The sequence below is a fragment of the Duganella flavida genome, assembly GCF_009857445.1.
Lineage (GTDB): Bacteria > Pseudomonadota > Gammaproteobacteria > Burkholderiales > Burkholderiaceae_D > Rugamonas > Rugamonas flavida.
The window spans coordinates 1-98610 of record NZ_WWCN01000020.1 but is presented as its reverse complement, the minus strand read 5'-3'; the positions used below and the strand labels follow the sequence as shown (position 1 = coordinate 98610).

Here is a 98610-nt window from a genome sequence, read left to right as displayed (position 1 = left end):
TGAGCCAGGATCAAACTCTTTAGTTTAATCTCTGTTTGTGACCACTGCTGGTCACTGGTTCGCTCTTCTCAAAAATACTGACAGTATTTCTACTGAATATTTCTTTGTTGAGCATTTAATGCTTTTTTGTTGCAGCATCAAACGCCCACATTTATCGACTGTAATTTTTTAAAGATCTTGTACTGCTAGCTGAAGAAGCGTTTTGTTCATCAGCGAAGAAGCGAGATTATGAAGCATTTGATTTATCTCGTCAACCCCTCGTTTTTCATCGTTTCGCTTTGCAGCGTCTGCGGTGTTCTGCGAGGGACCGAACTATAGCAAACGCTAGTCGCGTTTAGCAAGCCCTTCTTTTGCAATTACCGTCTAATCCCCATTTTTTGCAGACTGTCGCAATCGCATGGCTTCCCAAGGCGATGCTGGGTACACTTGCTTCATGTTAAGAGTGAAAGTGAAAGCCGTTCATGTTTCCTACGCCTAAAGTGCAAGACACCCTGAAGACCGCCGGCAGCCTGCTGCATCGGGGCTTCGATGTAACCGCCACCTGGGTCACCCAGCTGTCGTGGTGGAAGTTTCTGGTGTTTGCCGTCCTGATGCTGATTGCCGGCTCCATCCTGCAGGACGAACTATTCTCGTCCAATCCGGTGCAGGAAGAAGTCGAACGCGACTCGCACAGCAAAATGCAGAACCGCAAAAGCGGTGATACGAATATCCTGATCGACGATAGCGGCATTCACTTCAACCCGCGCGGCAAGATCCGCAATAAGAGTAGCGATGACGGCACGGCGCCGGTCGCCCCGCCGGAAGCGCCGGAAGCCCCTGCCGCCCCGGAAGCACCTGAAGCGCCGACCGCGCCATCCAAAGCTGGCAAGGCCGGCACCGCCTCCGTGCCGTCGCTGCCGACGCTGCCGGGCGAGGAAGTCCACATCGACCTGCCGCCACAAATCGGCGAGGAATTGTCCAACGCCATTGAAGAAGCGGTAGACACCGCCGCCGAGCAGAAAGTCGCCCGCTACCACGGCCAAGCCTCCACCTGGTTCAAGAGTTTCGTCACCCTGCTGGTGCTGGCCCTGTTCGCCACCAAGTTCCTGATGGGCAGTAAAAAACGCGCCGAAGCGGAAACCCAGACCGCCACCGCCGCCGCCGAGCGCGAATCCATGCAGCGCCAGCTCAGCGAAGCCAAGATGCAGACCATGCAGGCGCAAGTCGAGCCGCACTTCCTGTTCAATACCCTGGCCTCGGTCGAACACCTGATCGAAACCGACCCGCCGCGCGCCTCGGCCATGCAGCGCAGCCTGATTAAATACCTGCGCGCGGTGCTGCCGCAAATGCGCGATAACAACCTGATTACCAACCTCGGCCGTGAAGCCGACATGGTGGTGGCCTACCTCAACCTGCTGAAAATGCGCATGGAAGAGCGCCTGATCGTCGATTTCGACATCCCCGACGGCCTGCGCACTGCCGCCTTCCCGCCCATGATGCTGCAATCGATGGTGGAAAATGCCATCAAGCACGGCCTCGAAGGCAAGCCCGAAGGCGGCACCCTGAAAGTGCGCGCCGACGTCGCCCACAACAAGCTGCGTGTGATCGTCACCGATAACGGCCTCGGCTTCGGCGCCAAGCCCAGCGACGGCACCGGCCTCGGCCTGAGCAATATCCGCGAGCGCCTTAAATTGCTGCACGGCGACCAGGGCCAGCTGCTGATCGCCGCCAATAGCCCCAGCGGCGTGATAGTCACCATTGAAGTGCCCTACCAGCTTGCGGCAAAATCAAGTTAGAATTATTTAAACAAATTTAAACAACTTTAAACCACCAACACACCCGAACAAGATGCCTACAGCAATCATTGCAGATGATGAACGTTTGATGCGCGACCAGTTGCGCATGCGCCTCGGCCAAGTCTGGCCCGAGCTGGAAATTATTGGCGAAGCCAAGAACGGCGATGAAGCGATCGACCTGGTCGACGAGCTCGATCCCGACTTCACCTTCCTCGATATCCGCATGCCGGGCAAGACCGGCATGGAAGCCGCCTCCGTCATCGGCAACAAGAGCATCATCGTGTTCGTCACTGCTTACGATGCCTACGCGGTGGAAGCGTTCGAGCGTGGCGCCATCGACTACGTGCTGAAACCGCCTGAGCAAGAGCGCCTGCAAATCACGGTCGACCGCCTGAAAGCCCGCTTCAACAAGCCGGCAGCAGCGGCCGCGACCGACGTCAACGCCAGCGTGACCGCCATGCTGGCGCAGCTGACCGAGAAAATCGCCGCGCCCAAGCCGGCCCACTTGCAATGGATCCAGGCCAGCATCGGCCAGGACTTGCGCATGATTCCGGTCGAGGAAATCCTGTTCTTCCGTTCGGATGAAAAATACACCTGCGTGCAGACCGAGAAATACGAGGCGCTGATCCGCAAGCCGGTACGCGACCTGGCCGAAGAGCTCGATCCTGCGCTGTTCTGGCAAATCCACCGCGCCACTCTGGTCAATGTCAACGCCATCGAAGGCGTGACGCGCGACATCCGCGGCCGCCACCTGGTGATGATCAAGGGCCGCCCTGACAAGCTGGAAGTCAGCCGCAGCTTCCTGCACCTATTCAAGCAGATGTGAACAGATGTGAACACCTGAGTTACATCAACTCCCCCTTCCTGCGACTGAATTAGTGTGACTCCACGCGGCCCCTCGGCCGCAGGGAGATTCACGTGAGCCGCATCCAATCATTCTTGCTCCTCAGCGCCGCCGCCGCCACCGCTCGTCTGTCGTGGCGCCTGGGCTGGCAGTGCGCGCGCGGCACCGCCGTTACCAAACGCAGCCGGGGCATCATCCAGCACGCCAGCGACGCCATCATTTCCACCGATGGCCAGCAGCGCATCTTGCAGGTCAATCCTGCCGCCGCCACCATGTTCGGCACCAGCGCGCTGGCCATGCAGGGCGCCCCGCTGGCGCAATTTATCCCACGCGACCAGCGCCAGCACCTCAGCAACGGCAGCGCCCAATATTTCGGTAACACCGGCATCCGCATGCGTATGAAAGGCCGCCGCACCAGTGATTACGCGGTGACCGGGCTCAAGGCCAGCGGCCAGCACTTTCCACTGGAAGGCACGATTTCCTCGCTGGCCGAAAACGGCAACCGCATCTACACCATCATCCTGCGCGACATTACCGAGCGCAAGCAGGTGCAGGAACAGCTGGAGCAGTCGTATTCGCAGCTGCGTGAACTGTCGGCAGCGCTGCAGACCATCCGCGAAGAAGAGCGCAAGCACATCGCGCGCGAGCTACATGACGATCTCGGCCAGTTGCTCGCCACCCTGCGCGGCGACCTGGCGCTGCTACAGCGGCACAGCGGCCACAGCGCCGCCGCCCGCAAGCTGCAAAAAGGCATGGATGAATTGCTGATGTCGGCCATCACCTCGCTGCGTCGCATCGCCGGCAACCTGCGTCCGCGCGCACTGGATGAGGGAGGTCTGTATTTTGCGCTGGAGAGCCTGCGCCATGAGTTCGAGGCACGCCACAACATTGCCTGCTCGCTGGACGCCAATGAAGAGGAATTGACACTGGGCGACGCCTACAGCACCGCCATCTTCCGCATTGCGCAGGAAGCGCTGACCAACATTACCCGCCACGCCGAGGCACGCAAAGTGGTGTTGTCGCTGTATCGCGCGGATGGGGCCTTGCACATCACCATCCATGATGACGGCCGCGGCATCGCCGAAAAGGATATGGACAAAGCATCGTCCTTCGGCCTGATCGGGATGCGCGAACGCGTCTGGGCACTACATGGCGATATCGCCATCATCAGCGACGGCGGCACCCGGATCATGATCCGATTGCCGCTGCCACCTGAGGAAACAACTTAGAACGAGTGACGCAGGCCGATGTTGAAGGCCTTGTCGCCGCTACCAGCTTCGTTGTTGTTACCAACGGTGTAGCCGGCGCCGTTCTTGTTCTTGATCTTGGCGTAAGCGACATAGGTCTGGGTACGCTTCGACAGCGAGTAAAGGTAGCCCAGTGCCCACTGATCGGCGTCCTGGTTGTTGACGGTCTTGTCGTTCTTGCGAATGTACGAAGCCATGATCGAACCGTTGCCAGCGGGGATCGATGCGCCGATCAGCAGATCGTTGCTGTCCAGGCTGGCTTTAGGCGCTACGGTGTAGCCGTAAGCGTTGGCCACTGGCAGCGAAGCGCTGTTCACACCTTTGTCGGCGCCGTAAGCGAAGTAGGCCTTAACCACTTTGAAGTCGTAGTTAGCAGCGAACATGGTGTTGCGGCCGGTGTCCTGCAGCTTGGCTGGGGTAGCGCCAACAGCAGCGGTGTCGTTGTTTTTGTTGTTGTACACCAGACGCGCGTTCAGCGGGCCTTGTGCGAAGTTCAGGCCGAAGCCGAACTGACGGCCAGCCGAAGCGCTGCCAGCTTGTTCGCCCAGGGCGTACAGTGCGTCCGCGCTGAAGCCTTCCATGACTGGGGTCGAGTACACCAGCGCGTTGCTGACGCGGGTGTTGGCGCCAGCCGATGGGAACAGATTTTTGATCGAACCAGCGTAGCCAGCGCCGAACGGGTCAGCGACTTGGCTCTGGGCCAGGTACAGTGGGGTGTACTGGCGGCCGATGGTCAACTGGCCAGCATCTTTGCTTTTCAGGCCAACGAAGGCTTGACGGTTGAAGATGGTGTTGGCGCTGTCCAGCGAGCCATCGTCCGCCTTGAAGCCGGTTTCCAGTTGGAAGATAGCCGACAGACCGTTGCCCAGATCTTCGGTGCCGCGGAAGCCCAGACGGGACTGGCCGCCAATGCCGCTGGTGACTTTGGTCACGGAGCCAGCTACACCACCGCGCTCGCTAACAATACCGGCATCAACCAAGCCGTAGATCGTCACGTTCGATTGAGCTTGAGCTTGTGCAGCGAAGCCGCCGATGATCAGTGCTGCCAGAGTAAGTTTTTTCACTTGATGTTCTCTACATAAGGTTGAAAGAAAATTGCGGTGTTGATTCCACGGCCGGAATCATGCCTATCAATTACTTCAACAATGTGACAACGATCATTTGTTGTAAATCAACATCAAGTGAAAAAAACTTATTTAAGGCGGCAGCTCAGCAGGTAGTAGTACTCCAGCCGCTCGACGCGGATCTGGCGCGTATTGCTGGCAAAACGCTTGCGCAGGGTGCTATCGGTCAGGTAATTCTTCATGATTTCGTAGCGCTGGCCGTCGTCGGCGGTCAGGATCTGGAAGGTATTGCCTTCCTGGTCGGTACGGGCAATCACCATCGAATTGCCGTCGACATAGGACTCGTCAATAATGACCAGCAGGATGTCCTTGCCCAGCTTGGTGCGCAGGGTTTTCAGGTATTTTTCCTGGTCTTCGCGGCGCACGTGGCACCACATATTGCCGATGAAGACGGCCGTGTACTTGCCTTCGAGACCGTCCGGCAGGTTGAAGGCGTCCATTTGCTCGAACGTGACGATGTCTTCGTCGAGGCCACGGGTTTCGGCCAGATCCAACATTTCCTGCGAAATATCGGTGGCGTGGACCGATTCGGCCGTTTCCGAGATCAAATCGGTCCAATAGGCGGTGCCGCAGCCCAGTTCCAGCACCTTGTGGTCCTGGAACAGCTCGGCGACCATCTCCTGCAGGTCGTCCAGATCGTCATAGCGCGCTTCCTGCGCATAGACTTGGTCGTAGTTATCCGCGTTGACGGCGTAATATTGTGTCAACTGGTTGGTAATCATGTTGATGCTTTCTTTTATAGTTCGTAGTTCTCTTTTCCGCCGCTCATGGCCTGTTCGATCAACTTGCGGTTGAGCGTCGGGGCCAGCAGTTCGATAAAGGTGTAAATATAGCTGCGCAGGTAGGCGCCCTGCTTGACCGCCACCCGCGACACGTTCATGCCGAACAGGTGGCCCACAGGGATGGCGCGCAGGTTCTTGTCGCGCTCAGCGTCGAAGGCCATACCCGCTATGATACCAATCCCCATGCCCAACTCCACATAAGTCTTGATCACATCGGCGTCGATGGCTTCCAGCAGCACGTCCAGCTTCAAACCGCGCAGGGAAAACGCGTGGTCGATCTTGCTGCGGCCGGCAAAGGCGCCATCATACGTGATGATCGGGAAAGCTGCGATCTCTTCCAGCGTCGGCTGCTTGTTGCGCAGCAGCGGATGGTCGGGCGCCACCACCACCACGTGCTCCCACTGGTAGCACGGCAAAGTGACCAGCCCGGTCACACCGGCAATCGATTCGGTAGCAATGCACAGGTCAGCCTGGTCGCGCTGAACCATCTCGGCGATTTGCTGTGGATTGCCTTGCAATAACGATAATCTTACTTTCGGGAACTTCACCATAAACGCCTGCACCACCTTCGGCAGCGTATAGCGCGCCTGGGTGTGGGTGGTGGCGATGGTGAAACTGCCGCTGTCCTGGGCCGCGTATTCCTTGCCGATGCGTTTGAGCGAATCGATTTCCTGCATAATCAATTCCACCGACTCCAGCACCAGCCGTCCCGGCTCGGTCAGGCCGCGAATCCGCTTGCCGTGGCGGGTGAAGATATCCACGCCCAGTTCTTCTTCCAGCTCGATAATCGCCTTGGAAACACCCGGCTGCGAGGTGAACAGGGCCTTGGCGGCATCAGTCAAATTGTAATTCTGGCGTACTGCTTCGCGCACAAAGCGCAACTGGTGAAGGTTCATTGCAGGTCTTGGCCCATCTTAAAATTATTAGCGTCCATGCTTATGCCCAATCCTTATATAAGCAAATAAAGACTAAGTCGTATGGAATAAAGACGAAGTTTATTACTATTAGCGCTAGTTTGGGGAATCAGCGACTATCCAGGAAGAATATACATGTATCAATACGACCAGTATGACCACCTCATCATCCGCGAGCGCATCGCCCAGTACCGCGACCAGGTACGCCGCCGCTTGTCCGATGAGCTGACCGAAGCCGAATTCCTGCCGCTGCGCTTGCAGAACGGCCTGTACATGCAGCGTCACGCCTACATGCTGCGTATTGCCGTGCCATACGGCCTGTTAGCAAGTAAGCAAATGCGTATGTTCGCACATATCGCCCGCAAATACGACCGCGGCTATGGTCACTTCACTACCCGTCAAAACATCCAGTTTAACTGGATTGAGCTGGAACAGACCCCGGACATCCTGAGCGACCTGGCCTCGGTGGAAATGCACGCCATCCAGACCTCGGGCAACTGCATCCGCAACACTACATCCGATCCGTACGCAGGCGTCGCCGCCGACGAGATCATCGATCCACGCCCGTACGCTGAAGTGCTGCGCCAGTGGTCGACCTTCCACCCGGAATTCATCGCCCTGCCGCGTAAATTCAAGGTCGCCATCAATGGCGCCGTGGAAGACCGCGCTGCCATCGCCATCCACGACATCGGCCTAACCGTGGTGCGCAATGACGCCGGCGAAATCGGCTTCAAATTCATGGCCGGCGGTGGTATGGGCCGTACGCCTATCATCGGCAGCGTGATCCGCGAATTCCTGCCGTGGCAGCATCTGCTGACCTACACCGAAGCCGTGATGCGCGTGTATAACCAGTACGGCCGCCGCGACAACAAGTACAAAGCCCGTATCAAGATCCTGCTGAAAGCCATTGGCGTGGAAGAGTTCTCGCGCCAGGTGGAAGCAGAATGGGTCGACCTGAAAGACGGTCCTGAAACCCTGACCATCGAAGAGATGCAGCGCGTGATCGACTACTTCGAACCGCCAGCCTACAAAACGCTGGAAGACAGCGACGTCGTCGCCGCGCAAGACGGCAACAAGGCCTTCGCCAACTGGATCAACCGCAACGTCAAGCCGCACAAGGTGCCAGGCTACGCTGCCGTGGTGCTGTCGATTAAAAAGACCGGCGTGCCGCCAGGCGACGCTACTGCCGAACAGATGGACTTCATGGCCGACCTGGCTGACCGCTACAGCTTCGGCGAACTGCGCGTCACCCACGAACAGAACGTGGTGCTGGCCGACGTCGAGCAGTCGCAGTTGTTCGCCGTGTGGCAGGAAGCCAAGGCGCACGGCCTGGCCACCCCGAACATCGGCCTGCTGACCGACATGATCTGCTGCCCTGGCGGCGACTTCTGCTCGCTGGCCAACGCCAAGTCGATCCCGATCGCCGCCGCCATTTCGGAGCGCTTCGATAACCTCGACTACCAGCACGACATCGGCGAGATCGAACTGAATATCTCCGGCTGTATCAACGCCTGCGGCCACCACCACGTCGGCAATATCGGCGTGCTGGGCGTGGATAAAGACGGCAGCGAATGGTATCAAGTGTCGATCGGCGGCGCCCAAGGCAACAAGGCCGCCATCGGCAAGATCATCGGCCCATCGTTCTCCGCGCTGCAAATGCCGGAAGTGATCGACCGCCTGCTGCAAGTTTATCTGCGCGATCGTTTTGAGGGCGAGTCGTTTGCCGAATGCGTAGCACGCATCGGCGTCGCCCCGTTCAAGGAATTTGTGTACGCCACGCCGATCGCTGAAAAAGGCGGCCGCCTGGTTGGAGAGGATGAATATGTCTAAGAATTTGATTATCAAGGGCCGCGAAGTTGTTGAAGACAGCTGGTTCGTACTGCGCGCACCAGAAGCCGTTGAAGGCGAAGCTGCAGCAGAATCGGAAGCCGACGTCATCGCCGCGCTGCCTGTCCCTGCGGGCAAAGTGATCGTGCCGGTGGGCGTGTGGAACGCCCAGCGCGACGCCCTGCTGCCACGCGCCGCCGCCGGTGAAATCGGCATCTGGTTCGCCAGCGATGAACGCCCGGAACCGTTGAAAGAAGACCTGTCGAATTTCGCCGTGGTCGCCGTCGACTTCCCTAAATTCACCGATGGCCGTGGCTACTCGATCGCCTACAACCTGCGCGTGCGCCTCGGCTGGACCGGTGAACTGCGCGCCATCGGCGACGTGCTGCGCGACCAGTTGTTCTCGATGCAGCGCGTGGGCTTTGACGCCTACACCACGCGCCCGGACCGCAACATTCACGATGCGCTAAAAGGCCTGTCCGATTTCTCCGAAACCTATCAGGCTTCGGTGGACCAGAAAGTCCCGCTGTTCCGCCGCTTCAACCGCACTGCGGCTGTCAGCACTGGCGTCAACAACGACGGCGCCGGTATTTGATTGGAGTTGCAATGAGTGACCTGAGCAAGCTGATTGCGGACACGCGCGCCACGCTGTCCCGCATCGCCAGCGATTTCCCCCCGGCCGTCTTCGCCTCCTCGCTGGCGGCGGAAGACATGGTGCTGACTGATTTGATTTTGAAGGGCCAGTACGACATCGGCATCTTCTCGCTTGAAACCGGCCGCCTGCACAAGGAAACGCTGGACATGCTGGATAAAGTCAAAGCGCACTACGGCTACGACATTGCAGTGTTCAAGCCGCAAGCCGAAGCAGTGGAAGCCTACGTTGCGCAGAATGGCCTGAACGCTTTCTACGACAGCGTTGAGATGCGCAAGGAATGCTGCCGCATCCGCAAGGTCGAACCTTTGGGCCGCGCCCTGTCAGGCAACAAGGCCTGGGTCACCGGCCAGCGCCGCGCGCAAGCCGCGACTCGTGGTTCGCTGATGGTGGAAGAAGACGATGCCGCACACCTGATGACCAAGTTTAATCCGCTGGCCGATTGGTCCGAGGAAGACATCTGGAACTACATCCGTGAAAACGGCGTGCCATACAACGCGCTGCACGATCAAGGCTATCCATCGATCGGCTGCGAACCGTGTACCCGCGCCATCGAGCCAGGCGAAGATGTCCGCGCCGGCCGCTGGTGGTGGGAAAACCCGGAGTCGAAAGAGTGCGGCCTGCACGTAGTCGACGGCAAACTGATACGCATTAAAAAAGGCTAAGTCCAAATGAACGCTTTAGTAGATAACAACGCGCACATGAATTCGCGCCACCTCGATGCACTGGAATCGGAAGCGATCCACATCATGCGCGAAGTCGCTGCCGAATGCAGCAACCCTGCCCTGCTGTTCTCGGGCGGTAAAGATTCCGTCGTCCTGCTGCGCATCGCCGAAAAGGCCTTCCGTCCGGGTAAATTCCCGTTCCCGCTGGTGCACGTCGATACTGGTCACAATTTTGCAGAAGTCATCACCTTCCGCGACAAGCGCGTGGCCGAACTGGGCGAACGCCTGATCGTCGGCTCGGTAGAAGACTCGATCAAGAAAGGCACCGTGCGCCTGCGTAATCCGCAGACCGATTCGCGCAACGCCGCGCAAGCAGTGACGCTGCTGGAAACCATCGCCGAACATGGCTTCGACGCCTGCATCGGCGGCGCCCGCCGCGATGAAGAGAAGGCCCGCGCCAAAGAGCGTATCTTCTCCTTCCGCGATGAATTCGGCCAGTGGGATCCAAAGTCGCAGCGCCCGGAACTGTGGGACCTGTATAACACCCGCGTCCACCCAGGCGAAAACATGCGCGTATTCCCGATCTCGAATTGGACCGAGCTGGATGTGTGGCAGTACATCGCCCGTGAAAAACTGGAACTGCCGCCGATCTACTTCGCACACGAACGCCAGGTCATTCCGCGCAACGGCCTGCTGGTGCCGCTGACCGACCTGACGCCGGCACGGGAAGGCGAAACCGTCGAAACCCAGGTGGTGCGCTTCCGTACCGTGGGCGATATCTCCTGCACCTGCCCTGTGTCCTCGGACGCTGCGACCGTGGAGCAGATCATCGCTGAAACCGCGATCACGCAAGTGACCGAACGCGGCGCCACCCGCATGGACGACCAGACGTCCGAAGCTTCGATGGAAAAACGTAAAAAAGCAGGATACTTCTAATGACTACGAATACTAACGAACAAAGCCTGCTGCGCTTCATCACCGCCGGTTCCGTCGACGACGGCAAGTCCACCCTGATCGGCCGCCTGCTGTTCGACAGCAAAGGCATCTTCGCCGACCAGCTGGACGCCATGTCGCGCTCCAAGCACAAACGCACCGTGGGCGACGCCGTCGACTTGTCGCTGCTGACCGACGGCCTGGAAGCCGAACGTGAGCAAGGCATCACCATCGACGTGGCTTACCGCTATTTCGCTACGCCTAAGCGCAAGTTCATCATCGCCGACACGCCAGGCCACGAGCAGTACACCCGCAATATGGTGACCGGCGCTTCGACCGCCGATGCCGTGATCATTCTGGTGGACGTATCGAAAGTGAAGCTGCGCGAAGATGGCGGTGTGGATCTGCTGATCCAGACCAAGCGCCACTCGACCATCGCCCACCTGCTGCAAATCGAGCACGTGATCGTGGCCGTCAACAAGATGGACCTGGTGGACTACAACCAGGATATCTATGACCGCATCGTCAAAGCCTACGGCGAGTTTGCTGCGTCGCTGGGTTTGAAAGACATCACGCCGATTCCGCTGTCCGCCCTGACCGGCGACAATGTGGTCGAGAAGAGCGAGAAGCTGGGCTGGTATCAAGGCCCTACCCTAATCGAGCTGCTGGAATCGCTGTCGGTGTACGACGAATCGCACGAGGCGCCGTTCCGCTTCCCGGTACAGCTGGTGGCGCGCCACAACGGCCACGAAGCCAATGACTTCCGCGGCTACATGGGCCGTATCGAAGCCGGCAAAGTATCGGTGGGCGACAAGCTGGTGGTGCAGCCATCGGGCCAGAGTGCGACTGTGAAAGACATCCTGACGCTGGAAGGTTCGCACCAGTCGGCAGTGGTAGGCCAGTCGGTCACCCTGCTGCTGGACGAGTACCTCGACATCTCGCGCGGCGACCTGTTGGCCAGTGCTGACAAGCCAGCCACGCAGCTCAAGCAGCTGAAAGCCGATGTGTGCTGGATGTCGGACGAGCCGCTGGACGTGCGCCGCAAGTACTGGATCAAGCACGGCACCAAGCAGACCTCGGCCAAGGTAAAAACCATCGAGTCCCTGCTGGACATTAACACCCAGCAGCGCCACAGCGCCGAAGGCCTGAAACTGAACGACATCGCCGCCGTTGAACTGAGCGTGCAACAGCCACTGGCGGCTGATGCCTACAGCGACATTCGCGCCACCGGCGCCTTCATCCTGATCGATGAAGTGACCCACCAGACTGTCGCAGCGGGTATGATTCGCCTGTAATCACTCAGCTTTAACTAAGATGCCAGCTCTCGGAAAAGTGTATTTGATCGGCGCCGGCCCCGGCGCCCAGGACCTCATCACCCTGCGTGGCGCGCGCCTGCTGGCGCAAGCCGACATCGTGCTGCACGATGCGCTGGTGACGCCCGAGATGCTGGAGCTTTGCCCGCAGGCGGAAAAAATCTCCGTCGGCAAACGCAGCGGCCAACGCTCGGTCGCGCAGCAAGTCATCAACCAGCAGCTGGTTGATGCAGCCCATCGCGCCAAGCTGGTAGTACGCCTCAAGGGCGGCGACCCGATGATTTTCGGCCGCGCTGACGAAGAACTGCGCGCGCTGGAAGAAGTGGGCGTCGACGTGGAAATCGTCCCCGGCATCACCACCGCAGTGGCCGCAGCCGCCGCCACCAAACAGCCGCTGACCAAGCGTGGCATCGCCCGCAGCGTGGCCTTCTTCACCTCCTCCACCGCAGCGGAACACTCGGACCACGACGCCATTCCGGAAACCGACACGCTGATCCAGTACATGGGCGGCCGCGAAGCCATCGCCACCGCAGAACGCCTGCTGGCGCACGGCCACGCGCCGGATACGCCGGTGGTGGTGATCGAAAACGTCAGCCGCCCGGACCAGCAAGTCCAGCGCATGACCATCGCCGAACTGACGCAAGGTCTCGGCACGCCGCACGGCCCAGTGCTGGTGATGATCGGGCAAGCCATGCAACAGCGCGAACATCAACGGGATTAGCAGGATAATAGCCGCTCAACTCCGCGCCTGAATTCCCGTTTTCCGTACTAGAATGTCCACTCCCACCACACGAGGTAGCAATGGACATTGTTCAAAGACTGGAAAGCGCCTGGCAAACCCACGCCGACGGCCATTTTGACGCCGCCTTGCAGGAATATAGCGCGCTGTTCGACGCCGCCGATGCTGCTTCGCTGCGCCTTTCCTATGTGCTGGCCGCATGGGCCAAGCTTGCGGAAGAATACCTGCCCGCGCGCCACGCACTGGTGGCGCTGCGCGACCGCCTGAGCGCCGAACTGCCAGCCGCACCGGAGCTGTTCCACGACATCCGCGTCATCAACGATAAACTGGGCGACTTGCAGAACACCTACCACCTGTTCCAGCGCCTGCCGGAAGCGCAAGCGCAGCAAAACGCGCGCGCCGCCCTACCGTCGATCATGGCTTGCGGCGACTTTGAACTGGCGCGCCGCTACCTGCCGCATCCCGAGCATCACCTCTCGCTGGCGGCCATGCAGCTCAATGAACTAAAAAATAAAACCAACGTCCTCACCGCCGAAGGCATGGCAGAACTGCTGGCCGACGTATTCAACTACACCACCGAAGTGGCTTTGGTACTGGACTTGCTGAACGGCTGCGGCGATACTGCTGCGGCGGCGATCGCGCGCCAGCAAGCCGTCTCGCTGGTGCAAGCGCCCGAAGCCCGCGCATGCGTGCAGGCGGAGCTCGATGCTCCTGGCACCACGCTGGACGCGATGGTTGAACTACAAAATTCGGTGACTGCATAGTGAACAAGATTTACGCTCAAGCTCTCCTCCTCTCTGCCTTTCTGCCGGCTGTCGCATCGGCCGCACTGCCCACCTACGATTTCAAAGTGGTGCGCAGCTACCCGCACGACACGCAGGCCTTCACCGAAGGCCTGCTGTACCGCGACGGCGTTTTATACGAGAGCACGGGCCTGAACGGCAAATCGTCGATCCGCAAAGTGGACCTGGCCAGCGGCAAAGTCTTGCAAAGCAAAGACATCCCGCCGCAGTACTTCGGCGAAGGCCTGACGGTATGGGGCGATACGCTGGTGGGGCTGACGTGGCAAACGCAGACCGGCTTCGTGTTCGACCTGAAGACGTTTGAAATGAAAAGCCAGTTCGCCTATCCCGGCGAAGGCTGGGGCCTGACGCAGAACGGCAAAGAACTGATCATGAGCGACGGCACCGCCACCCTGCGCTTCCTCGATCCGAAAACCTTCCTGGAAGTGCGCCGTATCAAAGTAACGGCGGAAGGCATCGCTGTCGACCAACTGAATGAGCTGGAAGTGGTGGAAGGCGAAATCTACGCCAACATCTGGCACACGAATACGATCGCGCGCATCGACCAGGCCACCGGCAAAATCCTTGGCTGGATCGACTTCGGCAAACTCTATCCCGAAGCGGGCAAAGGCCTCAACGGCGAAAACGTCATGAACGGCATCGCCTACGACGCCGAGAAAAAGCGCCTGTTCGTTACCGGCAAACTCTGGCCGAAAATCTACGAAGTGAAGATCGTCCCGCGCAAATAAGCGCTAGGCCTTGCCTTTGCGCGCCGCGCGGTAGGCCGCGGCGTACTGCTTCCAGTCCGCCACCACCTGGCCGCGATACACTTGCGCATACTCCAGCAGCGCTGGGCGCCATTGCGCCGCGTTGCGGCCATAGGCGATCCACTCATCAGCGCAGGCCGAGCCCTGCCTGCCGCCAGAACGCAAATGGGCCCAGGCCACAATCCCACCCATCGTGCGCATCACGCTTTCAAGGCGACGCAGTTTGCCGCCCCAGAGATTGAGCGACAGGCGATCGTCCTGCGGCATCAACTCTCTCAATACATAGGAATCGCTGCCGATATTCACCGCCGACAGGAAGGCCGGCGAAATCGCCTGCATCCGCTTCTGCACCGCGACCACGCGTTCGGCCTCACTCTTCCACTCGGGCTGCGCCACCGGCAGATATGGCGCCAGCGCAGAACCTGGAGATGCTTTCAGGTCGAGCAGGAAGTTACCATCAAGCCCACCGCGCCCGCGCACCAGGATCGCATAGCGTTCCAGCCCCAGGCTGCCGGTGCCGGCCACACGCCGCGCCACATCCTGCACGCGGAAGAACGCCGGTGTGTGCTGGGCTGCCGCAAATGCAGCCATGAATTTACTCACCTTCTCGCGCTCCTCCTCATTGACCGGCAGCGCCTTGACGCCATCGATCCGCAGCTTGCGCTTGCCCTTGCGGATGTCCGTGCGGCGGTCGAGGAAAGCGGGACGCTGGCGCAAGCGCAAGTCGCGCAGCAAATCGCGCACCATACCGTCGGCGGTGGCGCGCTCCACCCAGCGCGCCTTGCCTTCAACCAGATTCTCAACGTAAGCATCAAGGAAGCAGTGGCACAGGGCGACCGCTTCGGCCGGGCTCACCTTCAGCGTGTCCGCGGCAACCAGTACACTCACCAGAAAGCGGCTTAGCTCCCAGCTGGCCGGCGCCAGCGCGGCTTCGTCGAAATCGTTGAGGTCAAAATAGGACAGGCGGTTATCGCCTTTATACGCACCGAGGTTTTCCAGATGCAGGTCGCCGCAGATCCACGCTAACGGTGCTTGATTGAATTGGGCATCGACTGGAAAATCGCGGTAAAACAAGTGGCAGGTGCCACGCAGGAAAACGAAAGGATTGTCGGCGATCAGGCGGTATTTTTGCGTCACCCGTTCGGCCTCGCGGCCGGCATTGAATGCGGCCACCAGGCCTGCTACGTCGCGCTCATATAGCTGTGCAGTTTTCTTCGCCAAGGCCGCTCCTAGTTTGAGGGTGCGCTCTCCAGTGCCGCAACACAGTAGTCGGACAGCGCATTGAGGACAGCAGCGTTTTCACCGGCCGCCTCCACCACTTTGATGCTGGCCTGCGGATAAGCGACGCGCAGGTCGTCCAGTATCAGCGGCAGGTCGCGCAGCACATGGCCGCCCTGCCCTAAGAACACTGGCACCACGGTGATGTCGTTGACACCATCGGCAGTCAGCGCCGCCACCAGCTCCGGCAAACGCGGCGACATCAATTCCAGAAATGCCAGCTCCACACGCACCTGCGGCTCGCGCGCACGCGTGAGGTCACGCAGCCGCTCGAACGGCGCCGCCCACGATGCGGCGCGGGCGCCATGTGCAAACAAAACCAATGCCCGTTGATGACTCATTTAGTGCCTCTCCACCCACCACATGGCCCATATCGCCAGTAGCATGAACAATAAACTCGGCGCAATCGCCGTCATGACCGCCGGCCAGGTACTCAGCATGCCGAGATGCGAGAACAGCGTATTCACCAGCAGGAAGCTCACGCCCAGCATAATGCCCAGGAAGATCTTCAAGCTCACGCCACCGCTACGCGTGTGCAGGTAGCCGAACGGCAGCGCCAACGCCATCAGCACAAAAATCGCCAGCGGGTCGAACAGCTTTTTCCAGAACGCGATCTTGAAGCGCTCGGTCTCCTGCTTGTTCTCCTGCAGGTGACGCGTGTACACCGCCAGCTCGTTGGCCGACATGCGTTCCGGATCGGAGCGCGACACCGACAGAATCTTCGGCGTAATCTCGGACAGCAAATCCTTGGTCTCGCTGCGGCGCGTCTCGATCGAACCCGACTCCTGCCCAAAGTTATTCGCCAAATTCAGTTCGTGGTCCGGGTTGACCAACTGCGGATTGATGAACAAGTTCTCAGTCACATCCTGCAGCTGCCACTTGTTATTGCCCTGGAAGGTACCGGTCTTGGCCAGCGTGATGGAACGCAGGCGGAAGTTGGTATCGAATTCGTACAACTTCACATCGACCAGCGTGCCGTCCGGCCGCACTTCGCGCACGTTGAAGAAGCGCGAGCCGGTCACTGTGCCGGTCATGCCTTCCGACTTGACGATATCCTTAGTCCACAAGCCGGAACGGAACTCGGTCGAAATCGCCGCACCGCGCGCAGTCAGCTTGATTTGTTCCGCCAGCGGCGCTGTACGCGGCACCACCAGCTCACCGACGATAAAGGTCAGCACCACCAGCACCAGGCCAATCTTGGCCAGCATCCACGCCACCATTTTGGTCGACATGCTGGATGCGCGCATGATGGTAAATTCCGACGTCGCCGCAAACTGCGCCATGGTGTAGATGGTGCCGATCAACGCTGCAATCGGCATCACTTCATACACGTGACCAGGCAGCTGCACCGCCACGTAGAGGAAAGCATACTGGATGGCGTAGCCGTTCTTGCCGACTTTCGGCAGTTCGCTGGTCAGGTCCATGAAGGCTTGCAGCGCAAGGAAGGCCACCAGCACGAAGGCGACGGCTTGCAGTATCGAGACTGCGAAATAGCGTTGCAGGATTTTCATTACGAGACTTTCTTGTTCGCCCGGCGCGAGCGTTTGAACGCAGCCAGCAACGCCAGCGGATGATAACGGTGATTCAGATTCAAGCGCCACGCAAACAGGCCAAACACCACCAGCATGGCCACCACATGCAACGGCCACCACGACACCGCAAACGCCGCCTTGCCCTGACGGACATTGGCCTCGATCAGTTTAACGAAGTTGTTATAGCTGAAGAAAATCAGCAGCGCGATAATCAGGTTGGCCGAACTGCCAGCGCGCGGATTGACGAAGCCCAGCGGGATCGCCAGCAAAATCAGCACCAGGCATGTGAGCGGCGACGCGGCGCGCCACAGCAGCTCGGCGCGGCCGGCGTTGCTGGTGTCCTGCAGCAGTTGCATGGTCGGGATGCTGTCGGTATCGCGTTCGCCATCCAGCTCCGTGTTCTTGCTGGCCACGCGCATGCTGTAGCTTTCGAACTCCATGGTCTGGAAGTCCGCCTGTCCCGGCATGCCTTGATAGCGGCGGCCGTTCTTCAACACCAGATAACGCTCGCCTTTCGGGCCGGTGTTGATCACGCCTTCGCGCGCGACGATGACGGCGGTGCCTTTCTCGTCGACAGTATTTACAAACACGTTCTGCACCACGGCGGTCTTACCCGCCACGCCTTCGACGAAGAAGATGCGGTTGGCCGATGCCGATTCCTTGAACTGGCCAGGCGAGACTTTTTGCAGGTCTTCGCGCTTTTCAAAGCGCTCTACGTATTCCGAGCTTTTCTGCTTGGCCCAGGGCGTGGCGACGAAACTGAGCATGCCGGTCAACAGCACGATCGGCAGGCCAAAGGTCAGCACCGGCGCGATCCAGCGCGTCAGCGACAGGCCGGAGGCAAACCACACCACCATCTCGGAATCGCGATAGGTCCGCGTGACCACCATCAGCACTGAAATAAAGCTGGTGAGGATGAGGATAGTTGGCAGATAATTCAGCGTCGCAAACACGATCAGCGCGATCACGTCACTGGACGCCACCTTGCCGCCCGCAGCCTTACCCAGGACTGCGATCAGGGTCCAGGTCACGCAGATGCTGAACAGGACCGTGAAGGAAGCGCCGGCTGTAGCAGCCATTTCACGTCGTAGGGCGCGTTGGAAGATCATTGAAGATTATAATTCGGTAGTTTGGCCCGCATATAAGCTATCCGGGACCATAAAGTTTTAAGTACGTACACGACACGGAGAATCAAATGGACTTTAGCATAAAAGCATTCGACACAAAAAACACCATCGCTACGGCCAAAGCCGGCGTCATCGCCGTCGCGGTCTTCGAAAACAAAAAGCTGTCGCAAGCTGCCAAGGCGCTGGACGGCGCTGGTGAAATCACCGCTGCGCTGAAGTCCGGCGACATTACCGGCAAAGCCGGTACCACCCTGCTGCTGCGCGGCCTGAAAGGCGCCGCCGCTGAACGCGTGCTGCTGGTCGGCCTGGGCAGCGACGAGACGGTCAGCGAGAAAAGCTTTGCCGGCGGCGTAGCTGCGGTACTCAAAGCTTTCGCCTCCCTCGGCACGAGCGACGCTATTATCGCACTGCCGGCGACCGAAGTGAAAGAGCGCGACGTGAATTGGGCGATCCGCTGTGTGGTGCAAAGCGCCCACGAATCGGTGTTCCGCACCGATGGCCAAAAGAGCAAGAAGGATCCCGCTGTCGCCGGCGTGAAGAAAATCGCCCTGGCCGTGCCGAATACTGCCGCCACCAAGCTGGCGCTGGCCCAAGCCGAAGCTATCGCCAACGGCATGGACCTGACCAAGGAACTGGGTAACACCTCGGCCAACGTCTGCACCCCGACCCACTTGGCCAACGTCGCCAAGAAACTGGGCAAGGATTACAAGTTCGAGGTCGAAGTACTGGACCGCAAGCAGCTGGAAGCGCTCAAGATGAACAGCTTCCTGTCGGTGACCAACGGCAGCGAGCAGCCGCCGAAATTCATCGTCATGAAACACATGGGCGGTAAAGCCAAGGATGCGCCAGTGGTGCTGGTCGGTAAAGGCATCACCTTCGACACCGGCGGCATTTCGCTGAAGGCCGGTCCTGGCATGGACGAGATGAAATACGATATGGGTGGGGCGGCGTCGGTACTGGGCACCTTCCGCGCCATCGGCGAGATGAACCTGAAGCTGAACGTGATCGGCATTATCGCTGCGTGCGAAAACATGCCATCGGGCCGCGCCACCAAGCCGGGTGACATCGTCACCTCGATGAACGGCCTGACCATCGAGATCCTGAACACCGACGCCGAAGGCCGCCTGGTTCTGTGCGACGCGCTGACCTACGCCGAGCGCTTCAACCCGGCCGCCGTGATCGACATCGCGACCCTGACCGGTGCTTGCATCGTGGCGCTGGGCCACCATAAGAGCGGCCTGTTCACCCGCGACGACGAAACGCATAACAAGCTGGCCGCAGAAATCCTGGCCGCCGGCCAGACCGCCAGCGATACCGCATGGCGCCTGCCGATCGGTGAAGAGTACAACGAACAGCTGAAGTCCAACTTCGCGGATCTGGCCAACATCGGCACTCCGGGCGGCGCGTCGTGCACCGCGGCTGCGTTCCTGGAAAACTTCACCCGCAAGTACACCTGGGCGCATTTGGATATCGCCGGCACCGCATGGAAGTCGGGCGGCGCAAAAGGCGCGACCGGCCGTCCGGTCCCGCTGCTGTCGAACTTCCTCATCAACCGCTCGTAATTTAGAAAAGGGTCACGCCGGCTGCCGGCGCTGGCCCTTCTTCTTTTTCCTGGGCCGGGTGCATTACCACCGTCAGCGTGGCCGGATAATCGTATCCTGCACCCGTGTTCTGATCCACGAATAGTCCCACACCGGCCGTTAGCGCCAGGTTCCCCCACAGGTTACCGTCCGCCTTGGACTCGACCTTCTCATACGCCCAGCCCTTGCCCGCCTTCTGGCAATCGATGCGCAGCGGCCCCGCGCTCTTGCGCAGCGTGATGCGCGCCGGCGTCGTCACAAACCATTTGCCCACGTCGTTATACAGCACGCAGCCGACACCGGCGATCTCGCGGTGATCGAGCACGGTTTGCACCAGCACGTTTTGTTCTTTGGATTCAGTCAGGGATGCGCAGCCGGCCAAAGTGGCCACTAGCGCAATTACCGCGACGGCGGGACGGAGATACATGGTCTGTCTCTGAAAATGGAGTCAGCCCAGTGTACCAGCCCGCCGGCGGTTTTATTTGCTTAATGAAGCGGCGTAAAGCGTTGCACTTTACGCGTTGTGGCGATCCGGCGTTTTGGCAGCAACGGGCGTTTCGGCCTGCTCTTGCTGCTTCTTCTTCAGGCCCTGCACCACTTTCAGGATGTCGTCCATGCCGCGCTCACCGCCCAGAGTCGAGAAAGCGTCCAGCACTTCGTTCAGCACCTGATTGCGCACTGCGGCTTCATCAGAATTGATTTCCGGCGGACGCTGCAGCACTTCTGCGGCGCGCTTTTCAGCAGCAGCAGCCTCTTTCTGCGCAGCGGTTTTGCGGCCGCCCGGCGTTTTGCCATGCTCCAGCGCCGCCTGCCAGATGACCCAGCGGCGTTGCGTTTCGAAGACCAGATACTCGTCTGGCTTGTCTTCACGGCGTCGAACAATGTGACCGTCGCGCTGTGCCCATGCCTCAAATGCAGATCGCATTTTTTATTCCTTTGCAAATGCGCTAGGCGCCATTCACTGTAAAAACGACTTTATTTCCGTATAGTATCATTTATTGCGCTGCCACAACAAAAATATATACACACGCTTGCTTTAATTTTGTTGCTGAACAGAAACACAAGTTTTCCGTCTAATTTGTACCAGTATATTTCTAATTTGTTACTTTGTCTTGCCTTTCGGTTCTATTTTGACAACAACGAGACACTATTAGCAATTTTTTTTTGATTTCACACAATTTGCAACATTTTAGGGCCTCCGGGCGCGCGCGCGAAGGGCTTTTTCATGTTTTTTCATACAACTTTGCAAGCCGACAAGCCTATATGTTAAATCTGGATGCGGTAAGATGCAGGTCAACAGAACCCTGCATGAAAGCACTTATGAAATTAGCCACCTGGAATGTTAACTCTTTGAACGTAAGACTGCCGCACGTTATGAAGTGGCTAGAGGAAAACCCCACTGATGTGCTCTGCATTCAAGAAACAAAATTAACTGACGACAAGTTTCCAGTCGCTGCTATCGAGGCCGCCGGCTACCATGTTGCCTACACCGGGCAGAAGACCTACAACGGTGTTGCCATCATTTCCAAGCTGCCTATGACGGATATCGTCAAAAACAACCCAAAGTTTGAGGATCCGCAGCAACGAATTTTGGCGGCCACCATCGACGGTGTGCGTGTGGTGTGTGCCTACGTGCCAAACGGCCAAAGCGTGGACTCCGACAAGTACGAATACAAGCTGGCCTGGCTGTCCGCTTTCCACGACTGGATCAAGGAAGAAGCGGCGCAGCACCCGCAACTGGCGGTAGTGGGCGATTACAACATCGCACCGGAAGACCGCGACGTGCACGACCCGGCCGCATGGGAAGGCCAGATCCTGGTGTCGGACAAGGAACGCGCGGCGCTCAACCGCCTGCTGGAAATCGGCCTGACCGATTCCTTCCGCCTGTTCGAACATCCGGAAAAAACCTTCAGCTGGTGGGACTACCGCGCGCTGGGCTTCCGCCTGAACAAAGGCCTGCGCATCGATCACATCTTGCTGTCGGCGGCACTGGTGAAGCGCTGCAGCGCATGCATCATCGACCGCGTGCCGCGCAAATGGGAACAGCCGTCCGACCACGCACCGGTGGTCGCCACGCTGGATTAATCAGCAGCGCGGCAGCAGCAATTGGGCCGTCGCATGCGGCACCGGCTGCGAGAACAAATAGCCCTGCGCGTACTGGCAGCCGTCGCGCTGCAGCAGGGCGTACTGCCCTTCCGTCTCCACGCCCTCCGCCACCACCGACAGCTGCAAGCTGTCCGACAGCGCGATGATCGCCGCCACGATGGCCCGGTCTTCCGCACTCTCTTCCAGATCCTTGATAAAGGCGCGGTCGATCTTAATCTTCTTGACCGGGAAGCGCTTCAAATAAGCCAGCGATGAATAACCGGTGCCGAAATCGTCAATCGACAAGCGGATACCCATGGCATTGATGTGGCCCAGGATTTCCAGCGTCTGTTCGCCGTGCTCCATCAGCGCCGTTTCCGTGATCTCGAATTCGATCAGCGCCGGATCAATGCCGGTTTCATCGAGGATGTCGCGGATCGATTCCACCAGCCCCCGATGCATGAACTGGCGCGGCGACAGATTAACCGCCAGCGGCACCGGCGTCATGCCCTGGCTTTGCCACAGCATGATTTGCTTGCAGGCCTGCCGTATCACCCACTCGCCAATACTAACGATCATGCCGTTTTCTTCGATGATGGGGATGAACTGGTCCGGCTGCACCAGCTCCACGCCGCCGCGCCGCCAGCGCAGCAGCACTTCCATCGCATGCAAGCGGCGCGTGCCAATGTCCATGATGGGCTGGAAGTGCAACTCAAATTCGTCCGCCGCCAGCGCGCCGCGCAGACTGGACTCCAGTTCAAAGTGGCGCGCCGCCGTCTGGTTCATCGCCTCCTTGAAGAACTGGTAGTTATTACGCCCGCTGGCTTTAGCGTGGTACATCGCGCCGTCAGCGTTGCGCATCAGCGACTCCACATCGGCGCCATCGTCCGGGTAAACGCTGATGCCGATCGATGGCGTGATGTGAAGGTTGCGGCCTTCCAGCGGGAAGCTCTCCGACAAGGCTTCGATAATTTTCTCGGCCACCTGGCTAGCCTCTTCCGCCGTGCGGATGCCCGGCACCAGCACCACGAATTCGTCGCCGCCCAAGCGGGCCACGGTATCGCTGGCGCGCACCGCGCGGCACAAGCGGCTGGCTACTTCTTTCAGCAACTGGTCGCCGGTCATGTGACCGAGCGAATCGTTGATGGTCTTGAAGCGGTCAAGGTCAATGAACATCACCGCCAGTTTGCGTTCGGTGCGCTGCGCGGCCAGCATGGCGCGGTCAAGACGGTCCGACAATAGCGCGCGATTCGGCAAGCCGGTCAGGCTGTCGTGGTACGCCATGTGGTGCACGCGCGCCTCGGCCTGGCGGCGCTCGACTATCTCGCCTTGCAGCTGGGCGTTGGCGCCGGCCAGTTCCGCCGTGCGTTCCTGCACCCGCAGTTCCAGCTCATCGCGCGCGCGGGCCACGGCTTCCGCCGCTTCGCGCCGCGTGGTGATGTCATCCACCAGCCATACCGAACGCCCGCTGTTCTGCGCCAGATCGAAGGGACGGCCGGACAACCGCGCCCAGAAGGTAGTGCCGTCCTTGCGCACCAGCTCATACTCGGAGACGTTGACATGCCCGGCGCGGAAGTCGCGAATGGTTTCAGAGCGCGCCTCCTCCCACGCCACCTTGTCGGCGTAGAAGGCCTGCACGCTCAGGTGATTCATCTCGCCCGGCGCGTAGCCGAACAGTTCTTCCATCTTGCGGTTGCAGCGCAGGTTGCGGCCGTTCTCCACCACCGAGATGCCCAGCACCGCGCTATCGAGTATCGCCTGGTTCTCCAGCAGCGCATTGCGCAGCGCTTCCTCGGCGCGTTTTTGTTCGGTGCGGTCTTCAATGACCCAGATGGTGCCTGCGGTCGGGTCGTCGGGATTGACCACGTAGCCGATCAACTGCGCCCACAAAATGGTGTCGTCGGCGCGGCGCATTTCGATCTCGGTCTGGAATGGTTTGCCGATCGAGAGGAAAGGATAAGCCTCGCCGCCCAAACGGTCGTAGGCTTCCTGAGATGGGTACAGCGCGCGGCCCGGCAGGCCAAGGCCCGAATCATCGGTGTAGCGGAACATCTCGGCGAAGCCACGGTTGTAGCGCGTGATGACGCGGTTCTTGGTGAACAGGATGCTCATCGAGGCGTTGGTCATGATGGCCTCGACCTCCATCTGCGTTTGCAGCGAGTGCGTTACATCTTCAAGAATCCAGATGGTGCCGCCGCCACGATGCTGGTCGTCCACCGCACGCGCACGCACGCGGCACCAGAACAAGCTGCCGTCCTTGCGTTTGAATTCGTAGGCGTCCTTTTCGAACGGTTGGCCGGCACTGAGCGAAGGTCCGGCCTCCTTGCCGAAGTCCTCGTAATGCTGCTGCGACTGGAACAGCACCACCGACGGCTGCCCTTCCATCTCGCCTTGCGCGTAGCCGAACATCTCCGCCATGCGCGGATTACAGCTCAACATCAGCTGCGCCTTGGTGAACAGGATACCGACCGAGGCGTTATCGAGAATCGCCTTCTGCTCCAGCAGCATGCGGCGCAGTTTTTCCTCGTCCAGCCGGTGCTCGTTGATGTCCTCCATGATCCACATATTGCCGTCGGCAGTGTGCATCGGATCGATGGCGCGGCCAAACAAGCGCGCCCAGAACAGCGAACCATCCTTGCGCCGCACCTGCATCTCGGTGGTATAAGAGAGGCCTTGCGACAGCTGCGGCCCGGCTTCCTGTCCCAGCTTGATGAACTCCGCTTCGCTCGGATAAACGATGACGCTAGGCGCGCCTTCCAGCTCATGGCGGCTGTAGCCCAGCATCTCGGCACAGCGGATATTACATTCGATGATTACGCCATCCTTGCTGAACAAAATACCAACTGCTGCATTTTCAAGAATAGCCTGCTGCTCAAGCAGCGTTTTGCGCAGCGCGCGCTGATCGCGCTGGACTTCGGTGATGTCGTGGAAGACGATGGTGACGCCGTCGATTTCGGCGGTCGGCGGCAACGGCTTGGACCAGGCTTGCACCGAAACGTATTGGCCATCGTGGCAGGTCAGGCAACTGTCCCAGCGCTCCGCGTCGTGCAAACTGGCCAGGCTGGCGGCGCGCACGTGCCGCGCAAACAGGTCGCCTACCGGACGGCCGCAGGGATCTGCGCCCAGCAAATCGGTCAATTCAGGATTCGCGGCCAGCACAATCCCGTCCGCGCTGCATGCGCAAGCAGGCACGCCGATCAGCGCAAGCGCGTCGGCTACAAAATCTGGAGTGGTTGACACACGATACCTAGGCAGCATAGTTGGCAGATGATAAACCACATTATCCGCGTCCGCTATGAAAGCATGTGTCGCCCGCTCTAAAAACGACAATGCCCGGAGAACCGGGCATCATCGTATCACTTAGCGTTTTTTCATCAGTGAGCAGTGGCTCCTGCTGCGCCGATGCCGGTTTCAGAACGCATCTCCTGCGCTTCATAGCCAGCGCGGTCGATGCTCGCGCGGGCGCTCTTGTCCAGCAGCGAGAAGATCCAGATGCAAACGAAGGCTAATGGCATCGAGAAGATGGCCGGCGAGGCATACGGGAATAGCGCATCCGCGTGACCCAGCACGTCCACCCAAACCGACTTCGATACCAGCGTCAAACCAACGGCGGTAATCAGGCCAACGAAGCCGCCGATGGTGGCGCCGCGCGTGGTGCAGTCCTTCCACAGCACGGACATGAACAGCACCGGGAAGTTGGCCGACGCCGCAATCGCAAACGCCAGCGACACCATGAAGGCGATGTTCTGCTTCTCGAACACGATGCCCAGCACCACTGCAACGATGCCGAGAATGATGGTGGTGACCTTCGACACTTTCAGTTCGCTGCCGGCAGCTGGCTTGCCCTTCTTGATGACGGTGGCGTACAAGTCGTGCGACACGGCCGATGCGCCGGACAAGGTCAGGCCTGCAACCACGGCGAGGATGGTGGCAAAAGCCACAGCCGAAATAAAGCCGAGGAACACGTTGCCGCCAACCGCTTTGGCCAAGTGCACCGCCGCCATGTTGTTACCGCCCAGGAGCTTGCCCGCTGCGTCCTTGAACTCCGGATTGGTGCTCACCAAAACGATGGCGCCAAAGCCGATGATGAAGGTCAGGATGTAGAAGTATGCGATCCAGGTGGTCGCCCAGAACACCGACTTGCGTGCTTCCTTCGCGCTAGGCACGGTGAAGAAGCGCATCAGGATGTGCGGCAGGCCGGCGGTGCCGAACATCAGCGCCATACCGAACGAGATCGCCGACACCGGATCTTTAATGAAGGTGCCCGGGCCCATAATGGCGTCCTTCTTCGCATGCAGTTCCACCGATTTGGCAAACAGCGCTTCAGGGCTGAAGTGGAACTGCGCCAGCACGGCAAACGCCATGAAGCTCGCGCCACCCAGCAGCATCACAGCTTTGATGATCTGCACCCAGGTGGTGGCGGTCATGCCGCCGAACAGCACGTAGATCATCATCAGCGTACCAACCAGCACCACCGCGATCCAGTATTCAAGACCGAACAGCAGTTTGATCAGCTGGCCTGCGCCAACCATCTGCGCGATCAGGTAGAACGCCACCACCACCAGCGTGCCGGAAGCGGAGAAGATGCGGATAGGTTCTTGCTTGAAGCGGTAGGCCGCGACGTCGGCGAAGGTGAAACGGCCGAGGTTACGCAAGCGTTCCGCCATCAGGAAAGTGATGATCGGCCAGCCGACCAGGAAGCCGATGGCGTAGATCAGGCCATCGTAACCGTTCAAAAATACCGATGCGGAGATGCCGAGGAAGGATGCGGCGGACATGAAGTCGCCCGCGATCGCGAGACCATTCTGGAAGCCAGTGATGCCGCCGCCAGCGGTGTAGAAGTCCGCTGCGGAACGCGTCTTGGCTGCGGCCCATTTGGTGACGAACAGCGTAAAGATCACGAATGCCGCGAACATGATGATCGCGGTCCAGTTGGTAGGCTGCTTGTCGGCCTGGCCGAGATCAGCACCGGCTGCGAAAGTCGCGCCGCTGGCGGCCAGCATCATCAACGCTGCAGCATTGCGTTTAACGGCGCTCATGCTTGCACCTTGTCGTGGATTGCTTGGGTCAGTTCGTCGTAGCGCTTGTTGGCACGGCGGACGTACACGCCGGTGACCAGCACCGTGAAGAGGATAACGAACAGGCCTATCGGCATGCCCCAGGTCATCACGCCGTCACCGGTTTTCTTGGCGAGGAATTCTTTGTCGAACGCGATCAGCAGGATGTAGCCGTAATACACCACCATCATGAGCGCGGTGAGCGTCCAGCCGAAGCGGGAGCGCGATTTGACCAACTCGTGATAGTTGGGATCGCGCTTGATTTTCTGTACGAGGTCGTCGTGCATGTGTGTCTCCTTTTTTTAGTAATACAAGATTAAAGCCGGAGACTTACCGCTCGCTTACACGCACAGCTATTTTTGCAGCACTCGCTCGATCTGCTGCAACGATGATGGATCTTCAATCGATGTGAGATCGCCGGGATTGCGGCCTTCGCAGATCGCCTGAATGGAGCGGCGCAGTAGCTTGCCCGAACGCGTCTTCGGCAATTGCGTGACGAAGTACACGCGCGCAGGCCGCGCTACTGCACCGAGCTGGCGGTCCACCACCGCCATCACATCCTGCTCACTGGTCGCAGTGTTGGCATCTTTAAGAATCGCAAACGCCACTGCCACCTGCCCTTTAATCTTATCCTCCACACCCACCACCGCAACCTCGGAAACGTTGGGATGACTGGTGATGGACTCCTCGATCTCGCGCGTGCCGAGCCGATGACCGGCGACGTTGATCACATCATCGGTACGACCGAGGATAAAGTAGTAGCCGTCCGCATCGCGCACGCCCCAGTCGAAAGTCGAGTACAGCATCTTGCCGTTTGACTCGGTCCAGTAAGTGTCGACGAAACGCTGGTCATCGCCGTACACGGTTTGCATACAGCCCGGTGGCAGCGGGCCTTCGATCATCACCACGCCTTTTTCATTAGCGCTGCACTCAGCGCCGGTGGATTCATTAACCAGTTGGACCTTGTAGCCGTACATCGCTACGCCGGGGCTACCCAGCTTCGTCGGCGCATCTTCAATGCCCTTGGCAATGGAGAGTATTGGCCAGCCGGTTTCGGTCTGCCAGTAGTTGTCGATGATCGGCACGCCGAGCTCTCCGGCGATCCAGCCGGAAGTGGTTTCGTCAAGCGGTTCGCCAGCGAGGTATAGCGCCTTCAACGAGGACTTGTCGTACTTGCGCATGAACTCCGGGTCTTGCTTGCGCAGCACGCGGATCGCCGTCGGCGCAGAGAACATGCGTGTGACCTTGTGCTTCTCGACGATGCTCCACCAGACACCGGGATCGGGACAGATCGGCAGACCTTCATACATGATGGTCGCCATGCCGGCAATCAGCGGGCCGTAGACGATGTACGAGTGCCCCACCACCCAGCCGATATCGGAAGTAGCAAAAAATGTCTCGCCGGCGCGGCTGCAGAAGTTGTACTTCATCGACGCCGCCAGCGCCACCGCGTAGCCGCCAACATCACGCTGTACGCCTTTCGGCTTGCCGGTGGTGCCGGAGGTGTAGAGGATGTAGGAAGGCTCGTTCGATTCCAGCCATTCGACCGGAACCTGCGCGGCCAGATGCGAGGCACGCAGCGCGGCGTAATCGACATCGCGCCCCGCCACGCGCTCCATCGGCGCCAGGCCGCGATCCACCAGCAGCACGCGCGCCGGTTTGGCCGACGACAGTGCAATCGCTTCATCCAGCAGCGGCTTGTAGGGAATCGCCTTGCCGTTGCGCGAACCAGCATCAGCAGACACGATCAGCACCGGCTTGGCGTCATCAATCCGGCTCGCCAAACTGTTGGCGGCAAAGCCGCCGAACACCACCGAGTGCACCGCACCGATGCGCGCACAGGCCAGCATGGCGAATGCCGCTTCGGCGATCATCGGCATGTAAATCAGCACGCGGTCGCCCTTGCGCACGCCCAGCGATTGCATCATCGCGGCAAAGCGCTGGACTTCCGCGCGGAGCTCATTGAAGGAGTAGCTGCGCTCCGTATTGGTTTCGGTGGAGATGGCGATCAGCGCGGGCTGGTCACCTTGCGTTGTACACCAGCGGTCCACCGCGTTGTGACACAAGTTGGTCCGTCCGTCCACGAACCAGCGGGCGAACGGCGGGCTGGCGTAATCCAGCACCTGCGTGAACGGCGTTTTCCAATCGATGAGCGCAGCTTCGTCATGCCAGAATTGTTCAAGCGTGACGACAGAGCGCTGATAAAAATCAGCGTACCTCATGTCTCCTCCAATGTATTTGACTACTTAAGCGGGTACGCGTACCCAGCCTTCCATCAGTACTCGCGCGCTGCGGCTCATTACCGCTTTTGTCACGCTCCACTCTCCGTTTTTCTGCACCGCTTCCGCACCAACACGCAAGGTACCGGACGGATGGCCGAAGCGCACCGCAGCGCGCTCACCACCGCCCGCCGCCAGGTTCACCAGCGTACCGGGAATGGCGGCTGCCGTGCCGATAGCCACCGCTGCGGTGCCCATCATGGCGTGATGCAGCTTGCCCATCGAGAGCGCGCGTACCAGCAGGTCGATATCACCAACCGCCACTTGCTTGCCGCTGGACGAGGTGTAAGCCTTCGGCGGCGCGACAAACGCCACCTTCGGCGTGTGCTGGCGGGTGGCCGCTTCGTTCAAGTCTTTGATGAGGCCCATGCGCAGCGCACCGTGGGCACGGATAGTTTCAAACAGCGCCAGCGCCTTGGCGTCGCCGTTGATCGCTTCCTGCAATTCCGTGCCGGTGTAGCCGATGGCATCAGCGTTAATGAAGATGGTCGGAATGCCGGCGTTAATCATGGTCGCCTTCAGCGTGCCGACGCCGGGGACTTCCAGATCGTCCACCAGTTGGCCGGTCGGGAACATCGAGCCACCTCCGCCCTCTTCTTCCGCTGCCGGGTCCATGAACTCCAGCTGCACCTCTGCCGCCGGGAAGGTCACGCCATCCAGCTCGAAGTCGCCGGTTTCCTGCACTTCGCCGTTGGTGATCGGGATGTGGGCGATGATGGTCTTGCCGATATTGGCTTGCCACACGCGCACCACGGCCACGCCGTTTTGCGGCACGCGAGCCGGATCAACCAGCCCGCCGCTGATGGCGAACGCGCCCACTGCTGCGGACAGATTGCCGCAGTTGCCGCTCCAGTCCACGAAAGCCTTGTCGATCGAGACTTGGCCGAACAGATAGTCGACATCATGGTCAGTGCGCGTGCTCTTAGACAGTATCACCGTCTTGCTGGTGCTCGACGTTGCTCCGCCCATGCCGTCAATCTGCTTGCCGTATGGGTCCGGGCTGCCGATCACGCGCAGCAGTAACTGATCGCGCGCGGCGCCTGGCTGCTGCGCTGCTTCCGGCAGGTCCTGCAAGCGGAAGAACACACCCTTGCTGGTGCCACCACGCATATAGGTGGCGGGTATTTTGATTTGCGGTTTATGGCTCATTTATGCTGCCTTTGCCGATTCAAGGAAGTCCTGCGCAAAACGTTGCAGCACGCCGCCTGCTTCGTAGATCGACACGTCTTCCGACGAATCGAGACGGCAGGTCACAGGTACTTCCACGCGTTCGCCGTTGCGGCGATTAATCACCAGCGTCAGTGTGCCACGCGGCGTGCGTTGGCCGATCACGTCGAAAGTCTCGGTACCATCGATGCCCAACGTCAGGCGGTTCACTCCCGGTTGGAACTCCAGCGGAAGCACGCCCATGCCAACAAGGTTGGTGCGGTGGATACGCTCGAAGCCTTCGGCCACGATCACTTCCACGCCTGCGAGGCGCACGCCCTTGGCTGCCCAGTCGCGCGACGAGCCCTGGCCATAGTCGGCACCGGCAATTACGATCAGCGGCTGCTTGCGCTCCATATACGTTTCGATGGCTTCCCACATGCGGGTGACCTGGCCTTCAGGCTCGACGCGCGCCAACGAACCGGCTTTCACCTTACCGTCCGCATCGCGCACCATTTCGTTCTTCAGCGTTGGATTGGCGAAGGTAGCGCGTTGCGCGGTCAGGTGATCACCGCGATGGGTGGCGTAGGAGTTGAAGTCCTCTTCCGGCAGGCCCATTTTGTGCAGGTACTCGCCAGCTGCCGAATCCATCATGATCGCGTTTGATGGCGACAGGTGGTCGGTGGTGATGTTATCGCCCAGCACAGCCAACGCGCGCATGCCTTTCAGCGTGCGTTCGCCTGCCAGCGCACCTTCCCAGTAAGGCGGACGGCGGATGTAGGTCGATTGCGCGCGCCAGTCGTACAGCGGCTCGGCGCGTTCTGCCTCGCCTTCGCTGCGCGCAAACATCGGGATGTAGACTTTGCGGAAGTGGTCCGGCTTCACCGACGAGGCGACGATGGCGTCGATCTCTGCGTCGCTAGGCCACAGGTCTTTCAGCGTAATGGCTTTGCCGTTGGCGTCATGGCCCAGCACATCCTTCTCGATATCGAAGCGGATGGTGCCGGCGATGGCATAGGCCACCACCAGCGGCGGCGAAGCCAGGAAGGCCTGTTTAGCATATGGGTGGATACGGCCGTCAAAGTTGCGGTTGCCCGACAGGACGGCGGTCGCGTACAGATCGCGCTCCACCACTTCTTTTTGAATCACCGGATCCAGCGCGCCGGACATGCCGTTGCACGAGGTGCAGGCATACGCCACCACGCCGAAGCCCAGCTTTTCCAGATCTGGCATCAGGCCAGCTTCTTCAAGATACAGCGTGACAGCCTTGGAGCCCGGCGCCAGCGAGGTCTTTACCCACGGCTTGCGCAGCAGGCCAGCCTTGTTGGCGTTACGCGCCAGCAGGCCAGCGGCGATCATGTTGCGCGGGTTGTTGGTATTGGTGCAGCTGGTGATGGCAGCGATGATCACCGCGCCATCCGGCATCTTGCCAGGCTCATTTTCCACCACGCCCGAAATGCCGCGCGCAGCCAGTTCGCTGGTCGGCACACGTTTATGCGGATTGGATGGACCGGCGATATTGCGCACCACGGTCGACAGGTCGAACTTCAGTACGCGCTCGTACTCCGCCGTTTTCAGGCTGTCCGACCACAAGCCAACGTGCTTGGCGTACTGCTCCACTAAGACCACCAGCGCGTCATCGCGGCCGGTCAGCTTGAGGTACTTGATGGTTTGCTCGTCGATGGAGAACATCGCGGCGGTGGCGCCGAATTCGGGCGCCATATTGGAGATGGTGGCACGGTCGCCCAACGTCAGCGCGGTAGCACCTTCGCCGTAGAACTCCAGATAGGCCGACACCACTTTTTCCTTGCGCAGAAATTCAGTCAGCGCCAGCACGGTGTCGGTGGCGGTGATGCCCTCTTGCGGCTTGCCGCTCAGTTCAACGCCGATGATGTCCGGAAGGCGCATCCACGATGCGCGGCCCAGCATGACGGTTTCCGCTTCCAGGCCGCCGACGCCGATGGCGATCACGCCCAGCGCATCGACCATCGGGGTGTGCGAGTCGGTGCCAACCAGCGTATCCGGGTAGGCTACGCCGTCGGTGACCTGAATCACCGGCGACATGCGTTCCAGATTAATCTGGTGCAGGATGCCGTTACCCGGCGGGATCACGTCCACGTTCCGGAAGGCTTTCTTGGTCCAGTCGATGAAGTGGAAGCGGTCTTCGTTGCGGCGGTCTTCAATCGCGCGGTTTTTTTCAAAGGCTTGCGGATCGAAGCCGCCGCACTCCACCGCCAGCGAGTGGTCCACCACCAGCTGCGTCGGCACCACCGGATTGACCAGCGCAGGGTCGCCGCCTTGTAGAGCGATGGCGTCGCGCAGGCCGGCCAGGTCGACCAATGCGGTCTGGCCGAGAATGTCGTGGCAAACCACACGCGCGGGGAACCACGGGAAGTCGAGGTCGCGCTTACGCTCGATCAGCTGCGACAGCGAAGCATTCAGCGTGGCCGGGTCGCAGCGGCGCACCAGATTTTCCGCCAGCACGCGCGAGGTGTACGGCAGCTTGGCCCAGGCGCCTGGCTGGATTGCGTCGACGGCTTCACGCGCGTCGAAGTAGTCTAGCTGAGTGCCCGGCAGGGCTTTACGGAATTGAGTGTTCATGATTATTGACGGTCTTTGATCGGTACGAATTTCAGGTCTTCTGGGCCGACGTAGTTGGCGCTTGGGCGGATGATCTTGTTGTCGATACGCTGCTCGATGATGTGCGCCGACCAGCCGGAGGTGCGCGAGATGACGAACAGCGGCGTGAACATCGCAGTCGGCACGCCCATCATGTGGTAGGACACGGCCGAGAACCAGTCCAGGTTCGGGAACATCTTTTTGATTTCCCACATCACGGATTCGAGGCGCTCCGCGATATCGAACATCTTGGTCGAACCGGCTTCCTCGGACAGCTGGCGCGCCACTTCTTTAATGACCACGTTGCGCGGATCGGACACGGTATACACCGGATGGCCGAAGCCGATCACCACTTCCTTGTTGGCGACGCGGTTGCGGATGTCGGCTTCCGCTTCGTCTGGATTGTCGTAGCGCTTCTGGATTTCGAAAGCGACTTCGTTGGCGCCGCCGTGTTTAGGACCGCGTAACGCACCGATCGCACCGGTGACGGCCGAGTGGATATCCGACCCAGTACCCGAAATCACGCGGCTGGTGAAGGTCGAAGCGTTGAATTCATGTTCCGCGTACAGGATTAGCGAGGTGTGCATCGCACGCACCCACGAATCACGCGGTTTCTCACCGTGCAGCAGGTGCAGGAAGTGGCCGCCGATCGAGTCGTCGTCGGTTTCCACTTCGATGCGCTTGCCGTTATGGCTGTAGTGGTACCAGTACAGCAGCATGGAGCCGAAGGAAGCCATCAGGCGGTCGGCGATATCGCGCGCGCCTGGGGTATTGTGATCGTCCTTCTCAGGCAGCACGCAGCCCAGTACCGACACGCCGGTGCGCATCACGTCCATTGGGTGGGCCGATGCAGGCAGTGCTTCGAGTGCCGACTTCACGGCTTGCGGCAGGCCGCGCAGCGATTTCAGTTTGGCCTTATAGCCCTTCAGTTCCGCCACGGTTGGCAGTTTGCCGTGCACCAGCAGGTAAGCGATTTCTTCGAACTCGCAAGTGGTGGCGACGTCCAGAATGTCGTAGCCGCGATAGTGCAGGTCATTGCCGGTTTTGCCAACGGAGCACAGCGCGGTGTTACCGGCGGCGACGCCCGACAGGGCTACGGATTTTTTTGGTTTGAAGGTAGCTTCGGTCATATCAGTCTCCAACAGCTGTCATTCCCGCGCAGGCGGGAATCCATGCTGAGTATGGGCTCCCGCCTGCGCGGGAGCGACGGGTTATCAATTATTTCTTCTGTGCGGCGAACAGTGCGTCCAGCTTCTGTTCAAAATCGTGATAGTTGATGCGCTCATAGAGTTCGGCGCGGGTCTGCATGGTGTCGACCACGTTTTGCTGCGTGCCGTCGCGGCGGATCGCGCCGTAGACGTTTTCGGCAGCCTTGTTCATGGCGCGGAAGGCGGACAGCGGGTACAGCACCAGGCCGACGTCGGCGCTGCGCAATTCGTCCACGGTGAACAACGGGGTCGAACCGAATTCGGTGATGTTGGCCAGCACCGGTACTTTGACGGCGGCGGCGAATTTTTTGTACATATCGAGGCTAATCATCGCTTCCGGGAAAATCATGTCGGCGCCGGCTTCTACGCAGGCGACAGCGCGTTCAATGGCGGCATCCAGTCCTTCCACGGCCAGCGCGTCGGTACGGGCCATGATGACGAATTGGTCGTCGGTGCGGGCGTCAACGGCGGCGCTGATGCGGTCGACCATTTCCTGTTTCGACACGATCTCTTTGCCTGGGCGGTGACCGCAGCGTTTTGCGCCTACCTGGTCTTCGATGTGCATGGCGGCGGCGCCGAACTTGATCATCGATTTGACGGTGCGGGCGACGTTGAAGGCCGAGGCGCCAAAGCCGGTGTCCACATCCACCAGCAGCGGCAGGTCGCACACGTCGGTGATGCGGCGCACGTCGGTCAGCACGTCATCGAGGTTGGAGATGCCGAGGTCCGGCAGGCCAAGCGACCCCGCCGCCACACCGCCGCCCGACAGGTAGATCGCTTTGAAGCCGGCGCGTTTGGCCAGCAAGGCGTGATTGGCGTTGATGGCGCCGACCACCTGCAGCGGGGATTCTTCCTGGACGGCCTTGCGGAACGCGGCGCCGGCGGAGTAGTGAGTCATGTTGGGACCTTTCGATGTTGCGTTGAAGTTGGGCTCTCTAGTGCAAGGGCTGTGCCAGATGGTGAAGCTATACAAATCAACCACTTACAACTCACATCACGTTGCAACTTGAAACATTGAAACGCATTTGAACTATAATTGAAACATGCGACATTCCACTCCCCTGCCCTTCGACGCCAACGACAAGCCGGTTATCTGGACGGTTTCGGTCTCGCGCCTGTCCGATTTGTTCCGCGATATCACGCTGGAATACGACAGCCTGGCCACCATTGAGCCGATCAATCTTGGTTTCGACGAAGCGGCCAAGCACATACGCGAACGCCTCGCCACCGAGCGTTGCGACGCGGTGATTTCGGCCGGTTCGAATGCGGCGTACCTGAAGGGCCGCTTGTCGGTGCCGGTGGTGATTGCGAAGTTCAGCGGGCTCGATGTGATGCAGGCGTTGGCGCGTGCGCGTCGCGTGTCGGACCGCATTGGCATCGTCACGTATCAGGAGCGCTTGTCTGAGCTGGCGGAGTTCTCCAGCACCTTCGGCTTCGACGTGGCGCAGCGCACCTACGTCACCGAGGAAGATGCGCGCGCGCAGATCAACGATTTGAAGGCAGCCGGCATCAAGGCGATTGTGGGCGCGGGCTTGATTACCGACCTCGCCGAGGAAGCAGGATTGACCGGCGTGTTTGTATACTCGGCTGCCTCGATCCGTCACGCGTTTGATGATGCGCTGGAGATGGCGCGCTTGACGCAGCTGGAATCGAATCGCAGCCGCGCGCGCGGTGCGGTGGTGACGGACACGCTGCGTGCCAAGCATGGCATCAACGATCTGCGTGGCGATTCGGCGGCGATGGAGACGGTGCGGCAGTCGGTGGTGCTGTATGCGAAGTCGCCTGCCACGGTGCTGATTCAGGGCGAGACGGGATGCGGCAAGGAGCTGGTGGCGCAGGCGATTCATCGCGAGGCGCCGCGCACCTTGGGGCAGAACCGGCCGTTCGTGGCGGTGAACTGTGGTGCGATTGCGGAGTCCTTGCTGGAATCGGAATTGTTTGGGCATGAGGAAGGCGCGTTCACCGGCGCGCGGCGCGGCGGGCATGCTGGCTTGTTTGAAGCGGCCAATCGCGGCACGCTGTTCCTCGACGAGATAGGCGAGATGCCTTTGACGCTGCAAACGCGCTTGCTGCGCGTGCTGGAAGAGCGCGAGGTAGTGCGGGTGGGCGGCACGCGGCCGATACCGGTCAATGTGCGCATCATCAGCGCCACACACTGCGATCTGGAGCAGCGCGTGCGCGAGGGTCGCTTCCGCGCGGACTTGTTCTATCGATTGGCAGTGCTGCGCCTCACGCTACCGCCGCTGCGTGCGCGGGCCGAGGATGTGCTGCCGCTGGCCGAGTGGTCGCTGAAGAATGCACTGGCGTCGCTGGGCGCGCGGCCGCATCCCAACCTGCATGCAGAGATGGCAGCGTGCGCGCCACTGCTGCAACGCTACGACTGGCCCGGCAACGTACGCGAGCTGCGCAACCTGACCGAGCGCCTGGCCCTGTTCCTCGCCGCCGAGCCGCTGCAAGCACTAACGCCCGCCTTCGTCCTCAGCGTCGCCCCCGAACTTGCCGCCCGCCCAGCCGCAGCACTCCCCCAGACCGTCCCGCCGCACCCGGCGCAGGCCGAACGCGTGTCCGACGTGCTGGCCCGCTTCGGTGGCCGGCGCGACGCTGCTGCCGACTATCTCGGCATCAGCCGCACCACCCTATGGCGCAAGCTCAAAACAGAGGGCTGACTACCGTTCATCACGGCGTAAAACCGCTCATCCCAAAGCCGTCGCCGCCGCCGCGACGCACCGATAGCATGGCTCCACTTACTCACCAATTCACCAACGGAGAACGCCATGCTAAACAAAATCATCGCCACCATCGCCGCCACGCTCGCACTGGGCCACGCCGCCGCTGCCGAACATCCCGCCTTCAAAGTCGACGTCACCGGCAAAGGTGCACCGATCATCCTGATCCCCGGCCTCGGCTCGGCCGGCGACGTGTGGGATGGCACGGTCGCCCACTACTGCGCTGGCGGCAAATACCAATGCCACGTGCTGACGCTCGCCGGTTTCGCCGGCCAGCCCGCGATTGCAGAACCGCTGCTGCCAGCAGTCGAACAACAACTGAGCGACTACATCGCCGCCAACAAATTCGCCAATCCGGTGATCATCGGCCATAGCCTCGGCGGCTTCCTTGGCATGAAACTGGCGGCCGATCATCCAGAACAAGTGGGCCGCCTGGTTATTGTCGACACACTGCCCGCACTCGGCGCGGCCCAGATGCCAAGCGTTACACCGGCACAGTTGAAGGACATGGCCGCCGGCATGCGCGCCAACATGCAGGCACAGGATCCGGCTACCTTCAAAGACGCACAGATGAAAATGGTACGCACCATGATCACAAAGCAGGAGGATATCGACCGTGTCCTGGCGCGCGGCGGCCACTCGGACCGCAGCACCGTCATCGACGTCATGGCCGACATGACGGCCACCGACCTGCGCCAGGACATCAGCCGCATCAAAGCACCGACGCTGGTCCTCGGCACGTGGATCGCCTACAAGGACTACGCCCCCAAGTCAGCCATCACCTCCGTCTTCACCACCCAGTACGCGCAACTGAAAGGCGCGAAGATCGAGATCGCCGACACCGCGCGCCACTTCATTATGTACGACGATCCGGCTTGGATGTATGATCGCATTGATAACTTCCTGAACTAAGCCATGACTCACGACCGCCCACTGCTCGCACGCTTGAACTGGTACTGGATCTTCCAACTGGCCGGCTGGGGCTTCCTCCCCGTGTTCGCCATCGTGACAGGTGCGATGCGCATGCCTGGCCTGATCTGGGTGATGTGCTGGGGAGGCGCCACCGGTATCATCATTTCCGACCTGTGGCACCGGTTGCTCAAGCGCCGCACCAACAACGGCCGGCGCATCAGATGGAAACTGGTGCTGTGCGGTGTGCTGGTGCTGGGCATCGTTCATACCGGCCTGCAGTTCCTCGGCTTCCTGATGTTCACGCCATCGCACATGGTGAACGGCTACAGCTGGATACCTTCCGCGCTGATGTCGTGGTGGTCGATTTACCTTGTGTGGAACATTTTCTATATGGGCGTGCTGTCGCTGCGGCGCGCCAACCGCGCGGAGTCGGAATCGCTGCGGCTTGAAATCGCCGCCAAGGATGCTGAGCTGCGCGCCCTGCAGGCGCAGGTCAATCCGCACTTTTTCTTTAACAGCATGAACAGCGTGCGCGCGCTGATTTACGAAGACCAGAACGCTGCCGCGCAGATGATCGACCAGCTGGCCAGCGTGATGCGCTACGCGCTGCAATCGGGTCATCACGACACGGTGCCGCTGTCGGCGGAGATTGAAGCGGTGCAGGCTTATCTCGCCATCGAGAAGATTCGCTTTGAAGAGCGCATGCAGGTCAGCGTGGAAATCGGCCCCGGTCTTGAAAAGGTGCGCATTCCGCCGATGTCGCTGCAAACGCTGGTGGAGAATGCGGTCAAGTACGGCGTGGAGACTAGTGCCACCGGCAGCGAGATACGCATCCGCGCACAGCGTATTCACGATGGCTCGGTCCATATCGAAATCGCCAACCTCGGTGCCATTGTGCCGTTTGCGAATTCCACCAAGGTCGGTCTGGTCAACACACGCAAGCGGTTGGCGCTGGCATTGGGCGCGAATGCGCAGCTGGATTTATCGGAAAACAGTGGCTGGGTACGCGCCACACTCACCTTACCGGAGGCCGCGTAATGCGTGCATTACTGATCGACGACGAACGCCTCGCGCGCGCTGAATTGCGACGCCTGTTGACGGCACATCCCGAAGTAGAAATTATCGGTGAAGCCGTCAACGCCGCCGACGGCGTGCAGCAAATCCTCGCCCTCAAGCCGGACCTGATTTTCCTCGACGTGCAAATGCCCGGCGGCTCAGGCTTCGACATGCTGGCCGCGCTGGAAGAAGCGCCGGAAGTGATCTTTACCACCGCCTTCGATCAATACGCGCTGCAAGCTTTTGAAGTGAACGCGCTCGATTATTTACAGAAGCCGATACAGGCCGCGCGCATGGCGTCCGCCCTGCAGCGTTGCGCGGCGCGGCATCACCGCGAAGCGGCGTCCACTGCGAGCAAAAAACTGTTCATCAAGGATGGTGAGCGATGCTGGTTCGTGGCACTGGACGACATCCGCCTGTTTGAATCCGACGGCAACTACACGCGCGTCTACTTCGATCGCCACCAGCCGCTAATGCTGCGCTCCCTGAACCAGCTGGAAGAGAAGCTCGATCCTTCACGCTTCTTCCGCGCCAGCCGCCGCCACATCGTCAATCTGGATCACGTCGAACAAGTCGCGTCCAACGACACCGGCGGCCTCGATCTCACCCTGCGCGACCAACTCGCCATCGAAGTCTCCCGCCGCCGCGCCCCGCAATTCAAGGCACTGACCAGCATTTAACCACGCAGCGCTTCACCCGCTGGCAAACGCATGGCGGTCCAGGTGTGGCGGGTGATGGCGACGAGGGCAACCGACAACGTTAGCAGCAGCGCGCAGGCCAATGTCCAGTAGCCGATGGGGGCGCGCTCGACGTAGTTACCCAGATAACGCTCGATCAACACTATCGCGATCGGCTGGCTGATGGCGGCGGCGATCAGGATCAAGGTGCCGGTCTCGCGGATCACCAGCAGGCCGATGTCGCTACGGCGCGCACCATGCAGCTTGCGCAGCACGATTTCGCGGGCACGGCGCTGTACGGTGTTAGCCGCCAGGGCGTAGGTACCGAAGGCGGCGATTGCCAGTGCGATGCCGGTTGCTGCCGCCAGTAGCTTGGACATGCGCGCGTCTTCCGCGTAGTTCTGCGCCAGCACATCACCGGCGCGGTGCATCCGCATCAGCGACTCAGGGAAGTAGCGCGGCCATAAGATGCGCACCGCTTCCTCCACCTCTTCCATCGCGCCGTTCACGCGTATCGTCAACGCACCGCCTGCAGTCCACAATTCGTAGGCCGTGGCGCGCGGCCGGTCGCGTAGTGACCGGAACCGCAGCTCGGGCGCAATGCCGACAATGGTTTTACGAATCGTGACGTTATCGAAACCGGTGAACAGCACCGTCTCGCCAACTGCCGCTTCCGGCGTGGCGAAACCCAGTTCGCGCGCCGCCAGTGCATTGATCACCACCGGCTCTTTGTCATCTTCCTTGTCCATCGCACCTTGGAACAAGCGCCCTGCCAGTGGTTGCAAACGTAGCTGTTCGAAGAAATTCGCACTCACTGACTTCATCTCCATCGCCGCCGCTTGCCCGCCTGGGCGCTTCAGGTCACGTGTCCACAACCAATCGAGGCGCCCGACCGGATCTTCCGATATCGCGACACCGGCCACGCCGCGCTGCGCGGACAAGGCGGTGTACAAACCACGCGCAGCCTGGCTGTCGCGCACGCGCTCGGGCATTTGCACCACCAGCAGCGGCGACGGTTCGAACCCGGGAGAAGAAGTCATCGCATAATGCGTCTGCCACGCAATGGCAATGGTGACAGCGGAGAGCCCCATCGCTGCGGCAATCTGCGTCACCGTCAGCACGCGGCGCACGCGCATGCTGGCGATGGACTCGTTCTCCGATCGCCCTGCCAACACGCGTGTCGGATGTACGCGCAGTGCGATCAGCGCCGGATACACGGCGGTTGCTGCGCCCAGCACCACGCCCAGTCCAAGCGCCAGTGCGACATGCTGCACTGTGAACAGATCATCCAGCTGGCGCGCCACCAATTGCGAGAAGGCCGGCAGCGCCAGCCACGCCAGCAGCAATCCCAACACCGTCGCCAGCATCGACATCAGCAGCGCCTCTAGAAGGAAATGCAGCACAATCTGCGGCACACTGGCGCCCAGCACTTTGCGCATCGCCACCTCCCGCTGGCGGCGCAGCACACGCACAGTCGCCAGGTTCACGTAATTGATCGCCGCCAGCGCGAGGATCAATAGCGCGATGGCCGCCAGTCCGCCGATGATGGCAGGATTACCCCGGTCACCCACCACCGTAATCGGGTTATCACTCAGCTGCTTGGCGAAATAAGCGCTGCGCAGCGGCGACAGCGATATCTCCAGCGCCTTACGCTTGCCCAGGCGTGCCCTCACCTCCGGCGGGAAGCCCTGTACGCTCGGCGTACGGTCCACCACTTGCTGCAAGCTGTCCGTTAATGCCGCAATCGAAGTGCCCGGCCGCACCCGTAACAGCATTTTGCCTACCCAACCATGTTCGCCGGTCAGCATCTCGTGCCGCACTTCGTCTGCAAACGTCGAGTTCACGCCGAACAGCAGTTCAAATGGGATGGTGGTATTGGAAGGTGGCGTGCGCACCACTGCACCAACTTGTATTGGCTTGCCTTCCGCATGCATGGTGCGGCCCAACACGTCGGCGGTGCCAAACAGGCGCACTGCGGCGGCTTCGGTCAGCACGATCTGGTCTGGCCGTTCCAGCGCGACCGCGATATCTCCCTGCAGTGCGTGCAAGCCCAGTATCTGCTGAAAACCGGGGAGCACAGTCAACGCGCGAACGCGGATGATCTTGCGGTCGATACGCACCGCAAGCGGGAGTACTTCCTCGCGCGCCGGGATGTAGCACGTCGCATCAACCACCTCCGGCATTTTGAGTGCGGCTGCGCGCAAAAACATCGGCGCCAGGTCGTACACAGGTTCGGCCGGATCGACATTGAATTTATGCCGGACCACGTAGATGTTACCCACGTCCGGCACCTGCGCGTCATACTCCAGCGAGTAGCGCACAAAGCCAAGCAGCAGCAGGCACGCTGCCACGCCGGCACTCAGTCCAAGCATGACAGCCAAGGTGTAAGCAGGTTCCTGTATTAGCGTGCGCCAGCCGATGCGTAAGTCCATGTGTTCAAATCCGAGATGAAGTTATCGCATCAAACTGCAACATCCATGCCACGCGTTTGCCGCCGTGCTTTGTCCGGAATTGAACGCTAGTGAACAAAAGCGGTGTTCAATTCCGGACATTACGTCACTTGGCCTTGATCGGGAAGGCTGGATGCACTGGACGCACCGGCGGATGCTTCACCAGTTCGGCCTTGATGACTTCAATCGCTTTTTCCAGCTGCGGATCGCGGCCGGCGATGACGTCGGCCGGATTCTGGTCGATTTCGATATCCGGCGCCACGCCCTCATTCTCCACGCCCCAGCCGCCGTCGCGGGTCCAGAAGGCGAGATTCGGCGCGGTGATAGCACCACCATCCATCAGCACCGGGAAGCCGAGAATGCCAACTAGTCCGCCCCACGTGCGCTTGCCGATCAGCGGTCCCATGTGATTTTGACGGAACATCCACGGCAGCAGGTCGCCGCCGGAGCCTGCGGTTTCGTCGATCAGCATCGCGCGCGGTCCCTGGATCGAGGCCGATGGCGTTTTCATGTCGGCGCCGTAGCGCATGGTCCACCAGGCGATTTCCTTCTTCTGCAAAATCTCCAGGTAATAGTCAGCCACGCTGCCGCCGCCGTTGAAACGCTCGTCGATGATGACGGCGTCCTTGTCGGCCTGCGGGAAGAAGTAGCGCTTGAAGTACGTGTGACCCAGCGTCGCCGTATTCGGTACGTAGACGTAGGCAACCCTGCCACCGGTGGCCGCGTTGACCCTGCGGATATTCCCCTCGATCCAGTCGCGGTTGCGCAGCACGTCTTCAGCGGCCACCGGCACCACAGTGATGGTGCGCGATTTGCTGCCGTCCGCATTTGGGCCAACGGTGATATCGATCGCTTTGTTGGCGGTGTTCTCAAATGCGCTATACAGATTGGTCGGCGCGTGCAGCGGACGGCCGTCCACCGCCAGCAAATACTCGCCCGCTTTGACGTTGAGGCCCGGTTCCGTCAGCGGTGCGCGCAAGGCGGGGTTCCAATTCAAGCCACCATAGATTTTCTTGAAGCGGTAGCGGCCTTCGCTGACTTCATAGTCCGCACCCAGCAAGCCGCCCGGCACCGGCTTGGCGTCGGTGAAGAAGTCGCCGCCGCCACCGCGGTGATGGCCGACGCCCAGCTCACTGCATAGCCACTGGATCAAACGATTCAGGTCGGCGCGGCTGGATAGCTCAGGCAGGAACTGTGCGTACTTGGCGTGCATCTTGTTCCAGTCGGCGCCGTGCATGCCGGGGTCGTAGAAGTAGTCGCGGTTGATGCGCCAAGCTTCGTTGAAGATCTGCGCCCATTCGGCGCGCGGCTCGGCGCGCACTTCGATAGCCTCAACCTTGATTTTTCCTTCGCCTGGCGTCAGCGTCTTAGCGCCAGCACTGCCCATGGCCCACGCTTCCTTCTGGCGATATAGCAGTTTCTTGCCGTCGGCGGAGACTTCAAATTGATCGGCTTCCGCCAGCAGCGTTTCGGCCTTGCGGTCCTTCAGGTCGAAGCGCTGGATGGCTTTCTTGCCGTCGTCTTCACGCAGGAAGAAGATCTGGCCTGCCTCCCCTGCCTGCAGGTCGGACAGTTCGGCCGCAGGTATCGGCAAGTCGACGATACGGGTGTCGATGCCGTCGAAGTCGATGGCGATAGGCGCGACTGGCGCGACAGCGACTTTCGGATCGTCGCGGCCCGTCTTCGGATCGACTTTCGGCGTTTCCGGCTTGGCAGCAGCCGCCGCTACAGTCGCAACGGGAGGTGTCGCCTTCTCCTCGTCGCTTTCCTTGATCAACGGCGAAGGCAGGTCGCGCCGCAGCGTCGCCATCCAGATGGTGCGCGTGACGCGGTTGTCTTCGTTCTGCTGCGAGAACCAGTTGTTGCTCGGTCCCGCGTTGGTCGAGGCGAAGAAGTACAGGTACTTACCGCTCTTGTCGAACACCGGGTCGACCACGTCGGACAAACCATCCGTCACTTGCCACGATTTGTTCTGCTCCAGCGAGTAGATGTAGGCGCTGCGCGTGTAGGTCATCGAATTGAGCGCATAGGCGATCCAGCGCGAATCCGGCGCCCACGCGGCTTGCAGCGTTTTGTTCACGCCATATATGGGCTCAGAGGCGACCTTCTTGATCGCACCGGACGCCACGTCCAGCACATATAGCGTCCAGGCGTTATCGACATAGGCGATCTTTTTGCTGTCCGGCGACCATACCGGATTGTCGTAGAAGCCCGCGCCGGTCAATTTGTATTTGCGTGGTTCGCCTTTGCCGTCTTGCGCGCGGATGTGCAGCGCGTACTCGCCGGATTCGTCGGAGAAGTAAGCGACCGAGCGGCCGTCGGGCGACCATGCAGGCGAGCGCTCATTGGCGCCCGACGTCTGCGTCAGGTTGCGCACATCGCCCTTATCTGCGGGGATGGTAACGATCTCGCCGCGGAATTCATACGCCACACGCGCACCGGATGGCGAGATGGAGGCGTTGCGAATGTACTTGGCGCCGCTGACCCAGCGTGGCCGTGACAAACCAAGATCGCTATTTACGCCGATGGTGAGTTTATGCGCCTGGCCACTCGCTGGGTCCAGCGCATGCAGGTAGCCCGCCTGTTCGTAGACGATGCTGCTACCGGAGGCGGTAGCATTCAACACTGGGAAGTCCGTATGTTTGGTCAGCGCGCGCACTGCCTTGGTCTTCACATCGTAGGCGTATAGATTGAATTCGCCGTCACGGTCGGAGCGGAAGTAGATGGTGTCGCCGCGCCAGATTGGATCGACGTCGTTGGAGCCGCCAGCCAGTTGCGGAATTTGCAGCACCGATTTGTCGCCGCGATTGAACAACCACAGGATGGAATGCGTACCACCGCGATAGTGCTTCCACTGCATGAAGGCTGGCGAGAACGGGTTGTAGACAATCTGCTTGCCGTCCGGCGACCACGTGGCGCGCGCGGCGTTCGGCACTTCCAGCTCGGTCTCGACGCCGCCGTTCACCGGTACCGTGAATAATTTGCGGAAGCGGTTGTTGAAGGCCGCGCGCGGCGACGTGAACATCACCGCTTTGCCGTCCGGTGTGAAGGCTTGCACCACATCTGCTCCCGGATGCCACGTCAGGCGCTTCGGTACGCCGCCCTCAATCGGCAGCAGGTAGACATCGGTATTGCCGTCGACTTGCGCGCTGTAGGCGATCAGCTTTCCATCCGGTGAAAATACCGGATTCGATTTCTCTCCCGGATCGGAGGTAAGGCGGCGCGGCGCACTGCCGTCGGCGTTGGCAATCCACACATCGCCGGCGTAGATAAAGGCCAGGTGGTGTGCGGACAGCGCAGGCTCGGTCAGCATGCGGGTGTCGCTGGTGCTGGGCAGCGCCAGCACCGGAGCGCTGACACTCAGTGCCAGCAAGGCGCTCGCAATGATGTGCTTCATACAGCCTCCTTATTGCCGTGCAGGGATCACCTGCGGTTGATACGGTTTGACTGGTTTTTCTTTCAGCGTTTTTTCCAGCAGTTGCAGCGCCACTTCCAGTTGGCGGTCCTGCCCCTGGTAGGTGGCGTGCGGCAGGTTGTCGACCACCACATCTGGCGACACGCCCACGCCTTCAATCAGCCATTGGCCGTCTTCGGTGTTGAACTGCCCCATCTCGGCCACGCGCGCCATGCCGTTGTCGCTCAGGCGGTTGTTATCACTGAGCCAGACACCGGCACCGGCAGTGCGCTTGCCGATCAGCGGTGCAAGGCCGAGCGACTTGATGCCGGCTGCGAAAGTCTCGCCGTCCGAGTAGGTGTATTCGTCGATCAGCACCACCAGGTGGCCACGGAAGGTGTTCTGCATATTCGGCGACGGCGCCACGCCCGGCGGCGCCCAGAACGCCCACGCCTTGCGCAGCAGCTTCTCGATAATCCAGCTGTCGATATTGCCGCCGTTGTTGCGGCGGACGTCGATGATCAGGCCATCGCGATTCACATTGGCGTAGAAGTCGCGCGCGAAGGAGGCGATGTCGTTTGGTCCCATCGCTCGCAAGTGCAGGTAGCCGATGCGGCCTTTGGATGCCGCTTCCACTTGCTGCGCGCGCGATTGCTCCCAGTCGCTGTAGCGCAGCGCCGTCTGGCGCGCCATGTTCACCGGCAGCACGATGACGGAACGCGATTCTGCTTTGCGCTTCACCTGCAGCAGCACTTGTTTGTCCGCTTGATTGAGCAGCAGGTCGGCGATGTCGCGCGCTTCCAGCACTGGCTTGCCGTTGACAGCGGTGATGATGTCGCCCTCTTTCACATCAACGCCGGCTTGCGCCAGCGGGCCGCGTTGCGATGGCAGTTCCGGTTCGCTGGCGTAGATGTGGTCCACGCGGTAGCCGTCTGCGGTGCGCGCCAGCAGCGCACCCAAACCGGCTGGCGTGCCTTCCGGTGCGGAGCGGCGAATGTCGCCGGGACGAATCTGCGAGTGCAGCGCGCCTACTTCACTAATCATCATGCCCAGTAAATCGTCCAGTTCCGCGCGGTCGGTGACGCGATCCACCAGCGGCGCGTATTTGGCACGCACTGCGGGCCAGTCGGCGCCGCGCATCTTCACGTCGTACAGGAAGTCGCGGTGCATGCGCCATGCGTCATTGAACATCTGCTTCCATTCGAGACGCGGATTCGAAGTAAAGGTCCAGTCGTCTACTTTGATCTTGGCCTTGGTGACATCCGTTGGCGCTTTGGCGCCAGCGTCCACCACCAGCATCTCGCCAGCGCCACTGGCGAAGGTGCGGTAGTACACATGCTTGCGGTCCAGCGACAGGTCGTACTCGCGCACACCGGCTACAAACACTTCGGGCTGCGGGCCGTTGCTGGCGATGGCCAGCGTTTTCAGATTGGCCTTGCCATCGCTGCCATCGGCATCGAGGAAGTACAGGCGCTTGTCGTCCATTTGCAGCGCACGGTAGTTACCGGCGGCCAGCGGCACTTCATACAGGCGGTCCGCCAATCCGGCGTAGACGATGGATGGCGAGCCTTTGGCAGCAGCTTTCGGCGCGGCTTTGGCGACGGCTTTTTCGGCTGCCTTCTCCGCCGCCTGCTCAGTCGCGCCTTCGGCCGGCTTGTCGCCTGGCTTGCTCAGTTCATCGTCAGGCTTGAACGGAAAGCGGTTCTCCGCTTGCAGCGCCAGTGCGTAGATGCCGGTACGCTTGTCGAACACCGGGCCCATATTGCGGTCGCCCCACGGCGAGCCGTTCGCCAGCTGGAAGTTGCGGGCCGAGAGGAAGTACAGCCATTTGCCATCCGGCGAAAACACCGGCGAGCGCGAAGTGTAACGGTCACTGGTGACGAAGGCCAGCTGCTTGCTGTCGATGCTATAGAGGCCAATCTGGTTGCGCTGCTCGGTGCTGGCGGCGCGCACCAGTGCGAGGTTTTTGCTATCCGCAGACCATGCGATTTCGTCGTACTCGCCAAGGCCGCTCTTGCCCGCATCGTCGATCACGGTATTGGCCTTGGTGGCGAGATCCAATAGCCAGAAGCGGCCCTTCTTGTCGGTGTGGCCCAGCCAGCGGCCGTCCGGCGATGGGTACAACTGCCAGCGGTGGTTGTTGCCGTCCTTGGTCAGCTGCTCGCCCTTGCCGGAACCATCGGCGGCGAATTTCCAGATTTCGTTTTCGCCGCTGCTGTCGACAATCGCGTAGATAAATTTGTCGTCATGGCTGAACACCGCCTGGCGTGCGCGCGCGCCTTCCGGTATGGCGATCTCCACGCGGCGCTGAGCGCCGGTGCCGGCCACGCTGACACGGCCACGCGCGGTCAGTACGATGCGTTCCTGCTTGCCAGCGATTTGCACGTTGGTCAGGCTATCCAGCGGCGAGCGAATCTGGCGCGTGCGCTGCTGGTCGAAATCGGAGACAAGGTTGATGGCCAGCTGTTCGTCCTTGCCGCCGGCGAGGTCCAGCACATGCAGGTCTGCGCCCAGCTGGTAGACGATGCGGCCGTCGCCCAGCGCAGCGTTGCGCACATCCCAGTCCTTGTGTTGCGTGAGCTGGCGCGCGTCGCTGCCGTCGGCGGCCATGGTCCACAGATTGTCCGAGCCACTGCGGTCGCTGATGAAGTAGAGACGTCCCTGCCACCACATCGGACGCTTGTTGTTGCCGTTATCGGAAGCCAGCAGCTGCAACGCTTCCGTATTGCCGCTCACATCGTAGCGCCACAGCTGCGCGTGCGCGCCGCCGCGATAGGCTTTGACGTTATCGTTGGTCAGCGCGAGGCCGTTGCGGGTGAAGTACAGGGTCTTGCCGGCATCGTCCAGTACCGCATCGTTGGCGTCGGACAGCGGGAAGATGCGGCGCTGCAGGTCGCCCGGCTTGACAGCGGCGATCACCAGGCTGCGGCCCGGCCCCGTGCTGCCAGCCATGCTAACCAGCACCTCGCCCTGCGCACTCCAGCCCAGCACCGTAACGGCGCCGTTTTCAAACGTGATGCGCTTGGGCAGGCCGCCAGCCAGCGGCATCACGTAGGCTTCCTGCGCGCCTTCGTATGAGGCCGAGAAGGCCAGCCACTGGCCGTCCGGCGAGATGGCGGCGTTGGTTTCGGCGGAGGGATGGGTGGTCAGGCGCTGGGCCTGGCCGCCGTGGGCGCTGGTCTTCCACAAGTCGCCTTCGGCGGTGAAGACCACAGCGTCGCCACGGATGGCGGGATAACGGTAGTAAGCGTCGGCAGCGTGGGCGGTGGACAGCAGACCGGCGGACATCAGCAGCAAGGCAAGCGGGCGAGACAGGTTCATGGGACAGTGTCAGAAGTTGTCAAATGGATCGACAATTCTGGCACAGCTTGCCCCTGCCGGGAAAAATTATCGGCGGCGTCTTCCACAAGTTTCATGCACATGCCCAAACAGCACCACGCCGATGCTGCCGGTGGGCTCATGGCCGACGCGCGACTGCAGCACTTCGACGGCGGTGAACTGCTGCGGTGCGAGATGCAAGTCGTGCGCCCCTAGCACTAGCGCTTGCCGTTCGCCGCGCGCCAGCTCCAGCACCATGCTGGCCTCGCCCGTGCGCCGTATGGCGGGATCGGTGGCGCGATGCAAGCTTAGTTGTTGACGCCGCACCGGCACCGGCTCGGCCCGCACCACGCGCGCCATCTGCTGCAGCACCTGCTCCGACACCGGCAGCGCGGTGACCGAATAAGCGCCCGCTTCCAGCGCCGGATTGCCGGCCCAGAACACGAAGTCCTTGCCACCTGCGGCGCTCAGTGTGGTCGATTGCAAGTTGTACTGGGCCCAGTGGCGGTTGTCCATCGGCGATGGCGCCAGCGGGCCGGGGTCCGGCTCTGGCGGCGTGCTGCTGGCGCGTACCAGCAGGCAGAAATGCGGCGGGATGCTGGCCTTGTCCGGCGTCCAGATCATCGGCGGGAAGCGGGTGGGGCCGGTTACCGCGCGCCCCGCTACCGGCTTGCTGGCGGTGAGGATCAACTGCTGGCTGGCAAAGCCGGTGGACGGATCCGACCAGTACACTTGCAGCTTGACCTGCGCATTCGGTACGCCACGGTTGTCGACGTCGATACTGATTTCCAACGGTTCATCCGGCAGATAAGTGCCCGGCGGCGTGCTGTAGTTGACGCCCTGCACATGGATGGATGGGCACAGCCAGCTGGTCACCGGCGGCGACACCTTGCTCAGCGGCCGCTGCGAGGCGCGGCCTTCGTCGCCGTTGAAGTACGGGATCACCAGCCACGGGTGAGAGGTGTCGATATCATCGTCGCGGTCCATGACAGCTCCTCAGGCAGCGGTTTGCGGATAGGCCAGCGCCACTTCGGGCACCGGGTCGTCGTTGATGGAGCCGGCGGTGATGTCCCAGCAGTGGTGGTGATTGTCGCGGTCGGCATCCATGTCGAGATTGAAGCTGTCGGTATCGCCGCGCACCAGTTGCTGCCACAGCGACAGGGAAATATGCGCCGCGCTGGCGACATAAGCGGCCGGCGTCGCCGATGCAGGATAAGGCGCCGGCCCACCCGCGCTATGCTCGATGGGGGTGGCCGGCGCGACTTCGTAGCCGGCATTGGCGCGTGCCAGGGCGCGGTGCGGGAACGGCGACGATGGCGGCGCCGAGGTAAACGGCGCGTGGACCGGCTGTAGCAGTTGCAATTCGTTCGGGTAGATGATGCCGAACACGGCCAGATAATCGGCCGCGTCGGAAAAGCTTTGCCACAGATAGTGCTGCAACTGCTCCAGCACATCGCAGATGTGGACCGCCTCGTCGGTAGCGGAAAACGCCGTCAGCGCCTGGCTGTTGGTGCCAGGCTGAGGATCGGGGTGGCTGGGATCTTGTTTAGGCGAGCCGGCGCCGCACGCCGCGCCGGCCGTGGCGATACACAGCAAGACAATCCCGATCACGGCCAGCACGATCAGCAAGCCTTCCCAGCAGGTCTTGCTCTTGGTTTCCTCGCTGTCCGACTTGGTGCCGGGACTGCCGCCGGGTGGCGCAGCGCCGGTTCCGGTTGGCTTGACGACGGCCACCAGCGGCGGGAAGGCATCGGGATTGGCAGCCTTGCGGATTTCCAGCGCGATGGCCAGCGGCGCAGGCGAGGCAGGCAGCTCGAACACCGCCAGCAATTCGATGTGACGCAGCAAGCGCTGGTAGCCGGTTTGCAGATCCGGCAGCGCTGCGGTAACGCGCAGATCGTAGGTGGCGCTCAGCGTATCGGTCAGCAGTTGGGCGATATGCGGCGGCAATTGCGGCGCCAGGGCCGGCGCGCCCCAGCGCAGCATCTGCGCCAGCTTCTTCAGCGGCGGCAAACCGGGCCGGTGCTCGCGCAGCCAGCCGCCGCCGGCATACTTGGCCAGCCGGTCGCGGTACGGATGAGCGCGGCGCGGGCCGCCCACGGTGCGCGACTGGTAGGCGCTACCAGCCAGATTGCCGCCGTAGCCGGCCAGCGCGCCGAAGGCAAAGGCGCGGGTAGCACTATCGCGCCCTGCTGCGGCAAGGTTGCGCACGAAAGCGTCGGTGCGGCGGGCCAGAAACAGGTCGCCCCAGTTCCACTCGGCAGTTTTCTGGTCCGCCTGGCGCGGGTGGCGCGGCAAATAGCGCGGCGGCGACATTTGCGCCGGCAAGGCCATGGCTGCGTTGATGACCTCGGTGGCGCGCTGTTCCAGCCCGGTCAGCAGCGCGTTAGCTTGCTGGAACTTGGCCAATGCATCGGGTGCGCCCGGCGCGGTCAGTGCCGATTCCAGGGCCGCTCGGGCTGCGGTAACGTCGCCGTAGATGTCCTGCCCTTCGCGCCACAAATCGGCGGCGGTTTGCAGCATGTCCAGCTCGCTGCCATCGCTGGCAGCATGCGCCAGCAGATGGTCGGTCAGCGCGCCGAGACAGGCCAGATCACCGTCGCGCGCCAGCGCATCCAGGATGCGCGTCTGCGCCTTTTGTTCGTCCGGGGTGCTGTAGGCGGCGAGCCTTAACTGCGCGTGCAACTCGTCCAGCACGGCCAGGTGGCCGAAATAATCGATCATCACATCCTCCGCAAGCGTGTTGATGCCGATTCAATCTTGCGCTTGCAGATTGCGGAGGTGTTGATCTAGATCAGACGAAAACGCAGTCGAAAAAAAAACCCGCCGGGTGGCGGGTTAGGTATTTATTCGACTTCGACCGTTTCCGGTGGCTGGCTCGGCGCCGCATCCGGCGGTTCCGTGAAGTCCAGCTTGACCGTGTCCTTGTCGTCCAGGTCGACCACCACTTTGCCGCCGGTGACCAGGCGGCCAAACAGCAGCTCGTCGGCCAGCGCCTTGCGGATCATGTCCTGGATCAGGCGCGACATCGGGCGGGCGCCCATGAGCGGATCGAAACCTTTCTTGCCCAGGAAGGCGCGCAGCTTCTCGGTGAACACCGCTTCGACTTTCTTCTCGTGCAGCTGCTCTTCCAGCTGCATCAGGAACTTGTCGACCACACGCAGGATGATTTCCTCGTCCAGCGCGCGGAAGCTGATGATGGCGTCCAGGCGGTTGCGGAACTCCGGCGTGAACATGCGCTTGATATCGCCCATTTCGTCGCCAGCCTGTTTCGAGGTGGTGAAGCCGATGGTCGATTTCTGCAGCGATTCAGCGCCCGCATTGGTGGTCATGATGATGATCACGTTGCGGAAGTCCGCCTTGCGGCCGTTGTTGTCGGTCAGCGTGCCGTGGTCCATCACTTGCAGCAGGATGTTGAAAATGTCCGGGTGGGCTTTTTCAATCTCGTCCAGCAGCAGCACGGTGTGCGGCTTCTTGGTAATCGCTTCGGTCAGCAGGCCGCCTTGGTCGAAACCAACGTAGCCCGGCGGCGCGCCGATCATGCGCGACACGGCGTGACGCTCCATGTACTCCGACATGTCGAAACGCACCAGCTCGATGCCGAGGATGAAGGCCAGCTGCTTGGCCACCTCGGTCTTGCCGACGCCGGTCGGACCGGAGAACAGGAAGGAGCCAATCGGCTTATCGGTCTTGCCCAGGCCGGCACGCGCCATCTTGATGGCCGACGCCAGCGCTTCGATCGCAGGATCCTGGCCGAACACCACGTTGCGCAGATCGCGGTCGATGGTTTGCAGCTTGCTGCGGTCGTCCTGGTTGACAGTTTGCGGCGGGATGCGCGCGATCTTGGAGATGATGTCCTCGATCTCGGTCTTGCCGATGGTTTTCTTCTGCTTCGATTTCGGCAGGATGCGCTGTGCAGCGCCAGCCTCGTCGATGACGTCGATGGCCTTGTCCGGCAGGTGGCGGTCGTTGATGAAGCGGGCCGCCAATTCAGCCGCAGTCGACAGCGCCGACGACGAATATTTCACGCCGTGGTGCTCTTCGAAGCGCGACTTCAAGCCGCGCAGGATTTGCACGGTCTGCTCGACGGTCGGTTCATTGACGTCCACTTTCTGGAAGCGGCGGCTCAACGCGTGGTCTTTCTCGAACACGCCACGGAACTCGGTGTAGGTGGTCGCGCCGACGCACTTCAGCTGGCCGTTAGCCAAAGCTGGTTTCAGCAGGTTGGACGCATCCAGCGTGCCGCCCGAAGCCGAGCCGGCGCCGATGATGGTGTGGATCTCGTCAATGAACAGGATGCCGTTTGGATTGTCCTTCAATTGCTTGAGGACGGCCTTCAGGCGCTGTTCAAAGTCACCGCGATACTTGGTGCCGGCCAGCAGCGCGCCCATGTCCAGCGAATACACCACGGCATTCGACAGGATTTCCGGCACGTCGCCCTGGGTGATGCGGTAGGCCAAGCCTTCGGCGATGGCAGTCTTGCCGACACCAGCTTCGCCCACCAGCAGCGGATTGTTCTTGCGGCGACGGCACAGGATCTGGATCACGCGATCCACTTCCTCTTCGCGGCCGATCAGCGGATCGATCTTGCCTTCGGCGGCCGACTTGTTCAGGTTCTGGGTGAACTGGTCGAGCGGGCTTTCCTTGCTCTGGCCTTCGCCGGCCGGTGCGCCCTCTTCCACGCCCTCGGATGCCTTGGCGGTGTCCGACTGCTGATCTTTGCGCACGCCGTGCGAAATGAAATTGACCACGTCCAGGCGGGTCACGCCCTGCTGGTGCAGGTAGTACACCGCGTGCGAATCTTTCTCGCCGAAGATGGCCACCAGTACGTTGGCGCCGGTGACTTCCTTCTTGCCGTTGGAAGCTGACTGAACGTGCATGATGGCGCGCTGGATCACGCGCTGGAAGCCGAGCGTAGGCTGGGTATCGACCTCGCCCGTGCCTGGCACGGTCGGGGTGTTGTCACCAATAAAATTAGTGAGCGTTTTGCGCAGATCTTCAATGTTGACGGCGCATGCGCGCAACACTTCGGCAGCCGAAGGGTTGTCCAGCAAGGCCAGCAGCAAGTGCTCCACCGTGATGAATTCGTGGCGCGCCTGTCGGGCTTCGACAAACGCCATGTGCAAACTTACTTCCAATTCCTGCGCAATCATACTTCCTCCATCACGCACTGCAGGGGATGCCCTGCCTTGCGCGCATGCGTTAAAACAAACTCCACTTTGGTACAGGCTATATCTTTTGAGAACACGCCGCACACGCCTTTGCCGTAGCGGTGCACACTGAGCATGATCTGCGTCGCGGTTTCGCGATCCTTGTTGAAATACTCCTGAATGATCGCGACCACAAATTCCATCGGGGTGTAGTCGTCATTCAGCAACGCCACCTGGTACAGGGGTGGCGGCTTCAGCGTTTGCCGCTCCAAGAGGGTTTCGGTATCTTGCTTGGTTGCCATACGCTTATATTCTAATGCTTTCGAGGTTGATGCAATGTGCATTTCGCTGCACATATCCAATTGTTTTCCATCTTACGCGCTTTCTCGACTTGCCGCAGATGGCGCCCCTTTCCCCAAAATCAAGAGTTGCTTTTTCACCAATCCGTGGGAAAGTAGCAAAATGCCCACAAATCTGCTTGACTTTCAAATTTGGTCCGCTAACAATGCGTTATCGGCTGCGTGCAGAAATGTACATGTTGATAAGAAGTGGGCGGTGAGGAGAGGGGCAAGAAGCTTCTTGCTTTTATGGCTCGTGTGATAGGTTTTAATTTAGAAAGTTCTTTTTATGGCAACTGGTACTGTTAAGTGGTTCAATGATTCCAAAGGTTTTGGCTTCATCACTCCAGATGATGGCGGTGAAGATTTGTTCGCTCACTTCTCCGCAATCAACATGAACGGTTTCAAGACCCTCAAAGAAGGTCAGAAAGTTCAGTTCGAAGTCACGCAAGGCCCTAAAGGCAAGCAAGCTTCCAACATCCAGTCGGCTTAATTTTTTAAGCCCTGATGTGAAAAAACCCCGCAGCGCGGGGTTTTTTTTCGCCTGCGCTGTTGTACAGCGGTTACATCTGCTCAATCATCACTTCGCCAAAGCCCGAGCACGAAACCTGGTTCGCGCCTTCCATCAGGCGGGCGAAATCGTAGGTGACGTTTTTGGAGGTAATCGCCTTTTCCATCGATTTGATGATCAGGTCGGCCGCTTCGGTCCAGCCCATGTGACGCAGCATCATCTCGGCCGACAGGATCATCGAGCCCGGGTTGACGTAGTTTTTGCCGGCGTACTTGGGCGCGGTGCCGTGGGTGGCTTCAAACATGGCCACCGAGTCCGACAGGTTGGCGCCCGGCGCAATGCCGATACCGCCTACTTGCGCCGCCAGCGCGTCCGACACGTAGTCGCCGTTCAGGTTCAGGGTGGCGATCACGCTGTATTCCATTGGGCGCAGCAGGATCTGTTGCAGGAACGCGTCCGCAATCGAATCCTTGATGGTGATGTCGCGGCCGGTCTTGGGATTCTTGAACTTGCACCACGGGCCGCCGTCGATCAGCTCGGCGCCGAATTCTTTTTGCGCCAGCGCGTAGGCCCAATCGCGGAAACCGCCCTCGGTGTACTTCATGATGTTGCCCTTGTGGACAATGGTCACCGATGGCTTGTCGTTGTCGATGGCATACTGGATGGCCTTGCGCATCAGGCGCTCGGTGCCCTCCACCGATACCGGCTTGATGCCGATGCCCGAGGTCTCAGGGAAGCGGATCTTGTTGGCACCCATTTCCTTGAGCAGGAAGTCGATCAGCTTCTTGGCACCTTCCGAACCGGCGGCGTATTCGATGCCGGCGTAGATGTCTTCCGAGTTTTCGCGGAAAATCACCATATTGGTTTTCTCAGGCTCTTTCAGCGGCGACGGCACGCCGGTGAAGTAGCGTACCGGACGCAGGCAGACGTACAAGTCCAGCTGCTGGCGCAGCGCCACGTTGAGCGAGCGGATGCCGCCGCCCACCGGCGTGGTCAGCGGGCCCTTGATCGAGACCACATAATCCTTCACCGCCGCCAGCGTTTCTTCCGGCAGCCACACGTCCGGGCCGTAGACCTGGGTCGATTTTTCGCCGGCAAAAATTTCCATCCACTGGATTTTGCGCTGTTCGCCGTAGCACTTGGCTACCGCCGCATCGACCACCTTCAGCATCACCGGCGTGATGTCGCGACCGGTACCATCACCTTCGATATAGGGAATGATCGGGTTATCTGGTACATTCAGGGAAAAATCCGCATTGACGGTGATTTTCTGGCCGTCCGCCGGTACTTTGATATGTTGATACATCTGATGATTCTCCGAAGGGGGATAGTCCAAGTCTTCTATAAGATATAAGACGGTTGTTTCACATTATGCACGAGTATATAGTGAGGCGCCAGAGTTTCAAGCCTACACCAATTTCCGCTTTCGATAATGTCCCTGATTCTATTCAACAAACCGTTTCAAGTGCTGTGCCAGTTCTCGGCACAGGACGATAAGGCCACGCTGGCCGATCACCTGAAGATCCCGAATATCTACCCTGCCGGCCGCCTCGACTACGACAGCGAAGGCCTGATGCTGCTGACCGACGACGGCAAGCTGCAGCACGCCATCGCCCACCCCGACCATAAGGCCGGCAAAACCTATCTGGTGCAAGTGGACGGCGTCCCGGACGCGGCCGCCATGGCCAAGCTGCAAGCACCGCTCGACCTTGGCGACTTCATCACCAAGCCGTGCCAGGCCATGCACATCGCCGAGCCGGAGTGGCTGTGGCCGCGCAATCCGCCGATCCGCCAGCGCGCCGACCAGCCCACCAGCTGGCTGGCCATCACGCTGCAAGAAGGTAAGAACCGCCAGGTACGGCGTATGACGGCGGCAGTCGGCCTGCCGACCTTGCGGCTGGTGCGCAGCGCCATCGGCAACATCTCACTGGCGACGCATCCGCTGATGCCGGGTGAGTGGATGCAAGTGTCGCCCAAAGACCTCACTAGCTAGCAATTCGACAACACCTGCCTTACTATTAGGCAGGTGGCGCCACCGCGCCAGGAGGATGCCATGCCTGCTGAAACGAGCGCTACCGAGTACGACGAGAGCCCCTACTATCTGCAAGCCGTGGCCGCCCTGGCCCGGCAGCAGACCGTCACCGCACACGAAGATATCTATTGCGACAACGGCATGAAGCTGGTCGCCAAAGGCACCGAGCTGGGGGAGGAACAATTCCAGCGCCTGGCCCGCCACAAGCTCAACGAGCCGCTCGACAATATGCTGATCAGCGAGCGCGCCATCGATGCCGCCAGCCTGTCGATTGAAGCAGGCAAGGTCCTGGAGCACGATCCCATCTACGCCCGCCTGGCCAACCGCAGCGGCGACCCGCTGGCCGTCAAGCACGGGCTGGCCGCGCTCAAGCTGCCGGCGCCGCTGCTGATGCGGCTAACCGTACTGCGCGAGCAGCGCCCGGCCATGTTCCAGCACATGCTGCGCACCGCCATGATTGCCTACGCGCTGGGGCAGCGCCTGAAACTGCCAGCACCCGAGCGCCAGACGCTGCTGCTGGCCGCGCTATGCCACGACCTTGGCGAGATGCATACCGATCCCACCCTGCTCGACAGCGGCCACGCCATCACACCGGACGAGCGGCGCTTCGTGCACGTGCACCCGCTGGCCAGCCACATGGTGCTGAACGCCATCAAGGAATTCCCGGCCAGCGCGCGGCTGGCGGTGCTGCAGCATCATGAGCGGATGGACGGCAGCGGCTACCCGAACGGCCTGCGCGCCGACAAGATCACGCCGCTGGCCAAGCTACTGGCGGTGGCCGACGTGGCGGAAACCGTGATACGCCGCTTCGACCTGCCGCGGCTGGACATGCTGGCACGCCTGCATCAAAACCGTTTCGACCGCGACGCCGCCGGCGCCCTGCGCGACCTGATCCACGCCACCCCGGAAGACGCCCTGCCGCTGCCGCAGGAGCAGCTGGACGCCGCCACCCAGCTGGCCCACCTGTCCGACGTGCTGCGCGCCTGGTTTGCGCAGCGCAGCGTCTTTGAGCACATGGTGGCGCCGGCCGAGCCGGAGCGCTCGCCGCTGGCGTTTTTGTTTGAACGGATGAACACCATCCGCCAGCTGGTGCTGCAAGCGGGATTCGATCCGGACCGCAGCGAGAGCATGCTGTTCATCGCCCAGGACGATCCGGCGGTGCTGCTGGAACTGCGCACCATGCTCGATGAAATCGAATGGCTGCAGCTGGACCTGGCCAATGAAATCGACCGCCGCTCGGCCGAGCTGCAGGGCCTGTCATCCAAGCCGTTGCACGACTTGCTCAAGCACCTGCGGCCACAGTAAAACCAATGCGACAAACGACAAAAGCCGCACTGGCAATGCCAGTGCGGCTTTTTTTGCTTGCTCTTCCTAAGAAAGGAAAATTAAGCGGCCAGTGCTTTCAAAGCAGCTGCCAGACGGCTCTTGTGGCGAGCTGCCTTGTTTTTGTGGATGATTTTCTTGTCAGCGATGCTGTCGATAGTCGACACCGAAGCTTGGAAGATAGTCGTCGCAGCAGCTTTGTCGCCAGCTTGGATCGCTTTACGCACAGCTTTGATAGCGGTACGCAGGGTCGAACGCTGAGCCGAGTTGTGAGCGTTTTGCTTAACTGCTTGACGAGCGCGTTTACGCGCTTGTGCGGTATTTGCCATGAAATTTCCTAAACAGGTAAATGATGCGTTTGCAAACGTTAATGTTTGGCAAACAGGTGCGTCCTAGGTTGCCATAAGAGCGAACCATGTGAGTCAAACTACTGCCTGCCAAACATTAATGTCTGCGCAACAGAATTTTGTACAGCCTGTGATTATAGCGATATTTATTGGCAGGAGCAACTATAATCACGTCCCATGAACTTGCTTAAGACACTCTCCGCCATCTCCAGCATGACGATGCTGTCCCGGATCACCGGCCTCCTGCGTGAAACCCTGATTGCCCGCGCCTTTGGCGCCGGCCCCATGACAGACGCTTATGTGGTCGCTTTCCGCATTCCCAACCTGCTGCGCCGCCTGTTTGCCGAGGGCGCGTTCTCGCAAGCTTTCGTGCCCATCCTGGCTGAATACAAGAATCAGGAGGGGCAAGAAGCCAGCAAGAAGCTGGTTGACCATGTGGCCAACACACTGGTGTGGGCTACCCTGATCATCACGCTGATCGGCATTATAGCCTCACCGCTGTTCATCTACGTGATTGCCAGCGGGCTCAAGGAGTTCGACGCGGCGGTGTGGATGACGCGCCTGATGTTCCCCTATATTAGCTGCATGGCCTTCGTGGCAATGGCCGGGGGCGTGCTCAATACCTGGCGCGAGTTCAAGATCCCGGCCTTCACGCCGGTGCTGCTGAATATTTCCTCGATCCTGGCGTCGCTGTTTTTACAACAGCACCTGGCGCAGCCGATCTACGCCATGGCCATTGCCGTGTTCGTGGGCGGCGTGCTGCAGGTGGCGATCCAGGTGCCGGCGCTGATCAAGATCGGCATGCTGCCGACGCTGTCGTGGAACCCGGCGGCCGGCCTGGCCGACGCCGGCGTGCGCCGCGTGCTGAAAAAGATGGGCCCGGCCGTGTTTGCCGTGTCGGCCGCGCAAATCAGCCTGATGATCAACACCAGCATCGCCTCGCACCTGGCCAAGGGCAGCATTTCCTGGCTGTCGTATGCCGACCGTCTGATGGAGTTCCCGGCCGCCATGCTGGGCGTAGCACTGGGCACCATCCTGCTGCCTAGCCTGTCCAAGGCCAAGGCCGACGACGACCACCAGGAATACTCGGACTTGCTGGACTGGGGCCTGCGCCTGAGCTTCCTGCTGACGCTGCCAGCGGCGGTGGGCATGGCCGTCCTGGCCGAGCCGATGATCGCCACCCTGTTCCACTACGGCGCCTTTACCGATGAAGCGGCGGCGCAGTCGGCGCGTCCGCTGATCGCGTATTGCGTCGGCCTGTTGGGGATTATCCTGGTCAAGACGCTGGCGCCGGCGTTTTACGCACGGCAGGACATCCGCACCCCGGTGCGCATCGCTACCGGCGTGCTGATCGCCACCCAGCTGATGAATATGCTGTTCGTGCCTTATCTGCAAGTGGCCGGACTGGCGCTGTCGATCGGCGTGGGCGCCTGCCTGAACGCCAGCCTGCTGTATGTCGGCCTGCGCCGCCGCGACATCTACCGTCCACGGCCGGGCTGGCTGCTGTTCTGCGTCAAGCTGGTGGTCGCCTGCGTCGTGATGGCGGGCGTGGCGTGGCTCGGCGCCGCTCACATCGACTGGATCGGCTTGCAGCCGCATGCCTTCCTGCGCCTGGGCGCCCTGCTGCTGCTGGTGAGCGTATGCGGTGCGGTCTACTTTGGCGCGTTGATGCTGATGGGTTTTCGCCTGCGCGACTTCAAGCGCATCGCGCGCTAAGGCATTTGCTCCAGACGAAAAAAACCCGCCAAGTGGCGGGTTTTTTTATACCGGCAGCAATTAAGCTGCTTGTTTGGCTTTGCGGCGAGCGATGGCGCCAACCAGGCCCAGGCCGCCCAGCAGCATGCCGTAGGTTGCTGGTTCTGGAACAGCGGTCACCGAGTAGGTACCGGTGTAGCTCGCGCCAGTTTGGGCGGCGCCAGCCAGGTCCAGCACGAACGAAGGTTTGCCAATCAGCTCAACGCCAACATACTTCAGCTTGCCGCTGGCGCTTTGCGACAGGTCAGCCAGTTCACCGTTCAGGTTGGTGGTGGCCCAGAACTCCAGCTTCTGGCCAGTAACGCTGATCAGGATGTCGTAGGTGGTGTTAGCGCTCAGGCCGGAGAAAGTGATCAGGTCGTGGTTGCCCGACAGGATGCCGTCGCCTACAACACTGTTCCAGTTGTGCGACTCGCCATCGGCGATCACGGTAACTACTTGGTCACCTGCGAAAGCACCGAACGATGCAGCGGCCAGCAATGCGCTAGCTGCAATGTGTTTCAATTTCATATGATTTCCTTAATCAAACGAATTGTGGCTGCCTTGCGCCAACCACGAGGGGGTTATCAGGAGTACTTCAGACGAAATAATAACATAAATGCATTACGCACAATTGCAATACTTGTATTTTTAATTTCTTTGTTACAACTCGTCGTATGTTACAAAAAATCATCTGCGCGACGCAGCATTTTTCGTGACTTTTAGTGAGAAAGTTGGCTGTTTTCAGGCTCTGTAGCCGGTTCTGGCGGTGCTGCCGGCGTGGTGGTTTCGACCGCTGGTTCAGAGGGAGAAACGGGCTCTTCCGGTGTTTTTTCAGGCGTAGGCGCGACCACCGGGACTGGCGCGTCGCTAGCAGGTAGCGACGGCTCCGTCAAGGGTGCGCCCTGTTGCGGAACGGCTACAGATGGACCTTCGGCACTGATCGTGAATTTCCATTCGGAAATATGACTCTTGCCGTCAAATCCAGAATATCGTACGGGAAAGTTCCCGATTTTCACAGGTTTTGCATCGGACAAGCTGTACACCGCCAGCACGCCAATTTTATCGCCACGGTAGACGATGCCCCACTCCGCTTTGCCCGTCATCGGATCGACGAAAATCTTGCGCAAATGGCGGCGCGTGCCGGGAAAACGGGGATCTTTGAGCAGTTCTTTCAGCGATGGCGGCTGGGTCGGCATGCCTTGCGGCGTGGCGTCGGCGTAGCTTTTCAGCGCGTCGCTGAAGGCGGCGCCGATGTCGAGCAGCTCCTGCTCCGCCCTGCTGCGCTGCAATACCGAGCCCAGCTTGATCGCCGATGCTGCCACCAAACCAATGATGGCCACCACGATAATCAGGCTCAGGTAGGTGAAGCCGCGCGCGTGCCGGGCACGGTGCGGCGGGCGGCGCAAGGTTGGTGCTTCGGCCATATCACCAGTCGGCGTAAGGCTTGCCGCTGCGGTCGTTGCCGGGCGCGCCGCTGCGGATGTTGTAGACACTGCCCTTGGAGCTGTCTTCCGGCGGGATGATGGTCCAGCTGGCATCGCTCTCGGCGACCGGATCGTAGGGCAGCGCGCGCAGGTAGTGCTTCTCCACCAGTTGCTCCAGCGAGTCCGGATAGCGGCCGGTGTCGCCATAATATTGGTCCAGCACCTGGCGCACATTGCGCAGGTTATCGGCCAGCACCACCTCTTTCGATTTGTCGATGCTGGGGAAATAGCGCGGCACGGCCAGCGTCAGCATCAAGGCGACGATGCCCAGCACTACCAGCAATTCGATCAGCGTGAATCCTTTGCGCTTCATGGTCACCACTTCTTGTACGGTACGCCGTTCAGTCCGGCCTTGTCACTGAGGCTGTAGACATCGTAGACGTCCTCGCCCTCCCTTGGCTCTGCGGCCTCGCTGGCGTAGCTGCGCTTGCCCCAGGTTTGCGCGTCGCCCAGCGCGCTGTCCGGATTGAACGGATCGCGCGGCACGCGGCGCAGGAAGTAGATCTTGGCGTGCTTGGGGTTTTGCAGGTCCGGCACGCCTTCCGCCAGCATCTCCAGCGTTTTCGGGTAGCCGCTGGCGGCCAGCGTCTTGGTGATGTGGCCCTGGTCGTAGGCTAGCTTGTAGGCGTCCAGCGCGTGGCGGATGTCGCGCAGCGCTTCGCGCAAATCCTGTTCCTGCCGGCGCTGTACCACCACTTGCGCGGTCGGGATCACCAGTGCACTGAGCAGGCCGAGAATGGCCAGCGTTACCAGCAGCTCGATCAAGGTGAAGCCACGCGCGCGCATCATCATGCTGCCCTGCTTATTGCTGCACCGGCGGCGATGGTTCGGCCGCAGGCGGCTGCACCGCTTGCGGCTGCGCGCCTTGTGTGGCCGGCAGCGGCGCCGGCTGCGTATCCGACAGCGGCGTTGCCTGCACTGGCGACGGCAGGCCGGGTGCAGCGGCCGGACGCGCAGGCAGCGCACCCGGTGGTGCAGGCTGCACGACGGTGGCGCGTGGCGTCATGTCCGGACGGCGGCGGAAGCTGGCTTCCGTGCCAGCCGAGAACTCGGCGGCCGACGCTTCCGGACGCTGCACGTTGCGGATCAGGTGCGGCGTAATCGACAGCACGATCTCGGTCTTCTGGTTGTCGTCACGCTGGCTGCCGAACAAACGGCTGACGATAGGCAGCTCGCTAAAACCCGGCACCTTGTTGGACGCATTACGCTCTTCGTTGTTGATCAGACCCGCCAGCACCTGGTTCTCGCCGTCTTTCAGCTGCAGGGTGGTAGTGGCCTGACGCGTGCCCAGTTGGTAGGCGGTGGTGCCGTTCTTGGTGGTGATGGTGTTCACCAGGTTGCTGACCTCCAGCTGCAGGCGGATCAGCACTTCGTTGTTCAGGTAAATCTGCGGCTCGGCGTTCAGCGTCAGGCCGACGTCGACGTAGGTGACGGAATCGCTGGCGAAACCGCCCACGCCGGACGACACGGTGGAGGTAATCACCGGCAGCTTGTCGCCGATGACGATCTTGGCCTTCTCCTTGTTCCGCACGCGGATGCGCGGATTGGCCAGCAGGTTGGAGTCCGAGTCGTTCTTGTTGGCGTTGATCGACAACTGCGTCCCCGTCACGCCGATGGTGCGCTGGTTCAGGTTATTCAGGTCACGCACCGTGATGCCGGTACCGCCGGAGCTCGAGAGCGGCGCGAAGCCCAGCGTCGTCGGCCACACCACGCCGAGGTCCATCAAGCGCGCACGCTTCACTTCGAGGATTTCCACTTCCAGCATCACCTCCCCTTCCGGCACGTCCTGCAGCGTAATCAAACGCTCGGCGAGGCGGATGGCTTCCGGCGTGTCGCGCACGATGATGAGGTTCAGTTTTTCATCCACCACCACGTCGCGCGACTTGAGGATGGTCTTGAGCGTGTTGGCTACCAGCTTGGCCTCGGCGTTCGCCAGGAAGAAGGTCTTGACCGTCATCTCCTGGTATTCCTTCAACTTGGCCGCCACGTTCGGGTAGACCAGGATGGTGTTGGCGTCCATGACCTGCTGCTCCAGCTGATTGGTCAGCAGCAGGAAGTAGATCGCCGATTCGACGGTGCTATTCTTCAGCAGCACGGTGGTTTTCTGGTCGGTCTTCACGTCCTTATCGAACACGAAGTTCAGGCCCGAACGGCGCGCGATCACGTCAAACACCTGCTTCAGCGGCGCGTCGCGGAACTCGATGGTGATGGGCTGCTTGTAGGCTTTCGACAGACCGCTCTCCACTGCCGGCGGCGCGCTCTTGTCGGCCACTTCGCGCAGCATCAGGCGCGCCTTGTCGTTGTTCGGCGATTCGGCCAGGATGGCGTTGAGCTTTTGCTTGGCCAGTTCGTACTCGCCCTTGTTCAGGTGCTGGGCGGCGATATCCATCAACTTGGCCTGGCGGCTGTCGCGCTCCATCGCGCGCAGGCCGGCAGTGGCGCGCTCGTTCTGCGCATCGAGCGCCAACACGCGGAGGAAGCCCTGCTCCGCTTGCGCTACGCGGCCTCCGGACAGGTCGCGTTCCGCCGCTTCCAGTATGCGCTGGGTGGCGCGGTCGCGCGCGCCCAGGTAGGCGGCGCGGTACTGCGCATTGGTCGGATCGGCCTGCACGGCTTCCTGGTATTTGGCGAGGCCCGCTTCGACCTGGTTCTTCGCGATCAGGTCATTGCCGTCGCGGTAGGCCATTTGCGCGGCACAGCCGCTCAGCATAATCGCCACTGCGGCGCAGATGCTTAGTTTCTTCAAGGGGCTAGCCATCACTCAAGAGCTCCAATATTCATCTGTTGTTGCTGATTCAAAGGCAAATAGGTCAGGGACATCAACGGCGGCGTGATTTTTTCCACGCGATAGGTGCCGTCAATGACGGTCTGCGCGCGCACCGAATAAGTCTTGTCGCCGCGCGCGAGGAATACTTCCCACGTGCCGTCGGCCAGCGCCTTGCCGATGTAGGTGAACGGCATGGGTGGCGCCATCGGCGGTGGCGGCGGCGTGTTCGATGGCGGCGGCGGAGGTGGCGGCGGCGGATTCCAGTTCTGGCCCGCGAACACGCCCTCGCCTGATGCAAACGTGGCGTCGCCGGATTCGCCCACCAGCTGCGCGCGCGGCACCAGCGGCAGGATGGCGACATCGGCTTGCGGCTTGTCCTTGCTGGAAGCATGCGGAGCAGGCGCCGGCTTATCGGCACGCGCCACCGGTTCGGCGATATCGGTGGATGGCGCGTTATCGCCAAACAGCACCAGCCCTCCCGCGCCCACCAGCGCCAGCGCCATCACAATCTGGTATGGCTTCATGGCTCGGCGTCCTTCAGGTACAGGGTGAATCGCAGGCGCGCTTCAACGGTGGGTTCGGCGATGGTGTCGCGGCGGAAGCCTACTTCATCCAGCGAGGCATACGGCATCGCGCGCAGGCCCTGCATGGCGAATTGCCAGATCGATTGATACGGCCCTTTCACCGGCAGGATGATCTGGTAAGTGCTGACGCGGCTGGCCTTGTCGTAGGCGGCCTTGTACTCGCCCTGATTGAGCACCAGGCTCGATTTAGCGGCGAGGTCGAACAGCACTTTGACTTGCTGCTCGGCGTAGCGCTTCTCGCCCAGCGTGTCATAGAACACGGCCAGATTTTGGTTGGAGGACGGCGGTGGTGGCGCCGTCACCAGCGTGGATGGTGCAGGCAAAGGTCGTGCCATCACCACCGCCTGGGCGGCGCGTTTCGGCAGCAGCCATGCCCACGACGCTACGCCGGCGGCGCACAGCGCAAGCGCCACGCAGGCCGGCACGCCAAGGCGCATTGCGGCGATGCGGGCGCGCAGCAGCAACGCAGCCACGTTCACGTTATTCATCGTGCCTGCCATGTCGCCTCCAGCTGGAATCGCAAGGGCCGGTTCGGATCTGCATCGTTGATTTCGTGGCGGATCAGGATGACGCCGCTGAAGCTCTCCTGCTCTTTCAGCGCGGCGACGTAGTCCACCATGTCGTCGCTGGTCTTGGTTTCGGCGGTGATCTTGAGGATGCGCTTGCGCGGATCGGGCTCCATCGCTACCAATGCCACGGTGCGCGGTGTCGCGGCGAGGACTGCATCTTGCAGCTCGCGCCACGGCAGGTTCAGTTGCATGATGGCGCCGTTGACGAAGGTGCCCTGCGCTTCGGGAATAGCCACGCGCGCCACTTCCGCCGCCGGACGGGCCGACAGCGCGCTCACGCGCTCACGCAAATGCGCCAGTTGGTGTTCGCGCTCGCGCCGTTGCTCGGCAAGCTGCCAGCCGCCGACGGCCGCAGCGGCGCACAGCAACACGCCAGCGCCGGCCAGCGCCAGCACCGCGGGATGGATGTGGAACAAGGTGCGGCGCACGCTGCGTGGCGCGAAGTCGATCTTCATAGCTTTCATGCGGCGCTCCCAGTCAGGACGCTGCATGGTATGTGTGTGGCGTTGGTCACTGGCGTGGTCCAAGCGGCGGGCGCGTTGCCATTCACTTGCAGCAGTTGCGGCGCTGGCATGTCGAGCAGCAGCGCTTCACGTTGCAGGGTTTGCGTCAGCCAGTAGTGGTCGGCGCCGTGCGGGATCGGCAGTGGACGGATGGCGCGCAGGCTTTTGCCATCGGCTTCGGTCGCGGCCAGCGTCAGCAGCTTGTCGTGTACGTGGCCAAACCAGGCGCCCTGCTTCAGGACACGGCGGCTGTGGTTCCATGCACTGACGAAGCGCGGCTCGATGGCAACGACAGACAGCTTGCTGTCTTGCGCCACGACGTTCAACGCGGCCAGCAAGATGCGCGGCACGGCGGCGGCAAAGAATGGCTGTACCGCGTTCCAGTCGGCGGAGACTTCCCATGCGGATGGCGGCTCGCCATACAGCGATTGGAAGCGCAGGCCGGCGGCGGCTTCCAGGTCGGCCATGCGTGCCGCACCGGCGGGCGGTGTGACGCGCCACATGCGTGTCAGTTCGTCGGCCAGCACAAAACTGACCGGCCAGCCGGCGACGTCCAATTCGCCCAGCAGCGCGCGCAAGGCGTTGGCGATGGCGTCGAATGGATGCTCGCCGGATGGCGTGATGGATTGCGATGCCAGCGTGTCAGGCGCTGCGGGGGCGCGGCCCGGCAAGCTCCAACGCGACACGCGCTGCACGCTCACTGCGTGCGGTGAGACGTCGATGCGCAGTGATTGTCCGATTGCTCTACGCATGCAAAGTCACCCGTTTAATTTCAGTCAGCGTGGTGCCGCCGCGCTTGACCAGTTCCAGCGCGGCCTGGCGCAAGCTGCGCGTGCCGTTTTCGTAGGCCGCTTGCTTGATCTGGCGGATCGGCCGTTTGTCGACGATCAGTTCACGGATCTCGTCGTTCAGCGTCAGGATCTCGGCGATCGAACGGCGGCCTTTGTAGCCGGTGCCACGGCAATCGCCGCAGCCCTTGCCCTGCATGAAGCGGTACTCGTAAACGTCGGCGCGCGTCATGCCGACGCTGGCCAGTTCGTGGTCGTCCGGCGTGTATTCAGTAGCGCAGTGCGGGCAGTTAGTGCGGATCAGGCGCTGCGCCCAGATGCCGTTCAGCGCTGACACAAACGCATACGGATCGATACCCATGTGGGTGAAGCGGCCGAACACGTCGAACACGTTATTCGCGTGCACGGTGGTCAACACAAGGTGGCCGGTCAACGCCGACTGCACGGCGATTTCCGCCGTCTCGCGGTCGCGGATTTCGCCGACCATGATTTTGTCTGGATCATGACGCAGGATGGAGCGCAGCCCTTTCGCAAAGGTCAGGCCCTTTTTTTCATTGACCGGGATTTGCAGGATGCCAGGCAGCTGGTACTCCACCGGATCTTCAATCGTGATGATTTTCTCGCGGCCGTTGTGAATCTCGGTCAGCGCCGCGTACAGCGTGGTGGTCTTGCCGGAGCCGGTCGGACCGGTCACCAGCAGCATGCCGTAGGCTTCTTGCGCCAGCGTGCGCAGCGTCGACAAAGACGGCGCGTCAAAGCCCAGCGCTTCCAAGGTTAGTGAGCCGTATGCTTCAATCATGGCGCGCTTGTCGAGAATACGGATCACCGCATCTTCACCGTGGATGCTCGGCATGATGGAGACGCGCAAATCAATCTCGCGAGAATTGGCCTCGACGCGGAAGCTGCCGTCCTGCGGCACGCGGCGTTCGGCGATGTCCAGCTCCGCCAGCACCTTGATGCGCGAGATGATTTGCTCCGCCACATCGACGCCGTTGACGGCGGTGGCGTGATCGAGCACGCCGTCCACGCGGTACTTCACGGCCAGGCCGCCGGCGGTGCTCTCCAAGTGGATGTCGGAAGCGCCGGCTTTCAGTGCATCGTACAAAGTCGAGTTGACCAAACGGACCGCAGGGCTGGCGCCTTCCGACACTGAAGCAAACGACAGCACCGCCGCCGTTTTGCCGTCGCGCCGTCCCTCACTGGCGCCGGGCAGCAGCGAGTCAGTGGCGCGCGCGGATTCCTCTTGCTTGGACAGATAGGCCTGGATGTCGGCTTGCAGCGCCAGGCGGGTCGATAAAGGCGCGTACGGCGTGGCACGTGCCTGCGTGCCTAGCCAGGTTTGCAGATCGAGATCAAACGGATCGGCGATCACGCCGATCACCGCGCCGTCATGCCCGCGCAGCAGCACGCAGTGGCGTGCCATCGCTTGCGACAGCGGCAGCAAATCCCACGCCGGTTCGTAGGCCAGCATGTCGACCGTCTCCAGCACCGCCATGCCAAACGGCTGCGCCAGTGCGTGCACCAGCTCACGCGGTTCGGCGCCGGTCAGCGCTTCGAGCTCCGCGACCAGGGTGCGCTTGGATTGCTGGCGCAAGTGGCGGGCCCGCGCCAACAGCGCGGTGTCGATGAGCGTCATGACATATCTCCTGCCAGATCAAAGATCGGCATATACAGCAGCACGACGATGGCGCCGACCACCAGGCCGATGGCCGCCATCAGCAGCGGTTCAAAAGTACGGGTAAAGCGTTCGATCCAGCGGCTGATTTCACCGTCGTAGAAGGCGGCCGATTGCGTCAGCATCGGGCCCATGTCGCCGGTGCGTTCGCCCACGCGCAGCATGCGCAGCGAGATCGGCGTGGTCAGTTGCGCGGCTTCGAAGGCGGTCGACAATGGCAGGCCCGATTCAACGGCGGCGCGCGCCGTTTGCAGGTTGGTGCGCATCAATGACGACACCATGCCCTGCACCGTTTCAATCGCATGCACGATGGTGATGCCGCCCTCGCTCAGCATGCCGAGCGTGAGATACAGCCGCGATAATTCGTAGATGCGCACACGCTCGCCGATGCCGGGCAGCTTACCCAGCAAGCGCGCCATGCCGCCACTGCCCATCAGCTGGCGCACACCCAGCACCAACGCGCCCAGCACGACGGCGATGCCGGCCAACAGCAGCGTGGTGTGCGCGCCGGCGAACTGGCCCCAGTTCAGCATCTGCTGCGACAGCCACGGCAAGTTGCGGCCCGCGCCCTGATACACCTCGGCGAAACGCGGCACCACATAACCAATCAGGAACAGGCTTACGCCGCCACCGACCAGCAACAGGATGCAGGGATAAATCGCCGCCGACACCAGTTTGGCGCGCACCATATCAATGCGCTGCTGGTAGTCGATGAAGCGGGACAGGGAGCGCGGCAAATCCGAGGTACCTTCTGCCGCCTTGACGATGCCGACGTACAGCGGCGGGAACAGGTCTGGCTGCTCGGCCAACACGGCAGAAAAACGCTGGCCTTCGCGCAAGCCGGCCAGCAGGCGTTCCAGCACGCCGCGCGTGGCCGGATTGGCTTCCTTCTCCAGCAAGGCTTCCAACCCTTCGACGATACCAAGACCGGCGGTCAGCAGCGCCAGCAGTTCCTGGCTGAACAACACCAGCGAGAGCGCGCGGCGTTTGCCGCCACGGCCCGGCAGACCGCTGCGTTTGGGCGTGATGGCGCTGACGAACAGCCCGCGCGCCTCGACCTGGCGCCGCGCGTCGGCCTCATCCCGGCCATCGATCACCAGATGGGAGATGACCATATCGGCCGACAAGGTGCGTACGTCGAACTGCATGGGAGAGTGAGCGGCTTAGCGCGAGGTGATGTCGGCGTCTTCGCCGGTGCCGCCAGGCTGGCCGTCGCGGCCTTCCGAGATGATGATGAACTCAGCGCCCGCCTCCGGGCCTTTGTACTTGTATTGGTGGCCCCACGGATCGGGTGGAACGCCTTTTTTCAGGTAGGGACCGTTCCATTTGGCGCCGGCAGTATTGGGGGCGACGAGCAGCGCGCCCAGGCCTTCTTCGGTACTCGGATAGCGGCCGACGTCGAGACGGTAGGTGTCGAGTGCTTTTTCAAACGCTTCGATCTGCGCCTTGGCGATGGTGACTTCGGATTTGCCCAGCTGGGCGAAGTATTTCGGCCCCACGTAGGCGGCCAGCAAACCAATGATGACGATCACCACCAGCAGTTCCAGCAAGGTAAAGCCGGCTGCCTTGCGCGCGCCATTTTTTACTACGTCCATCCCAACAACTCCTCTGCTTTTAAGCTGCCGACACAAAGCAAGAGGCTACCATGCGGTTTGCATCTAAGACAATCTTTTATTAATTATCTTGCCGTTCTTCAAGCAGCGCGCGCCAGCGGTTGCAGCGGCTGGTCGAACAGGTGCAGCGCCATGCCGCGCGCGATCGCCTGCGCCCGGTTCGACACACCCAGCAGGCGGTAAACCCGCTGCAAATGGTTTTTCACGGTCAGGCCGCTGATGCCGAGAATCAGGCCGATCTCTTCGTTGCTCTTGCCTTCCCTTACCCAATGCAGGATTTCGGCCTCGCGCGCGCTGACCGGCCGCGCCAGCGTACCGGCACGCGCCTGCGCCTGCTGGCGGTTGATACGCTGCAGGCTCATGTGCAGGTACGGCAGCAGCAGCTCCAGGAAATACGCTTGGCGCGGACGCGGCCGGTGCGGCAGACCGAACAGCACAAAGAAGGTAGAACCGCCCGGCAGACGCTCGCTGGCGTGCATCAGCATGTTTTCCAGTCCCAGTTCGCGCAGCTCGCCCTGGAATGGCGCCAGCCCGTGCCCAGCCTTGAGCGGATCGGCGCCCGGCCCGGCGTCCAGCATGGCCGGCAAACGGCCGCCTTGGCGGCAATGACGCGCCAGCCGCAGTGCCAGGCCATCTTCGCGATGGCTGAGACGGCTCAGCAAGGCCGCATCCAGCACCGTGCTGTGCAGACATTCAACGTGCTGCAACTCATCTTGCGCGCCAAGCTGCAGGCATACCATCACCTGGTGCGGCAGCAGCGCCTGTAACTGGCCTTGGGTCCACAGGAAAAACTGGCGCGCGTCCTGCAGCGGCAACGCGGCTTCGATGGCGTGCAGCAGGTACTCCTGCTCCAGCTTGCTGAGGATGACCAGCTGTTCCATGCTCACGCCTGCGCCGCGACAAAGCGGTAGCCGCTGCCGCGTACGGTTTCGATGCGCTGCTGGTAGCCGCTCGGCTGCAGCGCGCTGCGCAGGCGGCCAACGTGGGTGTCAACCGTGCGTTCATCGAGGTAGACGGCGCTGCCCCACACCTGGTCCAGCAGATGGGCGCGGGTGTGCACGCGCTCCGGATGGCTCATCAAATAATTCAGCAGCTTGAATTCCACCCGGCCCAGCGCCAGCTCGCGCGCGCCGGCGGTGACGCGCTGGGTGCAGGGATCGAGCCGCAGGCCGGCCAACTGCACCGGCGCTTCGGCAGCGTTGAGCGGCTGCCAGCGGCGCAGCAGGCAGTGCACGCGCGCCACCATCTCGCGCGGACTGAAGGGCTTGGTCATGTAATCGTCGGCGCCGGCTTCCAGCGCCATGATCTTGTCCGGTTCGCCGCAGCGGGCGGTCACCATCATGATCGGCAGGCTGCGGGTACGCGATTGCGCGCGCAGGCGGCGCACCAGCGATAAGCCGCTCTGACCCGGCAGGTTCCAGTCCAGCAGCACCAGGTCAGGGAGATGATCTTCCAGCATCAGCATGGCGCTCTCGGCATCCAAAGCGCGGCTGACCTGGTAGCCCGCCATGCCCAGATTGAGGGCAATCAGCTCTTGTATCGCGGGCGTGCTTTCGATGATGAGTATGTGAGCGGCTGGCATAGCGTCTCCCCGGTAAAGGAAACACTATGCAATAAGCAATCTGGCTTTACTAATATGATTTCTCTGGCGGATTCAGATTTTAAAAATATAAATCCGCCAGTTCTTACATCAAGCCTGCTGGCGACGACGCATGAAGCCCAGCAGCGCCAAACCACCGGCCAGCATGGCCCAGGTCGATGGTTCCGGCACCGCTGCAGTCACGGTCGGAATGGTGTTGACCAGTGGCGCGGCTACGACACTGCCGGCATCTGCCGTCACGCCGGCCGTCCAGTTCAGCTGCACCAGTGCGCCGCTGGCATCCTGCGTGCCAAGGTAGGCCGTGTTGCCGGCGTTGATCAGCGCCACCGAGAATACCGAGCCGCTCGAGCTTTGGCTTGGATCGGCCGCGCCGCTGAAGCTGACGTTGAAACCGACCTTGCCGCCGCTGAAGTTCACCGCGTGGAACAGGTCGTTCAAGCCGCCCGGATCGTCATTGGTGATGGTGTAGCCGCTGGCCAGCGAGCCGGTCACATTGCCGATGGTCTGGGCCGTGCTGCTGTCACCGAAGCCGATGAAGTCGGTCAGCGTCACCGAGGCCAGCGGCGTGTTGGCGTTGCCCGGATTGAACAGCACGTCGATCCAGCCGGTGCTGCCGAAGCTCGACGTATCGAACTCGACGTGGTAGGTAGCGGCCGAAGCCAGGCTGGCGCTTGCGGCCAGGGCCAGCGCCAGCAGGCTGCGGCGCAAAGTGATGGAGGTGTTAAACATGGTCATAATCCTTACTTAGAAATTGCCGCTGTAGACTTGGGTGGTGTAGCTGATCGCTGCGGTGCCGGTCTTGGTGAAGGTCAGCGGTACCGTTAGCGTCGCGCCTGCCGCCAGGCTGCTGGTGTTGGCCGTGAGGTACGGCACGCCGCTGCGGTTGCCGCTGGCGTTGACCAGGGTGACGCCGCTGGCCAGGCCGCCCAAGGACACTTGCAGTGGGCCGGTGATGGCCGCGCCGCTGGTGTTGGTGATGCTCAGCGTGCCGGTCCACAGGCCGGTCAGGCGGGCATAGGTCAGGCCCGAGCTCACGGCCTTGATGCCGCTGCTGACGTCGGTGTACGGCGCTTGCAGCTTGAGGCTGATCACCACAGGGTCGTGGTCCGAAGCGCGGTACGGCGCGCTGGTGTACTTGTCCTGCGGCTTGCCGTCGGTGTTGTAGTCGACCACGGTTGGCTCGTCGGCGTTGTTATGCCATTCGGCGGCGTCCACCACTTGCGGGCTCAGCGCGGCGCTGGCCAGGGCATGGTCGAGGTAGCCTGCTTCGCCGTTGAAAACGAAGGAGTACGGCATATTGCCGCTGCCGCGCACGAAGCGCTCCAGCTGGTTGACGTAGCCGGTGGCAGTGATGGCGGCGATCGGGTCTTCGTAGCCATACGAGTTGAAGTCACCGATCAGCAGCACTTTGGCATCGCCGGCGGCAGCCACGACTTGCGGCACGAAGCTGCTCACCAGGCGGTTGGCCTGCTGGATGCGCTGCGCGTTCCAGCAGCTCTGGCTGTCGCCCTGGTCGGTGTTCAGACTGCCGTCGGTCGGGCAGCTGCCTTTCGACTTCAGGTGGTTGACCACCAGCGTGAACTTGGCGCCGTTGTTGGCCTTGAAGGTCTGCGCCATCGGCGGACGGTTGTTGATGGCGTCGGCGTCGGACAGCGCGCTGCCTACCATCGTCAGTGCCGCTGGCTTGTAGATCATGGCCACGCGGATGGCGTCGGTGCCGGTAGCGGCTGGCTTCGGTACGACCGCGTAGGTCTTGATACCGGTGCCTGGTGAGATCGCTTCGTTGAGTGCGTCTACCAGTTTGGTGACGGTGTACTCGCCGCTGTTCTGGATTTCCATCAGGCCGTAGACGTCGGCATTGATGGACTTCAGTTCGCCGACAATCTTGGCAGTCTGGCGGTTGAACTCGTTCAGATTATCAGCGCCACGGCAGTTCGATTTGGACACGCTGGTACCCAGCGAGCAGCCCTGGCCGGTACGGCCTTCGACGTCGGTGCCGTCGGTGAAGGTGGTGAAGTAGTTCAGCACGTTGGCGCTGGCCACTTTGATGTTGCCGGCCACCAGTGCTGGCGGTGCGCTGCGCGGGTTATCTTGCGAGAACACCGGGGCCACGGTTGGCTGCAGCTTGAAGCCCGCACCGCCGCCGCCCTTGGCGCCGAAGTCGACCACACCGGTCAGGTCGCTGACGGTGTCGCCGGCGCGCAGCGAGCCGTCTTCGCCCAGGTAAGGGATAACGGTTGGGGTGACGAAGATGCCGTCGTCCAGCACGATCTGGTTGAGCTGGTTGGCCGCCGCTTGCGCGATGGCTTCCGGCGTGCGCGGACGGTAGCGGTTGGAGGCGATTTCCAGGCGGCCCGAGGACAGCGTGATTTCGCCGCGGGTGCCGAGGAACTCCAGCTGCGACAAGGTCAGCGGATTGGTGAAGCGCACCAGCATGCCTTCCACCTGGCCCAGGTTCGGGTGCGGCAGCTGGATATTGGTCGGTGCAATGCTGATGCCGCCGGCCAGCTTGGCGATCGACGTCACGGTTTGCATTTCGGTGTAGGAGCGGGTTGCGCCGGTCGGGGTGTATTCAGTGATGCTGCCGGTGATGCGGATGCGGTCGCCCACTTGCACGGTGCCGATGTTGGCAGCGGTGGTGAAGACGAACATGCCGTCCGAGGTCAGCGGATTGCCATCGCCCTTTTCATCCTGGATAAAAAAGCCGGAGCCGACCTTGGCGGTGACCACGCCTTCGGTGGTCTGCACTGTGCCGGCGTACGGGCTAGCGTCCAGCTCGCCCTGAATTTGCGGGATGGTGTGGGTGACGGCAGCCGGTGCCGCCACGCTGACGCTAATGGCGCAGCTGGTTTGCTGCGACTGCTCGTTGCCGAACTTGACAGTCACCGGATAGGTGCCGGCGGCCACGCTGGCAGCCACGCTCAGGCTGGCGGTGGCAGTGCCGCCCACGCCGGATGCGGCCAGGAAGTTGATCAGGCTGATGCCCGGCACAGCGGTCGAAGTGATGACGGCGCTGTTGACGGTGCCGTCACTGTCGGTAGCGCTGAGATCGGCATTGCCATTGACGCCGAAGGCCAGTGCCAGGTTGGCCGGGCAAGTGGCGACAATCGGTGGCGCCGACGGTGCGCCGCACACGTTCAGTGGGCTGGCGCTGTTGCGCGGCGTCGGCGCGGCGATGGCGAAGTCGCTGCTGTTGTTGTCGGTGTCGGTGCAGCCGCCGTTGGCGCGCAGCGCGCCGGTGGTGTTGCTGAGAACGGCGGTGGCCGTGCCTTCGGCGTAGTTGGCGCCGCCAAAGCCGATCAGGTCAACAAAGGTACCGGCCGCCGGCGAGGCGCTGGCCAGCGCGGTGCTGTTATTCACCAGCGCTACTTTGCCGGCGGTGCCGCTCATGGCGATCGACGCGCTGGCGTCCGGGGTTGGCAGCGCGGTGGTGCCGCCGGTGCCCGCCGCTTCCTGCACCAGGTAGTACTGGCCCGGCTTCAGTTTCAGGCCATTGAGCTTGCTCACCTGCCAGCTGGCGCCGGTCGAGCTGGCGTATTGCACGCTCCAGCCGGTCAGGTCGACATCGGCGCTGCCGCGGTTGAACAGCTCGATGAAGTCGTTCTTGTAGGTGGCGCCGGAATTACCGCCGCCGCCGTACACCTGGCTGATAACGACCGACGAATCGGCAAAGGCTGGCGCAGCCAAAGCGCCCAGCAGTGCGGCTGCGAGGGCGGTGCGTGCCGGCGGGGGGAGGAGTTTTTTCATGACCTGTCCTGAAATATTAACAAAATGGTTTTAAACATTGCAATTTTGCATATTAGGACTTCGTCATGACGCCATCATGACGCCGCTTTAGACCGAACGGACTAAGCGCAGCAAGCGGACATGGGGATTTCGATGTAAATATGCTATAATGATTACCATAGCGTAATGGAAGTTACGATCATGCACACCTCACTTGCAGGCCGCATGTTGCTCTGCGGCGCCACTCTCCTGGCCTCCACCGCCCTGGCGGAGCCCGCCCCTTGTTTGCCCCAGCATCCGTCGCCACCCACCCAGCAGCCTGAACAAAAGCCACCGCAGCAACAGCAGCGCTGGTACAACCCATGCCACCTGGAGGATGCGGAAAAAGCCGGTGAAAACGAAAACGATGGCGAGCATCGCAAAACCGCGCAAGAACTGCTGGATGAAATCGAGATGCTCAGCAAGCTCGGCTTGACGCAGGATGAACCACAACTGCTGTGGATTGCGCCGTCGGCGCATGGGGAGGATGAGGCCGGTGCGCCGGGCACTGCCAGCCACTTCGGCCAGATCCACTACGCCAGGCCGCTGGACCTGGCCGATAGCGGGGACACTCATTTTGAAGGCGAGATACCGGCCGTGCCGGAACCGGCTAGCGCCGCCCTGCTCCTGGCAGGACTCGGCGTGCTGGCGGCAGCGGCGACACGCCAGCGCCGCCGCCATGACAACAGCAAGGCTTAACGCCGGTACGGCGCTGCCAGCGGCTCACCGATAAACACCCCCTGCGCCGGCCATGCCACGCTGCGCCAATAGGCTTCAATCGCACTCACGCCGCGCAGGTAGTGCGACAGGAGCACGGTCGGCTGCGGGAACTTCTGCCAGTAATTGCAAGGCTCGGTGACGGTGCCGTAGCTGGCGGTAGCACCCGCCTCCAGCCAGCGCAGGCTGCTCATCTGGCCGGTGCCGTACAAGTCTCCACCAAACGAGGTCAGGCTGTCGGCCAGGGCGCCGGGCAGGAATTGCAGCGTCTCCAGCTTGTCCACGCGGGCCATGCCGGTCTGGTAAATCATCACGTCTTTTTCGTTGACCAGCGCATCCGCATTAAGGCGCTTGATGGCCAGTTTGCGGGTCGGCACCAGGCCGGCACGCGGGAAGAATGGCGCACGGCTGTTGCGCGCGGTCTCGCTGGTGGTCAGGTAGTAGGCACTGGCGGTCGGCACCGAGAAGCCGCTGGCCATGCCGCGCGCAATCAGGGCCTTGGCCGCCGCCACAGAATCAGTCGGCAGCAGCATCGACAGGCGCATGCCATGCTCGGCCTGCGGATGGGCCGACACCGCATTGAAATACAGGTTGGGCTTGGCCGGACCGCACGGCGCTTCGCACACGCCGGGATCAAAGCCCATGGTGAACGCAGAGGTGATGGAATTGCACTCGACCGCGTAGGGCGCGGTCCACACCATCAGCACGGCGTCGATGTGCGGGCCGAGCTTGGCCTCGATCTGCTCCTTGAGCTGGCGGAATTGCTCGGCGTCGAGCTTGCGCGGATGGTTGGGGATACGCACGTGCACCACGTTCTCGGCCGGCACATTGCGCGCCTGCCGGTAGTGCTCGCCGATTTCAACGCTGTTGGGTTCATCGTCGTTGATCACCAGCGCCAGTTGCGACGGTTTGAGGCCGCCGGTGCGCATCACCAGTTGCGCCTGCACGGCGCCATGCCAGCACAGCAGCGCCAGCACCCCTACTATCATCTTCCGCACTACAGTTCCGATCACGGTTCACAAGATAACCGGCACTGTAGCATACGGTTTAGCTGCGCTGGTAGACGTCCTCGAAGCGCACGATGTCGTCTTCGCCCAGGTAGCTGCCGGACTGGACTTCGATCAGGTGCAGCGGCAGCTTGCCCGGATTCTCCAGGCGGTGGTTCATGCCGATCGGGATGTAGGTCGATTCGTTTTCCGTCAGCAGGGTGACCTTGTCGCCGCAGGTGACGCGGGCGGTGCCGCTCACCACGATCCAGTGCTCGGCACGGTGATGGTGCATCTGCAGCGACAGTTTGCCGCCCGGGTTGACGGTGATGCGCTTGACCTGGAAACGCTCGCCGATGTCGATGCCCTCGTAGCAGCCCCACGGGCGGTAAACCTTGGTGTGGTGCAGGTGCTCGGTGCGGCCCTGCTGCTTGAGGTGGTCGACGATCTGCTTGACGCGCTGGACCTGGTCCTTGTGTGCTACCAGCACCGCGTCAGCGGTTTCCACCACCACCAGGTCCTTGACGCCAACCATGGCCACAATGCGGCCCTCGGCGCGCACCAGCGAGCCGGAGACGTCATCCAGGTAGACATCGCCACGGGTGGCGTTGCCGTGGGCGTCGTGCGGCTGCACGTCCCACAGCGCCGACCAGGAACCGACGTCGCTCCAGCCGATATCGGCCGGCACTACCACGGCGTGGCGGGTGCGCTCCATCACCGCATAGTCGATCGAGTCCGATGGGCAGGCGGTGAAGGCCGCTTCATCAAGGCGGCAGAAATCGAGGTCGCGATAATCCTTGGCCACCGCTTCGGCGCTGGCGGCGGCAATCGCCGGCGCGTGCTGCTGCAATTCCTTCAGGTAGCTGGCGGCGCGGAACAGGAACATGCCGCTGTTCCAGCTGTAGTTGCCGGCTTCGACAAAACCCTGCGCGGTGGCGCGGTCCGGTTTTTCCACGAAGCGGTCGACCGCATAGCACTGCTCGGCCACTGGTTTGCCGCTCTGGATGTAGCCGTAGCCGGTTTCCGGGCCGGTCGGCACGATGCCGAAGGTGGCCAGTGCGCCCTCGCCCACCAGCGCGCTGGCGCGCTGGATCGCGGCGTAAAATGCATCGACGTTGGTGATCACGTGGTCGGCCGGCAGCACCAGCATCACGGCTTCCGGATCAATGGCTTGCAGATAATTGGCGGCAGCGGCCACGGCCGGCGCGGTATTGCGGCCCACCGGCTCCAGCAAGATGCCGAGCGGCGCCACGCCGATTTCGCGCAGCTGTTCAGCCACCAGGAAACGGTGCTCGTTACCGCACACCACCAGCGGCTGCATCAGCTGCGGGCGGCCATGCAGGCGCAAGGCGGTTTCCTGCAACATGGTCCGGTCCGATACGAGCGGCAGCAATTGCTTAGGCAAGACGGCACGCGACAACGGCCACAAACGGGTGCCGGAGCCGCCGGACAGGATCACTGGGTAAATTTTCATGCTCTGATTCTCTTGTCGATTAATTCATTACTGTGTTCGGTGCGACGCTTGCTGCGGCGGTCACGGGCGTTGGCCCAGGAGTCCGGATCGGACTCGGACACATGCAGCATATTTCCGGCGCGGTCGACACTATAATCTTTAAACACGATCATCTCGTCCAAAGAAACATTCGGTAACACCCGGGTGTATTCAAACAGCACGCTGCGCACCACCTTGGCGCCCGAGCACACGTGGCTGCCGTGGCCGATCCAGGTGGGGCCGACGATGCGGGCGCCGGCCTCGATGCGGGCGCCGGAGCCGATGTAGACCGGGCCTTCGATGGTGGTGCCTTCCCAGTCGATGCTGGTGTTGAGGCCGACCCACAGGCCATCGTCGAGCTGGATGCCGGGCATGTGCAGGTTGGCCACTTCGCCCATCAGCACGCTCTGGCAGGTTTCCCAGTAATCGCTGACGCTGCCGATGTCAACCCAGTTGAAGCCGCGCGTCTGGGCGTAGAACGGCAAGCCCTTCTCGGCCAGCAGCGGGAACAGGTCGGCGCCAATGTCGAACGACTGGCCGCTCGGGATCAGGTCGATCACCTCGGGCTCGAAAATATAAATGCCGGTGCTGACGAAGTTGGACTTGGCTTCCTGCTGCGACGGCTTTTCCTGGAATTCCGTGATGCGGCCATCCGGGCCGGCCACCACCACGCCGTAGCTGGACACCTTGTCCCACGGCACTTCCTTGGTGATGACCGAAGCCAGCGCGCCCTTGCGGCGGTGCTCGAACAGCGCTGACTTGATGTCGAGGTCGATCAGCGCGTCACCACACAGCACGATGGTAGTGTCGTCGAAGAAACCGCCGAATTCCTGGATCTTCTTCATGCCGCCGGCCGAGCCCAGCGGCTGCGGCACGACTTCGCCGTCGTCGTTGGTGTAGCCTTCGAACGAGTAACCGATCTGCACATTGTACTGATGGCCTTCGCCGAAATACTCCTCGATCTTTTCATGCAAGTAGCTGACGTTGACCATGATTTCGGTCACGCCGTACTTGTGCAGGTGTTCGATCAGGTAAGCCATCACCGGCTTGCCGAGGATGGGGATCATCGGTTTGGGCAAATCGTAGGTCAGCGGACGTACGCGCGTGCCTTTGCCCGCGGCCAAAATCATTGCTTTCATGCGGTCATTCCTTAATCAGGGCGGCGTACTCTGGAAACGCCACGAGTCCGCACACATCTGGTCGATATTCCGCGTCGCTTTCCAGCCCAGTTCGCGTTCGGCCAGGCCGGGATCCGCGTAGCAGGCAGCGATGTCGCCGGGGCGACGCGCCACCACCTGGAAAGGGACGGGACGGCCGCTGGCCACTTCAAAAGCGCGCACCATTTCCAGCACGCTATTGCCCCGGCCGGTGCCTAAATTGTAAGTATAAATGCCAACACCCGTCGCCAGCTTGGACAAGGTCGCCAAATGGCCTTGCGCTAAATCAACTACATGGATGTAATCGCGCAGGCCGGTGCCGTCTGGAGTCGGATAATCGTTGCCGTAGACCGACAACTGGGCGCGCCGGCCGGCCGCCACCTGGGCGATATACGGCACCAGGTTATTCGGGATGCCGTTCGGCTCTTCGCCGATCAGGCCGCTCTCATGGGCGCCCACCGGATTGAAGTAGCGCAGCAGCGCAATGCGCCAGCTGGGGTCGGCCTGGTACAGGTCGCGCAACATTTCCTCGATCATCAGCTTGCTACGGCCGTAGGGATTGGTGGCCGACAGCGGGAACTGCTCGGTAATCGGCACCGAGGCCGGATCGCCGTACACCGTGGCCGACGAACTGAACACCAGCGTCTTGACGCCGAACTTGGCCATCGTCTCAAACAGCACCAGGCTGCCGGTGACGTTGTTGTCGTAATAGCGCAGCGGCTGCTCGACCGATTCGCCCACCGCCTTCAGGCCGGCAAAGTGGATCACGGCATCAAAGCCGTGGGCGCTGAACAGCGCCTCCAGGGCGGCACGGTCGCGCACGTCGACCTCGGCAAACACCATGTCCTTGCCGGTGATACGGCTGACGCGCTGCTGCACCGCCGCTGTCGCGTTGACCAGATTGTCCGCCGCCACGACTTCATGGCCGGCATTCATCAGTTCGACGCAGGTGTGCGAACCAATGTAACCCAGTCCTCCGGTCACCAATATTTTCATCGCCACCCCTTGTTTGCGCTTATTTTACTTACCGTATGCTACCGCAACTGGCCGTCCAGCACAGCGACGATACGCTGCGCCGCCTGGCCATCCCACAGGTCGGGACGGCGGCCCTGCTTGCCTTGTCCGGCCAGGATCCTGGCCACTTCGGCCTGGATCACGGCCGGATCAGTACCGGCCAACACATTGCTGCCCTGGTCCACCGTGACCGGGCGTTCGGTGTTTTCGCGGATGGTCACGCACGGCACGCCCAGCGCCGTGGTTTCTTCCTGCAGGCCGCCGCTGTCGGTCAACACCACCGCCGCATCCTTCCACAGGTTGAGGAAGGCCATGTAGGCTTGCGGCCCCACCAGCGTGATGTTGGGGCCGAGATCGATGCCGAAGCGTTCCAGGTTGGCGCGGGTGCGCGGGTGGACCGGGAAGATCAGCGGCAGATCAGCGGCAATCGCCGTCAGCGCGCCGCCGATGCGCGCCATCATCTCGGCGCTGTCGACATTGCTCGGACGATGCAGGGTGACCACACCATAACGCGCATGGGCGCGCTTGTAGTCGTCGCCGGCCAGCGCGCTGGTGTCGCTGCGCGCCAACTGCTCGGCCTGGTAGAGCACGTTGTCGACCATCACGTGGCCGACGTAGTGGATGGCCGCGTCCGGCTTGCCCTCGCGCTGCAAGTGGCTGACGGCGCTGGGCTCGGTGACAAAGAACCAGTCCGAAATACTGTCGGTCACCAGCCGGTTGATTTCTTCCGGCATGGTCATGTCGCCGCTCCGCAGGCCGGCCTCGACGTGGGCCACCGGGATGGTGAGCTTTTTGGCGACGATGGAGCAGGCCAGCGTCGAATTGACGTCGCCCACCACCAGCACCGCGTCAGGCCGCTCGGCCACGCACAGCTGCTCAAAGCCGAGCATGATCTTGGCGGTCTGCTCGGCGTGGCTGCCGCCGCCAGCGCCCATGAACAGGTCAGGCTGGGGAATGCCCAGTTCCTCGAAGAACACCTCGTTCATCTCGCGGTCGTAGTGCTGGCCGGTGTGGATGATCTTGAAGCGCAGCCGCGCATGGCCCTGCAGCGCCCGCACGATGGGAGCGATCTTCATGAAATTCGGCCGGGCGCCGGCGACCAGGTAGAGGGTTTTCATGCCGCCGCCTTGGTGTCCGGCCAATGGCGCTCGACCAGCTCGCGCGTGTTGCGGATATTGCCGCGGCTGGAGGCGCCAAACACGATGGACTCGATATTCGGCTGGTCGCACACCCACTCAATCGCCTCTTTCGGCGCAATCGCGCCGGAAGCAAACACCGACATGGCAATCGCACGGAATTTGCGGTCGCGCAACGCGGCCTGGTAGGCCTCGAAGCCGCCCGACATGCGGAAGCCGATCTTGTTGATGTTGGCGCAGACGATAGGGTTCTCGATGCCCAGCTCGTCCAGCACGTCCAGCAGCTTCGGCAGGTTCATGGTGATGAAGCCCGGTTCGGCGTTGTAGCGCTTGCGCACGTGCTCGGCAAAGATGCGGAACGCATCCTTGAAGCCCAGGCCCAGCAGCAGGTCCACCACCACGTTCTGCAGGAAGATCACCGGCGTCTGCAGGCCGGCAAACATCTTCATTTCTGCGTCGATCAACAAGGTGGTGATACCTTCGATATCCTTGGTGGCCAGCGACATGCCGCCGCGCAGGGCGGCATTGAACAAGCCCTCGTCCGGCATGAAGCGCTTGAGCGCGCCCAGCATGCCGTCCTCGGTCACCGCGTTGGCGTACTTATGGGCGTACGGCATGCACGGCATGAATTTGAAGTCGCGGTAGCGCTCCGGGTTGGCGCGCATGTGGTCGCACACCTCGGCGATGCGGTCGTGGGTGGTGCACATGAAGGATTGCACCCCTTCGTCGTAGGCATGGTCCAGCACCTCGATGATGGCGCCGGTGTCCTGGAAGCGCATCGCCTGGGCGCGCGCCTTTTCCTCCGACATGTGGTTGACGCCGAAGAACTGATTATCACCAAATAACAAACGATCCATTTTGCTGCTCCAAGTAGGCGGTAGAGGGGATGAGGCCGGCTCAGCGGCTGCCGAAGAAGAAACCCTTCTTCTTTTTGGGCGCCTCTGGCAAGGCATCGCCATCGAGCAGCGACGGTCCCTTGGCAGCGTCCGCAATCAGCTGCGAAATCACGCGGTCGGTGGCGGCCGCCGAAGCAAACGAGTTGACGTTGTCGGCCGCGCCTTTCCCTTCGATACAGCGGACGAAGTAGTCCAGCTGCGCCGAGTACTCCTCGCCGCGCAGGTAGAAATCGACCGGCTCGGTGAGCTCGGTAGTGTAGCGCACGTTCCAGCCCTGGCGGTACGGCGCTGGCAGGCCATCGGCCTGGCGCAGGTAGACCTGCACTTCCTGGCGGTCGGCGACGATGCGGCCCTGTTTGCCCCAGATCGAGATCTTGGTGCTCATCTTGCGGAACGATTCATCGCTCCAGTTGACCGACAGCTGGGCGCTCTTGCCGCCGTCGAAGTACAGGGTGGAAAACACTTCATCGTCGGTATCGGCCGAGAAGATCTTGTTGAGCACCGAGCCACCGACGCCGCGCGGCGCGCCAAAGTACCAGGTCAGCAGGTTGAGCGGGTGGGCCGCATAATCATACAGGCAGCCGCCGCCTTCGGAACGCTGGGTACGCCAGGTCGACCCCTTCGGTTTCAGCACCACCGGGCCATAGGCTTCGGCCAGCATGTGGGTCACTTCGCCGATGGCGTCCAGTTCCAGCAGGCGCTTGACTTCCTGGAAGGCGCCGACAAAGCGGTAGTGGTAGCCGACCTGGTTGACCAGGCCTTTTTCCTGCGCCAGGCGGGTCAGTTCCTCACCCTCGGCGTTGTCCAGGCAAAACGGCTTTTCGCAAAACACGTGCAGGTTTTTCTCCAGCGCGGCGCGCACCATGCGCGCGTGCATGGACGACGGCGTGGCAATGATGATGGCGTCCAGTTCGACTTCGCGCAGCATGGCGTCGAAATCGGTGTAGGTCGGCACCCCGGTATATTTGTTCAGCACATCGAGCACATAGCCGGTGGCGTCACATACCGCCGCCACTTTGACGCGCGCGTGCGCGTTGATCATCGCGTGGTGCGACAAGCCCATTTTGCCCAGTCCTACTACGGCGAGACGTATCATGTGATTTTTCCTCAATCTAATGTGGGGGAAGCGGTCAGGCCGCGCGATTCAATAAGGTCTGTTTTACCAGTGCATAGGCTTGCTTGCCTTTTTCCAGCAGGCCGCGGTTGGGCGGCTGCTGGGCGGCGCGCTGCAGGTAATCCAGCGCCTGCGCTGCCGTCAGCTGCGGCCGGTGCAGGAAGGCGTTTTGTTGCAGCAGGTGCTGGTCGACGTCCAGCAATTCATCCTGGTAGACCGAGATGGTCGGCACGCCGAGCACCGCCATCTCGCGCGTCATGGTGCCGCCGGCGCCGATAAACAGATCGCAGTCGGGCGCAATGTCGGCGATGTCAAGCGCGGTGGTCACCACCTGCACGCCGCCAAAGCGGGCGTCCTGGTAGTGCACGCCCTGCTCTTTGCCGCGCGGCAGCAGCACCACGTCGACCTGGTCCTTCAGGCCCAGCACCAGCTCATCAAGGAAGTTGCGGCTGCCCTTGTAGTACTGGGCCGTCCACGGTTCGGGACGCAGATAGACTTTCTTGCGCGCCGCCGGATCGCGCGGCGGCCGCACCGCCTGCGCCAGGCGCTGGTCCAGCTCCCACAGGTACAGGCCTTCCTTGACACCCGGGTAAGGCAGCACCTTGCGCGGATTGGCCCACTGCTTGCGCAGCTTTTCCATGCTGAGGAATTCCGGCACCATGATGCGCTTGGCGCAAATGAAGGCCGGAATATTGCCCATGGCGTGTTCGTTGTCATTCATGTAGATCGACGGGATGCCCATCAGCCGCGCCACCACCGGCGAGTGGAACGAGCTTTGCGAAATGGCGACGTCGACGCGCTTGCCGGCCAGGAAGCGGCACAGCTGCCACACCCGCACCGGGAAGCCAAACAGCTTGGCCGACAGCTTGCCGCCATAGTGCTGGCCCACCACTTCGTACTTGAAGCCGTGCAGGTCCAGCAGGTCGATGGTGTTGGCCAGCGGCCGGCAGGTGATGATGACCTCGTGCTCGCGCTCGAGGTCGCGGATCATCGCCGCAAACATATTGATGTGCGGTGAGTTCGTCAGTTCAAACCAGATGCGCATGCCTGTCCTTGTGTATGTCAATGCTTGATCAGCGTGAAGCGGCTGCGCAGGCGGGTAGTGGCATCAACCGGGCCGGCGACGCGCAGCACCGGGCTGGCTTCGCGCTCGTAAAAGCGCGGCGAGCTCCAGCCCAGCGGCGGCATTTCCTGGCCCTGCACCAGGGTGATGCTGCAGCCGGGCGCATCGATTTCCACGCGCAGGCTGACGGCGCGGCCATGCACCAGCCAGGCCTCGCCGTCGCGCTCGATGCGGCAATGGGCGGCAAAGTGCCAGTGCAGCGCGGCCTGGTGGGCGGCCTGGCACTCGAAGCGGTCGGTCACCGCCAGCGTACCGGCGCTGCGGTCCAGCTGCAGCGCGCGCACATGGCGCAGCGGGTCGTCCAGTCGCAGGTAGCCGTCGTGGCTGGCTTCAAGGTCCAGCTGCACGCCATCGTCCTGGTAGGTGTGCATGCGGCTGGCAATATCGCGCAGCCACAGGAAGCTGCCGCCATATACCGACTGGTCGCTGCCGTCGATCTGCACCGTATTGTGGGCGCTGGTGCCGCGGAAGTAATGGCGCAGCGCTGGCGCGGCGTTGTAGCAATAAGTGCCGGGATCGATCAGGAAATCCTCCCCCTCGGCCGCCAGCAACAACGCCAGCGCATCAGCATGGCCATGGCCGGCAATGCGGTTGTAGCCGAGCGGGCCGATATCCATGATCAGGCGCAGCGGCGCGTCGGCGGCGGCGCCGTGGTCGGTCACCAGATAGCCGCCTTCGGCAAACCATTGCGGCCACTGTGCCGGGCTGTCGACCGGCACTGCGGCCGGCACCAGCAGGCTGCTGCGCGCCGGCGTGGCGGCACTATCGAGCGCCGCCAGCTTGGCGTCCAGCAGCGGCGCCTGCAGCAGGCGAGCGCCTGCCGCCAGCATGGCTTCATAAGGCGTGCGGGCGCCATCGCCCAGCAGGCGGAACACCTTGCCATCGTCGGCGTCGCCGATCGGCGCTACCCGGCCGTGGCGGTCCAGCATGGCTGCCATGAACAGCAGCGCGGCGTGCAGGCGCTGGTCGAAGGCAGCACTGAAGCGGCGCCCGCCAGCAGCGACAGACAGTCGCGCGGCCAGCAGGAATTCCAGCGAAAACTTGTGATAGCACAGCGCCTGTTCGAGGTTGACGCCATCAGCGGCAAACTGCTTGACCATCTCCTCTTCCAGAATGCGCTCGGCGCGCTCGGCCAGCGCGCGCACCGGCCGCCAGCGGTCCCAGGTAACGGCGCCCACCACCACTCCGGCCGCTTCGCCGATCAGGTGATTGTCGGACGAGGAATGGAAGGAGTAGTTGTCGCTGGCAAAGCGGATGTGCTGGTAAATGCTGTCCAGCCAGCGCGCCAGCCGTTGCTGGCCGGCGGCGCCGGCAAACAGCGGCGACTCGGCGCCGCCCACCAGGTGCCAGACGATGCTCCAGTTGATCAGGCGAATGCCATGCTCGACCGGCGACGACCAGTTGGCGCCGCGCGCGTACGGGCAAGCGGCCAGCCAGCTGTCGAGCAAGCGGCCCAGCAGTTCCAGGTAGCGGGGGTGGCCGCTCCATTGCCAGGCCTGGGCCAGCGGCACCCACCACACGTGGCGGTTGAGCTCCCACAGGTATTTGATGTCGACCTCGCCCAGATGGCGGAAGTCGATGTCAAGGCCAAAGCTGAGCGGAATCGCGGTACCGGTCTTGGGGTCGCGGTTCCAGTCGGGACTGCCGTCATTGAGCGGCACCACGGTATCGAATACCGGCACGCCATGCGCGATCAGGGCGTCGGCTGCAGCCAGCACCTCGGCCTGGCCGCAGCGCTCGCTGGGCAGCGCCACCCATGGCGCGCCATAGGCGGCATCGGCCATCGCCGGCGGCACCCGCGCGGCGTCAAACCAGCCACGGCCCTGGGCGGCAGCGCGCAGCACACCGTGCACGCGGTAGGGCACCTCGGCCGGGGAAATCCGGCTCAGGCGGCGGATCAGCCAGCGCAGCCGGCTGGTGTTGTTGTTAGTTGCTGCCATCATGCCCTTTTACCTCGCCGCGCAGGCGCGCATACACGCCGGCCAGCGTGGCCGTCATGGCCGTGCTGCTGTAGCCGGCCTCGATGGTCGCGCGGCCGCGCGCACCGAGGCGCGCGCACAGGTCTGCATCGTCCAGCAATGCCGCCAGTGCGGCCGTCAGCGCCGGTACATCGCCGGGCGCCACCAATAATCCATTTTCGCCATCGGCCACTAGCTGCGGGATGCCGCCCACCGGCGTGGCCACCACCGGGCAGCTGCACGCCATCGCTTCGAGCAGCGCCATCGGCAGGCCTTCGCGGTAGGACGGCAGCACCAGCAAGGTGGCCTGGGCCAGCTCCTGCGCCACTTGTTCGCGGCTCAGCCAGCCGCGCAGCTGCAGCACGTCCTTCAGACCCAGTTCGGCCGCGCGCGCGCTGACCCGCTCCAGGTCGCCGTCGCCGCCCAGCACCAGTTGCAGTTGCGGCCGCGACGGCGCCAACGCCGCCAAGGCGACCAGCAAGTCATCGATGCCCTTGGCGGTTTCAGCGCGGCCGAGGAACAGCACCCGGCCCGGCTGGCGTCCTTCCGGCGCCACCGGCGGCGGCAACACCACCGCATTCGGCAATACCGTTACCGCCGCTGCCGGCGCCATCCCGGCCACAAACTCGGCCCAGCTATCGGACAGCACCAGCACGGCGCTGGCGCGGCTGAAGCTGTGCTGTATCCAGCGGCGCAACAGCGGACCGGCCTGCTCGGTGTAGTCGGCAAAGCCGCCGCCATGCAAATGCAGCACGGTGCGGCAGCCGAAGCGCCGCGCTACCGCCAGCAGCAGCGACTTGCGCAGGAAGCTGGCGCGCGAGGCGGTATGCACGTGGACGATGGCGGGCCGCGCCACGCAGCAGCGCCACAACAGGGTTGCCAGCGCGCCGCCAAACGAGCGCAACTTGGTCCAGGCGCCGCCATCGCGGTGGCTGGCCACCAGCTCGACGCCGTGTTGCGCGGCAAATGGCGCTTGCGCCAGGCCGGCCACCACGGCGGCCACGCCGCCGCGGCCGCTGGCGTCCGTGCTGAACATTAAGACCTGGCCGGCCGGCCACGCTGCATCTGCTTGCATCGCCGCGCCTAATCGATGCACGCGGCGCCGAAGTACTGGCTGATGTCCAGGTGCTGGACCAGCATGCGCAGCTTGCCGTTCTTGGTGCGCGTCAGCTCCCCGACCACTTGCACCTCGGCCGTGCAGCCGCCCTGGGTCTTTTCTTCCACCGCGTGGGCGATGCGTGCGCGCACCTCGTCCGACAGCGGCTTGCGGGTCACTACGTTGAGCACGAAATGGCCGGGCTGCGACTGCTCGTACTGGATCTGCTCAAAGTCGGCAATCTCGGAGAAGTGCGCGGCGCCCATGGTGCAGATCGAAATCAGGCGGTGGTCGTGGCACACCAGGAATTCCTGCAGGCGGCCCTCGATCCGCTCCACCGCCGGGTAACCCGGCAGCAGCGGATGCGGCTGGGCCGACAGCACCGCCATGTCGCCCGTGCGGTAACGCACGAACGGCATGACCTGGTTATCAAAACCGGTGCCGACGATTTCGCCCAGCACGCCAGGCGTGGTGATCACTTCGCCCTGCGGGTCAACCAGCTCGAAATGGCCGTACTGCGGCCAGAAGAAGCAGCGCTCATCGTCCGGCATCGAAGCCGCCATCAGTACCCGCTCGGTATGGCCGTAATGCTGCAGCACCGGGCAGTCGAACACTTCGCCCAGCAGGGCCTTCTGGTTGTCGTAGACGTTTTCGGAAAACAGCAGCACCGCTTCGATGCCCGCCTGGACCTCGGGCGCCGGGTGCTCCTTGAGCCAGCGCGCCAGCGGATAGGCAGCCGACGGGAAGGCGCTGATGATGCGCGGCTTCCACTGGCGCATGGCCTCGACGTAGTCCGCCATGTGTTCGCGCTCCAGGTGATCGGTGCTGAGGATCAGGTGGCGCTTGATCGGCTCATACATCCACAAGGCGCCGCCGCGCTTGACGGTCGGCACATTGCGTCCGCGCATGGCCAGCACCACATCGGTCGGACGCAGCTTGACGCGGTCGTGGAAGTACTGGACGAAGGCGTGCTCCTTGGCGCGCGACACGCCGCGCTGCAAGTACAGCTTCATCGGGGTCGAGGTCGAGCCGCCGGTAAAGGTCGGGAAGCGATGCTTGGCCTCCATGGCAGTCGACAGGTAAGCCTCGGGCGCCTGCTTGATAGCGTCTTTGCTGGTGAATGGCAACTGGCGCAGCACCGCTTCCGGATCGTCCAGCTGGGCCAGCAGGTGGCGGTAGGTGGCGTACGCCGGCACCGTCTCGATGGCCCAGCGCAGCGTGCTGGCCAGCTTGCTGCGGCTCAGCGCTTTCAGCGCGACCGGATCGCTGACGCCGGCTTCGGCCAGGTAGCGGCCGTAAGCGGGGCCATGGCGCCAGGAGGCCGGCACCAGCGCATACACGCGGCCAACGCTGGCCTTCAGCCATTGTGGTGAATTGATGTACGCCGCCAGCAGGGGGTGCAGGAAATCTTCAATCGACATACATACTCCTTGAATGTGGGCACCAGCTCATACCTGGCTCGCCGCGATGGCAGCTTCCGTCTTGGCCACCATGATATCGACCGAATAGCGTTCCAGTACCAGTGCCCTGCCGCGCTGTCCCATGCGGCGGCGCAGGGCCGCGTCCTGACCCAGTGTCAGCATCGCCTTCACCAGCGCCGCGACGTCGCGCGGCGGCACGATCAGCCCGGTCTCGCCGTCCAGCACCGCCTCGCGCGCGCCGCCCAGGTCGGAGGCGATCATCGGCACTTCCAGCGCCAGCGATTCCAGCATGGCCAGCGAAAAAGTTTCAACCGCCACCGACGGCAGCAGCGCAAAGTCGGCGCCACCCAGCACCGGGCGCACGTCCGGCAAATTGCCAAGGAAGCGGATGTGCGCCGCCAGCCCGCGCTGGCGCGCCTGCTCGGTCACGGCGGCGCGCAGCGGGCCGTCGCCAGCGCACAGCAGCACCAGACCGGGCAGCTGGCGCAGCACTTGCTCCAGCGCGTCGAGCACCAGGGCGTGGGCTTTTTCCGGCCGGAAGGCGGCAATGTGGGCCACCACCAGCGCATCGTCGGCGATGCCGTGCAGGCGGCGCAATTCGGCGCCGGCCTGGCGCGCGGCCAGCGGTTCGAAACGGCCGACATCAATGCCGTTATGTACCGTCACGGCCAGCTTGCGGATGAACGGATACTTGGCCTCCCAATAGGCGCGCTGGGCGTCGCACACAAACACAATCTGCTCGCACTGGCGCATCAGCCACTGGTACAGCAGGCGGTCCTGCCACTCGGCCTTGGCATTGCGGTTGATGGTGGTGTGGATCGCCACCACCAGCCGTGGACGACGGCGCGACAGGCGCGACGCCAGCCAGCCGACCAGCAGCGAAATTTGCAAGGTGCAGTGGACCACGTCAATCTGCTCGGCATCGATGGCTTGCGCCAGCCGGCGCACCGGTGTCAGGTCGCAGCGCGTGCGGCGCACCGCATGCAAGTGGCGCACCCGGCTGGCGTCGATGCGGGCCAGCTGGTCCAGTTGCGGCTCAAAGGTGAACAAATGCACACCATAGCGCGCAGGGTCGATACGGTTGGCCAGATCCACCACCTGGTTTTCCGCACCTGCCCTAAGCAAGCTCGGCAGTACCATCATCAGCTGAGACGTCATTTCCGGTTCCACTCCAGGGTGCACCAGAATCAGGTGCGAAGGGCTTGCAGGTAGTACGCGGTCGCCTGGTCCAGGCCTTCCGCCACACGGTGCGTAGGCGCGTAGCCCAGCAGGCGGCGGATCTTGTCGGTGTTGGCTTGCGAATGGCGCACATCACCGTCGCGGAACGGCCGGTACTGCGCCTGTGCCTGCGCCACTGCCGGCAGTTCGCGCGCGACCCGCTCACGGATCAGCTCAAACAGCTCGTTAAGGGTGGTGCGGTCGCCCAGCGCGATGTTGTACACCTGGTTGAGCGCAGCCGGCTCGGTACTGCTGGCAGCCAGCAGGTTGGCTTGCACCACGTTGGCGATGAAGCAGAAGTCGCGGCTGGTCTCGCCGTCGCCATTGATCAGCACCGGCTCCTTGTCGAGCAAAGCCTTATACCACTTGGGGATCACGGCCGCATAGGCGCCAGCCGGATCCTGGCGCGGTCCGAACACATTGAAATAGCGCAGGCCTACGCTGTCCAGCTGATAGCAGCGGGCAAACACGTCGGCATACAGCTCGTTGACGTACTTGGTCACCGCATACGGCGACAGCGGCTTGCCGATCAGCTCTTCCACCTTGGGCAGGCCCGGATGGTCGCCATAGGTGGAGCTGGAGGCGGCATAGATGAAGCGCCCGACGCCGGCGTCGCGCGCCGCCACCAGCATATTCAGGAAGCCGGTGATGTTGACGTCATTGGTCTGCTGCGGATTTTCCAGCGAGCGCGGCACACTGCCAAGCGCAGCCTGGTGCAGCACCACCTCGGCGCCGGCGCAGGCGGCAGCACAGGCCTGCGGGTCGCGAATATCGCCTTCCATGAAGCGGAAACGCTGCCATTGCTGCGGGCTGACCAGCGCACGTACCTGCTCCAGGTTGTGCGCATGGCCGGTGGCGAAGTTATCCAGGCCAACCACTTCCTGGTCCAGTTGCAGCAGGGCTTCCAGCAGATTGGACCCAATGAAGCCGGCCACGCCCGTGACCAGCCAGCGGCGCGGCGCGGCCTGCAACTGCTGGCGCACCTGCGCGTACACGTCCGCTACCATGCTTACAGACGCCACAGGCTGATCCCCGCTGCGCGGAACTGCGCCTGATCACAAATACCTTTGACATCGATCAGCACTGGCTTGTCTTGCAGCAGGCGCTGATAGTCGGCCGGGGTCCAGCCCAGGTAGGCGTGATGGGCCACCGCCACTACGGCGGCGTGGGCCGGCTTGAGGGCGTCCACCGGCGTCAGGCTGACGCCATATTCGTGCTCGGCTTCGGCGCTGTCGGCTTCGGCGTCGGTCACTTGCACCGTCACACCGAACGATTGCAGTTCGCGGATCACGTCGATCACTTTGGAGTTGCGCAGGTCCGGGCAATTTTCTTTGAAGGTCAAGCCAAACACCGTGACGGTCGACTTGCCGACGTCATGACCGGCGCAGATCATTTGCTTGATGGTCTGCTGGGCGATGTAAGCGCCCATGCCGTCATTGATGCGGCGGCCGGCCAGGATCACTTGCGAGTGATAGCCGAGCTTTTCCGCCTTGTGGGTCAGATAGTACGGGTCAACGCCAATGCAGTGACCGCCGACCAGGCCTGGTTTGAATTTCAGGAAGTTCCACTTGGTGCCGGCCGCTTCCAGCACGTCGTTGGTGTCGATATGCATGCGCGAGAAAATCAGCGACAGCTCGTTCATCAGCGCGATATTCAAGTCGCGCTGGGTGTTTTCAATCACCTTGGCGGCCTCCGCCACCTTGATGCTGGCCGCCTTGTAGACGCCAGCCGTGACCACCGAAGCGTACACCGCAGCGACCACCTCCAGCGTGGCCGCATCCTGGCCCGACACCACTTTCTTGATCTTGGTAAAGGTATGTTCTTTGTCGCCCGGATTGATACGTTCCGGGCTATAGCCGACGGTGAAGTCGCGGCCACATTGCAGGCCCGAAACCCGTTCCAGAATCGGCACGCAGATCTCTTCGGTCACACCGGGATAGACGGTCGATTCATAGACCACGATATCGCCGCGCTTGAGCGCCTTGCCGACCGTTTCGGAGGCACGCACGACCGGCGTCAGGTCAGGCTGGTGCGCATCGTCGACGGGCGTCGGCACGGCCACGATATGGAAGTCGGCGCCAGCCAGCACGGCCGTATCAGCGGTGTAGACGATGTCCGTGCGCTGCAACTCGGCGGCAGCCACTTCATTGGTGCGGTCATGGCCGTTGCGCAGTTCCGTCAGGCGCACTTCATTGATATCGAAACCGATGGTGGGCGCACTGCTGCCGAAAGCGACGGCCACAGGCAAGCCCACATAGCCCAGTCCAACGACAGAAATTTTCCGATTATGCATGGCAACCAGCTCTCTAGTAACAGCTCTCTACAGTGAAAGGCACCACATCTTCAGCGCCACGTAAGCATTGCAATTCTTGCTACAACTATGCACCCGAACTATACCGGAATAATTCAGTATCGACAATACGCCCACCAGTGCGTGCGGGGCTAGCGGCGAAAAAAAAACGCCTTCCCCCGCTGCCGGAGGAAGGCGCCTTGATCGGCCTGATGTGCTTAGTCAGGCAGGCGGATACGCATGTAGAAGACCGACTGCAAGCCCTTGCCGTCAACGTTGTGGCAGGTCGAACTATCGTAAGGAACACCGCTGACGATGGTGGTCGTGCAGGCATTCATGATGGCGTCCACGTACAGACTCTCAGGATTGCCACCGCGGGGGGCCGCCAGGAAAGTTACGCCATCCAGCGCGTACGGCAAGGTCGCCTTGCCCACATCGGTGTAAGCCCCCAGCGTGAACGACAGCTTGCCGTCAGCGCCAGCCGTTTCCTTGACCGGATAGATGAAGAATTGCGAGCTCTTGGTGCCGCGGTTAGTCCACATCAGCCACTGGCGTCCCTTGGCATCCTCAAAATAGCGGACATTGCCATAGATCTCGATGGTCGGCCAGCGACCGTCATACAACACCACGCCGGTTGGGCTGGTGACGGTCAGGTAAGTGCCGTAGACGCTGGAATTGGTCGGATCTTCCTTGTGCAAGCTGGTGAAGGTGCGGCCCTTGCTATCCACATAGGAATCGATCAGTTTGGCCGCTGGCGCCTTGGTAGCCCCCGTCGGGGCTGCAATCGGCGCCGTCGAATCGGTCTGGGCCCAGCTGGCATCACTACTCAGGCCGGAACGCCAGGCGCGATTGCCGTTGTAGACATACGGGAATGTCGACGGGTCGAGCAAAGGCACGTTTGAGGCGGTCTTGTACAGGTCGCGCTGGGCGACGCCATACAAGCCATCGCCGATGCCTTTCGGGCTGACGAACAGGTAGTCATAGCCATGGCGCAAACCGATCAAGTGCTGCACTTGCGTGCCCCAGGTCCAGGACTTGGTGGCGGCGGTATATTTGCCGCAGGCATATTCGGTGCGCGCCTGCGAGGTCACAATCGGGTTAGCCAGTTCACGCGATGCCTTGACGCAGATGGTGCCATCCGCGCCAATGGCAAAGTTACCGTACTGGCGGAACTTGGCAGGCAGCACCTGCCATGAGCCTGGTACGACGACGGGGGTCTTAAACGACGACGAGCTGGCATAGACGGTCGGCACACTGTTCGGCCACGTCACCACGTAGGCACTATCGTCACGCGCATCGCGCAACAAGCCCACATCGTCGGTCGTCGGGCCGATCGCCTCCTGCGCCCAAGTGCCCACGGCACTGGTGGTTGGGGCGCGTTTCATCAGCCGCCAGTACGGGGTACCGGTGGTCCGGTCGGTGTACAGATAGGCAATGCGCACGGTGCCATCAGCGTGGCGTGTGATGCGCGGCTGATGACCGCCCCAGCTGTTCATAATCGTGTCATTCACGCCGACATTAGCGTCGGTGGCCACAGCCTCGAAGCGGTCGACGTAGGGCACCGTCACCACTGGTGCGGCGAAAACGGGCGCCAAGCCCAGCGCCAGCGCCGACGCCATGATTAACCGTGCTGGCACACCTACTGTGCGGCCAGCAACGTAATCTTGAGAAAAAGATACCTTAGCCATTTCGAATCTCCATGAACAGATGTTTACTGAACGACGCTTCAGTGCGATTTTTCCGCGCGCCGCGCATTTGTCACCTGTGGCTGCGGCGCCCCACCACTTTGCTGTCCTACCACCTCTACCACCTTAAGCCGGCAGTAACGACAGCCACTGCATGTTCGAAGATTATTCTCGCAAGAAAAAGTCTGACGGCAACTTCAATTATGCACTTGATAATTCTTGAGAACCAATCCTGACACCAAACATCCTAGCATACTTTCGCAAAAAAAAATTTCCCCATGGAAAAATAAGTGGTGACAACGGGCATCAGTGTGGTGGCGCCGCCGCAGCCCCCGTCCCGATTGCGAGCGCAGGGGCTGATCTATTATAATAGCGGCAAGTTCCTTCGCCCCATCCCTGCCGGAGATTGCCCTGAGCACTGCACTACAGCCCTCCCCCCATGCCCTGGGCTACCGCCCTGATATTGACGGCCTGCGTGCCGTGGCCGTGCTGGCAGTGGTGCTGTACCACGCCTGGCCAGCCTGGATTCCTGGCGGTTTCATCGGCGTCGATATCTTTTTCGTCATCTCCGGTTACCTGATCAGCGTGATCATCATGTCGCAGCTCGTCTCCGGGAGCTTCAGCCTGGCCGACTTCTATGCGCGCCGCGTCCGGCGCATCTTTCCGGCCCTGCTACTGGTCATGCTCGCCACCGCCGTGTTCGGCTGGACCGTCCTGCTGCAAGGCGAATTCCGCCAGCTGGGCCGGCACACCGCCGCCGGCAGCGGCTTCGTGTCCAACCTGGTGTTGTGGCAGGAGGCTGGTTACTTCGATAACGCGGCGACCACCAAACCGTTGCTCCACCTGTGGTCGCTCGGCGTGGAAGAACAGTTCTACCTGCTGTGGCCACTGATCCTGTGGCTGGTGTTCCGCCGTCATTTCAACTTCCTGCTGGTGACGGCGCTGATCTTCTGCGCCTCGATGGCGCTGAACCTGGCAACGGTGCAGGGCGACCCGACCAGCGCCTTTTACTCGCCAGCCACGCGCTTCTGGGAGCTGATGTCCGGCGGCATCGCCGCCTATCTGCAACTGCACCATGCGCCCTGGTCGACACGGCTGCAGCGCTGGGCCTCATGGGGCGGTGGCGCCCTGCTGGCGCTCGGCTTTGCCCTGATCAAGGCGCAACTGCCCTTCCCCGGCTGGTGGGCCGTGCTGCCAGTCAGCGGCGCCTTCCTGCTGATCATGGCTGGCCCGGCCGCCCCGCTGAATGCACGCCTGCTCGGCGCGCGCCCAGCCGTCTGGATCGGCCTGATCAGCTACCCGCTGTACCTGTGGCACTGGCCACTGCTGGCCTACGGCTTCATCGTGTATGGCGAAAAGCCCAGCTACAGCGTCAAACTGGCGCTGGTGGGCGCAGCCTTTGTGCTGGCCACGCTCACTTACCGCATGCTGGAGCTGCCGCTGCGGCGCGTCGCCAACAAACGCGCCGTGGTGCAGCAGCTGGCCATCGGCATGGTGGCGATGGTCAGCCTGGGTGGACTGGCTGCCAGCGGCCTGCTGCGCGAACGCATCAATGCCCACGGCGCGGACGTGTTTGTCAACGCGCTCAACGACAGCGCCTACCCGGGACCCGCCTTTACGCCGCTGCGCCACCAGAATATCGTGTTCCAGCAAGTGCCGGGCCGCGGCGCCGGCCTGACCGTGTTCCTGGGCGACTCGGTAGTCCAGCATTACGGCCCCTATATCGAACAGGCGCTCACGGCGCCGCAAGCGCACACCAGCTCGGTCATCTTTGCCACCGCCGGCGGCTGTCCGCCGATTCCGCACACGGTCAAGCTGCCGCGGGTGCAGTACCCGCTGTGTCCGGCGACGGTCGAGGCGGCCTACGATCTGGCGCGCAGCGCACGCACCGACACCGTCGTCATCGGCGCTGCCTGGCAGGGCTACTTCGCCGCCGATAACCAGCTGCTGCTGTACAACGATGGCCAGCGCCAAGCCAGCTTCCCTGGCCGCGACGCCATGGAACTGGCCTACCAGTCGCTCGAGGACGGCTTGCGCAGCCTGCACGGCAAACGCCTGTTCCTGGTATTGCAGCCGCCCTCGGGCAATGCCTACGATCCGCGCAATATGTATGCGGGCTCGCGTTTTGACAGCATCCATCCGCGCGCCGTGATTCCCGAGCTCGACTATGCGCGCTACCTGCGCGATAACGCTGCCGTGCGGACGCGCCTGCAACAGATTGCCGCCCGCACCGGCGCCCAGGTCATCGATCCGGGCGCCACGCTGTGCCATGATGGGGTGTGTCCGGTGCGTGACAGCGACGGCAGGCCGCTGTACACCGATGGTATTCACATGCGCCCGTTCTACAGCCGGCGCGCCGCCACCTTCCTGGCGCCGGCACTGGTGCCGCCTGCGGCTGCAGTTGCCGCCACGGCGCCTTAGGCGCGGCGCTGCGGTGTAAGGCGCTGCTTGCGGTCGAAAATGGTCAGGCCACCACTGCTGCATAGGTGGTGGCTGCCGTCGACGCGCATCACTTCGCGCTCCACGTAATGTTGCTCGTCCAGCGCCACTACTTCATGCACGATCAGGCCCGCGCCGTAATCGCAATAGCCCTGGCGCTGGCCGACACGGAACAGGCGCTCGCCTTCCCACAACAATCCGCCGTTGCGCCCGCCATCACTGTCGATCTTGACCGGATTATTCGGGTGCGCCGTCCAGTGGCTGCTGCGCGGCGAATCCGCGTGGAACAGATGTAGTTCGGAACAGTGGTCACCCGCCATGCCGGGGTCGAGGTTGGTCAGCATCCACCATTTTCCCGCGCGCGGGAATAGCATGGTGTCGGCGGCGGCCACCTGGTCCATCAGCACGTCCGAGCATTCCCAGCGCATCGGAAACTCAACGCAGCGGTACAGGCGAATCTGGCGCGACGCCGAAATTTCCGGGCACATGTACAGCTCGTCCTGGTAGCGCAGCAGATAGGGGAAGGACAGGTGCTCCGGCTCGATCAGGCAGGGCCCCAGCTCGCGCCAGCGATCGCCATCGCGGCGCAGCACGGCAATATGGCCGAGGCGGCGCGCCTCATCATAGTCTTCAAAGAAGCAATAGGTCTGGCCGCCTTCCTCCAGCAGGAAGGGATCGGCCCAGAAATGTCGGTCCGGCATGGCCGGCATCGGCGCCGCGCCGTCAAACACGGTGCGCCAGCTGGCTTCGGCCGCGGCCAGTGTCCAGCGCGAATGGCGCGGCTGGTAACGGCCGCGCCATTGGTAGTGCAGGCGTCGCCAGCCCACGCGCGCCAGGTAGCACAATTCATCCAGCAAGCTGGCGCGCCCGGCTGGCGCTGGCGCTGGCGCCAGCGGCGCCAGCGGCGCCGGCCAGTCGGCACCGCCGGCTACGCGCGACAACAATAGCGCCAGCTGCCGGCAGCCGTGTGCAACGATAACGGCGTGGTTGTGCGCAAATCGTTCGCGGGTCTTGTAAAAGCCCTGCGCGTAACGCCGCCCACTGGCGTCGTCCAGCGCGTAGCCGGTCTTGGCCCAGGCATGGAAGCACTCCCAGAAACCCAGCTCGGCATCGGGACCCAGGCGCGGGTCGGCCGCGACCAGGGCCAGCGATCCCAGCCGCGCAGCGCCGGCCACCGCCGCGCTGCAGGCGCTACCGTCGATGCTGATCACGACATCCAGCTGCAAGGCGGCCAAGGCGGCCGGCGTCAGCGCCGCCAGCGCCTGCACCGGCAC

Annotated in this window: 81 protein-coding genes; 23 read left to right on the top strand and 58 right to left on the bottom strand. The window is 61.9% G+C overall.

All coding sequences use genetic code 11. The features are described 5' to 3' along the window. Positions 1-461: 461 nt before the first annotated feature. The 3 genes from GTP46_RS25370 (at position 462) to GTP46_RS25360 (ending at position 3848) form a co-directional block, all read left to right on the top strand. Positions 462-1775, top strand: a complete 1314-nt coding sequence (locus GTP46_RS25370; protein WP_161009410.1) for a sensor histidine kinase — start codon at positions 462-464, stop codon at positions 1773-1775. A 52-nt stretch (positions 1776-1827) separates the two neighbouring features. Continuing rightward, positions 1828-2601 (top strand): LytR/AlgR family response regulator transcription factor, encoded by a 774-nt coding sequence (locus tag GTP46_RS25365; protein WP_161009409.1) that lies wholly within the window; start codon positions 1828-1830, stop codon positions 2599-2601. Between the two features lie 92 nt (positions 2602-2693). Next, positions 2694-3848: a PAS domain-containing sensor histidine kinase gene (locus GTP46_RS25360; RefSeq protein ID WP_371869759.1), complete on the top strand. Its 1155-nt coding sequence runs from the start codon at positions 2694-2696 to the stop codon at positions 3846-3848. Here the strand turns inward: GTP46_RS25360 and GTP46_RS25355 are convergent. The 3 genes from GTP46_RS25355 to GTP46_RS25345 form a co-directional block, all read right to left on the bottom strand. Then, positions 3845-4930, bottom strand: coding sequence for a porin (locus GTP46_RS25355; RefSeq protein ID WP_371869758.1), 1086 nt, complete (start codon positions 4928-4930; stop codon positions 3845-3847). The two genes, GTP46_RS25360 and GTP46_RS25355, sit on opposite strands and share 4 nt — an antisense overlap. A 128-nt stretch (positions 4931-5058) precedes the next feature. Continuing rightward, entirely contained in the window at positions 5059-5712 is a 654-nt protein-coding gene (locus GTP46_RS25350) for a class I SAM-dependent methyltransferase (RefSeq protein WP_161009408.1), read from the bottom strand. Positions 5713-5726: 14 nt separating this feature from the next. Beyond that, on the bottom strand, positions 5727-6668 hold the full coding sequence (locus tag GTP46_RS25345; RefSeq protein WP_161009407.1) for a CysB family HTH-type transcriptional regulator: 942 nt from the start codon (positions 6666-6668) through the stop codon (positions 5727-5729). A 153-nt stretch (positions 6669-6821) separates the two neighbouring features. Between GTP46_RS25345 and GTP46_RS25340 the strand changes: the two genes are divergently transcribed. The 8 genes from GTP46_RS25340 to GTP46_RS25305 all read left to right on the top strand — a co-directional run bounded on the left by GTP46_RS25340 (position 6822) and on the right by GTP46_RS25305 (position 14346). After that, complete coding sequence (locus tag GTP46_RS25340; protein ID WP_161009406.1) at positions 6822-8516, top strand: nitrite/sulfite reductase; 1695 nt, start codon at positions 6822-6824, stop codon at positions 8514-8516. Then, positions 8503-9108 (top strand): DUF934 domain-containing protein, encoded by a 606-nt coding sequence (locus GTP46_RS25335; protein ID WP_161009405.1) that lies wholly within the window; start codon positions 8503-8505, stop codon positions 9106-9108. Before GTP46_RS25340 ends, GTP46_RS25335 begins: the two co-directional genes overlap by 14 nt. Before the next feature lie 11 nt (positions 9109-9119). Next, positions 9120-9830, top strand: coding sequence for a phosphoadenylyl-sulfate reductase (locus GTP46_RS25330; RefSeq protein ID WP_161009404.1), 711 nt, complete (start codon positions 9120-9122; stop codon positions 9828-9830). 6 nt (positions 9831-9836) lie between these two features. Continuing rightward, positions 9837-10766, top strand: a complete 930-nt coding sequence (gene cysD / locus GTP46_RS25325; protein ID WP_161009403.1) for a sulfate adenylyltransferase subunit CysD — start codon at positions 9837-9839, stop codon at positions 10764-10766. Further along, entirely contained in the window at positions 10766-12058 is a 1293-nt protein-coding gene (locus tag GTP46_RS25320; RefSeq protein WP_161009402.1) for a sulfate adenylyltransferase subunit 1, read from the top strand. The genes cysD and GTP46_RS25320 overlap by 1 nt, the downstream gene beginning before the upstream one ends. 19 nt (positions 12059-12077) lie before the next feature. Continuing rightward, positions 12078-12797 carry a uroporphyrinogen-III C-methyltransferase gene (gene cobA, locus GTP46_RS25315; RefSeq protein ID WP_161009401.1) on the top strand — a complete coding sequence of 240 codons (720 nt, stop codon included), beginning with the start codon at positions 12078-12080 and terminating at the stop codon, positions 12795-12797. 80 nt (positions 12798-12877) lie between these two features. Further along, positions 12878-13579, top strand: coding sequence for a hypothetical protein (locus tag GTP46_RS25310; protein WP_161009400.1), 702 nt, complete (start codon positions 12878-12880; stop codon positions 13577-13579). Then, a complete protein-coding gene (locus tag GTP46_RS25305; protein WP_161009399.1) occupies positions 13579-14346 on the top strand; it encodes a glutaminyl-peptide cyclotransferase in 768 nt (255 codons plus the stop codon). Before GTP46_RS25310 ends, GTP46_RS25305 begins: the two co-directional genes overlap by 1 nt. A gap of 3 nt (positions 14347-14349) precedes the next feature. Here GTP46_RS25305 and GTP46_RS25300 read toward each other — a convergent pair whose 3' ends face one another. The 4 genes from GTP46_RS25300 to lptF are packed head-to-tail and all read right to left on the bottom strand — an operon-like array spanning position 14350 to position 18253. Continuing rightward, positions 14350-15585 (bottom strand): DUF2252 domain-containing protein, encoded by a 1236-nt coding sequence (locus GTP46_RS25300; protein WP_161009398.1) that lies wholly within the window; start codon positions 15583-15585, stop codon positions 14350-14352. Positions 15586-15593: 8 nt separating this feature from the next. Beyond that, positions 15594-15983 (bottom strand): sirohydrochlorin chelatase, encoded by a 390-nt coding sequence (locus GTP46_RS25295; RefSeq protein ID WP_161009397.1) that lies wholly within the window; start codon positions 15981-15983, stop codon positions 15594-15596. Beyond that, the gene (gene lptG, locus GTP46_RS25290) at positions 15984-17153 is read right to left on the bottom strand and encodes an LPS export ABC transporter permease LptG (protein ID WP_161009396.1); all 1170 of its coding nucleotides are present in this window, start codon (positions 17151-17153) and stop codon (positions 15984-15986) included. Continuing rightward, positions 17153-18253, bottom strand: coding sequence for an LPS export ABC transporter permease LptF (gene lptF / locus GTP46_RS25285; protein ID WP_229259094.1), 1101 nt, complete (start codon positions 18251-18253; stop codon positions 17153-17155). The genes lptG and lptF overlap by 1 nt, the downstream gene beginning before the upstream one ends. 116 nt (positions 18254-18369) lie before the next feature. On the opposite strand from lptF, the gene GTP46_RS25280 reads away from it, so the two are divergent. After that, complete coding sequence (locus GTP46_RS25280) at positions 18370-19863, top strand: leucyl aminopeptidase (protein WP_161009394.1); 1494 nt, start codon at positions 18370-18372, stop codon at positions 19861-19863. Between the two features lies 1 nt (position 19864). Here GTP46_RS25280 and GTP46_RS25275 read toward each other — a convergent pair whose 3' ends face one another. Together GTP46_RS25275 and GTP46_RS25270 are read right to left on the bottom strand one after the other, a co-directional pair. Next, complete coding sequence (locus tag GTP46_RS25275) at positions 19865-20308, bottom strand: hypothetical protein (protein ID WP_229259093.1); 444 nt, start codon at positions 20306-20308, stop codon at positions 19865-19867. An 87-nt stretch (positions 20309-20395) separates the two neighbouring features. Continuing rightward, on the bottom strand, positions 20396-20806 hold the full coding sequence (locus GTP46_RS25270; protein ID WP_161009393.1) for a phiTE_015 family protein: 411 nt from the start codon (positions 20804-20806) through the stop codon (positions 20396-20398). Positions 20807-21201: 395 nt separating this feature from the next. Between GTP46_RS25270 and xth the strand changes: the two genes are divergently transcribed. After that, positions 21202-21966 (top strand): exodeoxyribonuclease III, encoded by a 765-nt coding sequence (gene xth / locus GTP46_RS25265; RefSeq protein WP_161009392.1) that lies wholly within the window; start codon positions 21202-21204, stop codon positions 21964-21966. Here the strand turns inward: xth and GTP46_RS25260 are convergent, their stop codons facing one another. The 8 genes from GTP46_RS25260 to prpB all read right to left on the bottom strand — a co-directional run bounded on the left by GTP46_RS25260 (position 21967) and on the right by prpB (position 35173). Continuing rightward, positions 21967-25224: a bifunctional diguanylate cyclase/phosphodiesterase gene (locus tag GTP46_RS25260; protein WP_161009391.1), complete on the bottom strand. Its 3258-nt coding sequence runs from the start codon at positions 25222-25224 to the stop codon at positions 21967-21969. It lies immediately after the preceding gene. Positions 25225-25340: 116 nt separating this feature from the next. After that, positions 25341-27005, bottom strand: a complete 1665-nt coding sequence (locus GTP46_RS25255; RefSeq protein WP_161009390.1) for a cation acetate symporter — start codon at positions 27003-27005, stop codon at positions 25341-25343. Further along, the gene (locus GTP46_RS25250; RefSeq protein WP_161009389.1) at positions 27002-27310 is read right to left on the bottom strand and encodes a DUF485 domain-containing protein; all 309 of its coding nucleotides are present in this window, start codon (positions 27308-27310) and stop codon (positions 27002-27004) included. The genes GTP46_RS25255 and GTP46_RS25250 overlap by 4 nt, the downstream gene beginning before the upstream one ends. 66 nt (positions 27311-27376) lie before the next feature. Continuing rightward, entirely contained in the window at positions 27377-29245 is a 1869-nt protein-coding gene (locus tag GTP46_RS25245; protein WP_161009388.1) for a propionate--CoA ligase, read from the bottom strand. 24 nt (positions 29246-29269) lie between these two features. Then, a complete protein-coding gene (gene prpF / locus GTP46_RS25240; RefSeq protein ID WP_161009387.1) occupies positions 29270-30451 on the bottom strand; it encodes a 2-methylaconitate cis-trans isomerase PrpF in 1182 nt (393 codons plus the stop codon). Further along, positions 30452-33049 carry a Fe/S-dependent 2-methylisocitrate dehydratase AcnD gene (gene acnD, locus GTP46_RS25235; RefSeq protein ID WP_161009386.1) on the bottom strand — a complete coding sequence of 866 codons (2598 nt, stop codon included), beginning with the start codon at positions 33047-33049 and terminating at the stop codon, positions 30452-30454. It lies immediately after the preceding gene. Between the two features lie 2 nt (positions 33050-33051). Further along, positions 33052-34197 carry a bifunctional 2-methylcitrate synthase/citrate synthase gene (gene prpC, locus GTP46_RS25230; RefSeq protein ID WP_161009385.1) on the bottom strand — a complete coding sequence of 382 codons (1146 nt, stop codon included), beginning with the start codon at positions 34195-34197 and terminating at the stop codon, positions 33052-33054. Between the two features lie 88 nt (positions 34198-34285). Then, positions 34286-35173 (bottom strand): methylisocitrate lyase, encoded by an 888-nt coding sequence (prpB, locus tag GTP46_RS25225; protein ID WP_161009384.1) that lies wholly within the window; start codon positions 35171-35173, stop codon positions 34286-34288. A gap of 145 nt (positions 35174-35318) precedes the next feature. On the opposite strand from prpB, the gene prpR reads away from it, so the two are divergent. The 4 genes from prpR to GTP46_RS25205 all read left to right on the top strand — a co-directional run bounded on the left by prpR (position 35319) and on the right by GTP46_RS25205 (position 39649). Further along, the gene (gene prpR, locus GTP46_RS25220; RefSeq protein ID WP_161009383.1) at positions 35319-36941 is read left to right on the top strand and encodes a propionate catabolism operon regulatory protein PrpR; all 1623 of its coding nucleotides are present in this window, start codon (positions 35319-35321) and stop codon (positions 36939-36941) included. 108 nt (positions 36942-37049) lie between these two features. Continuing rightward, entirely contained in the window at positions 37050-37913 is an 864-nt protein-coding gene (locus tag GTP46_RS25215) for an alpha/beta fold hydrolase (protein WP_161009382.1), read from the top strand. A 3-nt stretch (positions 37914-37916) separates the two neighbouring features. After that, positions 37917-38951 carry a sensor histidine kinase gene (locus GTP46_RS25210; RefSeq protein WP_161009381.1) on the top strand — a complete coding sequence of 345 codons (1035 nt, stop codon included), beginning with the start codon at positions 37917-37919 and terminating at the stop codon, positions 38949-38951. Further along, the gene (locus GTP46_RS25205) at positions 38951-39649 is read left to right on the top strand and encodes a LytR/AlgR family response regulator transcription factor (RefSeq protein ID WP_161009380.1); all 699 of its coding nucleotides are present in this window, start codon (positions 38951-38953) and stop codon (positions 39647-39649) included. Before GTP46_RS25210 ends, GTP46_RS25205 begins: the two co-directional genes overlap by 1 nt. Here GTP46_RS25205 and GTP46_RS25200 read toward each other — a convergent pair. The 7 genes from GTP46_RS25200 to clpS all read right to left on the bottom strand — a co-directional run bounded on the left by GTP46_RS25200 (position 39646) and on the right by clpS (position 54260). Continuing rightward, complete coding sequence (locus GTP46_RS25200) at positions 39646-42078, bottom strand: FtsX-like permease family protein (RefSeq protein ID WP_161009379.1); 2433 nt, start codon at positions 42076-42078, stop codon at positions 39646-39648. The two genes, GTP46_RS25205 and GTP46_RS25200, sit on opposite strands and share 4 nt — an antisense overlap. Before the next feature lie 124 nt (positions 42079-42202). After that, positions 42203-45493, bottom strand: a complete 3291-nt coding sequence (locus GTP46_RS25195; RefSeq protein ID WP_161009378.1) for a S41 family peptidase — start codon at positions 45491-45493, stop codon at positions 42203-42205. Positions 45494-45502: 9 nt separating this feature from the next. After that, the gene (locus GTP46_RS25190; RefSeq protein ID WP_161009377.1) at positions 45503-48811 is read right to left on the bottom strand and encodes a S41 family peptidase; all 3309 of its coding nucleotides are present in this window, start codon (positions 48809-48811) and stop codon (positions 45503-45505) included. A gap of 66 nt (positions 48812-48877) precedes the next feature. Beyond that, the gene (locus tag GTP46_RS25185; RefSeq protein ID WP_161009376.1) at positions 48878-49795 is read right to left on the bottom strand and encodes a hypothetical protein; all 918 of its coding nucleotides are present in this window, start codon (positions 49793-49795) and stop codon (positions 48878-48880) included. 9 nt (positions 49796-49804) lie between these two features. Next, complete coding sequence (locus GTP46_RS25180; RefSeq protein WP_161009375.1) at positions 49805-51532, bottom strand: hypothetical protein; 1728 nt, start codon at positions 51530-51532, stop codon at positions 49805-49807. A 122-nt stretch (positions 51533-51654) separates the two neighbouring features. Continuing rightward, positions 51655-53961 carry an ATP-dependent Clp protease ATP-binding subunit ClpA gene (clpA, locus tag GTP46_RS25175; RefSeq protein WP_161009374.1) on the bottom strand — a complete coding sequence of 769 codons (2307 nt, stop codon included), beginning with the start codon at positions 53959-53961 and terminating at the stop codon, positions 51655-51657. Beyond that, positions 53958-54260, bottom strand: a complete 303-nt coding sequence (gene clpS / locus GTP46_RS25170; RefSeq protein WP_092281587.1) for an ATP-dependent Clp protease adapter ClpS — start codon at positions 54258-54260, stop codon at positions 53958-53960. The genes clpA and clpS overlap by 4 nt, the downstream gene beginning before the upstream one ends. Positions 54261-54585: 325 nt before the next feature. Here clpS and cspE point away from each other — a divergent pair, with 325 nt between their 5' ends. Further along, positions 54586-54789: a transcription antiterminator/RNA stability regulator CspE gene (cspE, locus tag GTP46_RS25165; protein ID WP_008446468.1), complete on the top strand. Its 204-nt coding sequence runs from the start codon at positions 54586-54588 to the stop codon at positions 54787-54789. Positions 54790-54859: 70 nt separating this feature from the next. On the opposite strand, the gene icd is transcribed toward cspE, so the two are convergent. Beyond that, positions 54860-56113, bottom strand: coding sequence for an NADP-dependent isocitrate dehydrogenase (gene icd, locus GTP46_RS25160; RefSeq protein ID WP_161009373.1), 1254 nt, complete (start codon positions 56111-56113; stop codon positions 54860-54862). Positions 56114-56239: 126 nt separating this feature from the next. Here icd and GTP46_RS25155 point away from each other — a divergent pair, with 126 nt between their 5' ends. Together GTP46_RS25155 and GTP46_RS25150 are read left to right on the top strand one after the other, a co-directional pair. Further along, positions 56240-56800 (top strand): pseudouridine synthase, encoded by a 561-nt coding sequence (locus GTP46_RS25155; protein ID WP_161009372.1) that lies wholly within the window; start codon positions 56240-56242, stop codon positions 56798-56800. Positions 56801-56860: 60 nt separating this feature from the next. After that, a complete protein-coding gene (locus GTP46_RS25150; RefSeq protein WP_161009371.1) occupies positions 56861-58144 on the top strand; it encodes an HD-GYP domain-containing protein in 1284 nt (427 codons plus the stop codon). Positions 58145-58224: 80 nt separating this feature from the next. On the opposite strand, the gene rpsT is transcribed toward GTP46_RS25150, so the two are convergent. Beyond that, positions 58225-58491, bottom strand: coding sequence for a 30S ribosomal protein S20 (gene rpsT, locus GTP46_RS25145; RefSeq protein ID WP_092281579.1), 267 nt, complete (start codon positions 58489-58491; stop codon positions 58225-58227). A 195-nt stretch (positions 58492-58686) separates the two neighbouring features. On the opposite strand from rpsT, the gene murJ reads away from it, so the two are divergent. Continuing rightward, on the top strand, positions 58687-60225 hold the full coding sequence (gene murJ, locus GTP46_RS25140) for a murein biosynthesis integral membrane protein MurJ (protein WP_161009370.1): 1539 nt from the start codon (positions 58687-58689) through the stop codon (positions 60223-60225). A 60-nt stretch (positions 60226-60285) separates the two neighbouring features. On the opposite strand, the gene GTP46_RS25135 is transcribed toward murJ, so the two are convergent. The 16 genes from GTP46_RS25135 to GTP46_RS25060 all read right to left on the bottom strand — a co-directional run bounded on the left by GTP46_RS25135 (position 60286) and on the right by GTP46_RS25060 (position 75576). Then, entirely contained in the window at positions 60286-60774 is a 489-nt protein-coding gene (locus GTP46_RS25135; RefSeq protein WP_161009369.1) for an FxDxF family PEP-CTERM protein, read from the bottom strand. 191 nt (positions 60775-60965) lie between these two features. After that, on the bottom strand, positions 60966-61670 hold the full coding sequence (locus tag GTP46_RS25130) for a type II secretion system protein (RefSeq protein ID WP_229259092.1): 705 nt from the start codon (positions 61668-61670) through the stop codon (positions 60966-60968). 1 nt (position 61671) lies between these two features. After that, a complete protein-coding gene (locus GTP46_RS25125; protein WP_161009368.1) occupies positions 61672-62043 on the bottom strand; it encodes a type II secretion system protein in 372 nt (123 codons plus the stop codon). 2 nt (positions 62044-62045) lie between these two features. Further along, the gene (locus tag GTP46_RS25120; RefSeq protein ID WP_161009367.1) at positions 62046-62522 is read right to left on the bottom strand and encodes a type II secretion system protein; all 477 of its coding nucleotides are present in this window, start codon (positions 62520-62522) and stop codon (positions 62046-62048) included. Positions 62523-62532: 10 nt separating this feature from the next. Then, on the bottom strand, positions 62533-64476 hold the full coding sequence (locus GTP46_RS25115) for a secretin GspD/PilQ domain-containing protein (protein ID WP_308495451.1): 1944 nt from the start codon (positions 64474-64476) through the stop codon (positions 62533-62535). Positions 64477-64487: 11 nt separating this feature from the next. Then, complete coding sequence (locus GTP46_RS25110) at positions 64488-65021, bottom strand: hypothetical protein (RefSeq protein WP_161009366.1); 534 nt, start codon at positions 65019-65021, stop codon at positions 64488-64490. Beyond that, the gene (locus GTP46_RS25105; protein WP_229259091.1) at positions 65018-65581 is read right to left on the bottom strand and encodes a hypothetical protein; all 564 of its coding nucleotides are present in this window, start codon (positions 65579-65581) and stop codon (positions 65018-65020) included. Before GTP46_RS25105 ends, GTP46_RS25110 begins: the two co-directional genes overlap by 4 nt. Further along, positions 65566-66114 carry a hypothetical protein gene (locus GTP46_RS25100; RefSeq protein ID WP_161009365.1) on the bottom strand — a complete coding sequence of 183 codons (549 nt, stop codon included), beginning with the start codon at positions 66112-66114 and terminating at the stop codon, positions 65566-65568. The genes GTP46_RS25105 and GTP46_RS25100 overlap by 16 nt, the downstream gene beginning before the upstream one ends. Continuing rightward, positions 66111-66905 carry a hypothetical protein gene (locus GTP46_RS25095; protein ID WP_161009364.1) on the bottom strand — a complete coding sequence of 265 codons (795 nt, stop codon included), beginning with the start codon at positions 66903-66905 and terminating at the stop codon, positions 66111-66113. Before GTP46_RS25095 ends, GTP46_RS25100 begins: the two co-directional genes overlap by 4 nt. Continuing rightward, positions 66898-68577: a GspE/PulE family protein gene (locus GTP46_RS25090; protein ID WP_161009363.1), complete on the bottom strand. Its 1680-nt coding sequence runs from the start codon at positions 68575-68577 to the stop codon at positions 66898-66900. Before GTP46_RS25090 ends, GTP46_RS25095 begins: the two co-directional genes overlap by 8 nt. Then, positions 68574-69764, bottom strand: coding sequence for a type II secretion system F family protein (locus tag GTP46_RS25085; protein ID WP_161009362.1), 1191 nt, complete (start codon positions 69762-69764; stop codon positions 68574-68576). Before GTP46_RS25085 ends, GTP46_RS25090 begins: the two co-directional genes overlap by 4 nt. A gap of 15 nt (positions 69765-69779) precedes the next feature. Beyond that, on the bottom strand, positions 69780-70211 hold the full coding sequence (gspG, locus tag GTP46_RS25080) for a type II secretion system major pseudopilin GspG (protein ID WP_161009361.1): 432 nt from the start codon (positions 70209-70211) through the stop codon (positions 69780-69782). Between the two features lie 98 nt (positions 70212-70309). Further along, positions 70310-71110, bottom strand: coding sequence for an XrtB/PEP-CTERM-associated transcriptional regulator EpsA (gene epsA, locus GTP46_RS25075; protein ID WP_161009360.1), 801 nt, complete (start codon positions 71108-71110; stop codon positions 70310-70312). 2 nt (positions 71111-71112) lie between these two features. Then, positions 71113-71811 carry a response regulator gene (locus GTP46_RS25070; RefSeq protein WP_161009359.1) on the bottom strand — a complete coding sequence of 233 codons (699 nt, stop codon included), beginning with the start codon at positions 71809-71811 and terminating at the stop codon, positions 71113-71115. Between the two features lie 108 nt (positions 71812-71919). After that, on the bottom strand, positions 71920-72558 hold the full coding sequence (locus tag GTP46_RS25065; RefSeq protein WP_161009358.1) for an NF038129 family PEP-CTERM protein: 639 nt from the start codon (positions 72556-72558) through the stop codon (positions 71920-71922). Between the two features lie 15 nt (positions 72559-72573). Next, positions 72574-75576 (bottom strand): ExeM/NucH family extracellular endonuclease, encoded by a 3003-nt coding sequence (locus GTP46_RS25060; protein ID WP_161009357.1) that lies wholly within the window; start codon positions 75574-75576, stop codon positions 72574-72576. A 180-nt stretch (positions 75577-75756) separates the two neighbouring features. On the opposite strand from GTP46_RS25060, the gene GTP46_RS25055 reads away from it, so the two are divergent. Further along, positions 75757-76293: a PEP-CTERM sorting domain-containing protein gene (locus GTP46_RS25055; RefSeq protein WP_202414426.1), complete on the top strand. Its 537-nt coding sequence runs from the start codon at positions 75757-75759 to the stop codon at positions 76291-76293. Here the strand turns inward: GTP46_RS25055 and GTP46_RS25050 are convergent. From GTP46_RS25050 to GTP46_RS24980, 15 genes are all read right to left on the bottom strand, one after another. Then, positions 76290-77300, bottom strand: coding sequence for a TIGR03790 family protein (locus tag GTP46_RS25050; RefSeq protein WP_161009412.1), 1011 nt, complete (start codon positions 77298-77300; stop codon positions 76290-76292). The two genes, GTP46_RS25055 and GTP46_RS25050, sit on opposite strands and share 4 nt — an antisense overlap. Positions 77301-77358: 58 nt before the next feature. Next, positions 77359-78771, bottom strand: a complete 1413-nt coding sequence (locus GTP46_RS25045) for a mannose-1-phosphate guanylyltransferase/mannose-6-phosphate isomerase (protein ID WP_161009355.1) — start codon at positions 78769-78771, stop codon at positions 77359-77361. Continuing rightward, a complete protein-coding gene (locus tag GTP46_RS25040) occupies positions 78768-79928 on the bottom strand; it encodes a nucleotidyltransferase family protein (RefSeq protein WP_161009354.1) in 1161 nt (386 codons plus the stop codon). The genes GTP46_RS25045 and GTP46_RS25040 overlap by 4 nt, the downstream gene beginning before the upstream one ends. Positions 79929-79943: 15 nt before the next feature. Beyond that, positions 79944-80942, bottom strand: a complete 999-nt coding sequence (galE, locus tag GTP46_RS25035; protein ID WP_161009353.1) for a UDP-glucose 4-epimerase GalE — start codon at positions 80940-80942, stop codon at positions 79944-79946. A 38-nt stretch (positions 80943-80980) separates the two neighbouring features. After that, positions 80981-82078: a non-hydrolyzing UDP-N-acetylglucosamine 2-epimerase gene (wecB, locus tag GTP46_RS25030; RefSeq protein ID WP_161009352.1), complete on the bottom strand. Its 1098-nt coding sequence runs from the start codon at positions 82076-82078 to the stop codon at positions 80981-80983. Beyond that, on the bottom strand, positions 82075-82953 hold the full coding sequence (locus GTP46_RS25025; protein WP_161009351.1) for a hypothetical protein: 879 nt from the start codon (positions 82951-82953) through the stop codon (positions 82075-82077). The genes wecB and GTP46_RS25025 overlap by 4 nt, the downstream gene beginning before the upstream one ends. A 40-nt stretch (positions 82954-82993) precedes the next feature. After that, positions 82994-84088 carry a Gfo/Idh/MocA family protein gene (locus GTP46_RS25020; RefSeq protein WP_161009350.1) on the bottom strand — a complete coding sequence of 365 codons (1095 nt, stop codon included), beginning with the start codon at positions 84086-84088 and terminating at the stop codon, positions 82994-82996. A 34-nt stretch (positions 84089-84122) separates the two neighbouring features. Beyond that, positions 84123-85151, bottom strand: coding sequence for a DUF354 domain-containing protein (locus GTP46_RS25015; protein WP_161009349.1), 1029 nt, complete (start codon positions 85149-85151; stop codon positions 84123-84125). Between the two features lie 17 nt (positions 85152-85168). Further along, positions 85169-87172: a heparinase II/III family protein gene (locus GTP46_RS25010; RefSeq protein ID WP_161009348.1), complete on the bottom strand. Its 2004-nt coding sequence runs from the start codon at positions 87170-87172 to the stop codon at positions 85169-85171. Next, positions 87156-88262 (bottom strand): glycosyltransferase family 4 protein, encoded by a 1107-nt coding sequence (locus GTP46_RS25005; protein WP_161009347.1) that lies wholly within the window; start codon positions 88260-88262, stop codon positions 87156-87158. Before GTP46_RS25005 ends, GTP46_RS25010 begins: the two co-directional genes overlap by 17 nt. An 8-nt stretch (positions 88263-88270) precedes the next feature. Beyond that, positions 88271-89704, bottom strand: coding sequence for a phenylacetate--CoA ligase family protein (locus GTP46_RS25000; protein WP_161009346.1), 1434 nt, complete (start codon positions 89702-89704; stop codon positions 88271-88273). Positions 89705-89731: 27 nt separating this feature from the next. Continuing rightward, the gene (locus GTP46_RS24995) at positions 89732-90862 is read right to left on the bottom strand and encodes a glycosyltransferase family 4 protein (RefSeq protein WP_161009345.1); all 1131 of its coding nucleotides are present in this window, start codon (positions 90860-90862) and stop codon (positions 89732-89734) included. A gap of 29 nt (positions 90863-90891) precedes the next feature. Further along, positions 90892-91929, bottom strand: coding sequence for an NAD-dependent epimerase/dehydratase family protein (locus GTP46_RS24990; RefSeq protein WP_161009411.1), 1038 nt, complete (start codon positions 91927-91929; stop codon positions 90892-90894). Positions 91930-91931: 2 nt separating this feature from the next. Beyond that, complete coding sequence (locus GTP46_RS24985; protein WP_161009344.1) at positions 91932-93215, bottom strand: nucleotide sugar dehydrogenase; 1284 nt, start codon at positions 93213-93215, stop codon at positions 91932-91934. 215 nt (positions 93216-93430) lie between these two features. Further along, on the bottom strand, positions 93431-94900 hold the full coding sequence (locus tag GTP46_RS24980) for a hypothetical protein (RefSeq protein WP_161009343.1): 1470 nt from the start codon (positions 94898-94900) through the stop codon (positions 93431-93433). A 360-nt stretch (positions 94901-95260) separates the two neighbouring features. On the opposite strand from GTP46_RS24980, the gene GTP46_RS24975 reads away from it, so the two are divergent. Next, positions 95261-97318: an acyltransferase family protein gene (locus GTP46_RS24975; protein ID WP_371869760.1), complete on the top strand. Its 2058-nt coding sequence runs from the start codon at positions 95261-95263 to the stop codon at positions 97316-97318. Here the strand turns inward: GTP46_RS24975 and GTP46_RS24970 are convergent. Then, positions 97315-98610 (bottom strand): glucosamine inositolphosphorylceramide transferase family protein (locus GTP46_RS24970; protein WP_443093207.1); only part of this gene is annotated, 1296 nt, incomplete at its 5' end. The two genes, GTP46_RS24975 and GTP46_RS24970, sit on opposite strands and share 4 nt — an antisense overlap.

Coding starts and splice junctions, on each gene's coding strand:
- GTP46_RS25370 (WP_161009410.1), top strand. CDS start 462: ATGTTTCCTACGCCTAAAGTGCAAGACACCCTGAAGACCGCCGGCAGC.
- GTP46_RS25365 (WP_161009409.1), top strand. CDS start 1,828: ATGCCTACAGCAATCATTGCAGATGATGAACGTTTGATGCGCGACCAG.
- GTP46_RS25350 (WP_161009408.1), bottom strand. CDS start 5,712: ATGATTACCAACCAGTTGACACAATATTACGCCGTCAACGCGGATAAC.
- GTP46_RS25345 (WP_161009407.1), bottom strand. CDS start 6,668: ATGAACCTTCACCAGTTGCGCTTTGTGCGCGAAGCAGTACGCCAGAAT.
- GTP46_RS25340 (WP_161009406.1), top strand. CDS start 6,822: ATGTATCAATACGACCAGTATGACCACCTCATCATCCGCGAGCGCATC.
- GTP46_RS25335 (WP_161009405.1), top strand. CDS start 8,503: ATGAATATGTCTAAGAATTTGATTATCAAGGGCCGCGAAGTTGTTGAA.
- GTP46_RS25330 (WP_161009404.1), top strand. CDS start 9,120: ATGAGTGACCTGAGCAAGCTGATTGCGGACACGCGCGCCACGCTGTCC.
- cysD (WP_161009403.1), top strand. CDS start 9,837: ATGAACGCTTTAGTAGATAACAACGCGCACATGAATTCGCGCCACCTC.
- GTP46_RS25320 (WP_161009402.1), top strand. CDS start 10,766: ATGACTACGAATACTAACGAACAAAGCCTGCTGCGCTTCATCACCGCC.
- cobA (WP_161009401.1), top strand. CDS start 12,078: ATGCCAGCTCTCGGAAAAGTGTATTTGATCGGCGCCGGCCCCGGCGCC.
- GTP46_RS25310 (WP_161009400.1), top strand. CDS start 12,878: ATGGACATTGTTCAAAGACTGGAAAGCGCCTGGCAAACCCACGCCGAC.
- GTP46_RS25295 (WP_161009397.1), bottom strand. CDS start 15,983: ATGAGTCATCAACGGGCATTGGTTTTGTTTGCACATGGCGCCCGCGCC.
- lptG (WP_161009396.1), bottom strand. CDS start 17,153: ATGAAAATCCTGCAACGCTATTTCGCAGTCTCGATACTGCAAGCCGTC.
- lptF (WP_229259094.1), bottom strand. CDS start 18,253: ATGGCTGCTACAGCCGGCGCTTCCTTCACGGTCCTGTTCAGCATCTGC.
- GTP46_RS25280 (WP_161009394.1), top strand. CDS start 18,370: ATGGACTTTAGCATAAAAGCATTCGACACAAAAAACACCATCGCTACG.
- GTP46_RS25275 (WP_229259093.1), bottom strand. CDS start 20,308: ATGTATCTCCGTCCCGCCGTCGCGGTAATTGCGCTAGTGGCCACTTTG.
- GTP46_RS25270 (WP_161009393.1), bottom strand. CDS start 20,806: ATGCGATCTGCATTTGAGGCATGGGCACAGCGCGACGGTCACATTGTT.
- xth (WP_161009392.1), top strand. CDS start 21,202: ATGAAATTAGCCACCTGGAATGTTAACTCTTTGAACGTAAGACTGCCG.
- GTP46_RS25260 (WP_161009391.1), bottom strand. CDS start 25,224: ATGCTGCCTAGGTATCGTGTGTCAACCACTCCAGATTTTGTAGCCGAC.
- GTP46_RS25255 (WP_161009390.1), bottom strand. CDS start 27,005: ATGAGCGCCGTTAAACGCAATGCTGCAGCGTTGATGATGCTGGCCGCC.
- GTP46_RS25250 (WP_161009389.1), bottom strand. CDS start 27,310: ATGCACGACGACCTCGTACAGAAAATCAAGCGCGATCCCAACTATCAC.
- GTP46_RS25245 (WP_161009388.1), bottom strand. CDS start 29,245: ATGAGGTACGCTGATTTTTATCAGCGCTCTGTCGTCACGCTTGAACAA.
- prpF (WP_161009387.1), bottom strand. CDS start 30,451: ATGAGCCATAAACCGCAAATCAAAATACCCGCCACCTATATGCGTGGT.
- acnD (WP_161009386.1), bottom strand. CDS start 33,049: ATGAACACTCAATTCCGTAAAGCCCTGCCGGGCACTCAGCTAGACTAC.
- prpC (WP_161009385.1), bottom strand. CDS start 34,197: ATGACCGAAGCTACCTTCAAACCAAAAAAATCCGTAGCCCTGTCGGGC.
- prpB (WP_161009384.1), bottom strand. CDS start 35,173: ATGACTCACTACTCCGCCGGCGCCGCGTTCCGCAAGGCCGTCCAGGAA.
- prpR (WP_161009383.1), top strand. CDS start 35,319: ATGCGACATTCCACTCCCCTGCCCTTCGACGCCAACGACAAGCCGGTT.
- GTP46_RS25215 (WP_161009382.1), top strand. CDS start 37,050: ATGCTAAACAAAATCATCGCCACCATCGCCGCCACGCTCGCACTGGGC.
- GTP46_RS25210 (WP_161009381.1), top strand. CDS start 37,917: ATGACTCACGACCGCCCACTGCTCGCACGCTTGAACTGGTACTGGATC.
- GTP46_RS25205 (WP_161009380.1), top strand. CDS start 38,951: ATGCGTGCATTACTGATCGACGACGAACGCCTCGCGCGCGCTGAATTG.
- GTP46_RS25200 (WP_161009379.1), bottom strand. CDS start 42,078: ATGGACTTACGCATCGGCTGGCGCACGCTAATACAGGAACCTGCTTAC.
- GTP46_RS25195 (WP_161009378.1), bottom strand. CDS start 45,493: ATGAAGCACATCATTGCGAGCGCCTTGCTGGCACTGAGTGTCAGCGCT.
- GTP46_RS25190 (WP_161009377.1), bottom strand. CDS start 48,811: ATGAACCTGTCTCGCCCGCTTGCCTTGCTGCTGATGTCCGCCGGTCTG.
- GTP46_RS25185 (WP_161009376.1), bottom strand. CDS start 49,795: ATGGACCGCGACGATGATATCGACACCTCTCACCCGTGGCTGGTGATC.
- GTP46_RS25180 (WP_161009375.1), bottom strand. CDS start 51,532: ATGATCGATTATTTCGGCCACCTGGCCGTGCTGGACGAGTTGCACGCG.
- clpA (WP_161009374.1), bottom strand. CDS start 53,961: ATGATTGCGCAGGAATTGGAAGTAAGTTTGCACATGGCGTTTGTCGAA.
- clpS (WP_092281587.1), bottom strand. CDS start 54,260: ATGGCAACCAAGCAAGATACCGAAACCCTCTTGGAGCGGCAAACGCTG.
- cspE (WP_008446468.1), top strand. CDS start 54,586: ATGGCAACTGGTACTGTTAAGTGGTTCAATGATTCCAAAGGTTTTGGC.
- icd (WP_161009373.1), bottom strand. CDS start 56,113: ATGTATCAACATATCAAAGTACCGGCGGACGGCCAGAAAATCACCGTC.
- GTP46_RS25155 (WP_161009372.1), top strand. CDS start 56,240: ATGTCCCTGATTCTATTCAACAAACCGTTTCAAGTGCTGTGCCAGTTC.
- GTP46_RS25150 (WP_161009371.1), top strand. CDS start 56,861: ATGCCTGCTGAAACGAGCGCTACCGAGTACGACGAGAGCCCCTACTAT.
- rpsT (WP_092281579.1), bottom strand. CDS start 58,491: ATGGCAAATACCGCACAAGCGCGTAAACGCGCTCGTCAAGCAGTTAAG.
- murJ (WP_161009370.1), top strand. CDS start 58,687: ATGAACTTGCTTAAGACACTCTCCGCCATCTCCAGCATGACGATGCTG.
- GTP46_RS25135 (WP_161009369.1), bottom strand. CDS start 60,774: ATGAAATTGAAACACATTGCAGCTAGCGCATTGCTGGCCGCTGCATCG.
- GTP46_RS25130 (WP_229259092.1), bottom strand. CDS start 61,670: ATGGCCGAAGCACCAACCTTGCGCCGCCCGCCGCACCGTGCCCGGCAC.
- GTP46_RS25125 (WP_161009368.1), bottom strand. CDS start 62,043: ATGAAGCGCAAAGGATTCACGCTGATCGAATTGCTGGTAGTGCTGGGC.
- GTP46_RS25120 (WP_161009367.1), bottom strand. CDS start 62,522: ATGATGATGCGCGCGCGTGGCTTCACCTTGATCGAGCTGCTGGTAACG.
- GTP46_RS25110 (WP_161009366.1), bottom strand. CDS start 65,021: ATGAAGCCATACCAGATTGTGATGGCGCTGGCGCTGGTGGGCGCGGGA.
- GTP46_RS25105 (WP_229259091.1), bottom strand. CDS start 65,581: ATGGCAGGCACGATGAATAACGTGAACGTGGCTGCGTTGCTGCTGCGC.
- GTP46_RS25100 (WP_161009365.1), bottom strand. CDS start 66,114: ATGAAAGCTATGAAGATCGACTTCGCGCCACGCAGCGTGCGCCGCACC.
- GTP46_RS25095 (WP_161009364.1), bottom strand. CDS start 66,905: ATGCGTAGAGCAATCGGACAATCACTGCGCATCGACGTCTCACCGCAC.
- GTP46_RS25090 (WP_161009363.1), bottom strand. CDS start 68,577: ATGACGCTCATCGACACCGCGCTGTTGGCGCGGGCCCGCCACTTGCGC.
- GTP46_RS25085 (WP_161009362.1), bottom strand. CDS start 69,764: ATGCAGTTCGACGTACGCACCTTGTCGGCCGATATGGTCATCTCCCAT.
- gspG (WP_161009361.1), bottom strand. CDS start 70,211: ATGGACGTAGTAAAAAATGGCGCGCGCAAGGCAGCCGGCTTTACCTTG.
- epsA (WP_161009360.1), bottom strand. CDS start 71,110: ATGGAACAGCTGGTCATCCTCAGCAAGCTGGAGCAGGAGTACCTGCTG.
- GTP46_RS25070 (WP_161009359.1), bottom strand. CDS start 71,811: ATGCCAGCCGCTCACATACTCATCATCGAAAGCACGCCCGCGATACAA.
- GTP46_RS25065 (WP_161009358.1), bottom strand. CDS start 72,558: ATGTTTAACACCTCCATCACTTTGCGCCGCAGCCTGCTGGCGCTGGCC.
- GTP46_RS25060 (WP_161009357.1), bottom strand. CDS start 75,576: ATGAAAAAACTCCTCCCCCCGCCGGCACGCACCGCCCTCGCAGCCGCA.
- GTP46_RS25055 (WP_202414426.1), top strand. CDS start 75,757: ATGCACACCTCACTTGCAGGCCGCATGTTGCTCTGCGGCGCCACTCTC.
- GTP46_RS25050 (WP_161009412.1), bottom strand. CDS start 77,300: ATGATAGTAGGGGTGCTGGCGCTGCTGTGCTGGCATGGCGCCGTGCAG.
- GTP46_RS25045 (WP_161009355.1), bottom strand. CDS start 78,771: ATGAAAATTTACCCAGTGATCCTGTCCGGCGGCTCCGGCACCCGTTTG.
- GTP46_RS25040 (WP_161009354.1), bottom strand. CDS start 79,928: ATGAAAGCAATGATTTTGGCCGCGGGCAAAGGCACGCGCGTACGTCCG.
- galE (WP_161009353.1), bottom strand. CDS start 80,942: ATGAAAATATTGGTGACCGGAGGACTGGGTTACATTGGTTCGCACACC.
- wecB (WP_161009352.1), bottom strand. CDS start 82,078: ATGAAAACCCTCTACCTGGTCGCCGGCGCCCGGCCGAATTTCATGAAG.
- GTP46_RS25025 (WP_161009351.1), bottom strand. CDS start 82,953: ATGGATCGTTTGTTATTTGGTGATAATCAGTTCTTCGGCGTCAACCAC.
- GTP46_RS25020 (WP_161009350.1), bottom strand. CDS start 84,088: ATGATACGTCTCGCCGTAGTAGGACTGGGCAAAATGGGCTTGTCGCAC.
- GTP46_RS25015 (WP_161009349.1), bottom strand. CDS start 85,151: ATGCGCATCTGGTTTGAACTGACGAACTCACCGCACATCAATATGTTT.
- GTP46_RS25010 (WP_161009348.1), bottom strand. CDS start 87,172: ATGATGGCAGCAACTAACAACAACACCAGCCGGCTGCGCTGGCTGATC.
- GTP46_RS25005 (WP_161009347.1), bottom strand. CDS start 88,262: ATGCAAGCAGATGCAGCGTGGCCGGCCGGCCAGGTCTTAATGTTCAGC.
- GTP46_RS25000 (WP_161009346.1), bottom strand. CDS start 89,704: ATGTCGATTGAAGATTTCCTGCACCCCCTGCTGGCGGCGTACATCAAT.
- GTP46_RS24995 (WP_161009345.1), bottom strand. CDS start 90,862: ATGACGTCTCAGCTGATGATGGTACTGCCGAGCTTGCTTAGGGCAGGT.
- GTP46_RS24990 (WP_161009411.1), bottom strand. CDS start 91,929: ATGGTAGCGGACGTGTACGCGCAGGTGCGCCAGCAGTTGCAGGCCGCG.
- GTP46_RS24985 (WP_161009344.1), bottom strand. CDS start 93,215: ATGCATAATCGGAAAATTTCTGTCGTTGGACTGGGCTATGTGGGCTTG.
- GTP46_RS24980 (WP_161009343.1), bottom strand. CDS start 94,900: ATGGCTAAGGTATCTTTTTCTCAAGATTACGTTGCTGGCCGCACAGTA.